Origin of the sequence: Arachnia rubra, from assembly GCF_019973735.1 — a bacterium.
GTDB lineage: Bacteria > Actinomycetota > Actinomycetes > Propionibacteriales > Propionibacteriaceae > Arachnia > Arachnia rubra.
Window position 1 is genome coordinate 1362751 of record NZ_AP024463.1, and the last position, 115343, is coordinate 1478093.

Genomic DNA, 115343 nt, shown 5'->3' on the forward strand with positions numbered 1-115343 from the left:
AGACCATCCACACGATCGTCGTCATCGACGCCAGCGGGGTGGAGCTGAACGACCGGGTCATCTCCTACACGCAGCTGCAACGCCTGGGCGCGGAACTCCTGGACCAGAACCCCGGCATCGTCGACGAGGCCATCGCCACCACCGGCCACGAAACCCTCTCTACCCTCATCTACACCTCCGGGACGACAGGCCAGCCGAAAGGGGTCCGGCTCAATCACGCATCCTGGATCTACGAGGGGGCAGGGACGAAGCACTGGGAGATCATCGACGAATCCGACCTCCAGTACCTGTGGCTCCCGCTCAGCCACGTCTTCGGCAAGGCGCTCATCGCCTGCCAGATCGCATACGGCTTCGCCTCGGCCGTCGACGGGCGCATCGACCGGATCGTCGAAGGCCTGGGAGAGGTCAAACCCACGTTCATGTGCGGCGCCCCACGCATCTTCGAGAAGGTGAGGGCTGCCGTGATGACCAGCAGCTCCGGCCTGAAGGACCACGTCGCCCGCTGGGCCTTCGCCGTCGGCCGTGACTCCCGCAGCTACCGGCTCGCGGGTCGCCCCATGCCCGGGTTCCTGGCGATCAAGTACCGGCTGGCCGACGCCCTCGTGTTCTCTAAACTGAAGGCGAGGCTGGGAGGGCGCATGAAGTTCATGATCTCGGGCTCGGCGAAGCTCTCCGCTCAAGTGCAGGAGTGGTTCTACTCCGCCGGGCTGCTGATCGTGGAGGGGTACGGGTCCACCGAGACCTCCGCGATCGCTTTCCTGAACCTGCCCACGGAACCATGTTTCGGCTCGGTCGGGAGGGTGATGCCCGGGATCGAGACCATGATCGCGGATGACGGCGAGGTGTTGTTGCGGGGGCCCATCATCACGCCTGGATATCACAACCTGCCGGACATCACAGCCGAGGCGTTCACCGACGGCTGGTACCACACGGGAGACCTGGGAGAGTTCGATGCCAGGGGCAACCTGACTATCACCGATCGCAAGAAGGACCTGTTCAAGACCTCCGGCGGCAAGTACATCGCGCCGCAGAAGGTGGAGGCGGCGATCACCGCGAACATCCCCTACATCTCCCAGGCCATCGCGGTTGGTGATGGGCGCAAATACTGTTCCGCCCTCCTGGTCCTCGATCCGGCGCTGCTGCGAATCTGGGCTGAGAAACGCCAGCTGGGCCACCTGAGCTATGCGGAGCTCAGCCAGCGTCCTGAGATCCGCGCATCGATCGAGAAGCAGATGGTGAAGGCGAATTCCCGGCTTGAGCGCTGGGAGACCGTGAAGCGATTCGCGATCCTCGACCATGAGCTGACGGTCGGCAACGATGGCGTGACCCCGAACATGAAGATCCGTCGTGCGGCGGTGACAGATCGTTACGCCGACATCGTCGACTCACTCTACGACACCGAGGAGTGACATGTTCCGCACCACGATTGCGCTGCGCTGGTCCGACGTCGACGCCCAAGGGCATGTCAACAACGCTGTGGTGGCTGACTACCTGCAGGAGGTGCGGGTTGCCTTCTTCCGGTCCGGGCCCTGCACCGAGCTGCTCGACGCCGGGGTTGTGGTGGTCGGGCACCAGATCCGCTACCTGGCTCCGATCACCTATTCAGACGCCGGCATCGGCGCCGAGATCGTGGTCTCCCGCCTGGGGGGAGCCCGGTTCGACGTGGCTTATTCGTTGTTCCAGGACGCCACAAGGGTGGTGGAGGCCAGGACGGTGCTGTGCCCATTCGACTTCGAGTCCCAGGTGCCCACCCGCCTGGCCCTGACCGACCGGGAATGGCTAGCCACCCATCAGGCTGAGGCGCAGCCCCTGCAGCCCCTCGAGGTGCCGGACCTCGGCCGGAGCGGATCCGTGACGCCTTGCCCGGTGCGCTGGTCCGATCTGGACTCCTACGGACACGTCAACAATGTGAAGGTCCTCGACTACCTGATGCAGGCGCGCATCACCGTCACCACCTCATGGAGCCCCGGCATGGCGCGCTCCGGAACCCCAGGAGCCCAGCTGAACTGGCTCATCGCCCGGCAGGACGTCGACTACGTCAACCAGATTCCCCACCGGCTGGCGCCGTACGCGGTGCGCACCGCCCCGGCAGCCCTCGGCCGCACATCGGTGACCCTCACCGCTGAGATCTTCAATCCCGACGACGGCACCCCCTTTGCCCGTGGCCGCACCATCCTGGTCGCCGCGGACCAGGCCGGGAAGCCCATCGAGCTGCCAGAGCAGGTCAGGCAGGACCTCACGGAGCGGCTGATTAGCTGATCCGCGGCATATCAACGCTCCGGGGTCTCATCCACAGGCTCCCACAGCGGCTGAAGCAGGGGAGCCCCGGGCAGGGAGAGCGCCTCTGACGGGGCCGCGTCGTCCTGCGCTGGTTGCCCCGCCGGTACCAGCGCCTGCGCGAGCTTTTCAAGGGTCGCTGCGCGCGGCGAGGTGTGAGGCCAGGCCAGGGCGATGTCCCGGCTGGGTGCGGGAGGGTCGATCCGGCGCAGGGCCAGGTCGTGAGACGAAGGGACGGGGGGTAGGACCGTCATGGCCGGGAGCAGCGTGATGCCACCGCCTGAGGCGATCATGTGCCGCATGGACTCTAGGCTGGTGGCGCGGTAGTCTTGCCTCAGGCAGACCCCATGCTCGTCCGCCCACCGCTGCACCTGCCCGCCCAGGCAGTGCCCCTCGTCTAGGACCAGCAGCTCGTGTTCCGCGACGCGGGCCGGCGGGATGCAAGACGCCTCGCCTGGGCCGGCCCCGGTGACAGCGGCCAGGGGATGTCCTGCGGGCGCCGCCAGGACGAACTCCTCACGGAACAGGGGACGCGTCTCCAGGCGCGGGTCAGTGACGGGCATGGCGATGAGGACCGCATCCAGCTGGCCAGCCTGCAGCATCGTAACCAGCAGCTGGGTCTTCTCCTCGGTGAGCAGCAGCTGGAGATCCGGGAGGTGCCGCCGGACCTGCGGGAGGATATACGGCAACAGATAGGGGCCCAGGGTGGGGAAGACACCCAGCCGCAGCTCTGTCAGTGTGCCCGTTGCCTCCTGGGCGATCACGTGGATCGCTTCGGCGCTGGCCAGGGTCTTGCGCGCCTGCTCAGCCACCCGCTGCCCGACCGGGGTCAGCACGAGAGGCGAGGAGATACGGTCGACCAGGATGACGCCGAGCTCTTCTTCGAGTTTGCGGATCTGTACGGACAGGGTCGGCTGCGAGACCCCGCAGGCGGCGGCCGCTGCGCGGAAACTCCGCTGCCCGGCCACCGCCACGAGGTACTCAAGGTCCCGCAGATTCATGCATGGACAGTAGCAGCGGGTGTGGTCTCGCCCGTCTTGCCTGAGCGGATCAGGTGATCGAAAGCGGACAGCGCCGCAGTTGCCCCTGAACCCATGGAGATGACGATCTGCTTGTACGGGGTGTCCGAACAGTCCCCAGCGGAGAACACCCCAGGTAGCGAGGTAGCGCCGCGCATATCAGTGACGATCTCACCAGCCCGGTTGCGCTCGATCACGCCGTCCAACCAGTCAGTGTCGGGCAACAGGCCGATCTGAACGAAGACCCCCTCCACCTCCAGCCGGCGCACCTGCCCTGAGGAGCGGTCCTCGACGTCAAGACCCGTCACCTGGGAGCCATCGCCGGTGACTTCCGTCACGCGAGCCGACGTCACGACATCGACGTTGGGCAGGGAACGAAGGCTCTCCACCAGCACGGCATCGGCTTTGAGATCGTCGAGAAACTCTACGACCGTCACGTGTGATGCCACCCCCGCCAGGTCGATGGCTGCCTCAATCCCCGAGTTACCGCCGCCAATCACCGCGACCGGCCTGCCCTTGAACAGGGGGCCGTCACAATGCGGGCAGAAGGTCACACCCTTGTTCCGGTATTCCTCCTCGCCGGGCACCCCCATGGTGCGGTAGTGGGCTCCCGTGGCCAGGACGACACTGCGTGAGCGCAGCGTCCCGCCACCCTCGAAGCCGACCTCGATCAGGCCATCCTCGCCCCCTGGGCGCAGCGCCGAGGCCTTCACGCCTGTCGTGATATCCACATCGTGGGAGCGCACGTGCTCCTCCAGGGCGGCGCCGAGCCGTGGCCCCTCGGTGCGGGGCACCGAGATGAAGTTCTCGATCGCCATGGTGTCGAGCACCTGGCCGCCGAACCGGGCAGCCACGAGGCCGGTGCGCAAAGCCTTGCGAGCGGCATAGATCGCAGCGGTGGCGCCCGCAGGACCGCCGCCCACGACCAGGACGTCGAAGGGGTCCTTGGCATCGAGGGAGCCGGCGATTCGTGCTCCCGCCCCCGCGTCCAGGCGGGCGACGAAGTCCTCGACGTCCATGCGGCCCTGCCCGAAGAGTTCCCCATCCTTGTAGACGGTGGGGACCGCCCGGATGCCCCGCGCCTCCACTTCCTCCTGGAAGGTGCCGCCCTCGACCGCCACGTGACGGATCCTTGGGTTGATGACGCTCATGGTGTTGAGCGCCTGCACCACGGTGGGGCAGTTCTGACAGGTCAGGGACATGTAGGTGACGAACTTCCCACCCTCCAGTCCCCGGACCGCCGCAGCGGTCTCCTCATCCAGGCGGGGGTGGTGCCCACCGACCTGGACGAGGGCAAGTACCAGCGAGGCGAACTCGTGTCCCATCGGCAGGCCGGCGAAACGCACCGAGACCTCGGTTCCCGCTCGCCGCACCGCGAAGGACGGGGTGCGCTCGTCGGGCTCGCTTGTGACGGTCACCAGGGGGCTGAGCGCCGCGATCTCGTCGAGCAGGTCACGTGTCTTCGCAGAGGCAGCTGAGTCGTCGAGGGAGGCGGCAAGCTCGATAGGCAGCGAGACGAGCTCCAGGTATTTCCTGAGCTGTGCAGTTGCGTTGGCATCCAGCACCATGGGGTTTCCCTCTCAGATCTTGCCGGCCAGGTCGAAGGACGGGGTGAGCGTCTCCTCGCCCTCCTCCCACTTGGCGGGGCACACCTCGCCGGGGTGGTTGCGGATGTACTGGGCCGCCTTGATCTTGCGGACCAGCTCCGCTGCGTTGCGACCAACCCCGTCCGGAGTGGTCTCGATGTACTGGATGAGGCCGTCGGGGTCGATGACATAGGTCGAGCGGTCGGCCAGGCCGGAGTCCGGGCGCGCGTTGTCGAAGTTCTGGGTGATGACGCCATTGACGTCCCCGAGCATCGTGTACTCGATGGTGCTGACCTCAGGAGAGGACTCATGCCAGGCCTTGTGGACGAAATGCGAGTCACGGCTGACCGAGTAGACCTCCACACCCAGCGACTGGAGTTCGGCATACACGTCCTGCAGGTCGGCGAGCTCGGTCGGGCACACGAAGGTGAAGTCGCCCGGGTAGAAGAAGACGACGTTCCACTTGCCCCGGAAGTCATCGCTGGAGACGTCCACGAAAGCGCCGGAGCGATAGCCGGTCGTGGCGAAGGGCTTGACCGGGGTGTTGATCAAGGACATGAAGATCACCTTTCATCGTTCGATCAGGATGATAGTAAATGTATATCGAAACAGACCTATTTGCATGGTTTTGTCTATGGGTGTTGTGGTCTCGCCACGGGATGAGGTTCCGTGAGGAGGGATGGCGGTGCGGGTGGCATTCCAGGCGTCCTGGCGGGATGCCGCGCGCCGGATGGCCTGGCCTCAGGGAAAGGCCCAGGTGCCGCGTCAGCGGACCCCGCGACCTGGGCCGCTGGCTCCCTCCACGACGAGGCCCTGCGGATGGAGCCCGGCGCCGGCCTCGCGGAGCGTAGCCGCCGCGGGGTGCGCGGTGGCGCGGACGCCGTCGATTTCCTCGATGCGGAAGCGGGGCATCCGGGTCTGCGCGACACACTCCGCCAGGGCATGGAACACCTGGGTTGCCGTCAGGTCTGGGGAGTCCGAGGGAAACAACGCCAGTGACCGCCCGCCGCGTCCCAGATAGGCCAGGCAATGGCCGCCGGCGATCACGACCACAGCGCCTACGCTGCGGGATGGTCGGGCCGTCTCATGCTGAGGCCAGGGCAGCACCTGGCCGAAGGGATTTGCAGGATCCATCGCGGCGAGCACCCGGGCGGGTGAGGCGACCGGCTCGCGGAAGGAACGTAGCGTCTCGATGGTCTCGGGGGACGCGAACTGGGCCGCGCCCAGTCCTGCCACGAGCATGCCGCGTCGCACCAGGCCACTGTCCTCGAACTCTCTCAGCAGCCCATAGGCCGCGGCGAAGCCGCCGGGCGCGCCCTCGGCGACTCCCCGGGTCACGACGCCATAGCGCTCTAGCCAGCCGGCTGCCTGCGCCAGCCGCGCCTTTCCTGGCTCGGGGAAGGCGTTGTTGGCGACGTACCAACGGCCGGCCAGATGTTGCGGGGCAGAGCGAGCCGGCCGCATCGGCCGGGGCCGCCTGGCCCGGGTGCGTGTCGCGGGCCGTGATGCGTGGCGAGACGATCTATTCCCGGTGAGCAGGGCCCGTATCGTCATCATGGAGGCCGGTGCGACCAGCCCGGCAGCGGCCGCCCGCCACAGGGCCTCTGCCTGCTCTGGGGGAACCAGGCCGTCGCCCAGTCCCGCCGCGAGCGCGGCATCCTCGTCGCTGCCCGCCACGGACGGCGACGGCACCAGGTCCAGATCATCCGCGGCCACGAGCGTCATCGCCGGATCCGTCCCGGTGCTGCGGATCCTGAGCAGCACCTCGCCTTCGGCCAGCAGCTGATCCAGGTGCGCAGGCTGGTATCCATCAAGGCGCGCAGGCAGGAGATGGGACTCCCACAGACTGGCCGGGAGCACCGCTCCAGCGAGCTGTTGCAGGGCCAGCAGCACCTCGTCGGGGGAGGACCGTGGTGGCTCTGTGATGCCGTGCCGGTCCAGCAGGAAACGGGCGTACCCGTCAGCGGGGATAGGTTCGAGGCTCGCCCGGGCAGTGGCCAGGCAGCGGCTTCTCAGCCGGTCCAGCACCACCGGGTCGCAGTACTCCGGGCCGGTCCTGCCCTCCGTGAACTGGCCCGTGATCAGGCGTTCAGCTGCCGCCTCCGCCTCCAGGATGTGATGGGCCACAGCCCTGCCAACCCCCAGCGACGCCGCCAGCATGGCTGCGTCGAAGGGAGTGTGGGTGCGGGCGAAACGAGCGACGAGCTGGGTCAGGGGATCACGGCCACTAGGCTCAGTTGCTGGCTCAACTGGCACCGCCACCCCGAGCGCATCGCGCAGCAGCGCCAGATCGGAGACGGCTGCCAGGCGTTCCTCGCCCGCGATCACCACAGGAATCAGAGCATCGGGCAGTGGATCAGGCAGGGCGATGTCACTGCGGAGCGCCAGGTCGGCACGGGATAGCGGTCCCAGACGGCGGGGCAGTGCAGCCAGTTCCGTGACGTCTCGTGCCCGGTGCCCGTCGGCGGTGTGCTGCAGCTCCGCCTGGACCTGGGCCACGATGCCGGGATCCAGCAGCTCTCGCAGGTCCAGCGACCCCAGGACCGAGGACAGCAGAGCCGGGTCGAGGGCCAGCGACTGGGCGCGCCGCTCCGCCATCGGCAGGTCACCCTCGTACATGAAGGTGCCCGTATAACGGTAGAGCATGGTTGCAGCGAACGGACTGGGTGAGGGGGTGACCACCTCCACGAGTCTCACCCGTCCGGACCGGATCCGGCCCAGCAAATCCAGCAGGCCGCTCAGGTCCCAGCAGTCGTTGAGACACTCCCGGGCCGCCTCCACGGTGATGGGAAAGTCCGGGTGCTGGCGCGCCACCTGGAGCAGCTGTGCCGCGCGATGACGCTGCTGCCACAACGGCATCCGGCGGCCATGACGGCGGGGCAGCAGCAGGGCACGGGAGGCGCATTCCCGGAACCGGGCCGCGAACAAGGAGGTACCGGTCACCTGCCCGGTGACGAGCCGTTCCACCTGATCAGGTGCGACCTGCAGCAGCTCTGGCACCAGCAGGTGCGGCAACTCTCCATCGGGGAGCCGCAGGATGAAACCGTCATCGTTCGCCACCGGCCGGGAATCCACCCCAGAGCGCCGCTCCACGAGGGCTGCGACCGCCACGCTCCAGGGAGCCAGCACCGCACGGCCGAGGGGGCTGTGCACCACCACCCGCCAGTCACCCAGCTCGTCGCGGAACCGCTCCACCACCACCGTCCGCTCGTCCGGCACCACCCCGGTAGCTTCCCGCTGCTCTGTCACGAAGGCGACCAGCTCGTCCCGGGTCGGCCCGTCCAGCCAGGGAAAATCGACACGGTCCTCGCTGACGCGCCGCAGCAGCTCCCCGATCCGGCAGCCCAGCTCAGCTGGCCGGGACTGGTCGTCGCCGCGCCAGAACGGGAGCTTCCCAAGCCGTCCTGGTGCGGGGGTCACCAGCACCTGGTCGCGGGTGATCCCAACCACCGTCCACGACGACGCACCCAGCGTGAAGGTCTCACCCACGCGCGTCTCGTACACCATCTCCTCATCCAGCTCCCCGACCCGCCGGCCCGGCCCGCCGCCCTCGGCCAGGAACACCCCGTAGAGACCCCGGTCAGGGATCGTGCCTCCCGACGTGACCGCCAGCCGCTGTACGCCGGGCAACCCCACCAGGCGGCCACCCTGCTTCTCAAGACGGGCCCGCAGCTCGGAGAAGTCGGCGCTGGGATAGGTGCCGAGCAATAGCTGAAGCACGCTTCCGAAAGCCGCCTCGCCCAGGCCCGCGTAGGGGTGGGAGCGTCGCACCGCCCGTAGCCAGGCAGCGATGTCCAGGCCCGCATCGCCCTCGGCGGCAGCGGCCGCCACGGTCTGCTGGGCCAGCACATCGAGCGCCAGGGTGGGGATGCGCAGCTCCTCAATGTGGCCCGAGATCATGTCGGAGATGGTCACGACCGCAGCCGCCAGCTCCCCGCGATGCAGCGGATAGACGGTGCCCCGGGACGTCGCCCCCACGCGATGCCCGGCCCGGCCCATGCGCTGCAGCGCGCTTGACGTGGTCGGGGGAGCGCCGATCTGGATCACCTGCTCGACCGCCCCCATGTCGATACCCAGCTCCAGGGAGCTCGTGGCGACCACTGCCCGCAGCCGGCCCTCCTTCAGCGCTTCCTCGATATCGGCCCGCACCTGTTTGCTGACCGAGCCGTGATGGGCGCGGGCCAGGTCGCCCTCACCTCCCTGCTCCAGCCAGAGCTCGTTCAGGCGCGCCGTCAGCTTCTCCGCCGTGCGCCGGGCGTTCGCGAACACCAGCGTCGACCGTGCCCGCAGGATGGCCGCCAGGATCTCGCTCTCCACGTGAGGCCACGGGTCAGTGAGTGGGGGAGTGGACACCATGACCTCCCACTGTTTGCTGGCAGCGGGCGCCACCACTTTCACGGCCCGGTCGCCACCGAGGAACGCCGCCACCTGCTCGACGGGACGCACGGTGGCGGACAGGGCGACGCGCTGCACATCGCGCCCGGCCAGCAGGTCCAGCCGCTCCAGGCTCAGGGCCAGGTGGGTGCCGCGTTTCGACCCCGCGACGGCGTGGATCTCGTCGATGATCACGGTCTCGACGCCGCGGAGCGTCTCCCGGGCTGCGGAGGTCAGCATCAGATACAGCGACTCGGGAGTGGTGATGAGCACATCCGGCGGGTTGCGGCGCAACCGGTTGCGGTCGCGCGCCGTGGTGTCACCGGACCGCACGCCCACAGTGACGTCGGCCACGCGGTGGCCGAGCCGCGCCGCCTCCTCCCGGATCCCCGCCAGCGGGATGCGCAGGTTCCGCTCTACATCCACCCCGAGAGCCTTCAGCGGGGAAACGTAGACCACCCGTGTGCCGCGCGGCCGGGCATCGGGCTGCAGCAGCAAGTCGAGGGCATGAAGGAAGGCGGCGAGAGTCTTCCCGGAACCGGTGGGTGCCACCACCAGGACATGCCCACCGGCACTGATCGCCTCCCACGCCCCCTCCTGCACCGCGGTCGCCGCGGGAAAGGAAGCCTCAAACCAGCTGCGCGTCGGAGGCGAGAAGCCCGTCAATCCGCAGCGACCTCGGTGCCGTCGGTGGACCAGTTGATGTGGAAGGAGCCCTCATCGTCGGTGCGGCGGTAGGTGTGGGCGCCAAAGTAGTCGCGTAGCCCCTGGGTCAGGGCGGCCCCGAGGCGCGGGGAACGCACCTGGTCGTAGTGGGCCAGGGCGGCGGCGAAGCCAGGCACCGGGATGCCCGACTCGACGGCCGCCGCGACGACCCGGCGCCAGGCGTTCTGGCAGTTTGCCAGCTCGGCGGCGACGGACGGGGCCTCCAGCAAGGTGACTAGGTTGCCGTCGGCGTACTCGGAGCGGATCCGCTCCAGCAGCCGGGCCCGGATGATGCATCCGGCACGCCAGATTTTTGCCACCTCGGCGATGTTGATCCTCCAGCCGTACTCGGCCGCCGCCATGCGGATCTCGTCGAGGCCCTGCGCGTAGGCCACCACCTTGCTGGCCCACAGCGCCTGCCGGATGGACTCAACGAAGCCGGCACGGTCGGATGCCCGCAGACTGCCGTCAGGCCCCTGCAGCGCAGCCTGGGCCGCGGCCCTGAGCTCGGGGCTGGAGGAGACCGCGCGGGCGAACACGGCCTCGGCAATGGTGTTGACGGGGGTCCCGAGGTCGAGCGCCGACTGGACGGTCCAGGTGCCGGTGCCCTTCATGCCGGCCGCATCCACGATGACATCCACCAGCGGTACGCCCGTACGGGGATCGGCCTTGCGCAGCACATCGGCGGTGATCTCGATGAGATAGGAGTCCAGATCGCCCTGGTTCCAGGAGGAGAAGACCTCAGCCTGCTCATCCGGGCTCAGGCCCAAGGCCTTCAGTAGCGTCCAGGCCTCACCGATGAACTGCATGTCGGCGTATTCGATGCCGTTGTGAACCATCTTCACAAAATGCCCGGCGCCGTCGGTCCCGATGTAGGTGCAACACGGCTCACCATCGGCGTCGGCGGCGATCCGCTCCAGGATGGGGCCCAGCGCCTCGTAGGACTCCGCGGAGCCTCCCGGCATGATCGAGGGCCCCTCCAACGCACCGACCTCACCGCCCGAGATGCCCGCCCCGACGAAGTGGAGACCGAGGTCACGCAGGCGCTGCTCGCGTCGGCGGGTGTCCTGGAAGTATGAGTTGCCGCCATCGACGACGATGTCTCCCTCCTGAAGGAGAGGTATCAGTGCATCTATGGTGGCGTCGGTCGCCCCGCCCGCCTTGACCATGAGGATGATGCGGCGCGGCCGCTCCAGCGACGCCACGAAATCCGCCAGCTCATGGGAGGGCGCGAAATCCCCCTCGGACCCGTGAAGCCTCATGACCTCGTCAGTACGGGATGCCGTCCGGTTATAGAGGGCCACCCGGAATCCCTTGTGGGCGAGGTTGCGGGCCAGGTTAGAGCCCATCACCGCCATCCCGATTACTCCGACCTGGGCCAGTTGCTCGCTCATGTGTCTCCTTAAACTGTCCGGCGGCCTTTCGGACCGGCACGGCCAGCTTAGTCGACGAGGACGGCATACACGGATGATAATGACGAGGTAACGGAAAAGCGGACGAATTCTGTACATTCGATGCGGACAAGATGATGAGCGTTGAGCCTCACTGGCCCGCATCCCCAGGGTGCTGTGCCGTCAGGAAACAGCTCCTGAATCAAGGTCGGCCTAGGGAGGAAGGCTCAATGCGGATCAAGGGTCTGATGGGTGTCGCCAGCCTGGTGTCAGCGGCAGTGCTTGCTCTGACCAGCTGCTCTGGGGGCGGGTCCGCCACAGAATCCGGCTCTACCTCCCTCAGCGGCGAGGTCATCAAGCTCGAGTACCTTCATCGCCTTTCAGACGGGCAGGGGATGACCCCGGTGGCGGAGATCATCAAGAAATGGAATGACACGCACCCGAATGTCCAGGTCATCGCCACCAGGTTCTCTGGCAAGGCCACGGAGATGGCAGCCAAACTCGAGGCTGACGTCAAAGCCGGGACCGCTCCCTGCCTGGCCCAGGTCGCATATGGCGAGGCCCCCGGGATGTTCGTGAAGAACCTCCTTGAGGATGTGTCCGCCGAGGCCGCCAAATACAAGGACGACTACACCAGCAGCGCCTACGCGCAGATGTCCGTAGGCGGTAAGATGGTGGGCCTGCCCCAGGACACTGGGCCACTGGTGTACCTCTACAACGAGGCCGAGTTCAACGCCCTCGGTATCGAGGTGCCCAAGACCTTCGATGAACTCCTGGAGGCAGCCAAGAAGGCCGCTGCCCAGGGCAAGTACATCCTCGGCTTCGAGCCCGATGAGGCCGGCTACGGCCTCTCCGCTCAGGCTGCGGCCGCCGGAGCCGTCTGGTATTCGGCCGTCGACAACAAGTGGAGGGTCAATACCACCGGCGAGGAGAGCCAGGCGGTGGCGACATTCTGGCAGGAGGCACTGGACGCCAAGGCTGCGCTCACCCACAACCGCTGGTCTAGCGAATACGAGCAGGCCCTGGCCAGCGGAAGCCTCATCGGCAACATCGCTCCCGCCTGGGAGATCGGCTCCGCCCTGGACAAGCTTGACGGCACGGCCTACGAAGGGCAGTGGCGTGTAGCGAAGCTCCCCACTATCGGTGGCGCCCAGATGACCGGGCCCGACGGCGGCTCCGGTGTGGCTGTGATGAAGGGCTGCGGTCACAAGACCGAGGCGATGGAGTTCAACAATTGGCTCAACACGCAGGTGGCCGACCTGGCAGCCCGGGGACTGCTGCCAGCCGCCAAGGATGCTGTCACAACGCCTGAGAAGACGCTGCGCCAGTTTGGCAACCAGGACGTCTACAAGGTGTTGTCCGAAGCCGGCGACGAGATTTCCTCGCAGTGGAGCTACATTCCTGGTTTCCCGGACGTCACCCCCAAGATGAGCGAGAAGGCAGCCGAGGTGGCCGCCGGCAGCGCGAAGGTGGCCGATATTCTCACCGTCGCCGGAGACGCCTCCCGGCAGACCCTGAAAGACGCCGGCCTGCCGGTCGCCGACAGCTGACCCTGAAACACCGGGGCTGCCTCGATGACACCCCGGTGCGATGGGAGGTCAGCGACGGTAGGTGACCCTGCCGTCCCAAAGGGTCATCTCCACCGGGTCGGGGAGATCCCGGCCGTGGTAGGGGTTGTTGTGGCTTCGAGAGGCGGAGTCCCCTCGGTCCACTGTCGCGCGCCGCGCCGGATCGATCAGCACCAGGTTGGCCGGTTCTCCCGGGGCCAGCGGACGTCCCTGCGCGGTAGCCTTGCCGATTCGCGCGGGCGCGTGGCTCATGCGGTCGGCGACCTGCTGCCAGGTCAGACGGCCCGGGGCGACCATGGTCTCCATCACCACGCCGAGGGCCTGCTCCAGGCCCAGCATGCCGGGCCTGGCGTCTACGAAGGCGTGGTCCTTGTCCTGGGGTGCGTGGGGAGCGTGGTCCGTGGCGACCGCGTCGATGGTGCCATCGGCCAGGGCCTCCCGTACCGCCTCCACATGCTCGCTGGTGCGCAGCGGGGGATTCACCTTGAAGGTGGTGTCGTAGCCGATCACCTCGGGAGTGGTCAGGTACAGGTGGTGTGGCGTGGCCTCAGCGGTGACCCGGATCCCGCGCCGCTTCGCCCAGCGCAGCACCTCCACGCCCTCGGCGGTTGAGACGTGGCACACGTGCAGGCGGGAGCCGGTGGCCTCCGCCAGGGCGACGTCGCGGGCGATGATCACCGACTCCGCGACTGGCGGCCAGCTGGGCAGTCCCAGCCGTCCTGATATCTCACTCTCATGGCAGCAGGCGTCCGCTCCGGCCAGGGTGGAATCCTGGGCATGCTGGGCCAGCACCCCGTCGAAGGGCCGCACCCACTCGAAGGCGCGTCTCATCAGGCTGGCGTCCATGACGCAGCGGCCGTCATCTGAGAACACCGAGACCCGGGCCCGGGAACGATGCATCAGCCCCAGCTCCGCCAGTTCGCGCCCAGCCAGCTCCTTGGTAATGGCGCCGACCGGGATCACCTGGCAATGGTTGGCCGCCACCCCCAGCGTCAGCACGTGCTCCGCGGTCTCGGCGGTGTCGGTGACAGGCTGGGTGTTGGCCATCGCGAAGACGGCGGTGAACCCGCCGCGCGCGGCGGCACGGGATCCGGACTCCACAGTTTCCGCGTCCTCACGTCCGGGTTCACGCAGATGGGTATGCAGGTCCACCAGCCCCGGCAGCGCCAACAGCCCGTCTGCATCAATCACGGTCGACCCGATGGGATGGTCCTTCGCGAACCGGCCCGACTCGATGAAGAGATCCGTCCTCGACCCATCTGGGAGGGTCACCCCGGTGATGGCGAGTTTTGACATGTGGCTTCTTCCTCCCGTCAGTCGGCCAGCAGATGGTGCAGCACACTCATACGGACCGCGACCCCCGAGGAGACCTGGTCAAGCACGATGGACCGCGGGTCATCGGCGGCTGCCGAGCTGATCTCCAGGCCACGGTTCATGGGGCCAGGGTGCGCGATTACGGCGGTGGGACGCAGCCGTGACAGCCGCGGCACCGTCAGGCCGTAGGCGTCGACATACTCCCGCTCCGAGGGGAAGAAACCGCCATGCATGCGTTCCCGCTGCACCCGCAGCATCATGGCCACGTCGACGTCGGAGATGACCTCATCCAGATCTGCCGTCACCTGCACCCCCCAGGAGCCCACCCCCGGTGGCAACAGCGTGTGGGGGGCAACCAGCACCACCCGTGCTCCCAGCCGTCCGAGCAGCGCGACGTTGGACCTCACCACCCGGGAATGCAGCAGGTCACCGGTGATGGCCACCAGCTTGCCCTCCAGGGTGCCCAGCCTGGTGCGCCTGAAGTGGGTCAGCATCGCATGGGCATCCAGAAGGGCCTGGGTCGGGTGTTCGTGCGTGCCGTCACCGGCATTGACCATGGAGGCACGCACCCAGCCCGCCGCCTGCGCCACCGAGCCGGAACCCGGGTGCCGCATCACGATGGCGTCCACCCCCATGGCATCCAGGGTCATGAGGGTGTCGCGCATCGACTCGCCCTTCGAGACGCTGGAGCCGCGGGCCGACACATTGATCGCGTCGGCTGACAGCCATTTGGCTGCGAGTTCGAAGGAACTCCGGGTGCGGGTGGAGTCCTCGAAGAAGAGGTTCACCACGGTGCGGCCCTTCAGGTTGGGCAGCTTCTTGACCCGGGCCTCCTGCAGCTGGTGCATCTGGCCGGCCACGTGAAGAATCGAGTGAATCTCGTCGGTGGTGAGATCAGCGATGCTGAGCAGATGCTTCATGGCCGGGTCTTCTTTCCGAGGAGCTGGATCAGTGGCGGCTGCGTTCCTGGACTCGTAGGCTGCGTTCCGCCTCATCCAGCCGTTCACTGAGCAGGCGCCGCACCTGGTCGCTGGGCTCACCCTCGGCGAGGTAGCGGCGGAACCGGGCAACCAGGTCAGAGCTCACCAGGGTCTCGGGGAACAGCCAGCGTAGCGCCGCACCGATGGCCGCGTAGCCGCGGTTCTCCCAGCCGCCCTCCCGGCGCGAGATGAGGCTAGCCAGCTCCGCGTAGGAATCCACGTAGGGCCTGAGCACCTCATCCTGGCCGAAATTGATGAACCCCATGGCGATACTGCGGTGGGTCTCATTCGGCACGTCCGGGTCAGCAGTGGCCAGGCGCCATGCCTCGGCCTTGGCCTCAGCCGTCGGTATGCCCGCGCGGGCACCTGCGGCACGCTCGGCACCCGTGTTGGTGTTGTCCCGCTCCAGCTCAGCGGCGATCTCAGGCTCGCCGAACACGCCGCGGCGAGCCAGCGCGGCGACGATGAGCCAGCGCACCTCGGTGTCCACCGCAAGGTCGGTCGGGACCTCCTCGTCATGCAGCCAGCCGCGGATCAGCTCGCAGGCATCGTCGCTGCGCGCTGTCCCGATCAGAGTCTTGGCAATGATCAGCTGCGCATCGGAGCCCGGGCCGGCGTCCTTCAGCAGACCAGCCAGGCCGGTGACCAGACGCGTGTTCGCAGTCTCCCTGAGCTCGGGAGCCATGAAACGACCCGAGCAGGCCGCGGCCTGTGCCAATACGGTCGTGATGGCGGCCATGTCTTTCTCGGAGCCGATGCCCTGGAGCGCGAGGGACACCATCTCCTGCGGGGCGATCTCGGCGTCCCGGACGGAATCCCAGAACAGTGACCAGGTGACGGCGCGGGCTAGCGGGTCGGCGAGCTTGTCGATCCCCGCCACCAGCGCATTGCGGGAGACCTCGTCCAGGCGGATCTTGGCGAAGGTCAGATCGCCGTCGTTGAGCAGGACCACGTCGCGGCGCGCATGCCCGACCAGCTCCGGTACCTCGGTGCGCTCACCGGAGATGTCGGTTTCCACGTAGTCGACGCGCTCCAGGCCCTCCTCGGTGCTGGCGTAGATGCCGATGCCGAGGCGGTGGGTGCGCAGCGTCGGCCAGCCTTCTGGCGCTGTCTGGACGACGGCGAACCGCGTGAAGGTGCCGGTCTCGTCCACCTCGAACTCTGCCCTGAGGGTGTTGACCCCGGCACTTTCCAGCCACTGGCCGGCGAACCAGGACAGGTCACGCCCGGAGGCCGCCTGCAGCTCGGTGAGTAGGTCGGTGAGGGTGGTGTTGCCGTAGGCGAACTTGCGGAAGTAGTTGCCGACTCCCTTCAGGAAGGCCTCGATGCCAACGAAGGAGACCAGCAGCTTCAGCACCGAGGCGCCCTTGGCGTAGGTGATGCCGTCGAAGTTCTGCTCCACCTTCTCCAGGTCGCTCATGTCGGCGGCGATGGGATGGGTGGTTGACAGCTGGTCCTGCAGGTAGGCCCATGCCTTGCGCTCGTTCGAGAAGGAAGCCCACGGGTTGGCTCCCGTGCCGTACTTCTTCGCGATCTCGTCGGCGGCGAAGTGGGAGGCCCACTCAGCGAACGACTCGTTGAGCCACAGATCGTCCCACCAGCGCATGGTCACCAGGTCGCCGAACCACATGTGGGCCAGCTCATGGAGGATGGTGTTGTCCCGGGCCTCCAGCTCGCGGGCGGTGACGCGGGAGCGGAACAGGTACTGGTCACGGAAGGTGACGCAGCCCGCGTTCTCCATGGCGCCGAAGTTGAACTCGGGCACGAAGACCTGGTCGTAGGAGTCGAACGCGTAGGGCACCCCGAAGGCGGACTCGAAGACCTCGAAGCCGCGCTGCGTGGTGGTCAGGATCCTGTCGGCGTCGAGGAACTCGGCCATCGACGCGCGGCAGGCCACGGACGCGGGGAGGACCCCGGCCTTCGAGGTGATCTGGCCCTTGACGACGTGGTATTCACCCGCCACCAGCGCGGTGATGTAGGTAGCGATCACCGGAGTGGGGGCGTGCTCGAAACGTGCGATGCCATCGCCGGCGGGTTTACCTGCGACGGAGCGGGAGTTGCTGAACACGCTCCAGTGCTCCGGGGCCACGACCGTCAGCTGGAAGGTTGCCTTCTGGTCAGGCTGCTCGAAGGTGGCGTACATCCGGCGGGCATCAGCCGTCTCGAACTGGGAGTACAGGTACACCTTGCCGTCGGTGTCGACGAAGCGGTGCAGGCCCTCACCGGTGTGGGAGAACCGGCCGACCGCATCGACCACCACTGTGTGCCTGCCCTCGCTGAGGTCTTTCAGCGGCAGCCGGTAGCCGTCGAACTCGTCGAGCGGCAGCGGCTTGCCGTCCAGGGTGGCGGAGCGGATCTCGTCGGCGATCACGTCCAAGTGGGTGGACCCGCCCGCCGAGGTGAAGTCGAGCTCGGTGTGAGAGGCGAAGGTGCGCTCGGGATCGGCGAGACCATTGCCGGTCACGTCAACCGTCACCCGATAGGTCTCTGCCTTGACGACGCGGGAGCGGAGGGCGGCTTCTTCGCGAGTGATATTGGCGGTTGCCATGGACACCTTCAATCGTCTGTTGCTGTTCTGCCAAGCTCAAGCACTTTATCGCATGATCCTTAAGGGTAGGGGTATGACAGCATTGGGTTTATGACGATTTCTCCCGATGCCGAACCCCGCTGGCAGGAACTCAACCAGCTTCTCCTGGCCGCCAGCGACGCCTACTACGGGGGAACCGAGCCCATCATTTCCGACGCCGAATACGACGAGCGGCTGCGAGAGCTCGCTGAGCTGGAAGATCGTCACCCGGAGCTGCGGCTCCTTGGATCCGCCACCACGCGGGTCGCCTATGCGCGGGTCACCGAGTTCGCCCCCGTTACCCACCGGCAGCGGATGCTGAGCCTCGACAACGTCTTCGACGAGGAGGAACTGGACGAATGGCTGGCCAGGGTACCCGCCGAACGCTATCTGTGCGAGCTGAAGATCGACGGGCTGGCGGTGAACCTTACCTATCTGGACGGCCGGCTCGCGGTGGCGGCAACGCGCGGTGACGGCCGGGTCGGTGAGGATGTGACGGGCAATGTCGCCACCATCGACGGCATCCCACACCGGCTGCGGGGAACGAACGTGCCGGCCGTGCTGGAGGTGCGCGGTGAGGTGTTCTTCCCCAAGCAGGCCTTCGCAGAGCTGAACGAGGCCCTCGTCGTGGCTGGGCAGCATCCGTTCGCCAATCCCCGCAACGCCGCAGCCGGGTCGCTCAGACAGAAGGACCCCCGCATCACCGCTGCCCGGCCGCTACGCATGATCGTCCACGGCATCGGGACCCACGACGGCCTGGAGCTGACCAGCCAGAGCCAGTCCTACGACGCTCTGGCCTCCTTCGGGCTTCCGGTCTCTAGCCACACCAAGGTGGTCGGCTCGGCGGCCGCGGCGCGGGACTACGTGACCTATCACGGCGAACACCGCCACGACGCGGAACACGAGATCGACGGCGTCGTGATCAAGGTGGATGACCTCGTCTCCCAGCGCCGGCTTGGCTCCACCTCCCGCGCCCCCCGCTGGGCGATCGCCTACAAATACCCGCCGGAGGAGGTCCACACCAGGCTCCTCGACATCCGCGTGGGTGTCGGCCGCACCGGCCGCGTCACCCCGTTCGCGGCGATGGACCCGGTCCTGGTGGCGGGATCGACCGTCGCCATGGCCACCCTCCACAACGCGCACGAGGTGGTGCGCAAGGGGGTCCGTATCGGTGACACGGTGGTGCTCCGCAAAGCCGGCGACGTCATCCCAGAGATCGTCGCCCCCGTGGTTGCGCTCCGGGACGACAGCGAACGCGACTTCGTGATGGCGACCCACTGCCCGTCCTGCGGCACCGCCCTGGCGCAGCAGAAGGAGGGCGACAAGGACCTACGTTGCCCGAATGCCCGCAGCTGCCCCAGCCAGCTGCGGGAACGCCTATACTCGCTCGCCGCCCGCGGTGCCTTCGATATCGAGGCCCTGGGGGCGGTCGGAGCCCGGGACCTTCTGGAGTCGGGACTGCTCACCGACGAGTCGGGGCTGTTCGCGCTCACCGAGGACGACCTGGCCCGCAGCTCCATCTATGCCTCTCGCAGCGGTGGCGTCACTGCCAACGGCGCCAAACTGCTGGAGAACCTGGCCGCGGCGATACAGCAGCCGCTGTGGCGGGTCCTGGTGGCACTGTCCATCCGGCACGTCGGCCCCACCGCCGCCCGAGCGCTGGCCTCCCGCTTCGGGAGCATGGACGCCATCCGCGCGGCCTCCGTCACGGAACTGGCTGACACCGAGGGAGTGGGACAGGTGATCGCCCAGTCGCTGAAGGAATGGTTCGAGGTGGACTGGCATGTCAACATCGTCGAGGCCTGGGCCGCGGCAGGGGTACGCATGGCCGATGGAGCCGCCCAGGAGCGCTCTGAGGCGCAGCCGACTGCCAGCCTCCAGGGCCTGACTGTGGTCGTCACCGGCAGTCTCGAGGGCTTCACCCGGGATGGCGCCAAGGAGGCGATCGTCTCCCGTGGCGGCAAGGCCGCGGGATCGGTGAGCCGGAAGACCGACTATGTGGTGGTCGGCGAGAACGCGGGAAGCAAAGCCGTCAAAGCTGAGGAATTAGGGTTGCCGATCCTGGACGAGGCAGATTTCCTGAGGCTGCTGGAGCAGGGACCTGCCGGGGTCAGCGGCGGCGAGGAAGGAGCCGGGCCCGGATCGCCCGCTGGCGAGTGACGAGACCACTGATGCCATCGCGGCCCAGCTCTCGTGGCGTATCCCGGTTGCTCACGCCGACAGTCTAGGGTGGGACGGCATGGGACCCAACTCCGCCGCCTGGGTTACGCAGGTCAGCGATGAGGCCATCAAGGTCTCCTGGGGCGTACCCACCTTCCTCAGAGGACGCGCTTACCGGGATGCCGGGCATGTGATCAAACACTCGGTGGGCCGGAATGGAGCTATTGACGCCGTGGTCCAGGGCGCCGGTGGGAAGACATACCGGACCTTCCTTCACCACGACCAGCGAGGGGTCAGCAGCGCCTGCTCCTGTCCGGTCGCCATGGGGTGTAAGCATGCCGTCGCCGTGCTGCTGGCCGTGCGGGACTCCGAGTCCGAGGGCACCTCCTCCTGGGAGGACCTCCTAGGCGGGTTGCTTCCCGCATCTGCAGCCGGGGAAGGTGATCAGGAGGCCGTCGAGCTCTGCCTGGAGTTCCGGCTCGACGGCCCGCTGGAGAACCTCGATGCGCTGGTGCTGCGACCGCTGCGGATGGGGAAACGGGGCTGGGTCAAGTCCCAGGCGAGCTGGGGGGACATCACCTCGAACTACCGAGGCCTGGACTACGATCCCCGCCAGCGTGAAGTGCTGCTCCAGATGGCGCAGCTCGTCGGATATCACCAGTACTCCTACGGCAATCTCGCCACGATCCCGCTGTCCAGTCTCGGGCCGCTGGGCTGGTCCCTGCTGGATCAGGCCACCGCCGCCGGCATCCCGTTCATGGCGGGGGAGGGCCTCAAGGAGGTGGGTGTCGACTTCGACCCGGTCCGGGTCTGGCTGGACGTCACTGCACATGGGGACGGCGCACGAGAGCTCGTGATCTCCGGGGACCTGGGTCCTGTGGTCCCGGGCGGGAGGCGATTCCTGATCGGGGAACCCGCCCATGGTCTCGGTGAGCTGGGACCTGGGGGCCGGCTGCGTCTCCACCCACTGGCTGAGCCGCTTCCCGGCGCGATACGGAACTGGTTCAATCAGGATCTGAAGGTCACGATCCCAGCGCAGGATGCCGACCGGTTCCAGTTGATGTACCTACCGTTCCTCGCCCAGAAAGGCCTCGTCGCACCCGGCAGCTGGAACCCAGAGGAGCTTCCGCAGCCCGGACTGACCCTCCAGCTGACCCACGAACCCGGCCACCGGCTGCTGCTTTCGTGGGGTTTCAGGTACACTTCGCAGACAGCCGCCACCAGCGTCCCGTTCCGCCCCCGGCGGGGTGACTTCTTCCGGGACCTGCCCGCCGAACATGCGCTGGAGGCAGCCGCCGCCAAGCTCGCTGGCGATTTCCCGGCCCTGCTGGAGTCACACCGGGAAAAGCTGTTGCCCACCGCGGCGCTGAGCCACGCGGATGCCGCCCGGTTCATCACCGAAACCCTGCCGCTCCTGGAGGCCAGCGGGGTGGCCGTGACCCAGTTAGGCGAGGTCCTCGAATACTCGCGTGCCGCTGAGCCGCCCGTGATCGCTCTCAGCACCGAGGACACCGACGACCTCGACTGGTTCAACCTGCGGATCCAGGTCACCGTGGCAGGGCAGGAGGTGCCATTCGGACCGCTCTTCCGGGCGCTGGCCGCCGGTGACGACGCGATGCTCCTGGACGATGGCACCTGGTTCCTGCTGGACCATCCTGAGCTCAGCCGTCTGCGGCAGCTCCTCGCGGAGGCCCGCGAGCTCATGGATTCCGCGCCCGGTGGGCAGATCCGCATCAGCCCGTACCAGGCCGGCTGGTGGGAGGAGCTCACAGCACTCGGGGTCATGGAGGGGCAGTCACGTCGCTGGCTGGAACGGGTGCAGGCGCTCCGGGACGCTGGTGTCCGGGAGGAGCCGGTAGCGGTTCCCGGTGGTCTCGCGGCCACGCTGCGTCCCTACCAGGAGCGTGGATTTGCCTGGCTGGTCACACTCTGGGACGCCGGACTCGGTGGGGTGCTCGCCGACGACATGGGGCTTGGCAAGACGCTCCAGACCCTCGCGCTCGTGGAGCGTGCCCGCGAACTGGGACAGCTGGACCAGGCTCCGGTGCTCGTGGTGGCCCCCGCCAGCGTCGTCGGAGCCTGGGCGGAGGAGGCGGCCCGGTTCGCTCCCGGACTCAGCGTCGCTGTCGTCAGGGCCACCGAGGCCCGGCGTGGCACGCCCTTGGCCGATGAGATCGCAGGTGCACATGTGGTCGTCACCTCCTACACCCTGCTGCGGCTGGAGGACGAGGCATACCTTGGACGCAGGTGGAGTGGCCTGGTGCTGGACGAGGCCCAATTCGTCAAGAACCCCCGTTCCCGGACACATCAGCTGGTGCGCCGCATCGGGAGCCCCTTCACCCTGGTCATCACCGGCACGCCCCTGGAGAACACCCTCAGCGACCTGTGGTCCATGTTCTCGTTGGCGGCGCCGGGCCTGTTCCCCCGCCTCGACGAATTCACCGAGAGCTACCGCACACCAGTGGAGAGGGACGCGGACATGACCGCGCTGGCGCGGCTGCGCTCCCGGATCCGCCCGTTCATGCTGCGACGCACCAAACGTGAGGTTGTGGCGGAGCTTCCGGAGAAGGTGGAGCAGGTGATGCGCCTGGAACTCACCCCGGAGCACCGGCGCCGCTATGACCAGCACCTGACCAGGGAGCGCACCCGGGTGCTCGGGATGCTCCAGGACATGGACCGGAACAGGGTCGCCATCTTCCGGGCCCTGACGAAGCTCCGGCAGCTGGCCCTGGACCCCCGGCTCGTGGACCCTGACCTGCCCGCCACGGCCTCGGCGAAGATCACCGCTGTGGTGGAGCAAATCCGGGAACTAGCCGGGGAGGGGCACCGGGCACTGGTCTTCTCCTCCTTCACCGGATTCCTGAGGCTGGTGCGCGAGGCCTTGGAGCAGGAGGGGATCGAGTACGTCTACCTTGATGGCCGCACCCGCGACCGTCCAGCCCGCATCGCCCGGTTCCGCGAGGGTAACGCTCCGGTGTTCCTGATCTCCTTGAAGGCCGGTGGATTCGGACTCACCCTGACCGAGGCCGATTACGTCTTCGTGCTCGACCCGTGGTGGAATCCCGCGGCCGAGAACCAGGCCGTGGACCGGGCCCATCGCATCGGACAGACCCAGGCCGTGAACGTCTACCGCATGGTGGCGGTGGATACCATCGAGGAGAAAGTCGTGGCCCTCCAACAGCGCAAACGTGACCTGTTCACCTCTGTCGTCGACACGGGGGAGTTCCGCGGCACCGCAATCACCGCCGCGGATATCCGGGGTCTGCTGGAATAGTGCAATGCCCGAAGGACACGTCATCCACCGTCTCGCCAGCATCTTCCAGGCGGACTTCGCCGGACACGGCGTCAGCGTCAGCTCTCCGCAGGGAAGGTTCGCCGAAGAGGCGGCCCGGCTGGACGGCTCCACCCTCACTGGTGCCGAGGCCGTCGGAAAACACCTCTTCATAGATTTCGACGTCCCGGACCCGCACCGCATCCACATTCACCTGGGACTGATCGGGAAGCTTGGCTTCACGCCGGTGACCGACCCCGTTGGGCAGGTGCGGCTGCGGATCGTATCCGGCGGGCAGGCAGCCGACCTGCGGGGGCCGCAGTGGTGCCGCCTGGTTACGGACGAGCAGTACGAGAAGGTGTTCGCGGACTCAGGTCCCGACCCGCTGCGCACCGACGCCGATCCCTCCCGTGGCCTGGCGAGGATCCAGCGGTCGGGGAAGTCCATCGCCGCCCTGCTGATGGATCAGCGGGTCGCTGCGGGGGTGGGCAACATCTTCCGCGCCGAGGTGCTGTTCCGGCATGGAATCGATCCGATGACACCGGGACGGGACATCGACGAGGCCACCTGGCGTATGCTGTGGGATGACCTGGTGGGCCTGATGGCCGTCGCCCTCGAACGCGGCCGCATCGACACCGTCGCCCCAGAGCATGGTCCCGAGGCCCAGGACAGGCCCCCGAGAGTGGACGCCCACGGCGGCGAGGTCTACGTGTACCGGCGTGCCGGACAGCCATGCCTGGTGTGTGGCACGCAGGTAAGCACCATGATGCTGGAGGGACGCAACCTCTACTGGTGCTCAAGGTGCCAGCAATCACACGCTGCTTCCGACTAGTCTGTTCGCCATGCAGTTCAGCGCCTTCGACGCCTATCTTTTCGATCTCGATGGGGTGATAACTCCAACCGCCGAAGTCCATATGAAGGCCTGGGCCGAGATGTTCAACGCCTTCCTGGCCGGTTTTCCCGGCCAGTTGCCATGGACCGACGCCGACTACTTCGCCCATGTGGACGGCAAACCCCGCTACGACGGGGTTCGTGACTTCCTGTCCTCCCGCGGCATCGAGTTGCCGGAGGGCAGTCCTCAGGATGCCGCGGCCGAGCAGAGCATCTGCGGACTGGGTAACCGCAAGAATGAGACCTTCAACGAGATCATCCGCCGTGATGGCGTCGCCCCCTATCCCGGGTCAAAGGCACTGATCGAGGCGCTCCAGGCTCGCGGCGCGGGGCTGGCTGTGGTCTCCTCGTCGCGCAACGCGGTGCCCGTGCTGCGGTCAGCTGGGCTGGCGGACGCTTTCCCGGTGATCGTCGACGGCAACGTCGCAGGCAAGCAGGGCCTGGCTGGGAAGCCGTCTCCCGACACCTTCCGGTACGCTGCCGGCCTCCTGTGCGTGGAGGAGCCTCGGGCCGTTGTGATCGAGGACGCGCTCTCCGGGGTGGCGGCTGGGGCCGCTGGCGGTTTCGGTCTCGTCGTTGGTGTCGATCGTGGAGTCGGCGCCGCGGCTCTCCGCCAGGCAGGCGCTGGTCTGGTGGTCTCTGATCTGGGGGAGTTGGTGGCCTGATGCGCTGGATTGCCTCTGACCCGTTGAACCGGTTCCGCTTCCCGACCGATCCCTGGCGTCTCGTGGAGGTGGAGCCCGGCCTCGATGACCTCGGCGTCACAGAGACCCTGTTCTCGATCGGCAACGGCTATCTCGGGATGCGCGGCAACCCGGAGGAAGGACGCAAGTCCTACGCCCATGGCACCTTCATCAATGGCTTCCACGAGACCTGGACTATCAGGCACGCCGAGGCGGCCTTCGGGTTCGCCAGCACTGGCCAGACCATCGTGAACGTGCCCGATGCGAAACTCATCAAGATCTACGTCGACGATGAGCCGCTCACGCTGGGACAGTCCGACCTCGATCACTACGAGCGCGCCCTCGACTTCCGGTCAGGCAGCCTAACCCGTGACCTGGTCTGGCGCACCCCTGCAGGCAAGCGGGTACAGCTGCGTTCCCGCCGCATGGTCAGTTTCACCGACCGGCACTTGACGCTGTTCGAGATCGAGCTGACCATGCTGGAGGGCGATGCCCCGATCGTCCTCAGCTCCCAGGTGGTTAACCGCCAGGATGGCTTCGACGACTACCGCCAGCCCGGGCAGAACGAGGAGGGATTCGACCCGCGCCGCGCGGGCAAGCTCGATGGCCGAGTGCTGCAGCCGCGTAGTCAGTGGCACGACGACCAGCGGATGGCACTCGGATACGAGACCACCGATTCCCACATGACGCTGTGCGTGGCGGTTGAACACTCCCTCGAGACCGCGAACGCCTACGAGGTGATCTCCAGGATCGAGGAGGACCAGGCGAAGCAGGTCTACCGGATTGAGGCGCGTGCCGGGGTGCCGATCGTGATCCGCAAAGCCGTGGCTTATCACACCTCCCGCGGCGTGCCTGTCACAGAGCTCTTCGACCGGTGCCGCCGCACCCTGGACCGGGTCACCGAACGGGGTTTCGACTCGTTCTTCGAGGCGCAACGCGCCTGGCTCAATCAGTTCTGGACCGACTCGGATGTCGAGGTGGGCGGGCAGCCCGCCATCCAGCAGGCCGTCCGCTGGTGCCTGTTCCAGCTGGCCCAGGCCACGGCCCGATCCGATCAGCTCGGGATCCCGGCCAAGGGGGTCACGGGGTCGGGGTACGAGGGGCATTACTTCTGGGACACCGAGGTGTACCTGGTGCCCTTCCTGACCTACACCGCCCCGCGAGTGGCTCGTAACGCCCTGCGGTACCGCGTCAGCCTGCTGCCGAAGGCGAAGGAGCGTGCTCAGATGCTCAGCCAGGAGGGGGCGCTTTTCCCGTGGCGCACCATCAACGGTGAGGAGGCTTCTGCCTACTACGCTGCAGGTACCGCCCAGTACCACATCGATGCCGACATCGCGCATGCCTTTGCCAAGTACCGCGACATCACAGGGGACACCGACTTCCTGTACCGTGACGGTGCCGCTGTGCTGGTGGAGACGGCGAGGATGTGGGCGGACCTGGGTTTCTGGCGGACAGAGGCCGATGGGTCGAAACGATTCCACATCCATGGCGTCACCGGTCCCGACGAGTACACGGCCGTGGTGAACAACAACATGTTCACCAACGTGATGGCGCGGGCGAACCTCAGGCTCGCAGCCGAACTGATGCAGGAGCTGGAGGAGAGCGACCCGTCCTGTTGGGAGCGGCTGGTGCAGACCCTGGACGTGGTGCCGGAGGAGATAGAGGAGTGGAAGGCCTGCGCTGAGGGCATGCTCATCCCCTTCGACGAGACCTTCGGCATCCACCCCCAGGATGAGAAGTTCCTGTTCAGCGAACTCTGGGACCTGGAGAACACTCCGGCGGACAAGTTCCCGTTGCTGCTGCACTTCCATCCGCTGGTCATCTACCGGTTCCAGGTGCTGAAACAGGCTGATGTGGTGCTGGCACTGTTCCTGCAGGGGGACCAGTTCACCCTGGCGCAGAAACGCGCCGACTTCGAGTACTACGACCCCATCACCACGGGGGACTCCACCCTGTCAGGGGTGGTGCAGTCTGTGATCGCGGCAGAGGTCGGCTACCAGGACATGGCCATGCAGTATTTCCTCACCGGGCTCTATGTGGATCTGGCGGACCTGCACGCCAATTCCAGGGACGGGGTGCATATCGCCTCGACCGGGGGAGTGTGGAATGCCTTGGTCTTCGGGTTCGGCGGGCTGCGTGACTACCACGGCGACATCAGTTTTGACCCGCGCCTGCCCAAAGACTGGGAGTACCTGAGGTTTCCCCTCCAGATCCGTGGCTCCCGTCTGCGGGTGATGCTGGAGCGCGACGCCATCTTCTTTGAGGTCGAGACCGGCGGGCCGGTGGAGGTCAGCGTGCGTGGGCAGCGTTTTGTGATCAAACCTGGAGCACAGACCCGGGTTCCGCTGGAACACCAGGGTGAGGAGCTGCCCTCCCTGAAGGGGCGCCACCCGGTGACGGGGGTGCGGCGCGGCGACGGCTCCGTTATCACGGCGAACGTGCCCGAGGCTCATGACCAGGACCCGGTGGCGGCTGACTGAGTGCCCCGATGATCGAGATCCCCGTCAGCCGTGGCACAGTCCGGGTGGAGGTGTCTGGGGGATTCATGCCGGTGCCCTCCGCAGAACCTGGCCGCTGGCTGTTCCAGTCCGGTGACACCGCTGCGGAGGTGCGGTACCGGCCTGGGGAGAACGAGGCCCTGGAGTTCGCATTCCAGAACGGCGGCTCTACCGAGGTCAGGGTGCCGGGTTTCCGGTTCGTGGTTGGCGACTGCGTGGTTGGCTGGCTCTCCGGGACTGCGGGGAGGATGCTGCTGGATGGCGCGGCCTGGGTGATGCTGAGCGGTTGGTGTGCCGATGGCGGCAACGGGCCGGAGGGAAGGATCGCCCGGGTCTTCGGCGAAGGGACCGGGCTGGCTCCCGGTAAAAGGCTCTGGTCGCGGTGGCGGCTGTATCCAGATGAGGCAGTGCCGCCCCTACCCGCCTGGCTGCCCGCGGAACGCTACCTGCCGCTGGGGGAGGCCGTGGAGGTCCCCGACCCGGACGTCGCATGCACAGGACAGGAACTCAGCGTGGAGACCACGATGGATGGCAGCCTGGTGCGTGGTCCCGCCGGCTGCCATGAGCTGGTGGTCCATGGTCCCGCTGGGGTCAGTGGCCTGCAGGTTGGCTGGCACCTGCCCATGGAACAGCTGGTCACACAGGCCCTGGAACGGCTGGGTGAGGATCCTGGTCTTGAGGCGTGGCTGCTCGTCTGGTTGCTTTCCCAGCCGGGCCTGGATGAGCGGGAGCAGCTTCTGGACCGGCTTGACCTGGCTTTGGGGGACTGCCTGGAGTTCCCCGGCCTGTGGGGCGTCATGGCGGGGTTGCGTGCCATCCAGGTCACCGACCTTCCCGTGCAGGACGAGGTAGAGGCCGCCGCGCGCGGTTTCAACGTCGAGGAGGCCCTGGTGATGCGCACGACGATCGACGGTGCCGCGCTGACCTCTCACCCCAGCTCTGCCCACACCGGCTTCACCGCACGCGAGGTGGTGCTGACCCGGGTCCAGCTCGCAGGGCACCCTGAATCACCGCTTCATCAGGAACTGGCCGAGGGCCTGCGGGTCGCTGAGGCGCGGCTGTGCTGCGAACTGTCAACCGCCCCCGATCCTGCTGCTATCGCGTGGTTGTTGTTGGGTTCGTCGCTAGGCTGAGTGGTCATGGAGACAACACGAAAGACCGATCCGCCTGTCCGCGTAGCATGGCAGGTCCTGGGAGCCACCCTGGTGCTCCTGTTGGCCACGGTCGTCTTCGTAATGGCGGTCTCCGGGAGTTTCCGTAACTATCTTCAGGACTGGCTTGGCCCCTGGCTGCTGGCAGCTGCTGTCGCCATGGGCGCTTTGGCGCTCTGGACGCTGCTCGACGCCACAGACAAGGTAGCGGGGCTGAGGGGAGACAGTCACGGGCACGGTTCCCCGCGGGTGGCATTGCTGCTGCTGGTGCCCACGCTGCTGTTCGCCGTCTCGGCCCCGGCGTCACTCGGCGCCAGTGCGGCTGGTGCCGCTCCGGCCAAAACGAAGCCGACGACGTCGAACACCGTGGAATTCCCGCCGCTGCCCGCTGATTCCGTGACCGAGATGTCCGTGCAGGACTTCGAGGACCGCTACGCGTTCGGTGATCCTACGCTGCTGGCCGGGCGGCCAGTTCGGCTGCTGGGCTTCGTAGCCAGGCAGGCGGACCTGGCGGCGGGGCAGTGGAGTGTGAACCGGTTCCGTATCTACTGCTGTGTGGCGGATGCCACCCTGTTCACCGTCCCCGTCGAAGGCGCCGACAGACCTGAGGGCGACAACGCCTGGGTTGAGGTTGAGGGAGTGGTGGACCTCGACGCCAGCGGAGAGCATCCTGTGCTCACGGCCTCCAGCGTGAGAGTGGTCCAGCAGCCGGAGGACCCCTACCTGTGAGAAGCAGCTTCATCCGCGTCTGGGCGCTGCCCTTCGCCGGGGTCGCCCTGACCGTCGCGCTCATCTACCTGACTGTCTCCCGGGGCCCACTGCTGCGGCTCCAGGGCAGCGCAGCGACCTGGGGAACGCTCACCATGGGGATCGTCGTGCAAGCTCTGCCGTTCCTCGTGCTCGGGGTGCTCGTGTCGGGCGCGATTGCCGCCTTCGTGCCGAAGGACGTGCTGTCCCGGATTACCCCCAAGTCCCCGTTGCTGGCGGTGCCGGCCGCGAGCGTCGCGGGCATGGTGCTGCCGGGCTGTGAATGTGCCTCGGTGCCAGTGTCGCAGTCACTGATGCGGCGAGGGCTCCCGCAGGCTGCTGCGCTGGCCTTCCTACTGGCCGCCCCCGCCGTCAATCCGGTGGTGCTCGTCGCAACGGCCGTGGCCTTCGCTGGCAGCACCCCCATGATGGTGTGGGCGCGGCTGATCGCCTCTCTGGTCGCGGTCATCGCGGTGTGCTGGCTGTGGACTGGCGTGGGCAAGGCCGAATGGATGAAGCCTCAGGACGGGCATGACCACACTCATCAGTCCAAAGCAGCTGTTTTCCGTGAGACCGCGATGCACGACCTGCTGCAGGCGGGCGGTTTCCTGGTGATCGGGGCGGCTGTGGCGGCGTTCATGAAGGTGGCGGTGCCCGCCGGCTTCCTCGCCCTCCTGACTGAGAACCTGTGGCTCGGGATCGCGGTCATGGCTTTGCTGGCGGTGCTGCTCTCGCTGTGCTCCGAGGCAGATGCCTTCGTCGCAGCCTCCCTGCCGGGGGTTTCCCCGACAGCTCAGCTCGTGTTCCTGGTGGTTGGGCCCATGGTGGACGTGAAGCTGTTCGCCATGCAATCCGGTGCCTTTGGGGCGAGGTTTGCCGTCCGCTTCATGCCGTTGACGCTGCTGGTGTGTGTCTGGTCGGCTGCCGTGGTCGGGGCCGTCATGTTCGGCACCTTCTAGGATTTCTCCCTGATCCAGGCTATGAGGTTGGCGGTGGCGTCACCGGTGCGTTCAGCCATGGTGTGGCCCTGACCCCAGACTGTGGCGAAGTCTGGTGTGACAACGGCCAGGAAGTTGTCCAGCGACGTGGTGATCGAGCGACCAACATGGCCAGCTCTACCTGCCGCATAGCTCCCCTCGGCGCTCTGCTCTAAAATCAGCGTGGCACCGTCCGGGTCGGTCAGGGTGATGTCGTTGAGCGTGACCGCGTTGTAACGCAGGTAGCGCACGGCAACTTTGAGATCGGTCATGCCCCAGAGCGCGTTCCCGGTGTAGGCATCAGTGTTCGAGTCTTTGCCGCGCAAAGCACGTAGATGAGATCCGATGCTCCAGGGACCCCCTGCCGACTGTCGTGGAGACTAGGGAGTAATCATACGGGGCTGCCGGTGTTGCAAAACTACTTACCAGGGTGGGTACGGCCTGTAGTCTTGAATAAATTCGTGAATTTGATCTGGTTAGCCAGTGGATCTGGTATCAGAGTATCGTAGTTATCGTTGGCAGAATTTTAATTTATCCATTGTCCAATCAAATTAGCTGAGTGGAAACCCTTAATTCTGGGCCAAGAGATTTAAGATACCGGAATAATAGAGAGCGCCTAGGGGGAGTGAAGGCTGGTATGAAAACTATTTGGTACAAGACACGCTGGGTGGCAGCGGGGCTTGCCGGGATTGTGGGTCTCGGGCTTGGCAGCGGGATGGGGGAGCACAAACAACAACCCGCTGCTGTCCCGGGTGTGCAGACCACCGTCTCTGTTACGCCTGCCCCTATCGTGGAGACAGTTACGGTCGCAGCGACAGCCACTGCTGTTGAAACTATTGAGACGACGGCCACCGCAACCGAGACCATACCGGCGGAGACCATGCCGTCTACAGACGCCCCCACAACTGTGTCACCCTCAGAGTCGACCCCCACAGCAAAAGAAACCATGCAGCAGTCAGAGGTCTATTACAAGAGCTGTGCAGAGGCCAAGGCGGCTGGGGTTGCTCCCATGCGCAAGGGCGAGCCTGGTTATCGCCCTGAGCTTGACCGGGATAAGGACGGAGTGGCCTGCGACAAGTGAGGCGCGCCCTTATGGACGCGCCCCACTTCCTGGCTGTCAGCCTTGCGACTTGGTCACAAGGATCTGTTTGCGGCATGCCTTGAGGTGGTGCATGACCTCGTTGCGGCCTTTCCCGAAGTAATCATGCAGCACCCGGTATTCCCGGTATAGGTCGTCGTAGGCGGCGACATTCTCCGGGATGGGGGTGAATGTGGTCTCCGGGGTCACTTCCCGGTGGGCCATCACCGGGGCTGCCTCTCGGACATCCGGGTATTCACCGGCGGCGACCGCGGCATAGATCGCCGACCCGTGGGCGCCTGAGGCCACCGACGGGCAGATCGCCAGCGGCAGGTTGGTCACGTCCGCGTAGATCTGCATCAGCAGCGGGTTCTTGACCAGCCCTCCCGCGACCACCAGGTCACCCACCTCGACGCCCGCCTCCCGGAAGGCCTCGATGATCACCCGGGTGCCGAAGGCCGTCGCCTCCAGCAGCGCCCGGTACTGATCCTCCGGTGTGGTGGTCAGCGTGAGACCGAGCATGAGACCGGTCAGCTCGGTGTCATCCAGGATCGACCGGTTCCCCGAATGCCAGTCGAGGGCCAGCAGCCCATGCTCACCGACCTGCTGCGCTGCGGCCAGCTCGGTGAGGTACTCGTGTACGCCTATGCCCTTGGCCGCGGCTGCCTCGACATATGCCGGCGGGACACAGGTGTCGACAAACCAGCCGAAGATGTCACCGACCCCGGCCTGCCCGGCCTCATAGCCCCACAGACCCTTCACGATCCCGTCCGGCACGATGCCGCCGATTCCCGGCACCTCGCCAAAGCTCTCCGAGGTCATCATGTGACACGTCGAGGTGCCCATGATGAGCGTCAGCTGTCCTGGTTCGCAGGCGTTCGCGGCAGGCACCGTCGCGTGGGCGTCGATGTTCGCGGCTGCGACGGCGATGCCCTCCGGCAAGCCGGTCAGCGCCGCCGCCTCGGCTGTCAGCGATCCCACGCGGTCACCGGGCTTTGCCACCGGCTGCGGCAGCAGCTCAAGCAGCCGGGAGAAACCGGGAGCCATCGCTTCCAGGACCTCAGCCGGTGGGTGGGAGCCGTCCACGAAGTTCCCCTTGTACCCGGCCAGCGACATGGAGGCCGCCAGCTCGCCGGTGAGACGCTGGATGATCCAGTCGCCGGCCTCCACGAAATGACTGGCCGCATCCCAGACCTCCCGGTCCTCTTCGAACAGGGCCAGGGCCTTCGCCAGCTGCCAGTCCGCCGACACCTCTCCGCCATAGCGGGCCAGGGTTTCTGGTGCCAGCTCAGCCAAAACCTTGTTGACGACCTTGCCCTGCTGCTGGGAGGCGTGATGCTTCCACAGCTTCACGTAGGCATGAGGACGCCTGGCAAACTCAGGCTTCTCACACAGCGGCGCATAGGACGAGTCGGTGGGGAAGACCGTGCAGGAGGTGAAGTCGACAGCCAGGCCGACGACATCACCGGGCGACACACCCGAGTCGGCAACGGCCTGGGGCACCGCCTTGCCCAGAACCTCCAGATAGTCGGCGGGCACCTGCAGAGCCCAATCCGGAGGCAGCTGCTGTCCTTCCAGCTCACGATCGATCACCCCGTGCGGGTAGCTGTGCTCAGCGCTCGCGAGAATCTTCCCGTCCGCCACAGATACGACGACCGCCCGCCCCGAGAGGGTGCCGAAATCGATTCCTACAACTGCTTTGCTCATATGTATCTCCTTCGGTCTCCCGGGGTCAGGCTCTCGGGGCCTGGCGGCCCCAGAAACCATCGGGTGCGAACAGTTCATCCACCAAAGCGTCCAGGAGGCCGGTTTCCAGTGCGAGATCCAGGACGGTGTAGCGCTTGCGGATCATCTGGGCGCGGGTATAGGTGGCCCGGAACCTTTCCCAATCCAACCCGATGTCCTGCGGATGGGCGGGGGCGCCGGCGGCGCGCAGCATCTCCTGCAGCTCGCTGGCGGGCAGCAGCTGATTCCGCAGCCTCACCGACACATCGGGCCACACAGAGGCCAGCAGCTCCAGACGAGCCCTCAACTGTTCGGGCGGAAGCCATTTGGCGAGGGCCTGGACGACGGTCTCCTCAACCAGGCGGGGATCGGGATGGAGCCTGCGGACCTCGGCCTCCATCGCATCCCGGCCAGGCCAGGCCGCGACCACGGAGTCGATGTCGAGGTCTGACAGATCCCGTTCCAGCAGCCGCTCGTAGAGGGCGGCGATCGCCACCGTCCCGATGCCGACCTTGAAACCGTGCGACAGGCGCCTGGGGGTGACGTCCACCCCATGCCCCTCCATCTCCCAGAGATGGCTGAACTGGTGTTCCGCACCGGAGGCAGGCCGGCTTGACTGATGGGCCTGCATGGCGAGCCCGCTCATCACGAGCCCCTCCACCAGATCGCCGGTGGCCGCGACATCACCGGCGGCCAGGTCGGCCGGTCGTGACAGTGCGCCACGCAACGGGCCCTGGACCAGCTCCCAGACGCTCTGGTCGATGGCCTCGGCACCCAGCACGTCGGCGAGAATCCAGTCCGCCCCGGCGGGCACCTTGCCCAGCAGGTCACCATAGCCAGAGGCCGTCATCACCTGCGGGGCGGCTGCCATCAAGGCCAGATCGGCAATACAGCCGTAAGGCGCCGGGCAACTCAGCGTCTGTTTGAAGCCGTCGAGGGCGATGGAGGCGCCAAAAGCGGTGTAGCCATCCATGGAGGCCGCCGTCCCCACCACCATGTAGCGCCGGCCAAGTTCCCCGGAGGCACGTTTCACAATGTCGTTGAGGGTACCCGATCCGACAGCGACGGCGACGGCGTCCAGCGGGGCCAGGATATCCCGCAGGGCCTCGCAGTTCTCGTATTTCGCGTAGAGCTCCGGGTCACCGGGGAAGACATGCGGCGTGGCCAGCTCCACCCCAGCCGCCGCCAGTGCGCTGGAGACCTGTTTCCCGGCCAGCTCGAAGGTGCGCTCGTCTGCGACCACGACCGCTTGGACTGGGCCGAAAAGGTCCTTGAAGACCTGCCCGGCCTGGCCGATGGCACCTTCGCCGATCACCACAGCCTTGGTGTCGGTGGCATCCTGCAATGCCTGGGTGATCAGGTCCGCCATATCAGCCTCGCTTCGTGTTCTCGCGATCCACCATGTCGTGGATCATCGGCTGGAGCCGCGGATAGGTGTTGGCGTAGGCGTCGACGAAGTACTGGTATTCCTCATGCCGCTGCTGGTTTGGCTCCAGCAGGTCGATCTCATGAACCATCTCCTTGGCCGCCGCGCCGAGATCGGGGTAGAGCCCCGCGCCGACCGCCGCCAGCATGCAGGAGCCCAGCACCACCGCGTCACCGACCTCGGTCAGGGCGATTGGGACCCCGGTGACGTCCGCATGCATCTGCATCCAGTCGCGGCTCTTCGTCGCGCCGCCGGCGGCGACGATCTTCTTGACCTCGAAGCCAGCCGCAGACATGGCCCGCAGGTTGTGGGCGGTGCCGTAGCAGACCGACTCCTGGATGGCGCGGTAGAAGTGAGCTGGGCCGTGGTGCAGCGAGAGCCCCCAGATCACGCCGCGGGCCTTCGAATCCGTGTACGGGGTGCGGTTGCCCTGGAAATACTCGTTGATGATCAGCCCTTCGGAACCGGGTGGCAGGTCCTTCGACTGCTTGTTGAGGATGTCGTAAACATTGAGCCCGGTGGCCTCAGCGGCCTGGATGAGGTCGCGGGCGAAGTTGTCCTTGAACCATTTGAGCACCGACCCGGTGGACACCTGGCCGCCCTCGACGGTGTACTGCCCCTTGACGACGCCATCGGTGTAGGCGCCGAAGAAGCCCTTGCCGTGGATGGGCTTGTCGGTCTGTCCCGTGAGCACATGGGAGGAACCGGTGATCAGCGCCATCACGCCAGGCTCGACCACGCCCAGGCCGATCTGCCCGGCCCAGGCATCCGCTGGGCCCTGCGCGACGGGGATGCCTGGGCGCAGCCCGAGGAGCTGGGCAGCGATCACCGAGAGCTCGCCGACGGGGGTGCCGAGGTCCACGACGTTCTCGGGGATCTTGCTGAAGACGTCCCCGCAGCCGATGGTCTCGTAGAAGTCGGTGGGCCAGCCGCCCTGGTCCCGGTTGTAGTACATGCGCAGCGCAGCCGAGTTGATGTTGGTGGTCCACTCGCCGGTCAGCTTGTAGGTCACCCAGTCGGGGGCATCCACCAGGCGGTATGCCGCGTCGTAGGTCTCGCGCTCGTTCTCCCGCAGCCATGCGGCTTTGAAGGGGTACCACTCGGCCGTGGCGGGGGCGGTGCCCCTGCCGTTGTAGAGCCGCGCCACCGAATCCGACTTCTCAGCGCGGGCCGCCTGCTCGGTGGCGCGCACGTCCATCCACATGATCGCAGGCCGGAGGGCCTCGCCACGCTTGTCCATGGCGACCACAGTCATGGTGGTCGCGTCGTAGGAGATGCCCTTGATGGCGGCAGGGGAGACACCCGAGGCCGCGATCACCTTGCGGCATGAGGCCTGCAAGGCCTCCCACCATTCTTCTGGATCCTGCTCAGCCCAGCCTGGATGGGGATGGGTGGTGCGGTAGGTGGTGGCGGCGAAGGACACCGGGTGGCCTGCCAGGTCGAAGATGGCAGCCCTCACGCTTTCGGTGCCGAAATCGATGCCGAGGAGGTAGGTGTTTTCAGTCATGGTGGTTCTCTCAATCTTGTTCTGTCCAGCCGAGCTCGTCCCACAGCCGCTGGGGGATGAGCCGGTCTATGCGGTCAAGCACATAGGTGGGTTTGTGGTTCTCTTCAAGTGCTGCGACGTCCTGGGCGGTGGTCTCGCCCGTCAGCACCAGACAGGAGGCCATGCCGGTGTCAAGCGCCATCTGGATGTCAGTGCCGAGCCGGTCCCCGACCATCACGCAGTCAGCAGGATCGACCTCCAGGCCACGGAGGGCCTCCTCCAGCATGATGGGGGAGGGCTTGCCCAGGTTCGCTTCCGCCTTGACCCCGGTGCAGGTCTCGATCGCTGCGGTGATCGCGGCGCAGTCAGGCTCTCCACGTCCACCCGGGAAGGGGCAGAACCGGTCCGGGTTGGTCTGGACCAGGATGGCGCGACGGTGAAACCAGATCGCATCGAAGGCGGTCTGCAGCTTGGCGTAGTCGAAAGTGCGGTCGTAGGAGGCGACGACGACATCGATCTGCTCGGGGTCCTCACTCAGCCGGAAACCGGCCTCGGTGAGCGCGCGTTTCAAGGGCTGCTCACCGACGACGAAGAGGGTGGCGCCGGGATGATGCTCCTGCAGCCAGCGTGTGGTTGTCACCACCGTGTTCGCGATGTCCGTGATCTCGGTCGGCAATCCCAGCCGGGCCAGCTTCTCAACGTACTGCTGTGGGTCCTTCGTCGGGTTGTTGGAGAGGAACCGCACCGGGATCCCGCGGCGGCGTAACTCCCCGATCAACCGGGCTGCGCCAGGCAGCAGGTGATCGCCCAGATAAATCGTGCCGTCCAGGTCGAATACATAGGCCTGGTGCAGCTCGGTTGGCGGCATTGGTTTTCCTTCCTGGAACCTGAGTGTGTCGTGCATTCGCCCAGGTTCCTCTTTCCAGATAGGGCAGCCTCGCTGCGTGCACCCCGCTCACGGCACGTCCAGTACCGTTTCGCTGACTGCCTCAGCGTGGCATCCGCCCCGGAGCCAGGCTCCGGGCGACGGACCCCAGGCGCCCGCCCCTAGAACAATGGGGCGGCGATGTTCGCCACGGAGACGATGATGGTGTTGGCGATCCAGATCGCGGCTGCCGGCGGATCGAAGTGGGTTGTGCCCCGGTCGTGGAACAACCGCGCCTGGATCTCGGCCAGCCATGCGGCAAACATGCCCGCCACCACTGCGGCCAGCAGGGCCACAGTGGCCATCATGATGAACTGGCCTTTGACGCCGGCGTCCAGCACGTTGCGGCTGTTGTCGAACAACGCGACCAGTGAGATTCCCCTATCGCTCATGGTGTTCCAGAAGTCCTGGCCGGCTGAGCTGCCGATCAGGCCATCCGCCAGCACCGGTAGGAAGGCCACGGAGGCCAGGCCAGCGCTGATCGTGATGTGGTGGGTCACCGGCATCTCGGCGCCAAGGATCAGGAACATAACGCAGAGAGCGGAGATCGCGAACGCGAAGGTCTGCGCGTTGCCGGTCGCTGCCAGTTTGGGGAAGGCCAGCGCGATGAACAGCGTCGCACCACCAGATAGCAGCCCGAACATCGCTCCGAGCGGAAGGTACTGGCTCGGTTTCTCCTGGTAGCGCAGCCAGGCCGCGTCATCGCTGGGGGCGATCTTCCCGAGGAAGGACGTGGAGTCGTTGAACTTCTCTCGGTTCAGGAAGTTGCCGCCCGCGACGAGACGCGCCACGACAGCGGACAGCACCACTGTCAGAGCCACCGAGTCGGTGTGACTGCCGAACCACGGGATTTTGGTGATGAGGTTCTGGACGACATATCCGAAGACCCCGAATGCTGCGCCCACCCAGAGCACGTCGGGCTTGCCTAACCGCGCCAGCGGACTGGTAGCGTCCTTGCCGTCGGCGTATCCGCGCCGAGCAGCGTATGCCGCGGCGCCCACGCCGCCGGCGAAGGCGATATGGGGTCCGGCGAATGGCCCGAAGGCCAGATAGGTGAAGCCTGCTGTCGACTCGGTTCCGAGGTAGATGCCGAACGAGGTCAGCACCGTGAAGCCGGTGATGGCGAAGGCGAAGTTGCCGCCGATGGCGGCACCGAAGAACCCGCCTGCGATGGCGACGGCGAGGCCGAAAAGATAACTGGCGGTTCCGGGATCGAACATCTTTGTTCCTTAACTGGTTTCCTGGGGAGTTAGCTGGTTTTGGGCTCGTAGGAGCTGATGGCGGCCACCTTGGGGCCGGAGGATGAACTGGGGTCGAAGGTGTATCCGAGCCACTCACGTACCAGGCGGCGCGCCAGCTGGAGGCCGATCACGCGTTCGCCCAGGGTTAGTACCTGAGCGTCGTTTGACAGGACCAGGCGTTCGACGGAGAAGCTGTCATGGGCGACCGAGGCACGGATGCCCGGCACCTTGTTGGCTGCTATGGCCATTCCCATGCCCGTGCCACACACCAGCAAGGCCCGGTCGGCCTCACCCGCAGCCACCTTTTTGGCTGCGTCGACGGCCACGTGCGGATAGTCGATGTCCTGCCCGGGTGAGACGCCCACATCTATGACCTTGGTGACGCGCTCGTCAGCCTCAAGGTCAGCCTTCAGGGTCTCCTTGTAGTTCACACCGGCGATGTCCGCGCCTACGACGATAGTAAGTCCCATGCCTGTCCTCAACTTCCTTGTACGGGGGGTGGTAGGAAGAGTAACAGCGAAGCTGTGAAAAACACCATAGATTATGGTTTGGAAAAGTATTATCCCTAGTCAAACCGGCGTGTCGCAGCTCAGGGGGAGTGGTTGATCACTCGGCTATGACGACCTCTACACCGTAGCTGTTCAACTCCTCACGGACCGCCTGCGGGGTTGCGGCATCGACCACCACGGTGTCGAAGTCGGTGAGTTCCGCAAAGGTGTAGAGCGCCTTGCGGGTGAACTTGGTGTGATCCAGCAGCAGGTACCGCCTGCTGGCGGATGCGATCATCGCCTGCTTGACCTGCACTGCGTTCTCGTAGGGATGCTGGCAGCGCCTCCCGACCACCCCGGAGGCCGACATCACGCAGTGATCAGCCTGCCAGGACAGCAGATTGGAAGCGGCGGTCGGTCCCATCATCGCGTGGGCCCAGCTCTCGTATTCGCCGCCCGTCAGCAACAGGCGGACGCCGTGCATCTGCTTCGCCTCGTTCGCCACCAGCAGGGAGGTCGTGATCACGGTCAGAGGGTGTACCCCCTCTAGAGCGCGCAACACCCACAATGCCGACGTCGAGTCGTCCAGCATCACGGAGCTTCCCTGACCGATCCGGGGAGCCAGCGCCTCGGCCATTGAGTGCTTCATCTCCGGGCTCTGCTGGAGGCGGAATTCGGCATCGGCCTCACTGAGGCTCGTAGCGACGGGATGGACGATACCCCGGTCCAGGTGAACGAGGCCAGCCTGCTCGAGATTCGCCACATCCCGGTAGATGGTCATCACCGAGACGGCGACCACCCGGGCCAGGTCCTCGACACGGACGCCTCCCTGCGATATGACGTGCTCGGCTATCACCTGCCGCCGGCCCTGGGGGCTTTGAGGTGCGGACGTCTGTAGGCGGTGGAACTCGGGCTGGTGGGTTGGGCTCATCTTCTGGACGGGGTAGGGGACAACCCTTCCAACTCTAGACTTCATCCCCGGTGTCGTGGGCTGAAGACGTGACTTCCTGCTGCTGCGGGGCAGCGCGCCTCGAACTGCGCAGCCTGACGGCGACGAACCAGGCCAGAGCGGCCACGCAGGCGGCTATCACCAGTTTCAAGAAGACGTCCACGTACCCCTCGACCACTGTCCAGTTCGCGCCCAGCAGATAACCGGCGCCGATCAGGATGGTGTTCCAGATGGCGGCGCCCGCCGTGGTCAGCAGGGTGAACTGCCATGGATTCATGCGGGTGATCCCGGCGGGGATGGAGATGAGTGACCGGAACACCGGCACCATGCGTCCCGTGAAAACAGTCCAGCCTCCCCACCGCTGGAAGAACGCCTCAGTGCGGTCGATGTCGGATGTCTTGACCAAGGGCATCTTGGCCAGGATCCGGCGGGTTCGCTCCCGTCCCAGCCACGCCCCTACCCCATACAGGGCCCAGGCTCCCACTACGGAGCCGGAGGTGCACCAGAGGATCGCCGAGAGGACGGTCATGCTGGAGCTGCCGGTGCCTGCGGAGAAACCTGCCAGGGGCAGGAAAACCTCGGACGGCAGGGGCGGGAACAGGTTCTCAAGAGCGATGAGCAACGCTGCCCCGGGACCGCCGAGGGCCGTCATGATCCCGACGGCCCAGGCCGCGATCCCGGTCAGTGAATCCGCAGTGGTCTCCAGCAGCACGCTGGCTCCTCTCATCAAGGGCACATGGCCCGGCAATTGTGTGAGTTGACTCGTAGAGCGCGGGCTAAATCAACCACATCCAGCTGGGGGCTGGCTGGAGGCCGTCTGTGAGATCGATGTGGCCTGCCACGATGTCCTGGTCCCACTGACACTAGCCGTTCCACCCGGTAAACGTCATGACCCCCGGTACAAAGTTCTATGCCGGGGGTCACAGGTGTCGGGACGACAGGACTCGAACCTGCGATCTCCTGCTCCCAAAGCAGGCGCGCTAGCCACTACGCTACGTCCCGGTGCCTCTCAGGAAGAAGCTCAGCAGAGTCTACTGCAAGCCATTGCCTGCTGCCCAATGTGGAATACCCGCCCGCGCCCGTTCAGTCTTTGGCGCCGAGCAGCCCGCCGAGTAGAGAGCTCACGAAGCTGATGACGACGCTGCCCCACAGGGCGGGCCAGAATCCGTCAACGAAGAAGCCGATGCCGAACCGCTGGGCAATCCAGGCGGTCAATGCCAGCATGCTGGCATTGATGACCAGCAGGAACAGGCCGAAGGTGACCACGACCAGGCAGAACGACAGCACCTGCGTGAACGGCTTGATGACGGCGTTGACCACTCCCATGATGGCCGCCACCCCGAGCATGATCAGGATGTACTGCTGGTCTGTCTCGGCGACGACTCGGATCCCGGGAATGAGCCAGACCGCAGCTGCGGTTGCGATTGCCCCCACGACAAGCCTCAGAAGCATTCTCATGCATCCACGGTACCTGTTTACCGCGCCGAGCTTGGGTCGATGACCGGTTATTGACCGCCAATGGAGCGGATGACGGGAATCGAACCCGCGTAGCCAGTTTGGAAGACTGGGGCTCTACCATTGAGCTACATCCGCAGAGCATCGGAGAGTCTAGCAGCTTACCCCGATGATCCCCACTCGAGCCAGGACCAGCTCTTAGGGCTGGTTGCTGGTGTCCGGTCGGCGGGGTCTGCTGACGCTTTCTTTGGCGCTTCTAGTCCAGGCTTTTCCGGATGTAGAGGGCGCGGATCAGGTCCAGCACACCTCCCATGAGCACAGGCGGCACGGATGCCAAGGCCAGCACCTGTGCTCCTGGTCTTAGGAAGATCAGGGCGATCAGGAGACTGCCGGTCAGGATCGTCCAGGAGAATGCGATGAGACAGGCCCAGGCTGTCGCGATTTTCTCCCGGCGCGGGAAACCCTTGAGAAAGCTGTTTCCTGCCCCCTTCCGCAGCGGCAGGATTCGAGAGCGGAGCCTGAACACGGTGAGCGTCACCATCAAGACGGAGAGCACCAGTCCACCAATGACATTCCAGAATGCCACGGCAGTGCATAGGAGACAGGCCGGAAGGGTGAGCCAGGTTGCCTCCCTGATCGCCGATACGACCTTCTTGTTCAGTATCAATACCGGTCTGTGGTCTTCGGGAGCCTCGCTGAGTACCTCGATGAGGCCAGAACTTGCGGTTCTTAAGTCTCCTCTCTTCAAAGCAAGATGAGCGATGTTCTCCTTGGCCTCGACCTTGCCTGGGTCTAGCTCCAAGGCCTTCCGGTACGCCAGCTCTGCCGCCTCCGGATCTACGTCGTGCAGCACATATCCGAGTGAAAAATGGTAGTCGGGGTTGCTGGGGCCCAGCTCTATGGCCTTCTGGGCCTCGTGGCGGGCCTTGGTGAACCACCTCAGATCTGCATAGACCTTTGCGATCACAGAATGAGGGCTGGGAGCCTCCGGATCGAGGCTGATCGCCTCCCGTAGGGGCTGTAACGCCTCGGCTGGCCGACCCTGGCGCCAGAGAGAATAGGCGAGCACCTGGAGGCAGAAGGACCGTATCGGGTTCTCCGGATTCAACGCCAGTGCTGATCGTGCATGCGACTCTGCCTGCTGGAAGTCGTGGTCGTAAAAAAGATGGGTTCTGCCTATGTGCCCATGTACCAAGGCCTGATCCGCATCGTTGTCGCCCAGTAAGGGATACAGGATTTCCAGGGCCTGGGGGATGCGGCCTAGGTTTGCCAGTTCTTCAGCCCGGTCCAGCTTTTGCTGTGACTGGTTCACAACAGCCGTCTTGACTTCATGTAGGTGGTGAGTTCCTCATACTCGCCCGTCGGGTCCGCGTAGGTGACGACGTTGCGGGCTGTCTTGAACCAAGGACCTGCAGAAGGACGGATCTGTTTGAGAGCAGAGGTGAAATCCTTCATGTTGACCATCCGGGTTCTGCCGGTGCGTACCGAGTCGATCATCGCCAGCTCCGCTGCGCTCTCACACAGATGGGCCAGGTCGGCCCCTGTGAAACCCTCGGTGTCCCGGACGAGTCTTGCCAGGTTGATGCCCTCGACGGGGCGGCGGGCAAGATCATGTCTCAGGATGGCCTCGCGGGCACTCTGGTCTGGGGGCAGGACCAGAACAGTGCGGTCCAGCCGGCCCGGCCTGCGGAGTGCCGGATCCACGTCCCAGGGAGCATTGGTCGCGGCGAGCACGAACACCCCCTCGTTGTCCGAGCTGACTCCATCGAGCTCCTGGAGAAGCTGGTTGATCACATTGCGCATTCCGCTGGACGCGCTGAGGGTGCGTTTCAGGCCGATTGCGTCCAGCTCGTCGAGGAAGAGCACCACGGGGGCGGAGCTCCTCGCCACCTGGAACACGCCATGGAGGTTGCTCTCTGACTGTCCCAAGTACATGTCGAGCACGTCCGAGAGGGTCACGCTCATGAACGATGCGCCCATCTCTCCTGCGACAGCGCGTGCTATGAACGTCTTTCCGCAGCCCGGTGGCCCGTAGAGCAGCAGGCCACCCTTGAGGCTTTTCCCATACAGCCTGCGCAGTTCTGGATTGCGCATAGGAGCCAGGAAGGCGATCTCCAGGCGTTCTTTCACGTGATCCATGCCTCCCACATCCGCCAGGCGTATTCCCGTCCTCTCGACCTCCCAGACGTCTTGGGGGCGGGCCTCCTCATCTTCGTGGATGACCTCAGGCCGTGACCGTCCGTCTTCGTCATCCGTCACAAAACGCGGGGCGGGGCCGTCGCCAAACTGCTGTTCTGCCTGCGACCAGTTGAAATCCGCTGCCCCTCGCTCCTGCTCGGGGACGGGATGCCCGTCCTCGGCGGATTGCTCTGCCGAGGGGCTTGAGGGGAATGCCTGGGCCAGCAGTGCGTGTGCCTGCTGGTTGGATGGGTCCTGCTGCAGGGCGGCAGCGCAGTGCTGGACGGCTTCCGTACCCCGGCCATCGGCTATGAGCAATTCCACCACGTGCAACCGTAGGGGGACATCGTCAGGGCGGTCGGCTACAGCTCGCAAAAGCGAGTCGATGAGGGGGTTTGGCATGCGCATAATGGTAGGGCGCGCGCCGACACACCGGGAGATGAGCAGGTCACGGTTGGTCGGCTTGGATGCCCTTGGTTAAACTTGCGGCGACCAAATCAAGTTCAGGAGTCGATTCGTGCCCAGCACCGCAGAGAAGCTGAGCCCCACGAGGGTCAAGCTAACCGTAGAGATCCCCTTTGCTGATCTCAAGCCCCATCTCGACAAGGCCTACAAGGAGATCGCAGAGCAGGTCAGCATCCCTGGATTCCGCAAGGGCAAGGTGCCGGCCGTCGTCATCGATCAGCGCTTCGGCCGGGGGGTGGTCCTCCAGGAGGCCATCAACGACGCCATGCAGCCCGCCTACGAGGCCGCTCTCGCCGAAGCCAAGGTGGCTCCTCTCGGCCAGCCCGAGATCGAGATCACCAAGCTGGAGGACGGTGAGGTGGTCGAGTTCACAGCTGAGGTTGATATCCGTCCCGACTTCGACCTGCCGGATTTCGCCTCCATTGAGGCGACGGTCGACGCGCTTTCCTCGCTCGATGACGAGGTGGACGAGCGCATCTCGATGCTCCGCAAGCGCTTCGCCACCACCACGGAACTCGAGCGCGAGGCCCAGGAGGGGGATGTCCTGACCATCGACCTGACCGCCGCCCAGGATGGGCAGGAGCTACCGGAGGCCTCCGCCACCGGCGTCACCCTCACCGTCGGTGAAGACTCGGGGATGCTCGAGGGGCTCGACGAGGCTGTCCGCGGCTTGAAGGCGGGGGAGTCGAAGACCTTTGCCTCCACCCTGATCGGCGGCCCCTTCCGCGGCCAGGAGGCGGACATCACGGTCACCGTCACGCAGGTTGCCGAGGAGGAGCTGCCCGCGCTGGACGACGAGTTCGCCCAGATGATCTCCGAGTTCGACACCGTCGACGAGATGCGTGAGGACCTCGCCAAGGCAGTCCAGGCGCAGGCCAGGGCAGAGCAGATCGCCGAGGCGCGGGACAAGGTGCTGGAAGCCGCCCTTGAACAGGTCGACTTCGAGGTCCCGGTCGCTGTGCTGGCCCGTGAGCTCGAGGCCCGCCGCAACCAGATCTCCGATCAGCTGGCGCGAGCCGGTCTTACCGTCGAAACCTACCTTGAGCAGGCCGAGGACGAGGAGGCTGAGGACGCTGACGCCTTCTGGGCGCAGGTTGACGAGCGCTCTACCCAGGCATTGCGCGCCCAGCTGCTTCTCGACAAGTACGCCGATGACAATGGGGTGCCGGTTTCCCAGCAGGAACTCACCGAGTTGATCCTTCGCAGGGCCACCGAGCAGCGCACCACCCCCCAGGAGGTGGTGAACCACATGATGGAGCACAACCACATGCCGGAGTGGATGCAGGAGATCCGCCGGGGCAAGGCACTGGCTGAGATCTGCGAGGCCGCGAAGGTGACGGACTCCGAGGGGCAGGTCGTCGAGATGGTCCCCAAGGCCGAGGAGCCAGCCGAGGCTGAGGAATCCTCCGAGGCCGGCGAGACCGTCGACGACGAGGGCGCTGCCGAAGAAGCGGAGTGATTGATGGGGGCCGCCGAGCAGTCCAAGGCGGGTAGGTTTCCCCTGTTCGTCGTTGCCGTCATCGTGCTGGGTGCCATCGCGCTGACCCTCACCCTGTTCAAGGACCTCAGCTCGGTGCTGGCCCCCGCCTTCCTCGCAGTGAACCTCGTGGTCACCACGTATCCGGCATATCGGTGGCTTGAGAAACACCGGGTGCCCCGGATCCTGGCTGCCCTGATCATCGGGGTGCTGCTGTTTTCGGTCCTTGTCCTGGTCACGGTGTCTCTCGTGTGGGCCGGGACCTCTATGGTGGCCTCGCTGACCGAGTACGGTCCGCGGTTCACAGAGTTCTACAACCAGGTGATCGCCTGGCTGACCAGCGTCGGCTTCGACGAAGCCGCGCTGCTCAACCAGCTCAAGTCGGTGTCGCCATCGAACGTGATCGGTCTGGTCGGCAACATCGTCACCCAGGCGTCCAGCGCCACCAGCACCATGGTCGTGATACTCATCTGCCTGGCCTTTCTGGTGTTCGATCTGCCGTCCATGGCGAAAAGACTGGCGATCACAGACAAGCTGCATCCCAGCTTCACCAGCTCCCTTGAGGGCTTCGCAGTCGGTATCCGCCGGTACTGGCTGGTCACCACCCTGTTCGGCTTTATCGTCGCCATCCTGGATGGGATCGCGCTGGTGATCGTCGGTGTCCCGCTGCCGCTGGTCTGGGTGGTGCTGAGTTTCATCACCAACTACATCCCCAACGTCGGTTTCTTCATCGGTCTGATCCCGCCCGCGCTGCTGGCGCTGTTCGAGAAGGGACCTGTGGCCTCGCTGATTGTGATCGTGGCCTACTGCGTCTTGAACTTTGTGATCCAGTCGGTGATCCAGCCGAAGTTCACCGGTGACGCCGTCGGCGTCACTCCGGTGGCCTCCTTCATCTCCCTGCTGCTGTGGACCGCGGTCTTCGGCGCCTTGGGCGCTCTGCTGGCGCTGCCGCTGACCCTCATGGTGAAGTCCCTGCTGCTCGACAACGATCCCAAGGCCCGCTGGGTGGGAGCGCTGATCTCCTCGGACCCCGACGCGGTCGACACCAGTGATTGCGACGATTCCGGGGTGGACGTCGCTGCTGAGTGAACTGGGCGGGCCATCCTTGGAAAATTGCCTGGAGTCGGTACGTTGTATGACGTGACCGACAATCGAAACGACATCTCCATGGCGACCCCCCAGGGGCCAGGGCTGGGAATGACGGACAACGTCTACTCCTCCCTGCTCGCCAACCGCATCATCTTTCTGGGATCCGAGGTGCGTGACGAGAACGCGAATGCCATCTGCGCTCAGATGCTGCTGCTGAACGCTGAGGATCCCCACTCAGACATCTACCTCTACATCAACAGCCCCGGTGGCTCCGTCGATTCAGGTATGGCCATCTTCGATACCATGCAGTGGATCAGCAATGACGTCGCCACGGTGGCCATGGGGCTCGCGGCCTCCATGGGACAGTTCCTGCTGTCCGCAGGCACCCCTGGCAAACGCTATGCCCTGCCGCACAGCCGCATCATGATGCACCAGCCCTCCGGTGGTCTCGGTGGGACCGCATCCGACATCCGCATCCAGGCGGAGCAGTCGCTGCACATCAAGAAGACCATGGCCCAGCTCATCGCGCAGCACACCGGCCAGAGCGTGGAGCAGATCGAGGCCGACTCAGACCGCGACCGCTGGTTCACGGCTGAGCAGGCGCTTGAATACGGTTTCATCGACCACGTCTACGAGCGTGCGTCCCAGATCAACTCGGAGGCTCCGAACCAGTGATGACACATCTGCCTCAGGGCATCGCACCAACAAGCGTCGACATGGACTACTACATCCCCCAGTGGGAGGAGCGCACCAGCTACGGTCTGCGTCGTGTCGATCCCTACACCAAGCTGTTCGAGGACCGGATCATCTTCCTCGGCACCCCGATCAGCGACGACATCGCCAACGCTGTGATGGCCCAGCTGCTCTGTCTCCAGTCGATGGACGCGGAGCGACAGATCTCGATCTACATCAACTCGCCGGGCGGCTCCTTTACGGCGCTGACCGCCATCTACGACACCATGCGTTACATCAAACCCGATATTCAGACGGTCTGCCTTGGGCAGGCCGCCTCCGCAGCGGCGCTCCTGCTCGCAGCGGGCACCAAAGGCAAGCGCTTGGCACTGCCCAACAGTCGCATCCTGATCCACCAGCCAGCCACCGAGGGCGGCTACGGCCAGAGCTCGGACCTGGAGATCCAGGCCCGGGAGATCATGCGCATCCGTGAGCTGATGGAGAAGATGCTCGCCGCTGACACCGGACAGACGCCCGAGAAGGTCAGCCGGGACATTGAACGCGACAAGTACCTGACTGCCCAGGAGGCGGTGGAGTACGGCATCGTGGACGACATCCTCACCTCACTCAAGGATGTCGGGGCCTGAACCTCAGAACTCGTCAGGGTGTTGCGCCACGAGATGACACCCTGACGAGTAGAGTTGTGGCCAGTCGTTAATTGACGGACAGAGTGGAGTTTTCGGTGCCACGGATCGGTGAGACCAGTGAGGTCTTCAAGTGCAATTTCTGCACCAAGTCACAGAAACAGGTCAAGCGTCTCATTGCGGGCGATGGTGTGTACATCTGTGATGAGTGCATTGGGTTGTGTAATGAGATCATTGAGGAAGAGTTCCCCAGGGTCGAGACCTTCGGGTTGCAGGAGGAACTTCCCAAGCCTAGGGAAATCCGTGATTTCCTCGATCAGTACGTGATCGGGCAGGATGCCGCGAAGAAGGCCTTGTCGGTTGCCGTTTACAACCACTACAAGCGCATCACCTCCGAGCAGACACGGATCGGGCGTTCGCGTCAGGGAGATGACCCCGTCGAGGTGGGTAAGTCCAATATCCTGCTGATCGGTCCCACGGGGTGTGGGAAGACCTACCTGGCCCAGACTCTCGCGAAGATGCTGAACGTTCCCTTCGCCATGGCTGACGCGACGGCTCTCACTGAGGCCGGTTATGTCGGTGAGGACGTGGAGAACATTCTCCTGAAGCTGATCCAGGCAGCAGATTTCGACATCAAGAAGGCCGAGACCGGCATTATCTACATTGATGAGATCGATAAAGTAGCGCGCAAGTCTGAGAACCCATCGATCACCCGCGATGTTTCCGGCGAGGGAGTGCAGCAGGCGCTGCTGAAGATTCTTGAGGGAACCGTCGCATCTGTGCCCCCGCAAGGAGGGCGTAAGCATCCGCATCAGGATTTCCTTCAAATCGATACCACCAAGGTCCTATTCATCGTCGGCGGGGCTTTTGCCGGGCTTGATGAGATCATCAACTCCCGTGTCGGAAAGCGGCCCCTCGGGTTCAGCGTCGACACCTCCGTCAGCTCCGAGCTGAAGGACCCATTCTCCGCTGTCCGGCCTGAGGATCTCCACAAGTTCGGGCTCATTCCGGAGTTCATTGGCCGGCTTCCTATGATCTCGACGGTCTCACCGCTGGACCGGGAAGCGTTGAACCGGATTCTCGTTGAACCGCGTAACGCCCTGACGAAACAGTTCTCGCGCCTGTTTGAACTTGACGGGGTGCAGCTGGATTTCACTGACGAGGCCATTGACGCCATCGCGGAACTCGCCCTGGAACGGGGCACAGGAGCTCGTGGGCTGCGGGCGATCCTGGAGGAGCTACTGCTCGATGTGATGTTCGAGGTGCCTTCCGCGGAGGATGTGGCGCAGGTTGTGGTGACCCGTGAGGCTGTTCTCGGAAAAGCGCAACCTGAGCTGGTGGCCTCCTCTCGTGTGGCGCGGCGCCGGGACTTGTCGGCCTGACATTTCCCGGCGCTTCTTCGGGTAGGTTTGGCGCCATGAATTCTGGCTATCTGCGCTACCCACATGTCAATAAGGATCAGGTGGTTTTCGTCGCTGATGACGATCTCTGGCTGACGACGGTCGCGGGCGGCAGGGCATATCGCCTCACCTCCGAGCACACCGTGGTGCGCAGCCCTCGTTTCTCGCCTTCAGGTGATCAGGTGGCATTTGTCGCAGGGGCTGCGGGAAACCAGGATCTTCACGTCATCGCTTTAGACGGCGGTAGGCATCGTCTCACATGGCTGAGCGCAGCCCGGATGCAGGTATGCGGCTGGCTGGACTCTGGGCATGTGCTGGTCGCTTCCATGCACAATGAGGCGCTACGTGCGCTTTCCTGGCTGTATTCCATTTCCCTGGACGGTGAACTGGAACGGCTTGAATGGGGGCCAGCCTCTGCCGCAGACCGGCGTCCAGATGGCCGGGTGGTGCTGGCCTCCCCGAATTTTCGCGGCCCGGAGGCCTGGAAACGCTACCGCGGCGGTATGGCCAACCGGGTCTGGGTCTCCGATGAGAATCAAGAACAATGGCAGCGGCTGCTCCCAGAGGAGAGTGCCAGCCTGGCCGGTCCGTGCTGGGTGGGAGAGCGGATCGTCTTCACCTCTGATCTGGGTGCGAGGCTGCCGGTAAAAGCGGGTGAGCAGGCACAGGTCTGGAGCGTCGCCCCAGACGGCAGCGACCTGAGGGCCCACACTGAACACACCTTCGCCGAGGGCTATTGCCGGGACGCCGCCACGGATGGCAGGCGGGTGGTCTTCCACGCACGCGGCGTCCTCTACGTCCTCGATTCCCTGGATGATGTTCCACGGCCCATCCCGGTGGACGTCGCGCTTGGCCAGCCGGGGCCGGTCACCATCGAGGCCCTGGACCGGCTGGAATCGGTGATTCCCGATCATGGTGGTGACGGCTCCCTGGTGGAGTGGCGGGGACAGGCCTGGTTCCTGACGCACCGCTCCGGCCCGGCCCGGAACCTGAGTGGCCTGCCCGGGATCCGGGTCAGGGAGACGATCCCGCTGGGCAGCACGGGAAAAGGCATCTGGGTAACCGATGCAGAGGGGGAGGACTGCCTTGAGATCAGATCCCTTGACGGCGAGGGGAAATCCCGCCGGATAGCACACGGAAAACTGGGGCGGGTGCTGGAGCTCGCCTCCAACAGCGAGGGCTCCGAGGTCGCTGCGGCATCCCACGACGGCTCCGTGACTGTCCTGTCTGTCGTAGCGGACACAGCCCGGACAGTAGGCCGGTCGCGGGAGGGTGAGGCGACGGGCCTGGTTTTCAGTCCAGACGGTCGCTATCTGGTGTGGCGTGAGGCACTTGGCGATGAGGGGGCGCTGGGGCGGCTCGTCGGCTATGACCTCAGGCAGGACAGGTCCTTTATCCTGACCCGCGGTCAGTTCAATGACTTCTCACCCACCTTCAGCCTGGACGGCCGGTATCTGTATTTCCTGTCGAGCCGGACCATCGACCCCGCCTACGACGAGATCAACTTTGATCTGGGGTTCACCAACACGGTGCGGCCCTATGTGATTCCGTTGCGCGCGGAGGACCCCATACCTTTCGGCCCCTCCGTTGATGGCTGGGCGATCAGCGACGGCAAGGCCCAGGAGCCGGACGAGAAAGACAGAAAACCAGACGAGGAGCCCGCTGATGCTGAGGACATCGTCCTGGATGTCGACGGTGTCGAGGACCGGATGGTCCCGTTGCCTGTTCCCGCAGGACGCTACGACGGCCTTGCCGCCGTCGCGGAGGGAGTGGTGTGGCGGCGTCTTGCCCCGCACGCCGGGGTGCTCGGCACAGGACGCATCCCCGGCCAGGAGGTGAAAGACAGTATTGAGGCCTACGACGTCGAGAAGCGCAAGCTGACCGTTGTGGTCGACGCCTGCGATGATGCGGCTGTCAGCGGCGACGGCAAACAGCTGGTCGTGCGCAGTGGTGACGATCTGTGGGTGCAGCCCGCCGGCGCGAAAACCGATGAAGACGATCGTATTGCCGTGGACCTGTCCCGGTTGCGCCGCCAGCAGTCCTGCCGCGATGAGTGGTTGCAGATGTTCGACGAGAACGCCCGCCTGATGCGGGACCACTACTGGCGTGAGGATATGAACGGCATCGACTGGGCAGCGGTGTGCGCCGGCTACCGGCCTCTGGTGGAGCGGATTGCCACGCACGACGATCTCGTCGACGTGCTGTGGGAGACGAACGCCGAACTCAACACCTCTCACGCCTACGTCCTGCCACCTGGCGGACAGACTGAGGACAGGGTGGCTTGGCTGGGTGCTGACCTGAGCCGCAACGACAAGGGTGAGATTGTCATCGAGCGCATCCTGCAGGGCGAGTCCTCCGATCCGACGGCCCGCTCGCCGCTGCGCGCGGCAGGGGTGGCGGCCCAGCCTGGAGACGTGATCTCCGCTGTCGATGGTCACGCGGTTACCGGGGTCCCCGACATCAAGGCGCTGCTATTGGGGGCAGCGGGCAAGCCTGTCGAGCTGACCCTGGAACGGGACGGGAAGAAGCGGCGCGTTGCAGTGGTCCCGGTGGCCAATGAGGCTGGGTTGCGTTATCACGAGTGGGTGGCTTCCCGGGTTGCCCGGGTCCGTGAGCGTTCACAGGGCCGCGTCGGCTATGTTCACGTCCCGAATATGATGGCTGAGGGGTGGGCGGAGTTCCATCGGCTCATCGAACAGGCTTCCCGCTGTGAGGCGGTGGTGGTCGATGTCCGGTACAACGGTGGTGGTCACACCTCATCCCTGGTGCTGGAACGGCTGATGCGCACCGTTGTGGGGTGGGGTCATGCTCGTCAGCTGGACTCCCCGGAACCCTACCCGGCACAGGGAATGCGCGGACCGGTGGTCTTTGTCACCAACCCCTACGCGGGCTCCGATGGTGACATCATCACTGCCGCGGCTCAGAACCTTGGCCTTGGCCCTGTGGTGGGGGAACGCAGCTGGGGTGGGGTCGTCGGGATCGACGGGCGCTTCGAGCTGGTGGACGGCACTGTTGTCACGCAGCCTCGTTTCGCCTTCTCGTTCAACAGGCAGGGTTTCGGTGTGGAGAACCACGGAACGGATCCTGACATCGAGGTGTGCCTTGACCCAGCCGACTGGGAAGACGGCGGAGACCGGCAGCTTGATGCCGCTGTCGCGGAGGCTCTGACGCGGCTGGAAAGCAAACCGGCGGCAGTACCGCCACAGCTGCCGCCAGCTACTTTCATCCCATGAAACTTGAGGGGTGGGCTCCGCAGATGCTGGGCAGCGGAGCCCACCCCTGGTCGATCCTGCCTCCGCTACGCGGGAAGGTCTTCCAGCTCCACCTCAACAGTCAAGGGGCCCTCCGCAATCTTCCAGCCGATGTCACCGGTGATGTGCCCGACAGCCCGCAGATCCGGCTCGATGGCCTTCAGCCGTTGCAGCGCAGCGTGGTCTCCCAGGAACGTGGCCTGCTGGACCGGAGTCTTCATGGATACTTTCGCATTCGACTTGGCGCCGCGGATCACCACCAGTACTGATGCGACATCAGCCAGCAGCTGTCGGGTCCCCCCGGCCTCCAGCGTCAGCTCCCCGGGGGTGGGCCAGGGGGAGCGGTGGATGGAGGAGCCGTGGGTCCAGGACCAGGTCTCCTCCGTCACGAACGGCAGGAATGGGGCGAACAGCCGCAACTGCACATCGAGCGCGATGGCCAGGGTGGCTTGCGCAGAGGCCTGACCCTTGCGGTCCTGGGCGCCGTAGGCGCGCTCCTTCACAAGTTCCAGGTAGTCGTCGCAGAAGGTCCAGAAGAACGCCTCCACGGTCTCCAGCGCCTGGGTGTAGTCGAAGGCCTCGAAGGCTGTGGTGCATGTGGCGACGACATCTGAGAGAGTGGCCAGGAGGGCTTGGTCAACCGGGTTCGTGATGAGGGCAGGCTCCCCGGGCTCGGGGGCCATGCCGAGCACGAACCTACCGGCGTTCAGGATTTTCATGGCCAGTCGGCGGCCGACCTTCATCTGCTTCTCATCGAAGGGGGAGTCCATGCCGGGACGGGCCATGGACGCGCGCCAGCGCACCGCATCGGAGCCGTAACGTTCCAGGATGTCGGAGGGCACCACCACGTTTCCCTTCGACTTGCTCATCTTCTTGCGGTCCGGGTCAGTGACAAAACCCGAGATGGTGGTGCGCCGCCACGGCAGCGAGTCGTTCTCGAAGTTGGCGCGCACGACACGGGAGAACAGCCAGGTGCGGATGATGTCGTGAGCCTGCGGCGCTACGTCCATGGGGAAAGTGAGCTTGAACAGCTCCTCGTCGCGTTCCCAGCCGCAGGCGATCTGTGGCGTCAGCGACGACGTGGCCCACGTGTCCATCACATCCGGGTCTGCGACGAACCCGCCGGGGACTCCGCGCTGGGATTCCTCGTAGCCGGGGGGACAGGCCGTGACAGGGTCGACGGGGAGGGTTGCCTCATCGGCGACGATCATGGCGTCGTACACCGGTTCGCCGTCGGCATCCAGGGGATACCACACCGGGAAGGGGACCCCGAAGAACCTTTGGCGGGAGATCAACCAGTCACCGTTCAGGCCCTCGACCCAGTTGTCATAGCGGTGCCGCATATGCTCCGGGGTCCAGGCCAGCTCCTGGCCGCGTTTCAGGAGTTCGGTTTTCAGCTGCTCGTCGCGGCCGCCATTGGACAGATACCACTGGCGGGTTGCGACGATCTCCAGCGGTTTATCGCCCTTCTCGTAGAAATTGACGGGCCGGGAGATTGGCTTCGGTTCCCCGTTGAGGTCGCCGGAGGCGCGCAGCAGCTCCACGACCGCGGCCCGGGCGGAGAAGGTGGTCTTGCCGGCCAGCTGCGTGTAAGGCTCGGCATGGGTCAGCCACTCCGGGGTTTCGCGCTGCAGACGGCCATCACGCCCGATCACCGTGCGGGTGGGGAGTTTGAGCTCCCGCCACCACTGAACGTCGGTCAGGTCCCCGAAGGTACAGCACATCGCGATGCCCGCACCCTTGTCGGGTTCGGCGGCCGGGTGCGCCAGGACTGGGATCTCGACCCCGAAGACAGGCGAGGTGACGGTCGTGCCGAACAGCTGCTGGTAGCGGTCGTCGTCGGGATGGGCGATCAGCGCACAGACACTGGGAAGCAGCTCGGGGCGGGTGGTCTCGATGAACACAGGGCCGCCTGCGCCGTGGAAGGCGACGCGGTGGTAGGCCCCCGCATGCTCCCGCGACTCCAGCTCCGCCTGGGCGACTGCTGTCTGGAAGGTGACGTCCCACATGGTGGGTGCAAAGTTCAGATAGGCCTCACCGCGCGCGAGGTTGCGTAGGAAGGCGCGCTGCGCCACGGCCTGCGTGGCTGGGGCGATCGTGGTGTAGAGAGTGTCCCAGTCGATGGAGAGCCCGAGATACCGCCACAGATCCTCGAAGACCTTCTCGTCGATGACCGTCAGCTTCTCACACAACTCGATGAAGTTGCGGCGCGATACGGGCACCTGGCGTTTTGGGTCGGGCTTGGCAGGGGGAGTGAAGTTCTCCTCGTAGGGAAGCGAGGGATCACAGCGGACACCGTAGTAGTTCTGCACGCGCCGCTCGGTGGGCAGACCGTTGTCGTCCCAGCCCATCGGGTAGAACACCTCTTTGCCGCGCATCCTCTGATATCGGGCGATGGTGTCGGTGTGGGTGTAGCTGAAGACATGCCCGACGTGCAGTGACCCGGAGACCGTCGGGGGAGGGGTGTCGATGGAGAACACCTGCTCACGGGAGGCGGGGCGCTGGAACGCGTAGGTGCCGTCCTCACGCCATACCTGTTCCCACTTACCCTCGAGGCCTTCGAGAGCGGGCTTGACGGGCAGACCGGAGCTGTAGGCGGGGTTCATCATGGTAGGGAATCGTAGTTGTCGGCGATGGCTGGCGTAAAAGTCACACCCCGTGACGCGATCGAGCCGCCAAGAGTTGATCCCGGCGGCTCGATCACAACAAAGGTGCTGGTCAGTTGGAAGCGGATGCGGTCTTCTCGATGGCTGCGAGGAGGGAGGCCGGATCGTTCGGCGTGATGAGAACGGAGCCGCTGTTTGGGTCCTGGAACTCAAGATCCTTGTCGTTGATGCGGTAGGCCGGGGTGCTTTGAACGTTGTTGTCGCTCATGGCCTTGTAGGCCTTCTCGGCGAAATCAGCGTAGGTCTTCTCGTCGTAGAGCCTCTGGAAGTTCGTCAGATCATCTCCCGTGATTCCCGCCTGCGCGGCGAAATCGACTCGGAGCTGCTGATCGGTGTAGCCGTCTCCCTCATTGGCGGGCTGGTTCTGGTAGACCACCTCGTGGTATTCCCGGTACTTGCCGACGGCATCGGCAGCGGCGGCGGCCAAGGCGGCGCGCTCGGACGAGCGGGGGTTGGAGATCTTGTTCGCCTGGTTGAGGAAGTACGCGGTGCGGATCTCGAGGGTAACCTTGCCCTCGTCAACGAGCTGGAGCATCGCCTTTCCGTACTGTGACTCGCGCACCTTGCATGCAGGACACTGGTAGTCCTCGTAGAGCACCACGTGGGGCACGCTGCCCGACGGCTGGGTGCCTTTGCTGGCGATGGTGATGCCATAGCCCTCGGTGGCGTTGGGCGGAGTGCCCTGGGCGCTCTGGGGCTTGTTGAGCGACTGGAAGACAGCGATTGCTACGACAACTGCCACCACCAGCGCCAGCGCGCCCAGGCCGACGCCTATCATCTTGGAGTTGCGCTTGCGGCGTGCCTCCAGCTCCTGCTGTTGCCTGAGAGCAGCGCGCCTGCTCAGGTTCGAATTGTTTGCCATGGCTTAAGAACTCACTCCTCGGTTTCCGCCGTTTTGGCGATGTCAGTCTGGCTCTCTTCGCTGAAACGAATAGGTGAGCCGAAAAGTGCCTGATCCAGGCTGAAAAGAGAACGGGGACGCATTACCAGCCAGCCGCACATCACGGTCATCACCAGATTCTCGGCCAATTTCTGCGGATACTGGGTGTTCTCAGGAGCTACTTCGCCGCCTTGCCCGAAGCAGCCGCAGTCGATGCTGATTCCCTGGCTCCACACCCAGACGATGCCGGCCGTGAAGGCTAAGAGCAGCAGCATGGTGACCAGTGCCGACCAGCGTGTCAGCAGGCCTGCGATGAGCATCGCCCCGACGGCGATCTCAATCACCGGCAGGCTGTGGGCCAGTATGTTCGAGACATCCCAGCCGACCAGCTGATAGGCCCGGATGTCGATGGCGAAATCAGCCATATTCGTCACCTTCACGATGCCGGCGTACAGGAAGACGACACCTGGTATCAGACGGGCTATCAATCCCACCCAGTCGGGCCAATACCTCACGGAGGGCTCAGGATATCTGCTCATCACGGCAAGCATACTAAGAGATCCCAGAGGCAGTGGCGTCGTGAGTCGGCCGGTCTCTACCTGTGGGATCTCTTAGTATGTCCCCATCATGGAACACGCCTCCCTTGTAGCCGAACTCACCTCTCGCTGGCCCGAACATCGCGTTGGCCCGGGGCTCAGCCGTATCGCAGCCCTAATGGATTTGCTGGGAAATCCGGAGCGGGCCACTCCCGTGATCCAGGTGGCCGGCACGAACGGCAAGGGGTCGACCTGCATCATGATCGACGCGTTGCTGCGTTCGGCCGGACTGCGCACGGGGAGGTTCGCCAGCCCCCACCTAAGCGATGCCCGGGAACGTATCTGCATAGACGGGCAGCCACTGTCCGAGGCGCGGTTCGCCGAGGCCTGGCAGGAGGTCGAACCCTTCGTGCGGATGGTCGACGAGCAACAGCTGGACGGGATAGCCATGACCTTCTTCGAGGTCATCACCGGCATGGCCTACGCGGCTTTCGCTGACACGCCAGTGGATGTTGCGGTGGTCGAGGTCGGGCTCGGAGGGAGGTGGGACGCCACATCCGTCGCAGACCCACAGGTGGCGGTGGTGACCCCGGTCGGCGCTGACCACACGCACATTCTGGGCGACTCATTGGAGAAGATCGCCGCTGAGAAGGCGGGCATCATCAAGCCCGGAGCGACGGTGGTGCTGTCCGGCCAGGAACCAGCGGCCGCCCGTGTGCTGCTGGCCCAGGCCGTTGAAGCAGGTGACGTCGTCAGGGCCGAGGGGCCGGATTTCGGTGTGCTGGAGCGTCGTCCGGCGGTGGGTGGCCAGGTGATCCGGATCGAGAGCGCGGGCGGGCCGCTGGGAGATCTGTTCCTTCCCCTCCACGGAGCTCACATGGCTCGCAATGCCGCGCTGGCCGTCGCTGCCGTCGAGGCTTTCCTCGGCGGTCAACCCCTGGCTCCCGAGATCATCGAGGAGGGGTTCGCGTCGGTGGTGGCCCCAGCCAGGCTTGAGCTGGCACGCACCTCGCCGGCCATCGTCATCGACACCGCCCACAACCCCCAGGCCGCGCAGGCGACCATCGATGCCTGCCAGGAAGCCTTTGCCTTCCAGCCCCTCATCGGGGTGGTGGCGATGATGGCCGACAAGGACACCTCCGGAGTGCTCGAGATCTTCGCCTCGGCTATGGACCAGGTGGTGGTCACACGTGCCCAGGGAACCCCACGCGCCCTGCCCGCCGAGGAGCTGGCGCGGGCTGCAGAAGACTTCTGGCCGGCCGGGAAGGTGCACCAGGCCCCGGCGATGCCTGATGCGCTGGAACTCGCGACCCTGCTGGCCGACGCGGCCGGGCCGGGCACCGGGGTGCTAGTGGCCGGGTCGCTGATCGCGGCCGGGCAAGCCCGTGACCTGCTGGTTGCCGAGCAGTAGGAACAGTCCTCATGACCCGGCGCTGAGGTCACCCGGGGCGATGGGGTCCGCCTATGGGAATAGCGTGTGCTTAGGGGCTATGGTCGGCGCAGTGCTTCGACCCGGGTGTGGGCCTCACGGTTCCAGGCCTCGGCGATCAGCTTGTGGCCCAGATCGGTGGGATGGACCCCGTCCTCGGCCAGCTCCTCGTTCTCATAGTCTGAGGAATACTCCCGGATCATCAGGCCTAGGTCAACCACTGCGCAGCCATATTCCGCTGCCAGGTGGTGGACGAGCTCCTGCCTCGGCTCCAGGTCCGCCCCCCAGCCCTCCTGCTCCGGGGTGACAGGGGCGACGAACGGCACCACAAGCACCACCGGCGTCCTGCCCAGGCTCTCGATCAGGCGCCGGTACGCGGCCTCGAACTCCTTCAGCGGCGAGGCCGCCTCGCCCGTGACCACCTGCCAGGTGTCGTTGATCCCTATGAAGATGCTCACCAGATCAGGTTTCTCCGCCAGCACATCGGCGTTGAATCTTGCCTCCAGATCCGCCATACGATCTCCGCTGACGCCCGCGTTGACGACCCGCGCGAACGCCAGGGGACCTTTGGCGAGCTTCGCCACGTAACCGGTGCCCAGGGATCCGCTGGCCGGGTCCCTCCCAGCGTCGGTGATGGAGTCCCCGGCGAACACGACGGTGGGCAGGCTCGCGGTCATCTCAGCTCCTTTGGAAACGGTGTCGCGACAGGGTTCCACTATGCCATCGCGGTGCAGGTGACCAGCATAAAGCTACCGTTTCCATTCCTTGGCGAAGATAGTCCACGGGTCGTCGTGGAAAGCCCGGAAATCGGACAGCAGCGGATGATCCGGGTAGTTGCCATGCGCAGGATACGGGACATAAGCGTGTTCGCGATCACCGTGGCCGTAGTTCGCCCAGGTCAGCATCCAGGCCAGGCGGCGGGCATTTTCGTCGCGTTTCAGCGACTCCAGCACCGATGTGAACCAGCGCGGTCCCGACGCCGATCCCTCGCGAAGCCCGAACTCGGTCCAGGCCGGGACCTTTCCATGCTCGTCGGCCAGCCTGACCACCATGGACAGGTCGGCGATGGTGGAGTTGATCCACTCGCCACTGCCTCCGGTGTTGTCGTAGGAGTCATAGCCGAAGACATCGACGTAATCGTCCCCGGGATATCCGTTCAGATACCTGGTGGGGTCACCGTCCAGCGGCGAGTTGGGAGAGTAGGCATAGAGCAGGTTGTGGAGGCCGCGATTGTCACGCAGGTATTCGACGGTGAAGCGGAACAGTTCGGCATACTGCTCCGGTGTGGCATGCCCTGCCCCCCACCAGAACCAGTCGCCGTTGTGCTCATGCCAGGGACGCATGATGACCGGGATCAGGGTCCCGTCTGCGCGTTTAGCCGCCGTGATCGTGTCGGCCAGCCGGTCCAGGTGCGCTGTCAGATCGGCGTTCCGTGCACCTCCTGGAAGCACTGAGGCGACTGCGTCGCCTGAGGTGTCGCGGAAGTTACCGCCCGTGACGGGATTCGGCATGTGCATGGTCAGGGTGTTGACCCCGCCCAGGGCATCGGCCTGTCTGATTATGCTGGCAAGGGCCTCGACATTTGTCTCGCGTGGGGCACCGGCCTCGCCCGGCCTTTCATCGCCCTCGGCGATGAGGCTGTCCCAGCCGAAGACCGCAGGGTAATCACCCACTGCGGCTGCGGTGTCTGAGGCACTGCCATCGCCCTGTTCAAAGGTGAAGCCCAGGGACAGGTCGTGCTGATGACCGAAGAGGATTCCCTTACCCTCTTGGGCATGCAGCCGTGTCAGGAGACGCTGGGCCTCGGTGGTGGCCGCCGGGTCCGCTGCGGCGGAGGGGGAGACCTTTGGAACAGGCGAGGAGCAGCCGGCCACCGGCAGGCCGACGGCTATGAGCAAAGACAACAAGCCTTTCAGGGGCCTCATCGCAGTCCAGCCTAGAGTGCTCCCAAAATCGCCTGGGACTCAGAACGGCACCGGCCTGTTGGGGGGCAGCGCAGCTGCAACATTCCCGGTGGAGCGACAGTGCCCGGTGAACGTTCCTGATCCATCGCAAACGTGAATTGTGTAACAATAGGCGACAGGTCAAGCACCGCCGGTGCCGCTGAGAGGCAGCCCGAGGCTGAAACCGCGACGATGAATCTCGACCGCGGAGGCCCCGATGCTTCTGGTTGACCTTGAGTCTTGAGAGGCGCGGTAAGCCGCGTCAGAGCTGGCGCCTACGCGCCCTAAGGAGTCCTACATGACCGAACCCAGCCAAGAATCCTCTGCATCCGAGCTGCCCTCACGCCCGCGCGTCCATCAGCTGGCCAAACATCTCGGCATCACGAGCAAGGAGCTGTTGGCCGAACTCTCCCAGCTCGGCCATGAGGTACGCAGCGCGTCCTCTGTCGTGACGGCTGACGTCGTGACCGCTGTGCTCGAGGCTCATACCCCGGAGCCTGAGGCAGTTCCGGAACCAGGGCCTGGGACAATCCCCGAGCCAGACTCCAAGGAAGCTGCCATAGCTGAGCCGCCCGTTGAGCCTCAGCCGGATCAGTCCGGGCAAAGGCAACGTAGGCGTCGCGCCGCGTCCCGGCCTGCTGGCCCTCCCGTCGATGTGAGTGCGCCAGCCGAGACCACCACCACGGCAGCTGCCACAGCCGAACCGGCCGAGACCACTGAGCCGGACACCAGCCGCGGCCCTGCGAGGCGCCGCCGTCGTGCGACCCGGCCTGCGGGAGGGCCGGCCGCCCCCGCTCCCCAGACCGAGGTGGCCGAGGCCGGGGCCCAGACCGGCTCCGAGGAACCGCAGCCGGAGGCGCCATCGGAGCCCGCTCCCAGGGGAAGACGCCGCCGCGCGGCCCGGTCGGCTGGGGCCGTCACACCCGAGAGGACTGAGCCGGCCGAGGGCGAACAGGATTCCAGCGATTCCGGTGAGGATGGCATCGCGGCCGCGCTTCGCATGGCGGAGGAGGCCGCGAAGGCCCGGCGTGCCGCCACCGTGAAGGATCCATTCGCGGTCACGGCCGAGGGACGCACCGAGACCCTGGCGAAACTGGCCGATGCCATCGCTGACGACTCTGAGGACAGCGAACCCGGCTCCGGGGCTGAGGAGGAACCGGATGAGACAGCCGTTGAGGAAGAACGGCCCAGTCGCCGGCGCCGGAGACGTGGCGGAAGGCGCCGGCGACGTGGCTCCAGCGCCGAGGAGACGTCCGCAGACGACGGCGATGATGCCACGGAGGCTGGCGATGAGTCCTCCACGGATTCACCCGGTGCCCCGGACCAGGAGGAGACAGCTGACGAGGAGAACGAGGCCGAGGGGGAGACCAGCACCCGCCGTCGGCGTCGGCGTCGGCGGCGTTCAGGAAACTCCGAGGCCAAGGGTGGCGCCGATGATGAGGTGACCGGCATCGAGGGGTCCACCCGGATGGAGGCGAAGCGGCAGCGGCGCAAGGAGAACCGGGCTGCCGGCCGGCGCCGCGCCCCCATCCTGTCCGAGGCCGAGTTCCTGGCCCGCCGTGAGTCCGTGGACCGCAAACTCGTGATCCGCCAACGGGCTGATTACACCCAGCTGGCAGTGGTGGAGGACGGCATACTCGTGGAGCACTACGTGGACCGCGCCTCCGCGACCTCCTTGATCGGCAACGTCTACCTGGGGCGTGTACAGAATGTGCTGCCCAGCATGGAAGCCGCGTTCATCGACATCGGCCGTGGCCGCAACGCCGTCCTCTATGCGGGTGAGGTGGACTGGGACTCCTACGGGGTCACGGCCGAGGACCGCAAGGTCGAGAAGGTCTTCAAATCGGGTCAGACCGTGTTGGTCCAGGTCACCAAGGACCCGGTCGGCGCCAAAGGCGCTCGCCTGACCGGGCATGTCTCCCTACCCGGCCGTTACATCGTCTACTCCCCAGGTGGGCACCTGTCCGGGATCTCCCGCAAGCTCCCGGACGTGGAGCGCACCCGGCTGAGGCAGATCCTGGGCGAGCTGATCGGTGACACCGAGTCGGTGATCGTGCGTACCGCAGCTGAGGGGGTCGCAGCCGAGGAACTGGTGCGGGACGTCAACCGTCTCAAGGCGCAGTGGGAGGTGATTGAGAAGAAGGCGAAGGCCGGCAAGGCACCGGAAACCCTCTACGCAGAACCCGATCTGACGCTGCGCATCGTCCGTGACCTTTTCACCGAGGACTTCGCGAAACTTACTGTGCAGGGGGATGACGCCTTCGAGTCGATCTCGGCCTACGTCGGGCATGTCGCCCCCAACCTCGCGGATCGCGTCGAGCGGTTCGAGCCGGGGGAGGACGGCAAGGACCTGTTCGCGCAGTACCGCATCGATGAGCAAATCGCCAAGGCTCTCGACCGCAAGGTCTTCCTGCCATCTGGTGGGTCACTGGTGATCGACCGCACCGAGGCGATGACCGTCATCGACGTCAACACGGGACGTTTCACGGGATCTGGGGGCAATCTCGAGGCCACCGTGACCAGCAACAACCTGGAGGCAGCCGAGGAGATCGTCCGGCAGCTGAGGCTGCGCGACCTTGGCGGCATCGTCGTGATCGACTTCATCGACATGGTGCTGCCCAGCAACCGTGAGCTGCTGCTGCGCCGTCTGGTGGAGTGTCTCGGCCGCGACCGCACCAGGCATCAGGTGGCGGAGGTCACCAGCCTGGGTCTGGTGCAGCTCACCCGCAAACGCATCGGCACTGGCCTGGCGGAGGCCTTCACCGAGGAATGCGAGCACTGCCACGGTTCTGGGTATCTGCGCTTCGATGACCCCGTTGACTCGCAGGCGCCAGCCGACGGCGGCGAGCGCAAGTCCAGCGGTAGGCGGCGCAGGAAGGGCTAGGCATCCGAGGCCGGTTTGACCCGGCGGGGCAGTGAACGTAAAATTATCCCCCGGTTGTCATGCCGTGTCTTTCGTGCGGCCAGATACCACCTCCTGATGGCCCCGACGGGTGCACGGGAGATCCCCAGGCATGAGAAGAAGAAGGTAGGTCAGGCGTGTACGCGATCGTGCGCAGTGGCGGACGCCAGCACAAGGTGGCTGTTGGCGACATCCTCGACATCGACCTGGTGTCCGAAGGGGTCGGCGAAACCGTCAACCTGCAGCCGCTGCTGCTGGTCGATGACGGCACCGTGACCTCCGATGCCAAGGCCCTCGGCAAGGTCTCCGTGACGGCCGAGGTTCTGGCCGAGACCAAGGGTCCCAAGATCCGGATCATCAAATTCAAGAACAAGACCGGCTACAAGAAGCGCCAGGGCCACCGTCAGCGGTACACCCAGGTCAAGATCACCGGCATCAAGAACTGAGGCAGGAACAAGCAGATGGCACACAAGAAGGGCGCGTCCTCGACGCGCAACGGTCGTGATTCCAACGCCCAGCGTCTCGGTGTGAAGCGCTTCGGCGGTCAGATTGTCGGCGCGGGCGAGATCATCGTCCGCCAGCACGGTACTCATTTCCACCCCGGCGACAACGTGGGCCGTGGCGGCGACGACACCCTCTTCGCCCTGGCAGCAGGCCAGGTCAACTTCGGTGTCAAGCGTGGCCGCCGCGTGGTCAACGTGGCGCCCGTGGAAGCCTGAGTCAGATCAGATACTGGCGACGGGCCCGCCTCCTTCGGGGAGCGGGCCCGTCGCTGTTTGGTTTTCGGACTCCTTTGAGATACTTCTCATCGTGGCGATTCCCTCCTTCGTAGACCGAGTCAGGCTGACCGTGCAGGCAGGCAATGGCGGCCATGGCTGCGCCTCGGTGCACCGTGAGAAATTCAAGCCACTTGGCGGGCCTGACGGCGGCAACGGGGGCGATGGAGGTTCCGTGATCCTGCGAGTGGCGGACAACCTCAACTCGCTTGTTGAATACCACCGCCAGTCGGTCAGGAAAGCGACCAACGGGCAGCCCGGGCGCGGTGACCATCAGCACGGCGCCAGAGGGGAAGACGTGGTGCTGGCCGTGCCAGCTGGCACCGTTGTCTCTGATGCCACGACGGGGGAACACCTGGCGGATCTCGCCGGGCCTGGCCAGGAATACGTGGCTGCCGTCGGTGGCAAGGGCGGGCTGGGGAACGAGGCTCTCGCGACGACTGCCCGCAAGGCCCCAGGTTTTGCGCTGCTTGGGGAGGAAGGCGAGTCCCGGCTGATCCAGCTAGAGCTGAAGGTGCTGGCCGACATCGGCCTGGTCGGGTTTCCCTCGTCGGGGAAGTCCTCGCTGATCGCGGCCATCTCTCGCGCGAAACCAAAGATCGCCGACTACCCGTTCACCACGCTGGTGCCGAACCTGGGAGTGGTGGTCGCCGGTGATGTCACCTACACAGTCGCTGACGTGCCAGGCCTGATCGAGGGGGCCTCGCTTGGCAAAGGGCTGGGTTTCGATTTCCTGCGGCATATCGAACGCTGTCAGGCCATCGTGCATGTGATTGACCTGGGCACCTGGGAAGCGGGACGTGAACCCGTCGCCGACCTGGAGGTGATCGAGGCTGAGCTGGCGGCTCACGGTGGCCTGGAGGATCGTGAGCGCCTGGTGGCCCTGAACAAGGTGGACCTGCCTGATGCCCCCGAGCTGGCTGAGCTCGCCCGCCCCCAGCTGGAGGAGCGTGGCTATCGCGTGTTCGAGATCAGCACCAAGACAGGCGTGGGGCTCAACGAGCTGAAGTTCGCCATGGCCGGGATCGTCGCGGATCGCCGCGCCACCGCCGAGGCGCAGGAACCGCCTAGGAAAGTGCTGCGTCCCAAGCCGGTGGGCCGGGTTTCTTTAGATGACTCATTCACCATCGCCAAGAAGGGCGACGGTCAGGGAGGGTTCCTGTGGCGGGTCAGGGGGATGAAACCGGAACGCTGGATCCGGCAGACCGACTTCAGCAATGCTGAGGCGGTCGGCTACCTGGCCGACCGGTTGAACCGGCTGGGGGTTGAGGAGAAACTTCTTGAGCTGGGCGCCCGGGAGGGGGACGCGGTGGCCATCGGTGGTGAGGACGCCGTCATCTTCGACTTCGCGCCGCAGATCGACACCGGCGCGGAGATTCTCTCCCGGCGTGGCGAGGATCCGAGGCTGGAGACCGAACGCCCAGCCGTCACCAGGCGTCGTGAGGCTGATGCTGAATACCACGCCAGGAAGACGCGCGAGGTTCTCGATGAGAGCTGAGGTCATAGCTGCGCGGCGCCTGGTGGTGAAGGTCGGCTCCTCGTCGCTCACAGGCGACCAAGGCCACCTGGATCCGGAGCGCGTCAAGGCATTGGCGTCGGATATCGCTGCACTGCACAACCAGGGCAGGCGAGTGGCGCTGGTGACATCCGGGGCGATCGCCTCGGCGCTCAGCCCGCTGTCTTTGAACAGCCGCCCCAGGGATCTCGAAACCCAGCAGGCCGCGGCCGCGGTGGGGCAGGGCATCCTGATCCGGCACTACACCGAGGCGTTTGCCTCGCACGGGCTGCTGGTGGCGCAGATACTGCTCACCGCGGGTGACTTGCAGGATGGGCGCAGCTACCGGAACGCACTGAACACCGTCTCCCGGCTCTTCCGGTTTGGGGTGGTGCCCGTGATCAACGAGAACGACACGGTGGCCACAGGGGAGATCCGCTTCGGTGACAACGACCGCCTAGCCGCGCTGACCGCTCACTTGATCCGGGCCGATGTCCTCGCAATCTTCAGCGACGTGGATGGCCTGTACACCGCTCACCCCGCTGAGCCGCAGGCACGGCTGATCTCTCGTGTCCATGACCTTTCCGCGCTGAACATAGACACATCCACAGTGGGTTCCCGCGTCGGTACCGGCGGGATGCGCACCAAGGTGGAGGCCGCCAGGATCGCGACCGCCGGGGGAGTGACGGTTCTGCTGGCCCACTTCGACCAGCTCGCCGCGGTACTGAGGGGCGAAGAGGCCGGCACCCTGTTCGAGGCTGTTGGACGCAGGCGACCTCGCCGGTTGCTCTGGCTGGCTCATGCAGCCGATGTCTGCGGTGTGCTGCGTATCGACTCAGGGGCCGTACGCGCGATCATCGACGGGCATGCCTCATTGCTTGCCGCCGGGGTCGACAGCATCGAGAGAGATTTTGAGGCCGGTGATCCCCTCGACATCACCGGGCCGGATCACAGACTCGTGGCCCGTGGGCTGGCTGACTGCTCCACCGCCGAACTCAAGAAACGGATGCGCGACGGCGGCCTGGCGGTGCACCGCGACCTGCTGATCGAGATCAGCTGACTCCGGCCAGCCGGCTTCTGTCGGCAGGCTCTCTTATACTCCATTCATGGATTTCCGGTTCCAAGCAATGGCTGCCCGCGCTGCCAGCCGGCAGCTGGCCACCCTGACCCGCGACGCGAAGGATGATGCGCTGCGTGCCATGGCCGACTCCCTGGCGTCGACCGGGGAGCAACTGCTGGAGGCCAACGAGGCCGATGTGTCGGCTGCACGCGAGGCCGGCACTCCAGAAGGTGTGATAGACCGGCTTCGCCTAGACGCGGCCAGGATCGCTGCGATGGCGCAGGGGCTACGGGATGTGGCCTCACTTCCCGACCCGGTGGGTGACCTGGTGCGTGGCTGGCGCCTGGGCAACGGCGTCGAGGTACGGCAAGTCCGGGTTCCTTTTGGCGTGGTCGGGATCATCTACGAGAACCGTCCGAATGTCACGGCCGATGCCGCAGGTCTGTGCCTGAAATCCGGCAACGCCGCGTTGCTGCGTGGCTCCAGGTCGGCCATCGAGTCGAACCGGGTGTGTGTGGCGGCACTGCGTACAGGCCTGGAGGCTGCTGGAATAGACGCCCATGCCGTCTCACTGGTCGAGGGCGGGCGTGAGGTCACCGGCGAGATGATGGCGGCCCGTGGACTGGTCGATGTGCTGATCCCTCGTGGTGGGGCTGGGCTCATAGCGGCGGTGGTTGAGGGCGCAAAGGTCCCGGTCATTGAGACCGGCACCGGTAACTGCCACCTCTACGTGGATGCATCGGCTGATGTCGGAAAGGCGATGGCGGTACTGCTCAACGCGAAGACGCAGCGTCCCAGCGTCTGCAACGCCATCGAGACGCTTCTGGTGCATCGCGAGATTGCTGGGGCGCTGCTTCCCCGGGCCCTCGATGCGCTCAAGGAGGCCGGGGTTACCGTCCACGGCACTCCTGAGGTACAGGTTTTCGGCGATGATGTGATGCCAGCCGGGGCGGATGAATTCGATTCCGAGTACCTTTCACTGGACCTGGCGGTGAAGGTGGTGGCCAGCCTCGATGAGGCCATCGCGCACATCAGGCAGCACAGCACAGGGCATTCCGAGACCATCATCGCGGAGTCCCGGGCCTCAGCAGACCGGTTCGTCGCTGAGATCGATGCTGCGGCCGTGCTGGTCAACACCTCCAGTCGTTTCGTCGACGGTGGTGAGTTCGGCTTCGGCGCTGAGATCGGTATTTCCACCCAGAAGCTGCATGCCAGAGGTCCCATGGGGCTGCCAGAGCTGACTTCCACCAAGTACATCATCAATGGTGATGGCCAGGTGAGACGATGACCCCGGATTCTGGAACGGCCCGTCGGCAGCCTCCGGGCAGCTGAACGGCTAGCATTCTCGGCATGGATTTGCTGGAGACACCCATTGGTGCCGCCGCTCCTGTGGTGGCCGTGGCCATTATGGTGATGATCCTGGCGCTCGGGGCGCTGGGCTGGTGGCTGGGAGCTGGCCGCCGAGGATCAGGGGAACGATGAACACCACCGAATTGGCCACCGCCCGGCAGGGGCGAGAGAGGCATTACCGTCTCGGCGTGATGGGCGGCACCTTCGACCCGATCCATCACGGGCACCTGGTTGCGGCCAGCGAAGTGGCTGCGAAGTTCGCCCTTGATGAAGTGGTCTTCGTGCCCACGGGAGTGCCGTGGCAGAAGACGCACCGGGAGGTCAGCAAACCAGAGGACCGGTATCTGATGACCGTGATCGCCACGGCGTCGAATCCCAGGTTCTCCGTCAGCCGCGTGGACATCGACCGGCCGGGGAACACCTACACGGTCGACACCCTGAGGGATCTCCGCGCTGAGCGTGGTGATGACGTCGACCTGTTCTTCATCACCGGTGCCGACGCGGTGCGGCAGATCCTCACCTGGCATGGTGCAGAGCAGCTGTTCGACCTGGCGCATTTCGTCGGCGTGACCCGGCCGGGGGTGCCGATGACGGAAGATGACTTGGCGCACTTGCCGTCAGACAAGGTGACGTTGCTGGAGGTCCCGGCGCTGGCCATCTCCTCGACCGACTGCCGCATACGGGTGCAGCGCTCCGAACCGATCTGGTATCTGGTGCCGGACGGCATCGTGCAGTACATAGCAAAACGCGGTCTCTACCCGCATCCTGAGACAGGAGTCCCACTTGACAACGCCTGAGTCCGTCATTGCGCACGTGACCATAGCTGCGGAGGCGGCTGCCGGTAAGTTCGGCACCAATATCGTCGCCTTCGACGTCAGCCAGCAGCTGGCTATCACCGACGTGTTCCTGATCGTCAGCGCCAAGAACGAGCGCCAGGTTGCCGCTGTCGTCGAGGCCGTGGAGGAGCAGCTGATCAAGCAGGCAGAGCTGAAGCCGGTGCGTCGCGAGGGCGATCGTGAGAATCGGTGGGTGCTGCTGGACTACATTGATTTCGTGGTGCATGTACAGCACACCGAGGAGCGCAGCCTCTACAACCTGGAGCGGTTGTGGAAGGACTGCCCGCAGATTCCCCTCGAAGTGGATGAGATCCCACAGGACGACGATCAATGACACACACCAGGCTGGTCTTTCTCAGACACGGCCAGACTGAGTGGAATCTTCTGGGGAAGCTGCAGGGACAAGCCGATATTGACCTGGATGAGGTGGGGGAGCAGCAGGCCGTTGAGGCAGCCCGGTTTTTCCAGCAGTGGAGTTTTGACGCCTGCTACACCTCTGACCTGAAACGTGCTCTTCGCACAGCCCAGATAGTTGCGACGCCACATGGTATCGACGCCGTCCCGGATGCGCGGCTACGTGAGATCAACGTGGGAACCTGGAGTGGCCTCACTGCGGCAGAAGCAAGCGCCGAACTGCCACGCCTAGCCGAGCTCTACAACAAGGGAATCGATTTCCGGCGATCTCCCGCAGGTGAAACCCAGGCTGAGATGGTGCGCCGGGCCCTACCCGCGATGCACGAGATCATGGGCCAGCATGAGGGACAGCAGATCCTGATAGTCACTCATGGGCTGCTGCTCGCCAGCATCGTTGCCGCCCTGGTGGGCGGTCGTGACGATGCCAGCATGCTGGGGATCCCGGAAAACACCTGCTACTCGACGGTGACGGTCAGGGGCGGAAAACCCTGGCTCATGACCCATAACGCTCCCACAACGCCGATCACCTGAACCTGAGCTTGCCCTGCAAACTCAGCTGCGGTACCTTCTATCAGGTCGCGTACGGGGCTATGGCGCAGTTGGTAGCGCGCTTCCATGGCATGGAAGAGGTCAGGGGTTCGAATCCCCTTAGCTCCACCATCAAACTCGTACACGAACCATCAGCGTTGTGGTTGTTGGTTTTGCCCTCGGGATGAGTACCCGCAGTGGGCTTACCCTCGGTTTGTGGACATCTGAGTCAGCGGGATTGTGGGTTCCGCGGGGAGGGGTCCTGGTGGCAGATGTACAGCAGAGGCGGTGCCGCGCTGAGATGGAGGCTCCGCTCTTCGCCATAGCGGCGCGGATATGGCTCGCGTCCCGGGCTAGATGGTTGAGTCCAAGGGGTGGCGTTTCGGCGTGGCGTGGACCAACGCGATCTGGTGTAACGGCCACACCAAAGCCACCATCTGCCGATCACTGACCCCTACGGCCACCAACCTCCTGGACTCAAGCATCTAGGCTGGACCGGTGGTGGAGTGCCGGGATGTCGTGGTGGTGGGGTCGGGGCCGAATGGCCTGGCTGCGGCGGTGACGCTGGCCCGCGCGGGGCTTGCTGTCGAGGTGCTGGAGGCGGAGGCACAACCTGGTGGGGGCTCTCGTACCCTGGATTTGGGGCTTGCCGACGGTATCGTCCACGACGTGTGCTCGGCTGTGCATCCGCTCGCCTTGGCAAGTCCGTTCCTGCGGGCGTTGAATCTCCCGGCCCGGGGCGTCGAACTAGTGGTTCCCGAGGCATCCTACGCCCACCCCTTGGACGACCAGCCTGCCGCGATCGCCTGGCGTGACCTGGAGCGCGCCGCGGAGGGTCTGGGTTCCGACGGCGCTGCGTGGCGGCGACTGCTGGGACCCCTGGTGAAACACGCCGATGCCCTGACCGCGCTGGCACTCGGTGACAAACGGTCTCTTCCGCAGGAGCTGTGGCGCTCTACCGCACTCGGAGCAGGTGGGCTGTTTGGCCTACGCCTGGCTCAGCTTGGCTCGTTCGCTTGGGATGCGCCGCTGCGCACTGAGCGGGGCCGGGCCCTGCTTACCGGGGTCGCGGCCCACACCATTGGCCGTCTACCTTCGCCGGGAGCGGCGGCGACGGCTCTACTGCTGGCAGCACTGGGCCATTCTGGCGGCTGGCCCATTCCTCGGGGCGGCTCCGGCGTGATCGCGGCGGCACTCCTTACGGACCTTCGGAACCATGGAGGCGTGGTCCGTACCGGAGAACATGTGCGTTCGGCCGCTGATCTGCCGCCTTCCCGAGTGGTTCTGTTAGACACCACGGCGGGTTCCGCTGCGCAGATCCTCGCAGAACGCCTGTCCCCGAGCATGGCTCGGGCGTTGCGGCGGTTCCGGCATGGGAACGCAGCAGCGAAGGTGGACCTGGTGTTGTCGGGACCGGTGCCCTGGCGCGACTGCGACGTCAGCCGGGCCAGTACCCAGCATCTGGGCGGCACCCGGGCACAGATGGTGCAGGCGGAGTCGGAAGTTACGCGCGGCCGCACCCCGGAGCGGCCGATGGTGCTGGTCTCGGATCCGACCCTCGGGGATCCAGGGCGGGAACAAAACGGTCTGCGGCCGCTGTGGGCCTACGCGCATGTGGCATACGACGACCCCCGCGATCCCACGGAGCTGGTGCTTGCGCAGATTGAACGTTTCGCTCCGGGAATACGCGACCTTGTCGTTGCCGCCCGGGGTATTTCAGCACGGGACATGGCGCGCCACAACCCCACGCTCGTGGGCGGTGACATCGCCATGGGGCGGGTAAGTCTTTGGGACATGATCGCGCGACCCACGTTCCGCTTTGACCCATACCGGCTGGCCCCAGGCGCGTACCTGTGCTCAGCTGCGACCCCGCCCGGGCCGGGCGTTCATGGCATGTCCGGGTGGCACGCTGCCGTGCGGGTGCTGCGTGGGGAGTTCGGGATCAACGATCCACCGGGCCTTGCGCCCTGAGCTGGGCCTCCCAACCTTGTACAAGGGACACCGAGGATCTTGACGAGACCGTCTGCCGGTAGCAGCTCCAACCAGCGGTGATGTCTGCGCATCCAAAGCGGGATGCACAGTGAGGGTTATTCAGGAATCACTCCCTCCGTGGAATCTCCCCTTACCGGCCGTGGGTTGGCCGGGCTTAGCTGCATTGTTGAATAAAGCTCCAGATGTAGATCGTGTGAAGAGTGAGGTTTATTCATGGGTAGCTGAGGGGCGGTGAAACCCCTCGTCAGAGCCTGGTTGCCCGTAGCTGTGAATAAGCTTCAGTGATCGAGGCTAGGAGCGCCAAAACACAAGTCGACGCCACCACGGCGCTAAACGGTCCTCGGGATCATCGTCAGGATCGTGATGCGGCTGGTTGTCGTAGCTGGCCAAGGGCACCCAGCCACTCAAACGTCGGTCTGTGGGCAGGGTGAGGGCCAAATCCCCGTAGATGAGCGCTAGGCCTCCATGCGCACCAATTCGTCTGGCGATGTCCTCCGGAATGTGATCGATGCTTACCCAGGAGGTCTCATCCGCGTCAGTTATCTCGATGCCGCCTCCGTTTAGTCGCACTGACCAACCGTGGGCGGGCTGTGGTGGCTCCTCTTGAGTGACTTCCCGAAGTCCTGCTCTCGCCATGCCCTCACGTACCGGGTCGGTCTGTCCCAAAGAGCTAATGGTGATAATTCCGGGGGAATGCACCCAGAGTTCTAGTGCTGAGGATTCGGTATGCCGCCACCAGACGTTGAGTTGATCGCCCCCGTCAATGCTGTGCGTGACATAGAGAGACGGCGGCGGATCGGCGAATATTGATCGGCGGCGCGTGGCTGCTCGTTGCTCGTTCAGGATTGTTGCCAGTGTGGCCCAGGCCTCTAACTGGGGCGTGCGTTCCTCGGGAGGTGGGAGTGTCCTGACGGCGTCTGGGAGGGTCTCGGGGTCCTCTGCCACGAAGGCGCTCAGTATTGAATAGCGGCTCTGCTGGTCTGAGTCCAGCGCAGCAGAGTTGTCATCCAGCCAAAGTACGAGGCGCTTGACGGAATTGATGAGAAGTTCTGGTGTCTCCAGTGGGCGTTTCGCCGCCTCGATCATTAGTTTCCCCCCACGTCGAGCAGCCCGTCGACCATGTGGGCGACCAGGGCGCCCTGCTCTAGGGCCTGATTGGCGGCGCCCAGCGCGGTATCGACCCCCGCCTGCCAAGCACTATGCTCCATCAGGTGAAGCGCAGTGGCTGTTTCGATCTGGAGCATGCTGATCAAAGCGTTTCCCGCCCCACCCGTCGGAGGTTCGGGCGCATCTTGAGGCACCAAGATGTTGAGCTGCCGCATTACGTCGCGAGCAAGGTGCGGACTGGAGGCGGGTAGACAGGAGTGCAGAACATCGCGGAGCATACGCAGCGAATGCGTCGTCGCTGGATCACTTAGAGCGTGCGGGTCGCCCTGTTGCAATAGCGAGTCGACTAGGAGCCCGACTTCGACAAGGTCCTCGAACTTGTAGAGACGCGCGGCGGTGATCGCGACGAGAGAGAGGGTCTGCAGCTGCATCTGCACCCAAATGGATCGGTCTCTGACCAGCTCTGGGGAGTCCTGTCGAACATTGAAGGCTACGCGCGACCACAGGCGGGCAGTTGACGCTTGCGACGTTATGAAGGCCAGCTGTGCGAGGTTGTGCATGGGCATACTGAGAAGCACCAGTACTTCAGGCTGCTCTTTGAACATCTCGACCAGCTGCTTCAGGAGGTGGTCTACAGGACGGAGCAAGAGGGCTCCTTCTCGGAAGTGGCCCCTCTCTGTTAGCTGTCGGACCCATTCGTCGCTGGTGCTTATGAGGGCCCACACGGTGGGCCCATTCAGCGCAACCCCCTGTTTACCCATGACCAACTGGACGAAGCCATGGATGGTTACGACTTCGTCCAAGTCGTGAGGCTGGCCAGACGCGACGATTTCCTGTCGGATGAACGCGGAAGCAAGAAGCTCTTCCAATGCCGCAGCGGCCATCCCCTGGCGGGCTACTAGGTCGAGTAGGAGACGGCTGGGCACGCGACTTCCACCCATCACCAGTAGGAGCGACGCGAGCGACTGCGCTTCCGGAGACAGCTCCCTCCATTGGGAAAGGACCACGTGCGCGGCGGTCCGCGGGTAGCCATGAGGCAAGAGGGTTTCGTTGTCCAAGTCGAGGCGGTCGATCCGCTCAGCAAACTGCTGCATGGCCGCGATAGAACCCCCATGTCGGGTGATCCAACCAATCGCCAGCTCCAGAGCCAACGGCCATCCGGCGAGCGACCGCGACATCGAGTCACAAGCGGATAGCTGCTCGGTAGACCACAACTCGACTGGTCGGCCCAACCGGCGTGCCACAAACAGGCGAGCTTCGATCTCGCAAAAAGCATCCATGGTCATTGCGGGTGCGAACGACTCGGGCCAATTCGTCACCGAGGTTGTTAGGAGAACTTGTCCGTAGCCGCTGCGTGGCACCCAAGGATCGACCTCCGCCAAGGTGGAAGCTCCGTCGAGGACCAGTGCCCAAGGCACCGGTAGCCCTGACAAAACCTCCACGAGATCCTGTGCCGGTGTATTGCTGGGGGTGATGCGCGCCCCCAGCTGGTCAAGGACTATCGGAACCTGAGACTCCAGCACTGCAGCCGAACTGGCGTCCAACCATAGGACGAAAGCAACGTGCTCCAGGAGGGACCGAGCATGTAGGCACGCGGTGGCGGACTTTCCAGTGCCGGACAGCCCCTTCAGCACTGCTATCCGGGGAGTGCCCTCGTAGAGCGAGCTCGCCGGCAAGTGGGTTTCAAGAAAGCGAGTGGATTCCTGTCGCTCGATAAAATCCCCCGTGGGGACCTGAATGCACTTGCCCCAGGCGCGCGCTCCAAGAGCGCTCGACAATAGCGGATTTGCGCCCTCAAGAATCGCCCGAACGTCCTCGTGAACCAGGCTTTGGTCGTGAGCGCGGGCACTGGCCTCGTGGACACGGTCGACCAGCTGGCGCAGCAGCAGGTAGTGCAGCTCGCAGCCTGTCCCCCCGGCCCCCACGGCGCGCAGGTTGCCGATGGTGTGCAACAGCTTCGCTGTGAGCTGCTGTGACGACTCCTTGCGCTGGACGAAGTGCTCTCCCGCTTTGAGGAGCTGGGAGTTTGGGTTGGCCAGCTCTTTGGCGAGCTGGGTGGTCTGGGTTCGGTTGGTGATTACCTCGCGTCGTCGCGCGGCCGGGTGCTCACGGCGCAGACCATCGAGTATCTGTTGAACTGCTTTGACGCCGATCGTGGTCGAAGAATCCGGCAACGAGGCCTTCACTTGGAGCACGCTCTCGGGCGGTCTACAGGGTGTCAGGTGAACAACGATGTCGGCTGAATCCTGACTGACCGGGTCGACGTCGACTGACCAGTCGGTCGACCCCCTGGCGTACAAGTCAAGCAGCACCTCTACGGTGAGCAGGTACTGGTACCTGAACCCGAATGCAGCCCCCACGCCGCCAGATCCCGTCATGAGTCTCCATTCTATGAGACCGGTCGGGAAGTGAACATGGGCTTACCTTCGGTTTGGAGTGGAGTGCCTGGCGTTTCGTGGACTGTGGTGAAAGCCTGGGTTTATTCGAGCTTTTGAGGTAAAAGATTCTGTGTGATGTCGGCTTTGAAATTTTGGTAGAGAGTTTGAAGAACGCATTCGTTGTGGAGGTTCTTGAAGGAGGGTTATTCAGGAATCACTTCCTCCGTGACATCTCCCCTTGTCAACCGTGGGTTGTCAGGGACTTAGCAGCATTGCTGAATAAGCCTCAAGGGGTCTCGTCCGATCGCAGATGGTGGCGAATATCTTACAATCTGGAGCCGGCGAACTGTGGATCAGCTGGGTGAGAATATGGCGGAAACAGCATCCCGACCCTTGAGGCTTATTCATGGAGTGTAGGTGAATATGATTCCGAGGACGGCGTTGATGGTGGTGAAGGTTGGGTAAGGGCGGCGGTAGTCGGTGTGGAGGATACGCCAGGTTTTCAACTGGGCGATACTTCGAAGCTTATTCACAGCTACGGGCAACCAGGCTCTGACGAGGGGTTCCACCGCCCCTCAGCTACCCATGAATAAACCTCTTCGTTCTATGAGGTAGCGGATAGTGTTGATTTTCTTATTGAATCCCTCATATCGTGATTTAAAGGTGATCCTATCGGGCGAGGGCCAAAGGCCCGGGTGGTGGCTAGCCAGGGGGCGCTGAGACCCTCGGGTGGGTGATTGGTGATGAAGATAGTCTCGGGACATGAGGCTTCAGAGATACCGGAATGTTGCGGAGACGCTGACTTCGCAGGGATGGCGGGTGCTGCGGCAGGTTTCTGAGTCGCATGAGATCTGGTGCGCATCAGATGGCATCACCAAGGTCGTCGTCCCACGGCATCGTGAGGTCGCGGCCGGTGTCTTGCGCAGGATCGCCGAGCGGCTTGAGTCTGTTCCCGGCAGCTGGCGGTGAGAGTCCCATGAGTTGTCCCAAGGCGTATGGGATTGTGGCCAAGCGCGAAGGGTCCTGGTGGGTGCTTGCCATCGACTCCCTGGGTATCGCCGGGCAGGTCCGGCATCTCGACGAGGGCGAGTCCGTCGGCCGGGACCTGATAGCCGCGTTCCTCGACGTCCCGGGCGAACAGGTCAGCGTTGAACTCGAAGTGATCCTGCCGGAAGAGGCCGCGACTGCCCTGGCTGAGGCCACTCGCGAGGAGGAGATCGCCAGGACCGCCTTCGCCGCGGCTGTTGCCAAACGCCGCAGCGCGCTTGCCGCCCTGCGGCGGGCCGGGATGAGTCAGAGCGAGGTGGCCCGGGCGCTGGGGTTGACCCCTCAAGGCCTGAGCCAGTTCGTCAAGGAGGACGGGGCAGGCCTGTAGGCGTCAGTGAAACTGGTACCCTGAGCAGCTGGGCTCGCCCAGCTCCGGAAAAGGGGGATCTGCGACGTCCCAGATTAGCGACTGCCGAAGGGGCACTGCATGAGCATCACCGTTGTCCAGGGGGAGGAGAAAGACCTTCCCGTAGTGGCCCGGCTCTTCGCCAAGGCCTTTCACGACGACCCGGTGATCGCTGCGATGATCCCAGGACAGCGGGATCGCCTGCGACGTCTGACCAGGATGTTCTTGGCAGAGTTGCGCACCGGAGCGATGGCCGGAGGGGCCGTCGATCTGGCATACAGCGAGCAGGACGATCGTATGGTCGGCGCGGCAGCCTGGGAGTCTCCCGACCACAAGGTACCCAGCTGGGCGAAGTTACGTGAGCTTCCTCGTGCGATCTCAGCAGTCGGGTTACGGCATCTGCCGCAGACCATCAAGCTTCTGGACATCTTCGCCCGGAGCCGCCCCGGGGAGCCTCACTGGTACCTGGTTGACATCGCCGTCGGGGAAAAGGCGCGCGGCCTGGGAGCCGGGACCATGCTGCTGCGTCACCGGCTCGAGGCGGTCGACTCCGCTGGCCTGCCCAGTTACCTGGAAGCCACCACGCCGGCCAGTCAGCGGCTCTACGAGCGGTTCGGTTTCACGGTTCGGGAGCCACTCCACATGGTCGAGTCCGGCTACCCCGTGACGATGTACCGTCCGGTCCCCGCATCCTGAGAACCTGGCCGGGACCTTAAGACATCAGTTCCGGTATTTGCTGTGCAGATACTCCAGCAGGCGTGGATCCTGATGGGTCATGCCCGCATTGGGTCGATGCCTATCGAGGGCTGAGACAGCCGACATCTCCTCATCGGTTAACTCGATGTCACAGAGGTCGCGGTTCTCCCGGAGCCGTGATGCGTGAGTGCTCTTGACCACCAGCGGGATGCCGCGTTGCAGCAGCCAGCGGAGCATGATCTGTGCCACCGACTTCCCATGCCGCTGCGCAATCTCGTGGAGGACTGGCTCGTCGTGAACCTCCGCACGTCCCTGGGCCAGCGGGGCCCAGGCCTGCAGGACCGTGCCATGGCCTTTGGTGATCTCCAGTAGGTCCTGCCTTTGGTACAGGGGATGAACCTCGCACTGGTTCACAGCGGGGACGACCTGGTTGTGTATGACCAGGTCGAGGTAGCGCTCTGGCGGAAAATTCGAGACACCGATCGCGTGGACGGCGCCCTGCTTGTACAGATTCTCCAGGGCCCGCCACGCGCCGTAGTAGTCGTTGAACGGCTGGTGCAGCAGATACAGGTCCACGTGGCCTAGGCCGAGCCTGCCCAGTGAATTCTCGAAGGCCCGCATCACCGCGTCATACCCGAAATCCCGGTACCAGGCCTTGGTGGTCACGAACAACTCGTCTCGTGGTATCCCCGATGCAGCGATCACCTCACCGACGGCCCGCTCATTGCCGTAGAGAGCAGCCGTATCGATCAGCCGGTAACCGGCCTCAAGCGCGGCTGGGAGCGCGGAACGCACCTCGTCCTCGGTCATCCGGAACACACCCATGCCCAGCGGGGGCATCTTGACGCCATTGTTGAGGGTAATCATCTGTGGACCTTCCTGACCGGCTTCGCTTTCACGCTACAGGCGGATCAACCCATCCTGAGGGAGATGCTAGTACTATCTCGACCGACACCAGTCTGCTGGTGGCGAGGGGAGGACCGAGAAATCGAGGTCTAGGAGGAATCGATGAACTACGCCCGGTTTTCCCGCCGCACCCTACTCGGGGCCGGAGCCCTGGGGATGCTGGCTGGCTGTGCCGCGGACCCCCAGCCGGCACCCACAGCATCTGGCACAGCATCACCGGTGGGTGCGGCCACCGGTAGCAATCCCTTCGATGCCTTCTATGACCCCGGTTTCCGACTCTCGCCCCTGTCCGCCGACTCGATCGAGACCCTCAGCCGTCCGGAGCGGGCCGCAGGCATGTCCGATGCTGTGATCGATCCCGCCTATTCGACCCGGCTCTACCGCGCCACCGCAGTTGCCGAGGGCGGTGGCGGGCACCTGCGTCACGAGTACTCCCGCCGGCAAGCGTTCAATGCCGACAACAGCCGCTACCTGGCCCAGGACGGGGCTGGAGCCTGGCATCTCTACAACGCCTCGGACTGGGCGCATCTGAGAAGGCTCTCCGACCTGGTTGGTGACTGTGAGCCTCTCTGGCACCCCACGCAACCATCCCGCCTGTATTTCACCGAACGCAATGGGGGCCTGGTCTGGTGGCTGCTCGATGTGGAATCTGAGACCAAGGAACAGGCCTTCGACTTCACCGGCCAGACTCCCTGGCCGCAGGCGACGGCCTTCTGGACCAAGGGGGAGGGGACCCTCAGCGCCGACGGCAAGATCTTGGGGCTCATGGCGACCTCCTACGACGCTGGGGCGCAGCGTAACACCTGCTATGGACTTATCACCCTGGACCTGGAGTCCAAGGCCATCATCGGCACCTTGGAGGCAACGGGTTTCCCAGTCCCGGGCGCATTCCCTGATCACATTTCCACCGCTCCCAGCGGCAACTATGTGGTTTCCTCCTGGCTCGCCGGGGAGGGAGGCACCGTAGCCTATGGGCCTGACCTTAAGCAGCCACGCCAGCTTATCGATGCCTCGGAACACTCTGACCTGGCCTTCGGGCCTGACGGCAAGGATCTGCTCGTGGTTGCCGACTATGCGAAGGGGCAGATCGCCGCCATCGACATCGCGACAGGGGAGCGCAATGACCTACACACCCTCTACCCAGCTGACGGCGAGGCCTATGCGACGCATATTAGTGGGCAGGCCTTTGATGTCCCCGGTTGGGCGGTCATCTCGACTTATGGGGACACCGCCAGTCATGGCTCGCAGTCTCCGGCGCAGACACTTCGTCCCGAGTACCGGAAAGTGTGGCTGCTGGAACTCGTGCCTGGGGGCAGGGCTTTGAACGTCGCCCACATACGTGCCAATGGTGAACAGGTCGAGGGCGACACCTATTTTCTCGAACCCCAGGCCAGTGTTTCCCGTGATCTCAGCCGGATCATCTTCGCCACCAACTTCGGCGGCGGTGAGATCAACAGCTACGTCGTGGGTCTGCCATCGAAGTTCGCCTGAGGGGAGAGACCATCGCTGGTTGACTGGGTGACGCGCGCGAATCCATCCTGACGGCGACTTTTCTGCCTGCGGATCGCTAGGCTGGGCCCCGACGATGATGCAGTCTTGGTCGCTATATCAGTGAGGATGGACGAATTGAAGATCAGCCTTGGCACAAAGAACTCTGTGGTGGACGTTGCCCGTTCGCACGCTGTCGCCGACACTCTCCGGGAGATGGGACACGATGTGGAGATCGTCCACATCCCGGCAGCTGGCGACTCTGAGACGGTCGGACAACTCCGCCTCGGTCTGATGCGTGGTGACTTCGACCTCGTGGTCCACCGCATGCACCGGATCCCCAAACAGGACATGCCGGGACTGACCTTCGCGGCGATTCTGAAACGTGGCGACCAGCGCGATGCGCTGGTGGCTCGTGACGGTCTGACCCTGGATCAGCTCCCCAAGGGAACAGTCGTTGCGACACGCTCCAACCTGCGCCGCTCACAGTTGCATGCCATCAATCCGGATCTCGAGTTCGTCGAGCGAACTCCCGGACAGCTCATCGAGCTGCTGGACAAAGTGGGAACGGGAGAGATCGCTGCGGTGGTGGCCGGTGCAGCCGACTTCGAGGCCGTCGGGCGCCTCGATGCTGTGACCGAGTACCTGGACATCCTCCCCGCCGCGGGGCTGGGGGCCACTGGCCTGGAATGCCGCAGTGAGGACACCGAGCTCGTCAGCATCCTGCAGGAGCTCGACCACCCGGACACGCGGGTGTGTGTGATGGCCGAGCGGGCCGCGTATGCGGCTCTCGACGTCAGCGACGCCGTCTCGGTGGCGGCGAAGGCCAGGCGGGATGGGGTCCTGTCGCTGATCGTGGCGGTGGTGCCCAGCGACGGCTCCAAGGGCCTGATGGTCCAGATGGGCATGCCCACCTCTGAGTATCACGCCGTCCGCACCGCCCGAAGAGCGGCTGCCTACCTGCGCTCCAAGGGAGCTGAGGAGCTTGGTCGTGTCTCCACATCGACCGGCGGCGAGTCGGAGACCGAGGAGGGACGCCGCATCACGGAGCTCGCCAAGGCGAGGATCCTCGTTCCCCGCGAGGAGGGCCGGATTGCCCGGGGGCTGCGTGAAAAGGGCCTGGACGTGACGTCCGTGATGCTGCAGCGTCTGGAGGTGCTTGCTGTCAGCTCGACCCTGGAGGGCGCGGACTGGATCGCCTTCACCTCGGTGCGAGCCGTTGAGAGCGTCCGGGAACTTGGCTGGACCTTACCCAAGGGGGCGAAGATCGCGGCCATCGGCAGCGGCACGGCGGATGCTCTCCACGAGATGGGATACCACGTGGACCTGGTACCTGAGGGTGCGGCGGGTGTCTCCGCGCTCCTCGACATCTGGCCCGAGGGGAATGGAGAGGTCCTGGTGCCTGGCTCCGCGCTACTAGCCCCGGGATTTATCGCAGGACTTCAGGCGAAGGGCTGGAAGGCACAGCTGATCCCCGTCTACACCATGCAGCTGCTGTCCGAGGCACCCGCCGACATCGTCGAGATGTGGCAGGAGGGGGCCTTCGATGTGGTCATCGTGACGTCGGGCTCGAATGCGATCGCGGTTGGGCGCCTGCTCGGCTGGAATCCTGACGTGCTGGTGTTCGCGATCGGTGAATCAGCGGTGAAAGTCCTGGAGAGGGCCGGGGTGAAGGTCGCAGGCACGACCAACAACTACTCCTCACCGGAGATCTACCGTCTTCTCCGTGAGGTCATCGAGGGCTGAGCATAGAAACGGCGGGCAGGACCACCCTGGGTCCTGCCCGCCGTGACAGTTTTCGACGCCGGACTCTGCTCACTCCTGAGGCTGTCGGGCCGCCCACTCCTTTAGATCGATTCTGGGACCTGTGAAGAACGGGATCTCCTCGCGCACATGCAGCCGGGCCTCCGAGCCGCGCTGGTGACGCATGGCGTCGGTGAGGCGATGCAGCTCGTCGGCCTCGAAGGCCAGCAGCCATTCGTAGTCGTTCAGGGCGAAAGCCGAGGTGGTGGAGCCCGGCACATCCGGGTATTCACGACCCATGCGGCCGTGTTCAGCCAGCATCCTGGAGCGGCGCTCGTCTTCCATGCAATACCAGTCGTAGCTGCGCACGAAGGGGTAGACACATGCCCAGGGCCGGGGTGCGACACCCGAGAAACAGGCGGGTGTGTGGCCGCGGTTGAACTCGGCTGGGCGATGCACCCCTATACACGACCACACGGGATCCAGGCTCTGGCCCAGCTCGGAACGCCGGAGCGCGTGATATGCGGCCTGCAGTGGGCGCGCATCCTCGGCCAGAGCCCACAGCATCAGGTCTGCGTCAGCGCGGAATCCACCGATGTCATACCAGCCCCGGATCGTCACGCCGGTCTCCAACACCGCTTCCTCAGCGGCTTCGGTGTCTGGGCTGGTTAGGGGAACCGCGGTGCGGAACACCGAGTACATCACATAGTGCGGGCTGGCGTGCACTTCCTCGGGGGAAAGCAGGTGGTCGCGGGGATCAGTGTGCGCTTGATGCGGATGGGACATGGGTTTGCTCCTTCTGCGGGTGAGGGAGGCAGCAACGTACTGACTCCGTGAGGCAAGGATGATCGGGGAGAGCACGCTCGCCCCGCGCCACAGCGGCTTGCTCGATCAGCAGGTCAGCCAGCGTGGCGACGAAGTCGGGATGCACGCCTGCGGTTGCGGCCCGTTCGTAGTCGAAACCAGCCTCAGCCGCTGACTCGCTTGCCTGGGTGTCCAGGTCATAGGCCACTTCCATGTGGTCGCTGATGAAACCGATTGGTGCAGCCACCACGCCGGCCACTCCCTTGATCTCGGTGATGCGATCGTTGATGTCGGGCTCGAGCCAGGGGATACGGGGATTCCCAGACCGGGAGCAGTAGGTGAGCTCCCAGTCGAGATGCTCCCCCAGCCGCACCTGCGCAGCATCGGCGGTCCGGGAGGCCACCCGGATGTGCTGGGCATCGTACCGGGCTGCCGGGGAGCCATCGGCGGAGGCCGCATTCATGGCGGTCGGAATGGAGTGGGTGACGAAAAGCACCTTCAGCCTTCCGTCACCGATGCGCGAACGCAGCGTCTGTACTGCCTGCACCAGCGCGTCCACGTTGGCTGATACGAAGCCATCACGCTCCGCGTAGGGTCCCACCTTGTCAATGGCAATACCCGGCACCTGTCGCATGGCGGCGTCAAGATCCTCCCGGTATTGACGGCAGGCCGAATAACAGGAATACGCTGCGGTCGCCACCGCAACCACCTTGTGATGCCGGTTCCGGCGCAGCTCTGCGACGGTGTCGGTGAAAAACGGGGTCCAGTTCCGGTTCCCGATCGTGACGGGGCGGGCACAGCCGCGTCGCTCCAGTTCCGCAGCCAACGCATCGCGGAGCGCCTCGTTCTGTTCATTGATGGGGGAGCGGCCGCCGAACAGCTGGTAGTGCTGCGAGACCTCAAGCAGCCGCTCATCTGGCACACCACGCCCCGCGGTTGCGTTGCGCATGAACGGTAACACGTCCTCTGGTGAGCGTGGGCCGCCATATGACGCCAGCAACACGGCCGAATACGGGCTCAGGGCATCGGTCATATGGCCTCCGTGGGCTCGGCTGCGAGATCCGCGAAACTAAGCCCTGTCACCGGACAGCGGCGATGGCTTGGCGCGTTGAGGTCATGGCGAGTTTCGATGCCGTACAGCTCTTCCATGGCAGCCAGGTAGTCGGCGATCCTGCCTTCGGCGGCGGCATCCCGGGCCCGAGTGGAGGGGGTGTGCAGCAGTTTCGTCGTCAGGCGCCGCAGTGCGAGCGCACAGTCCTCGACAGTCAACGGACGGCCTTGTGGCAGCCGTTCCACCTCCTCGTCGACGATCCTCAGCATCGTGGCGCGCAGTGAGGCGACCGCAGGATCCGCGGCGCGGGAGGCGAGACGATTCGAGAGTTCGTTGACGCCCTCCGCCACGACCCGCTCAGCGTGAGCAGAGTCGGCGGCCCATGTCGGTGAGATCGCTGCCTGGATTGCAGCCAGGTCGAGAAGGGTGATTCCCGGGAGGGTCGCGACGGCAGGGTCCACGTCGGGTTGCAGCGAGAGATCGAGCAACACGGTCGGGCTGGTGCCCTCGAGATGTGCCGGGGTGACCACGGGAGTTGCGGAACCGCGACAGGTCACCACCAGGGTGGCCTTGGCGAGGGCTGACTCCAGCTTCGACGTGTGGCAGATGGCGTGACGTTCCGCAAACCCCGCTGCGCGTCCGGAAGCCGAATGGACCACGATGGTCCCGGCACCACGCTCTCGCAGCGCCGCGACGGCTGCGCCCGCATAGGAGCCGGTGCCCACCAGCAGCACCTGCTGCGCTGACCAGTCCGTGATTCCCGTCATGTCGAGACCGACGCTCACCACCGAGCGACCTGACTCCTGCAGCCGGGTCTCAGCGCTCACCCGGCGGGAGGTGCGCAGAGCGGCGTTGATGGCGCTCGTGAGGGTGCCTGAGGTGGCTCCGGATGCCTGAGCCTCCTTGAGAGCACGTCGTAGCTGACCTGTGATCTCCCGCTCACCGACGACCATTGACTCCAGGCCGGCGGCCACCCGGAAGAGGTGGGTGAGCGCGTCCTCGTTCTCGTAGACGCCCCAGTTGGGGGGGGAGGGGAGCTCGCGCGCCAGACGCAGTCGCAGATGTGCTTCGGGGACCTTAGGCGAGTCGATGATGAACTCAAGCCGGTTGCAGGTGGCCAGGGTGATCAACCCCTCGACTCCTGCGGTATGTCTCAGTAAAGCGGACATAGTGTCCGCATGTTGAGATACGCGCTGGACCTCGGTCAGACCATGGAGGTCGTGTGTCACGGACAGGATGCGAAGATTCACAGTGGTTCCAGTGAACCAGATTTCTGGCGATGGGGCAGAATTCAGGCATGACAAGAAGCGATCAGCCTGCTCTCCTCGCTGCCCTTGGTGGCCGTCGGCCAGAGCAACTCCCGGTGTGGTTCATGCGCCAGGCCGGGCGGTCGCTACCAGAGTATCGCGATGCGAGACAGGGGGTCGCCATGCTGGAGGCCTGCCTCAATCCTGAGCTGGCTGCGGAGATAACCTGCCAGCCGGTGCGGCGTCACGGCGTCGATGCCGCGGTGTTCTTCTCGGACATCATGGTTCCCCTGGTGCTCGCGGGGATTGAGGTGACGATCACATCGGGCGTTGGGCCGGTCTTCGCCGAGCCGGTGAACAGCGTCGCTGACGTTGACAGGGTCACCGGGCATCAGATCTCCGACGGCTCAGCGGTGCAACAGGCTGTTTCCCTGGCCGTCGCCGAGCTGGGGGAGGGAGTGCCCGTGATCGGGTTCGCAGGTGGTCCTTTCACCCTGGCCGCCTACCTGGTGGAGGGGCGTGGCTCCCGGGATCACCTGGCGGCGCGAGCCTTCATGCATGCCGAACCCGGCGCCTGGAACCGACTACTGACATGGTGTGCCAAGCTTTCAGGCGAGTTCCTGCGCCTACAGGTAGCCGGGGGAGCCCGCGCAGTGCAGTTGTTCGACTCGTGGGCCGGGGCTCTTCGCCGTCCCGACTACATCACCCACGCCGCACCCTATTCTAGGCTGGCCTTGGAAGCTGTCTCCGTGCCGCGGATTCATTTCGGCACCGGCACCGGGCACCTGCTGGAGTCCATGGCGGCCTGCGGATGCGAGGCCGTCGGAATCGACTACCTCACGCCTCTGGACGAGGCAGTGCGACGCCTGCCCGGCATGGTGCTGCAGGGCAACATCGACCCGGCGCAGCTGGCCGCGGGGTGGGACAGTCTTGAGAGTCACACTAGGGATGTGGTGGATCGTGGCCGGGCGGCTCCCGCCCACGTGGTCAATCTCGGGCACGGTGTACCACCCAGGACTGACCCAGCAGTCCTCACCGACCTAGTCGCACTGGTGCACGAGCTGTGAGGGCCGTGGTCGTCGGGGCCGGGGTGGCGGGACTGGCCGCTGCGCACCGGCTTGCCCGCTCCGGAGCTGAGGTGACCGTGCTGGAGGCCGCGGACCGGGTGGGTGGCATGGTGGCGCCGCTGGAGATCGCTGGGAAGGTGATCGACGGCGGAGCTGAGGCGTATGCCAGGCGGCTCGGAGTGGCCGATGAGCTGTGTACCACGCTTGGAATCGATGTGGCCGCTCCTTCCGGGGGGCCTCGTATCCGCTGGTCGGCCGCCGAGTCCTGGCCCGGAGCCGATGGCGTTCTCGGCATTCCCGCCAGCCCGCAGGACCCTGCCCTGGCGGCTGCCCTGACGAGGGAAGAGCTCGCGACTGCACTGGCCGAGCCGGGTCTCGATGATGGCGTGGGCATCGATGCCTTGACCCTGGGGGAGCTGGTGACGGCGCGTCTCGGGCGGGCCGTCACCGAACGGCTGGTCGCTCCCGTTACCCGGACCGTCTACCGGATGGAGCCCGGGCAGATGCAGCTGGCGCAGTTCGCCCCGGCGCTGAGGGGACCCGGCTCGCTGTACACGAAAGTTGCCGTGGCTCGTGGGAGCCGGTCGGCTGTTGCCCAGCCGGTCGGGGGCCTGATCCGCTTGGTTGACGCTTTGGTTTCGGATATCCGTGCGCACGGCGGCACGATCCAGTGCGGCGCTCGTGTCACCCGGATTGGCCGGGACGGCACAGTAGTTGCCGGTGGAGACCGGCTGGAGGCCGATCGCCTGGTGCTGGCCTGCCCCGCCCGTCCCGCAACCCAACTGTTGAGGAGAATCGGGGTTGTTGTCCCGGCGCCTGCCACGGGGGTCTCAGTCAGTGCGGTCCTTGCGCTGGAGCCCGTCGCGCCAGCAGGGACGCCGGCGGGGTCAGGTGTGATGCTCGGGCAGCCCATTCCGGGGCTCAGTGCGCGGTCGCTCACCCACTACTCAGAGAAATGGCCGTGGAGCCGAGGCGGGGTGGACCTGATCCGTCTCAACTACGCGCCCGATGCGAACCCCAGCCGTGACCAGGCCCTCGCCGATGCGGCCTTGCTACTCGGGCGGGACGACCCACGGGTCCGCAACTTCGCCGTGATGCGCTGGCCAGCGGTGCCCCGGCCGTTGCCTACCGCCGAGCAGGACAGGCTCCGGGAGGCACTGCCGGAGAATATCCGGGTCGCTGGGGCCTGGGTCTCGGGCAATGGGATCGAGGCCTCAATCGCATCTGGACTGGAGGCTGCCGCATGAAGCTGGGAACACGTGCGTCCACCCTCGCCCTCACCCAGTCGTCCTGGGTCGCTGACAGGCTGAGGTCTCACGGACACGAGGTGGAGGTCGTCACCATCCGCACCCGTGGTGATCATGAACGCGGGTCGCTGACCACGGTCTCGGGGCTCGGGGTGTTCGCAGCCGAGCTGCGGTCCGCGCTGCTCAGGGGCGAGGTGGACCTGGCCGTTCACTCCTTGAAGGACCTCCCGGTTGAGACGGTGCCCGGGCTGCTGGTCGCGGCCATACCGGAGCGGGAGTCGCCGTATGACGCGCTGTGTTCCCGCGACGGCCTGACTTTGAAGGCCCTGCCGGCCGGGACCCGGGTGGGTACCGGATCACCGCGGCGCGTGGCACAGCTGCGGGCCTTGCGCCCGGACCTGGTTTTCGTCGACATCCGGGGCAATATCGACACCCGCCTGGCCCGGGTGGCCCCTGGTGACTTGGATGCGGTGGTGCTGGCAGCCGCCGGGCTGCGCCGTCTGGGGTTGGCTGGCCGTATCACCGAGGAGCTGCCCATCCTGCCTGCCCCCGGCCAGGGTGCGCTCGCGGTGGAATGCCGTGCGGATGACGATTCCCTGATCGCCGCCCTCGAGGTCTTGGACGACGCTGGCACGAGACTTGCGGTTGCAGAGGAGAGGGCGGTGCTGGCTGTCCTGGGCGGCGGATGTGCTGCGCCGATAGCGGCCCTTGGAGCAGATGGGAAACTGCTGGCTGGGGTGTATTCCGCCGATGGAGCCTGTGATGCGCGGACAGAGGTGCCGCTGACAGCCGGTGCTGGGGAGCGTGCGGCTACCCGGCTGCTGGAGGCAGGTGCTGCCAGCGTGACCCAGCTGAATGCCTCTCGAGCCTCCAGGCTTGCCGAGTTCCATGACGATGCCGACCTATGGCCCGGGGTTAGGGGACGCAAGATCTTCCTTCCCCGTGAACCCGGAGCACTTTCCGAGGCCTTGGCATCTTGCGGGCTGGAGGTCACCGCCTTCCCAGTGCAGACACCTGTCGCTCTGGTGAACGAGGTCGATCTCGGGCAGGCTGCCTGGTCGGTCGTCACCTCAGCGCGCACCGTCGAGATCCTGCAGAGGCTGGGGGCCCGGCTGCCTGGGCGGATAGCTGCTGTCGGCAAGGCAACCGCAGCTGCCTTGGAGTCCGCTGGGTATGCCGTGGACCTGATTCCAGCACAAGCCAGTGGGATGGGGCTCGTTGAGGAGTTCCCGGAGGGACCCGGCAAGGTGGTGATCCCCGGCTCGGCACTGTCGAAGCAGGACCTCCCCGACGGCCTCCAGAGACTGGGCTGGAAGGTCGGCGTCTTCCCGGTCTACGCGATGGAGGCCGCGGAGGTGCCCGCCGGCCTCGTTGCAGCCTGGCGGGCGGGGGAGTTCTCGGCAGTCGTGGTCACCGCGGGTTCCGTGGCCCGGGTGATCGATGAGCACATGGGGTGGCCGGAGAAAACCCGGGTGCTCGCCATCGGGCAGCCGACGGCGAAGGTATTGAATGAGCTGGGAGTGGCGGCCAGCGTCTCGCCGGCTCCCGATGCCGATACGGTTGCCAGGGCCGCTGTTGAGTTGGTTGGGAAGGGAAATGCATGATCGAGCGTCCACGCAGGCTACGCACCACCGCCGCGATGAGGAGGCTGGTTCGTCAGACTCGGCCCCGGCCGGCGCAGCTCGTCCTGCCTGCTTTCGTCGGTGAGACCCCCGCTGACATTAGCTCAATGCCTGGTGTCCGGCGGTACGCCGTCGGCCAGATCGGCGACGTCGCCCGGGCGGCCGCCCAGAAAGGACTGGGCGGGATCATGCTGTTCGGGGTGCCCGATGATGCGGGCAAAGACCCCAGGGGTACGCAGGCCTGGGCTGCTGATGGCATTCTGCAGCGGGGCATAGCCGCGTGCCGGGAAGCCGTCGGGGATGACCTGGTCATCATGTCGGATGTGTGCCTCGACGAGTTCACCAGTCACGGGCACTGTGGTTTCCTGACTGAGGACGGCTGGGTGCTCAACGACCAGACCTGCGAGGCCTACGCGCAGCAGGCGGTGGCGCAGGCCCGTGCCGGATCCCACGTCGTGGCGCCGTCAGGGATGATGGACGGCCAGGTCCAGGTGATCCGGGCCGGGCTGGACGCGGCGGGCTTCGAGGAGGTTGCGATCCTGGCCTACTCGGCCAAATATGCGTCCGCTTTCTACGGGCCATTCCGGGAGGCTGTCGGGTCTTCACTCCAAGGGGATCGCCGCACCTACCAACAGGACCCGGCCAACCGGCGCGAGGGCCTCAAGGAGGCGCTGCTGGATCTAGCTGAGGGGGCGGACATGGTGATGATCAAACCCGCCAGCCACTACCTCGACGTGCTCTCCGACGTGGCGGCCATCTCGAAAGTGCCGGTGGCGGCCTACCAGGTCTCGGGGGAATACGCCATGATCGAGGCGGCGGCGGAACGAGGCTGGATCGACCGGCGTGCTGCCATTGAGGAGTCGGTCACGAGTATCGTTCGCTCGGGTGCCGACGTGGTGCTGACGTATTGGGCTTTGGAGGTTGCGCAGTGGCTGGACTGAACCGGGAATGGATGGAACGGGCCTGCGAGACGATCCCAGGTGGGGTCAACTCGCCTGTGCGCGCCTACGCATCAGTGGGGGGAACACCGCGTTTCATTCGGCAGGCGTCTGGCTGCCAGGTGACCGATGTCGACGGCAGGTCCTATGTGGACCTCGTGTGCTCCTGGGGTCCGGCACTGCTCGGTCATGCCCATCCTGGGGTCGTCGCCGCAGTCCAGGAAGCGGCCGCACTAGGGCTCAGCTTCGGGGCCCCCACGGGCGCTGAGGTGGAGCTTGCCGAGCGGATCTGCGCCCGGGTGCCCGCGGCGGAGCACGTGCGGCTGGTCTCCACCGGTACCGAGGCCACCATGACGGCGGTGCGGATTGCGCGTGGCGCGACGGGTCGCGACAAGATCGTCAAGTTCGCAGGCTGCTACCACGGCCATTCGGATGCGCTGCTGGCGGCGGCCGGTTCGGGTGTGGCGACCCAGGGGCTGCCGGGAAGCGCGGGGGTGACGGCTGCCGCTGCCGCCGACACCGTCGTCCTGCCCTACAACGATTTCGAGGCCCTGCGGGAGCTTTTCGATCAGGCTGGCGGCCAGATCGCCGCGGTCATCACGGAGGCGGCGCCCGCGAACATGGGAGTGGTCACCCCTGCCGAGGGCTTCAACGCCGAGATCTGCCGCCTAACCGCCGAGCACGGGGCGTTGATGATCCTCGACGAGGTCCTCACCGGCTTCCGCGTCGGGCCATCGGGCTGGTGGGGGTTTGAGGCCGGCACTGAGGTGCCGCGGTGGACGCCTGACCTGATCACCTTCGGCAAGGTGGTCGGTGGCGGCATGCCTCTGGCCGCTGTCGCTGGCCGCAAGGAGGTCATGGACCTGCTGGCGCCGATCGGGCCCGTCTACCAGGCGGGTACCCTCTCCGGGAACCCGCTCGCCACGGCGGCCGGGATCGCGACTCTTGACTTGGCAAAGCCGGAAGTCTACGACAGGGTGGACGCCCGCTCCGCTGAACTGCAGAAGCTGGTCGCCGATGCACTGACCGAGGCGGGGGTGCCGCACGTCATCCAGACCGCCGGGAACCTATTCTCCGTATTCTTCCGCGAGGAGCTGGTCGTCAACTACGCCGACGCGCAGGACCAGGACGTCGCAGCTTATGGGCGCTTCTTCCACGCGATGCTCGACGGGGGAGTGGCGCTGCCGCCCTCGGCCTTCGAGGCCTGGTTCCTCTCTGCCGCCCACGATGATGCCGCCATGGAGACCATAGCGGCGGCCCTGAAACCAGCAGCCAAGGCTGCTTTGCCAAACGGGAAGGATATCCGCTAGGCTGAAGCAGCTCTCGGGGCTATGGCGCAGTTGGTAGCGCGCTTCCATGGCATGGAAGAGGTCAGGGGTTCGAATCCCCTTAGCTCCACCATCAAGCTCGTACACGAACCATCAGCGTTGTGGTTGGTGGTTTTACCCTCGGGATGAGTCCCGGGGAGGGTTGTTTTAGCGGTACAGCTGGGTTTTCGCTGTGAACTCTGTGGACCGCTTGGATTGATTTACATTACAAGCAAAAGACTCTACGCGGCACTAGGATACCGCATCCCTAACCACGTCAGCCAGCAATAGGATCAACCAAGCCGTAGCCCTCTTAAAACAAAACCTGCCGTCCCGGGTACACCAAACCCCTGCCCCATGGGCCTGAAAATCAGGGAAACATCTAGATTTTGTTAAATGCGAGCTACGGCAGCCTAAAAATCTCATTTTTCAATAGTTTTAACAAAAAACTTATTCTGCTCTAATGAAGGTTATTTGGGAGCCACTCATTCCGGTATTTCACCTCGTCATCACTAGGTTGATAGAGACTTGATCACATTGCTGAATAAATCTCAATATGTCTGAGGGGTTATTCGCGAGCGCCTTATGAGGAAGTGACCCCCTTGTCAAAGTCCAGTTTTCTAAAGCCATGAATAATGCCCTGAGGTTTGACGGTGTTGGTGATGATTTCTGCTTTTTGCTGCGAAGAAGGTTTTCGGTAGCTTGTCTTTATGCAGGTGTTCCATAGCTCATGCTCATCGATTGTGGATCAGCTATGAGCGCCATGACCTGGGCGAACGCATCGGTTGCTGCAACCTTGCTCATTGACTCCTGGGCCTTTGTGAGTGTTTCCCAGCGGTAATCAAGCAGCCAGCCGTTTTCCGCGGCAGCGTCTTGGTAGAGGGTGCGGTTCTGGAACCCTCCGATGTTTTCGAGTTCACGGTCGAGCAACCCCAATGCCTGCTGCAGGGCCTCGGAGGTAGTGCCGGGGTGCGTTGTGAACTGGATGATTTCGATAACTGACATAAGGAGGCCTTTCTGGGTCTAATGAACAGAGTTATGGTCGACGGATCGCAGGGCGCGTTTCACAATGCGAGTGGTAGCGGCGTTATCGCTTTCAGTGGCCCATCGGTCGCATAGTTCGATAGCCCAGTCGGGGCGCGTTTTCGCGGCGTCGTTGATCCAGTTGGCTACCGAGTCCTGCACGTATCGTGATGGGTCGGCGCGCAGTGGGTACAGGATCTGCTCGCCACGTTCCGGTTGCTGTTTCAGGGCTGGAATGTGTGCCGCCCAGACGCCGCGCGGACGCAGTGCTTCGCTGGCGAACCTGCGTATCCGTTCAGAGGGGTCACCCGTCCAGCCAGCGAGTGTGTCGATGCTGGTATTGAGGTCATTGGTGAGTGTCGGGCGTGCGGCCATCCATACCCATTCGCGGACGGCGAAGTGCTCGTCATCTGCGAGGTCGCGGAGCTGACTGAGCAGCACAGCGGGGCCAGCCGTGGCGCGAGCTGCGAGGAGAAAACATGCCCATCCGCGCACGGTATCGGAGGTATGAGCTGCGAGGCGCTGAACCTCTGCTGTGCCGAGGCGATCAGCCAAGGCCGCGCCGATGCATGTCATGCGTTTCAGAATGCCGAGTTTCTGTGTCTCGGCGGCTATGGCGCGCAGTTCGTCGTCTGCGTCGGGGAATACCGCTAGGAGCAGAATCGTATGGTCAATGGCGAGAGCTTCGGTGAGCGTGCGCGTAAACGTGGTGCCCGTGTTGAGGGCATCCAAGTGGGTGCTGTCGATGTCGGCGCGACTGCGCGCTCCGCGTTCGCTCATCCTGGAACTCCGACAGCGAGGTTCTGTTGCACGGCTGCCAGTACCAGAGCCGTACAGTTGCGCTCGGCGGGGCCGATTCCGGCGCCAAGCTGGTGTAGCCAGTCGGCGTAGACCGGCACGAGTTCGCTGATGAGCTGTTCGCCGGCCCTCGTTGTCGTGAGTGTGTGGGTGCGCCGGTCGCTCACGTGAGGCTGACGTTCGATTAATCCATCGCGTTCAAGTCGATCCAGTAGCCCAGTCACCGTGGCGGAGGTTACTTCGAGCCGGTCGCCCAAAGCGCGAGGGGTGACCCCTGGCTCGGCGGACACCGCCAAGAGTGCCGCAAGCCGTCCCTCCGACAAGTCATGCCGGGTGAGCAGTTCCGCGCAGCTCGCATCGATCCGTCGCGCTGTGGTGAGGATCGTCATCACCAGTCGGGCGGCCTCGCCACCACCGAGCCTGGACAGCAGAAGCTCTTGCTTGATACCAATCGCGTTACTCATTAGCCACCATATTACTTGGCAACTAGTGATATGGCCAGCCGCTGTCACATCCCCGTCGACCTGTTCCGTGTTGTTGTCGTCTCTCATCGCATAACTCTTCGCATCCTCCCCAGCTCTCGCTCTTGTTCCTCTGAGTGCGCGCAGACGGAGTAACGTCGAGGCGGCAAACCTCGGCCTCTAACGAGCGGCGCGACGCCTTCGGCGGTTCAGCCGACGTTGCTGAGATGGCTGGGGCGGGAGCCCGTCGGTGCGGTTTATTCCTCCTGGGGGGGAGTCGGGGTGCTGCCAAGTACACTGGAGCGATGGTTCTCGGCGTAGTGGTCACTTCCGGGGCGTTCTGATGGTGAGAGAGCGTGAACCGGGATCAATCGTCATCGTCGGATCGCTCAATGCCGACTTGACGGTGCAGACCGCAAGGTTCCCGCAGCCTGGCGAGACCGTGTCTGGCGGTGATCTCACTGTCCTGCCTGGTGGCAAGGGCGCGAACCAGGCAGTCGCCGCCGCCCGTTTGGGAGGGAAGGTCCGGATGATCGGAGCGGTCGGGGACGACAGCAACGGCGACCTGCTGCTGCGGTCCCTGACCAGGGCAGGGGTTGATACATCGCAGGTTGAGATCAAAACGGGGCTTCCCACTGGCACGGCGGTCATCCTCGTGGATGAGACGGGGGAGAACATCATCGTCGTGTCCCCGGGAGCCAACGGCGCACTCTCCCCGGCCGATGTGACGGCCGGCATGTTTGTTGGGGCATCCGGGGTTGGCTTGTGCCTCGAGATCCCGGTGAAGACAGTCATGCGGGCGGCCGTAATGGCCAAGCAGGCCGGAGCGACGGTCCTGACCAATCTCTCTCCCTACCAAGCGGTCCCAGGAGAGCTCTTGGACAACACCGACATCCTGCTGGTCAACGAACACGAGGCTGCCCAGCTTGGTGAACATCGTGTCGCACGTACGATCATCACGCGCGGCGAGGCCGGCGCCACCGTCATCGAGGATGACAGCCCACCGGTGGACATTCCTGCCATCTCGGTCGAGACCGTCGATACCACCGGCTGCGGTGATGCCTTCATGGGAGCTGTGCTTCAGCAGCTTGCTGCCGGTGCATCGCTGGTTGCTGCGGCACGCTACGCGGCCGGCGTCGGGGCCTTCGCCGCCACGAGGCGCGGAGCACAGGCGTCCTACCCAGATGCAGCACGGATGAACTCATTTCTCGCAGGACATTCCTGACCGGGGGCTTGCGTGTGCTCAATAGTCCCTGTTTCTGGGTTGGGCTTCTGGTAGGCGATTTTCAGGCGCTCTTGGCATGATGAGGGCATGCTGAATCTAGGCGCAGTCCCCATCCTCGACTTCGACGACGACCCGCATGACCTGACCTCAGAACAGATGCTCGCGGATGCTGGAACCGGCGGGCCTGATGTCGCGGTGCTGGCCTTCCTGTCTGAAGAGGTGATCGAGAAGGTCGAGGGGTGGCAGGTCAATAGGGTGGGGACAGTGCCGTTCGTCACCATTGAGTATCCGATCTTTGAGGCGGTCAGGGGGACGAATAGGGTACGGATTGCGCCGATGCCGATCGGCGCTCCCGCAGCTGCCCTGGTTGCCGAACGCATGATCCGTGCCGGGGCCACTTCGCTGATTGCTGTCGGGTCGTGTGGCGCGCTCAAGCCTTTGGCCGAGGGGGAGTTCGTGTTGCCGAACAAGGCGCTACGTGACGAGGGAACGTCCTACCACTACCTTCCAGCCGGTCACTGGGTTCAGACCGACCCGGAACTGACCACAACCTGCGTCCAGGTGGCCCGATCAGCTGGTTTTAGCACCCTGGTCGCGCCTGTCTGGACCACCGATGGGTTCTTCCGCGAAACCCGGGACTTGGCCGAGCAACGCAGGCAGCTTGGCTGCATCGCCGTCGAGATGGAGTGCGCTGCCCTAGCCGCCATCGCCCAGTTTCACAGCGTGCGGTTTGCCCAATTCTTATTCACCGCCGATACTCTCGCCGAGAATGACTACGACGTGCGTGGCTTTGGAGTCGACTCCCACCACACCGCGCTCTCCCTGGCCCTGGAGGCAGCGGCCAGCTGCTGATCCAGGTGCTTCCCTAACAGCCTCGGCAGGATTATGTTCTCATGTATCTCTCCAATGAATCTCATTGACCAGAAGTCAGCTTGCAGAGCCTATTGATAATCTTCTCTACGATGACCGTATTGCCGCCTGCGGCATGGGCTTCTTGGCGTGCGAGAGCTAGTCCTTCCGCGGTTCGTCGATCTTTCATGACTTCGTAGGCGGTGTCCCTCAGCTTCTTGGTAGTGAGCCCGCGCTTTTTGAGTTGCCGGCCGAGATGTAGGTCTTCCAGCCGTCTGGCTACCATGGGTTGATCATTCCCTATAGGTATCGCCACCATGGGAACGCCGTAGTAAATCGCTTCATTGACGCTGTTCATCCCGGCGTGAGTTATGAAGAGATCCGCTGTGGCTAGTACGTCCAATTGAGGGACGAAGGGGCGGATAGCGAAATTGTCAGGAAGGTCTTTGAGTATGCTTGGGGAAACTGTGCTCCCAGTGGCCATCACTACATTGATAGGGGCGTATTGAAATGCCTTCAGGCATAGCCTAAATATGTGTGGTGATTTGTTGAGGAGTGTCCCCATCGAGATATAGATGACGGGCTCTCCTGGCAGGGGTAGGCCTAAGGGAGAGTCGGTCCGCCGACCAATTGAGGACCCGACAAATACGTATTTCTTTGGATCAAAATCCTCTGCATTCACCTGGAATTTTCTTGTGGTGTACGAGAAATTTAACTCGGGTGTGTTTCGCGTGATCTCTTCTGGGATTGTGGGGTATCTCAATTTAAATTTTTTACTGAGAGACCTGAAGGCTAATGAGGATAGCCTGGGGAAGCGGAAGATGCTTGTCAGATACCAGCCCCCCGTTCTTCCGAGCTCTTTGAGTATGTGATCATTGAGGGCAAATGTGGAGAAGATGCGAAAGGATGGAATTCCGATGCGATCGGCTGCTGCCTTTCCTGGGAAGAAAAGTGCTTCGTAGATCAAGCAGTCATAGCCGCTGCCGATCCGCATCAGTGTCTTGAAAGCCGCTTGCCAGGAGTGAATGTCTCGCTGAGGGGGCCGCAGAGTGCTAGGATAATCGTCGTAGGCGATGAAATGGGCGCCTGTTGCTTCAATGCGCTCCTGCCAATCTGGGGAGTGTACATAGCCAACCTGATGGCCAGCTTCTGTGAATGAGCGTGCGAGTTCAAGCGTCGGAAAAGTGTGGCCTGCAAATGGTAGATTGACCATGAGGATACGTTGAGGACCAGTCATGCATGTTCTCCAAGCGCCAGGTAATGGGGAATAACTGCTTGTGTGTCGCCGGGGAAATCAGTTGACCAGCAGAATCCCGAGGAACGCTATCGCTGCCACAAGCAGGGTCGAGAGTGCCGCCAGACCGAAGGGACGGATGCCGACTTTCAGGAGACTCCTGATTCTGACGCCGCAGCCCAGTGCGAACATGGCGGCCGCCAACAGCACGGTTTGCAGCGCGCTGCCTGCGTCCAGCACCGTCTTCGGCAGTGGAATAAAGGAGCGGAGCAGCACCATCGCCAGGAAACCGAGGATGAACGGAGGCACGATCGGGGGAAGTTTAGAACGAGAAGTCTGCTGTCCTGGCGCATCGGTCGCACGCTGAAGATGGCGTTGACGGATGCTCAGGACAGCGATCACGGGAGCCAGCAACAGAACGCGAGCCAGTTTCACAACGACTGCGACTGCCAGCGCCCCACCGCCGATCACACCCCCGATCGCCACCACCTGGGCGATCTCATGGGTCGAGCCGCCCGCCCATTTCCCAGCCGTCACGACATCCAGCCCGAACAGGCTCACCAGGAGAGGGACGAGGAGGATCATCGAAGTACCAAAGATCACCACCAGGGCCACCGCGGTGATGGTGTCCTCCTCAGCCCTGTCGTCTGGATCCGTCACCCCGGCCGCACCAGCCACAGCAGCGGCCCCACAGATCGAGAATCCGCATGCGACGAGCAGCGAAAGATTCGGTGGGACCCGCAGAAGCCGCCCCAGCAGGAGCGTCCCAAGCAGCCCGCCGGCGACAATGCACACAACCACCAGCAGCATCGGTGCCCCCAGGCCGGCGATATTGGTGAGGGAGAGCTGAAGCCCCAAGAATATGATGCCTGCACGCAGCAGCTTCTTTGCCGAGAAATCGACGCCGGGGGAGGTGATCTCCGGGAGCCGGAGGACATTGGTCACGAACATCCCCGCCACTATCGTGATGATCAGGGGACTGATGCCGGGAAGCAGTAAGTTGATGCCGTAGGCGGCACCAGCCGCGGCCAGGCACACGCCCAGCCCTGGAACCAGCCGTTTCATTCCCGTGGGGGCCTGGTCGGCAGGGGACGGCTGCGCAGGTTGCTGATACGTCATGCGTCCTATCATTCACCCCTTGTCAGAGACAATTAAACGATGGGCGTCAACCGCAGCTTTGCAGCGCTGAGACGGCATGAGCTTCCGAGCGGGGCAGGAGGCGGTCAGCATTCGACGACATTGACCGCCAATCCGCCTTCCGAAGTCTCCTTGTACTTCGAGAGCATGTCCTTCCCCGTCTGGCGCATCGTCTCTATCACGACGTCGAGGCTTACCGTGTGCCGTCCATCCCCCCACATGGCCATGCGCGCCGCGTTGATTGCCTTGCTGGCGGCGATGGCGTTTCGCTCGATGCAAGGAATTTGTACCAGGCCAGCCACCGGGTCGCAGGTGAGCCCCAGAGAATGCTCCATGGCTATCTCGGCTGCGTTCTCCACCTGACGGGGCGTCCCGCCGAGCGCCTGCGCCAGTCCAGCCGCTGCCATCGCAGAGGCCGAGCCGACCTCACCCTGGCAGCCGACCTCCGCGCCGGCTATGGAGGCGTTCGTCTTGATGAGAGAGCCGACGGCGGCGGCTGTCAGGAGGAAGCCATGCACTGCGCGGCGTCTCTTTGCCGCGTTCTCCTCCGTATCCGAGGCAGCCAGACGGAAGGGGAAATGACCTTCCTGGTCTAAGGGCATGAAGCGTCCAAAGGGCAGACCTGACTCCGGGCAGTATGCCGTCAGAAATCCCAGGACAGCGGGAATCACGCCAGCTGCTCCGTTCGTGGGGGCGGTCACCACACGATGGCCTGCGGCATTCTCCTCGTTGACGGCCAGTGCGTAAAGATTGACCCAGTCCATCGCCCTCATAGGATCCGCGTGAGTGGCAGCCCATTCCATGCTGCCGTGGAGATCGCGCGGCTGGCAGGCCTCACGCTCACGTAACCGCGCAGCCAGTGAACCAGCGCGTCGCAGCACGTTGAGGCCACCGGGCAATATCCCCTGTTCCTGCAGACCTGCATCGATGCAGTCGAACATCGTGTTGGCGATCAGATCCAGGTAAGCTTCCACCTCTTCCTCGGGACGCATCGCCAGCTCATTCTCACGAACCAGCTGGGCGATGGACAGCCCCGAGGCATCGCAGGCAGCCAGCAGCTCTGAACTGGCACCGAACGGGTGGGGGAGCGTGGAACCGGGGGCCGTTCTGTCGGTGACTGCCCGGTCCAGCGGACGCACCTCGGGGGACTGCGTATCGTCGTTGGTCTGTTCCATGACGAACCCGCCGCCGATGGAGTAGTAGGTGCGTTGCAATAGCGGCTCATCAGCGGCGTCGCTGGCCGTGATAGTCAAGGCGTTCACGTGGTAGGGCAGCACAGTGCGTGGCACGAAGCGCATGTCAGAGGCCATGTCGAACTGGACCGGCCCGACTCCTGCCACCGGCAGCTGTCCCGAGGAAGCCAGAGCCGGCAGCAGGGACTCGACCGTCTGGATCGAGACCGACTCGGGGGAGTGGCCTCCAAGACCGAGGAGCACCGCCCGGTCAGTGCTGTGGCCACGTCCCGTCGCACCCAGGGAACCGAATAGGTCGACGGTGATGTGCTGGACGTCGCTGCCCTGTGGCAAAGTGGCCAGGTCCGCTATGAAAGCGACTCCAGCGCGCATCGGGCCCACCGTGTGGGAGGACGAAGGGCCGATGCCAACGCGGAACAGGTCCACTACTGACAGCGGACGCGGGGAACTTGACGAGGCCGACCTCGTCGCTGATGCCGGGAACGCATGCATTCTGCAATTCTCGCACTTAGCGACGCTCAGGGCCAGAAAATCTGGTAGATCGCGGGAAACCGGTCTGCTAAGTCACTGATGTCTCAGCGGCGGGATGCTCTGGCGTCGTCAACGCCAGGGCATCCCCTGCGTCTTCGAGGCGAACCAGCCATGCTGGTGGGCCAGGTCGTGGCTAGGGCTTGCTGACGCCTCTGATGGGCGGGCAAAGTAAGGTCTTCGAGAACTTCTTCAGAGAAAGACCCAAGATGTCCCAGCCGCCTCCACAGAGCTACGGCCCGAACCAGCCACAGGGATATGGCCCGAATGCGCCACAAGGGTGGAACAACGGACCCCAGCCAACGTTCTACGGATCGGGTGGCGGGGCTCAGCTGTCTGAGCCCAAGACGTCACCCGTGCTCGCCATCGCCACCATGGGCGCAGGAGCACTGGCGCTGGTGGGCAGCAGCGGGCCGTGGGCGGTGGCCAAAGCTTTTGGAAGAGAACAGTCAGCCACCGGCCTGCAGAGCGACGGATGGGGGGTGACCGCTCTCTTACTCAGCATCGGCATCATCGCTGTGGCAGGGGCGGTGGCTTTCGTGCCCGCGGTGAAGCAGCTGACCTGGCCGATGTTCGTGGTGGCCGGACTAGGATTAGTCAATCTGATCATCTCGATCGTGGTCGCCTCAAATGTCCAGAGTGTCAACGTGGTTGGCCTGGTGCAGGCTGGGATGGGCTGGGGACTGATCCTCCTACTGATCGCATCGATTGCCGTCATCGCTCTGGCGGTAGTCCAAGCACTTCAGACCCTCAAGGCCGCGAAAAACGCTCACCCATTCCCGCCCAGCTCCGGAGGGATGGGAAATCCGTACCAGGGTGGCGGGCAGCCCCAGGGATACCAGAATCAAGGGCCATCCGGGGCCCACCACGGGCCCCAAGGCTACCCCCACTGAAATGGCCCCAGAATGTGAGGCAGGCCCGGGTCTTCGCAAGGAAGACCCGGCCTGTCTCTTCCCTTGTGTTCAAGACGATCGTGGCTGATAAGCGATTGGGGTACACGGATACTGCGCCGATGACAATCTTTACCACGGCAACACTCGGCTGAGCTTCACTGATCCCCGGCGGGCTCTTCAGCCTGGATGGTCCCGATGGGTTTCAGGACCTCTTGTCCGGCGCGATCATTTTTCTTCCTGCTTACCGCCCTTCTCGCGGGGGTCGAGCATCAGCAGTAGCATCTTGCTGGGTTCCAGAGCCTCGACAGCGTGGGGGAGCCGGGTGCCGAAATGCAGCAGATCCCCGGGCGCGAGTTCGACGCCCTGCCCGTCAGCATCGATACGCAACCGCCCTTCGAGCACCATGACAACCGCAGGCATTGCAGCAGTGTGTTCGCTCAAGGCCTCACCTTTGTCAAAGGAGAACAGCACTGCACGGCAGGTTTCCGCGTTCATGATCGTTCGGGACACCGTGGCTGCTTTGTTGATCTCGATCATGGAGGCAATGCCATGGACGTAGCTCAATACGGGGTTTGTGGTCATGATCTTCCTTTCAGGATTGGGAGGGTTTGCGGGCAACCAGTGCCACTCCGCACATTGATGACTCGTATGTGGTGAAGGTCTGTCGCATGGAAAGCACCCTGCGACGCAGATCCGGTTGGGTCACCAGGTTCTTGGCGATGCGCAGCACGCCAAGAACCCCTTCGTCCGCGAGGTTCCGGCCAATCTTCAACAGGGCCATGGGGGCAGTGCTGGTCCATTCGATGACGAGACCGTTGCTGATCAACAATTCACTCCACTGCGCGAGGGTCAATGGGCGGGCATTGACGTGAATGGAACGTGCCAAGGCCTTGGAGATGTCCGAACCGATTTCTGGATCGATGTCGTCGGGCGCCAGCCCCAGCTCATGGATCGCGTAGAGGCCACCGGGACGTAGGATCCGGACCGCCTCGGTCACGATCCCGGCTTTGCCACGCGGACTTTGCATGGTGAGCATGGCCTCACCTATCACAGCGTCCGCACTGGCATCACCGAGACCCGTGTCTGCGGCATCCGCCTGCCGGCAGGAACCACCCACCGATTTAACCACCTCGTTGACCCGGGCCACCGCGGTGGCGTCACTATCAACCCCTACATAGGAGCGTGGAGCCGCTGCGATGATCTCCCGGGCAGTACGTCCTAGCCCCGGTGCAAGCTCCACCACATCCTTGTTGCCGAGAGAACAGCGGCCGAGCATGGCGCGTGTCAGGCCAAGCCCTCCAGGACGCAGTACCCGTTTGCCGGCACGGGCCAGCACCCAGTGTCCGGGGGCAGTTGCAGTGGGCCGGTGTGCGAAGGGGATGGAATCAGGACCGGTGCTCACTTTCGCAAGGCTATCATTGCCAAAAATTACCCTCTAGGGCTGCGTACACGGGCCAGTGCCCATGCCATCGCTCCGGAGACGGCGGCCAGGAAGGCCAGCAGGAGAGCGGCTGCGGGCAGCCCCAGCGACGCTCCCAGCCAGCCCGCCGTCGGGTAACCGATCAAATAGCAGGCATGACTCAGGGAAAACTGTGCGGCGAACACCGCTGGCTGTTCCTTTGCTTCACATGAGCGTCGCAGCAGGCGCGAGGAAGGCGTTGAGATCAAGGAGGTGGCCGCTCCCAGGAGGAACCAGATGAGATCCAGCACAATCCACTGCGCCACATCCTGGGACATGCCGATCGCGGCGGCGCTCAGTGCCAGCCCTGCTGGGAGTAGGACAGCTCCCGCCAGCATCACGGAATAGTCCCGGAGACGTTTGAGCACTGACGGTAGGGCGAGAGCCACCAGCATTGATCCAGCGCCATAGGTAACGAGCAGCCATGCCACCCCAGAGTCATCGCCGTGCAGATGGGTTTTTACCAATACGGCCGTATTCACCAGGACCATTGCGATCCCGCATGCAACAGACATGTTGAACGCCATCAGGCCTCTCAGTTCCGGAGTGCGGCCGAAGATGCGGGCACCTCGCGTCAACCGTTCCATGAAAGGCGCCTGGACATCGGGGACAGGCGCGGGAAGGCGCGCCCAGATAACCAGTGCGATGGATGCGACGAAACCGAGCGCCGTTCCCATGAAGAGGTTGTGGTAGCTCATGACCGTGAGCAGGACAGCGGCCAAGGCAGGAGAGAGTAGCGATTCAAGGTCATAGGCCAGCCGCGACAACGACAGCGCCGCCGTGTAGTCGTCCTCATCTGGCAATACCTGCGGGATGGTGGCCTGGAAGGCGGGGGTGAAAGTGGCCGAGGCTGCCTGGAGGCCGAAGATCAGCAGATAAATCTGCCAGGGGTCTGTGACGAACGGCAGGCATAGTGCCATGGCTGCGCGTACCGCGTCGGCGCCGACCAGGACAGTGGTCCGGGGGAGCCGATTCACCAGGGCGGACATCACCGGTGAGATGGTCACGAAGGCGATGATCCGGATTGTCAGGGCAGTCCCCATGACGATTCCTGCGTCATCTCCCGCCACCTCAACGGCCAGTAGCCCAAGGGCGACCGTCAGCAGGCCGGTGCCGATGAGTGCCAGCACCTGGGCGGTGAAGAGACGCGCGTAGGTGCGGTTGTGCAGTGCGGCCAGCATCACGACTTCCTGTGATGTGCCGGATTCTCGTCAATGGCGTGCTCAGCCTGGAACAGGGCGTCGGCCACCAGCTGGGGCGCGTGTTCGTTCGCGAGGCTGTAGAAGATGCGCTGTCCCTCCTGGCGGCTGGCGACGATGCGGGCGAGTCTCAGTTTGGCGAGATGCTGCGAGACGGCGGCGGGAGCCTTCCCAACGGCCTCTGCGATCTGCCCCACTGAGAGCTCGGAGCCCTGTAATGCAACGATGATGCGCACCCTCGTGGGCTCCGCCAGCATCGAGAAAACCTCCACGGCGAGGTCGATGTACTCGGGGTTGGGCGTCCCAGCACTGCTCTTATCTGCATTCATATGCAGATAATTACATGCGTGGATATGCGGGTCAAGGGGTGGGTCGAGGCCGAGCCCTGAGATTCTGTCGGTGAGGGCTGATATACCTGATGTGCGACGAAGGGAGAACGATGAGGTTCATCGCAACTGCTGACTGGCAGCTGGGGATGACGGCCCATTTCCTGGACGATGCCGCTCGCGCACGTTTTCACCAGGCCAGGCTTGATGCCGTCGTCGAGATCGGGCGGATCGCCGCTCAGCGTAGGGCCGACTTCGTCGTGGTCGGCGGGGATGTCTTCGAATCGAACCAGCTTGACCGCGGGATACTTCTACGCGCGTTCGAGGCGTTGCGTTTCTGTCCGGTCCCGGTGGTGCTGGTACCCGGCAATCACGACCCATTGGATGCCTCGTCCATCTACCGGTCCCAGGCCTTCAGCGACCGGTGCCCCTCCCACGTGACGGTTGCCCAGGATTCCAGCCCCATCAGCATCGTGCCTGGCACCGAGGTGGTGGCCGCTCCCTGGTTCTCGAAACGTCCGCACACCGACCTTGTAGCGTCGGCCTGTGCAGGCCTGGAACCGCCCGCCGGCGGCATGACTCGGATTGTGGTGGGCCATGGCGCGGTGTCCAGTCTCAACCCAGACCGGGAGTCGTTGGCCGCCATCGATGATGCAGCCCTTGCCGCGAGGATTCGTGAGGGCCTGCTCCACTTCGCCGTTCTCGGTGATCGGCATTCCGTTACCGAGGTGGCGCCCGGGATCTGGTATCCGGGTGCCCCAGAGGTGACGGACCGCCGCGAGACCGCGCCTGGCAATATCCTGCTCGTCGAGATCACCCATGGCATCCCAGAAGTCGAGGTGATCCGGACGGGCCGCTGGAGTTTTATCGTCGTGGAGGAGGAGCTCTCGGCTGCGGAGGACGTGGATCGTTTGATCGCTCGCCTGCAGGAGTTGCCTGCCAAGGAACGTAGCGCCGTCTGGCTGAAACTGCGCGGCACCCTCTCCGTCGCGGAGTTCGCGCGGTATACAGCAGAGCTTGCTGAGCTTGAGACGTTGTTCGCAAAGCTGACCACGTGGGAGCGTCACAATGATCTCGTGGTTCTTCCCGACGATCATGACTTCACCGATCTCGGACTCACCGGATTTGCATCCGAGGCGCTTCAGGAGCTGACAGCGGCAGCGGGCGACGATGCCACCGCCAGGGATGCCCTGGCCTTGCTCTATCGACTGGTGAGGGCAACAGCATGAGGATTCACCGGATCACCCTGCGGAACTACCGCGGCACCACCGAGCGTTCCGTGGAGTTTGCTGATGGCGTCACAGTCGTTGAGGGGCGCAACGAAGCCGGCAAGTCCACCTTGGTAGAAGCCCTGCGTCACGTGCGGATGCACAAGGCCAGCGCTAACCGGGCTGATATCCGGGCCACTCAGCCTGTCGGCCGTGAGGTCGGTCCTGAGGTGGAAATAGAGATTAGCACCGGCGGATACCGCCTCACCTACTGCAAACAGTGGATCAAAGGAAAGAAAACCGAGCTGCACATCACCTCTCCCAGGCATGAAGCGCTCAGCGGCGACGAGGCACATGAGCGCTTCCTCCAGATTATTGCCGAGACCACAGACGAAGGGCTCTTCGAAGCCCTCGAGGTGATGCAGGGAGATTCACTCGGGCAGGCCCAGCTGGCTCAGCTTCCTGCGCTCCGCCGCGCCCTGGACGTCGTGGGCGCCTCACATGAGGAACACGACGACCTTCTCGACATTGTCGAGAACGAATACCTCCGGTACTTCACCGCTACGGGCAGACCCAATGCGGAATACGTTCGTGCCCACAAGGAATTGGAAGATCTTGAGCAGGAGGTGAGAAACCTCGAGGAGGCCAGCAGGGAGATCGACTCCCTGGCTGAGAGGCATGCTGAAACCACTGCTGCCCGCCTCTCCAAGGAAGAGAGTCTGGGCCGGGCCAGAGAGCAGATCGCGGAGCTGGCTGAGGCCAGCCGCTCCCTGGATGAGCTTCGGCAACGCGTGGCGGAGGCAGACCAGCAGGTAGCTGATGCTGCTGTGGTCCTGGACGTGGCTGAGAAGCGTGCGCGCGAACGTGATGAGCTGAAGGGAATCGTCACTGAACTCGAGGATGCGCTGAGCGAAATGCGGATCAGAGTCAGGCAGGAGCAAGACGACCTCGCTGAGGCCGAGGCGGTCTGGGCTGCATGCCTCACGGGGGCACGGGGCGCGCAGGAAAAGGAGCGCACGCTCAGAAGGCACCTACGCGAGATAGCCCTCCGAGTTCAGCGTGCCAGGGACGCGGCGGAGCTCAAGGTGTTGAAGGCGCGGCTGGAAAAACTGGAGGAAGCCGAGCGCCGGCTTTATGAGGCGATGGCCACTCTGAGCGTCAACACGATTGATGATGAGCTTTGTCTTTCCCTGGAAAAACTGGAGGTTGCTGCGCGAGTCAGTCATGAGGCCTGGGAAGCGAGCGCCGCGAGCATTTCCCTCGAAATATCCAATGCGATCGTATTGGATGGGGAGGTTCTTGAAACTGGGGAATATGGCCCGGTCCCTGTCAAGGACCTGATCACGATTGAGGTGCCGGGTAGCGCATGCATCAGGATTTACCCGGGTGAGGGCACTGAGGATGTAGAGCAAAGAGCACGAGGAGCCGCAGATGCCCTGGCGGAGGCGCTCGCAGAGCATGGGGTCCCGGATGTCGCGGCCGCCCGCGTGGCGGCTAGGGAGCACGCGAACGCCACCCGGGAACGAGATGCTGCGTATGAGACGATCCAGGCATTCTCCGGGGATGAGGGCGGTGCTGAGCTGCGGAGCCGGGTTGATCTGCTGTCGGCGGTCCTTGAAGGTGCTGAACCTGGGGACCTGACTGCCCTGGAGAAAGAGCATGTCCGGATCGGTGAGGCGTGGGAGGCGGCCGAGGCCAGGGTTGAGGAAATCCGCGCGAGGCTGGAGACCAGGCGGGGTATTCAGCAATCGGCGAGGGAAAGGGGAATCCGGACAGAAGCGGAGATGCACAATCTTCAGGCCCGCCGTGACGAGGCCGGCGCCCGGCTTGAGCTAGCGCGCCAGGAGGCCTCCGACGAGGCGATTACTGCCGCTGTTGCGGATGCCGAGATCGTGCTTGAAAGCCGTAGGGCTGGGCAGAAAGCCGTTGCTCAGGCTCTTGAGGCCACCAACGCTCCGGCGCTGGAGTTCCAGCTCAGTAATGCCTCATCGGTCGTGGACCGGCTGGAGCAAGAATGCAAAGCCTTGGATGATGAGCTAGCCAGGCTTTCTGCGCTGCTTGAGGACCGGCTCGCCGGGGGAGCATACGATCGTCTTGCTGATGCGGCAGCGAGGCAGCGTCACGCCGAGACCAGCCATGCCTCTCGCCGGCGTGCCGCCGAGGCGGTAAACCTGCTCAGGCAGACGCTCAGGCGCCATCGCTCCGAGGCGCAGCTGCGCTACGTGGCACCGTTCAGGGAACGGATCGAGGCGCTGGGACGGCTTGTCTTCGGGCCCACCCTCGAGGTGGATGTGGCGCCGGATTTGAGTATCAGCTCCCGCACTGTGGAGGGGGAGACCATTGCCTTCGGGTCGCTTTCGAGCGGCGCGCGCGAACAGCTCTCCTTACTCGGCAGACTTGCCTGCGCGCAGCTGGTGCAGCCTGGGGAAGGTGTGCCGTTGATCATCGATGATGCCCTGGGCTTTGCCGACCCAGAACGCTTGAGGCGTCTTGGGGCTGTGTTGAACCGGGTTGGGGAAACCGTCCAGACGATCATTCTCACCTGCCAGCCGGAGCGTTTCGAACAGATCGGCACAGCTCAGGTGGTGCGTCTCTGATTCGGAGAGCTGACGCTGGCCGCGAAACTGACGGCGATACAGTCCGAGTGTGAATGTGTGGGACTGGCTTCGGTTCATCGGTGGGATCCTGGCATTGGTCGCGGCCGCTTTGCTTTTGCTGCGCCTGCACGGGGTTTCATTGCGCTGGCTGCCGGCCACCGCTGTGTTCCGGGCAGGCCTACAGCTTGCGGTGATCTCCGTGCTGCTGAGTGGGGTCAATCAATGGCCCTGGCTCGTGCTGGGGTTTGTTGCCCTGATGCTCGCCACGGCCTCGTGGACGGGAGCATCCAGGGCGGAAGGGCTACCCGGAGGGAGACGTTATGCTGTGGTCTCCGTCATCGCCGGAGGCATGTCCGCGCTGCTCCTGACACTCCTGCTGGGGCTGATATCACCCACTCCGCAGCATGTCGTGGCCATCGCTGGAAGCGTTATCGGAAACGCGATGAATATAGTCACCCTGACATCACGCAGGATCCGGACAGAACTCGACGCGCATCGCGGTGAGGTTGAGGGGTGGCTGGCTCTCGGAGCAACACCATCCCAGGCGACGGCCTGGCGCCGGCGAGACTCGGTGCGAGAATCCCTGCTGCCCAATCTGGACCAGACCCGTAACACCGGTTTGGTGACCCTGCCAGGGGCTTTCATCGGAGCGCTTTTCGGCGGGGCCAGCCCGGTTGAGGCAGCGACTTTCCAGCTGACCATGCTGTCGGCCATCCTCGTCAGCGCATCAGTCACCGGGACGCTGTTCTCAACCCTGAGTGGGCGCAATCCCGTGCTACCCGCACCACCGGAAGCCTGAGCCGCTGCGCAGCAGCTGTTGAAGAGTGGTGGCAGTATTCGCCTGTGGCAGACAGGCTCTCCGTTGAGGTGGATGACCTCCAGGTGATGATCAGCTGGAAGCAAATGCGCAATATCCGGTTGAAGGTGCTGCCGCCCCATGGGGAGGTTGCCGTCTCTGCTCCGCGGGGTGTGCCTGCGAGGCAGATAGCGCAGTTTGTGCGGGAACAGCGGGCATGGATTGACAGGCAACGGGCTCGCCTCAAGAGCGTCAGTCTCGAACAGGACCGTCTGGAGGATGGGGGAGCGGCCCGGCTCTGGGGCAGGTGGCATGCGGTAGAACATCATCATGGCGCCCGGGCCCGGGCCTGGGTGGCTGGTGATCGCCTGCTCTTGACTGGTTCTAATGATCTGGCCAGGGAAAAAGCCATCGCACGGTTCCGGCGGCAGGAGGTCGAACGTGTGGCCCGCCCGCTGCTGAGTTCCTGGGCAGCGGCATTGGGAGTCCCACAGCCCGCTGTCATCCGTTATCGCGCCATGCGGAGCAGATGGGGATCCTGCAATCAGCGGACCAGATCCATCACTCTCAACACGGCGCTGGCCCGGTTTCCTGCCGCAGCTCTCGAGTATGTGATCGTGCATGAGCTGGCGCACCTCCGGCACGCACATCATGGCCAGGATTTCTGGGCTCTCGTGGCAGCTGCGCTGCCCGATCATGCGGAGCGGAAAAAGCTACTCAGCGGACATGCCGCCTCATGACCTGCTGGCCCTAGATGCGCTACGATATTTTCTCGATAGCGAAGGGCCGGACGCGAGTCCACATCAAACCGGGAGCCTCATCGTGCGACGTCTTGCCGTTGTGTCTGTGATTTCGTTGCTGGCTATTTCCGGATGTAGCCGAGAAGTTCCTGTGAACAGCGAGCCGAGTCTTTCTTCCAATGAGGTTTCCACGACCCCCGCGACACCTGCTGCCACCCAGGCTGTGGAGCCCAGCGAGAGTGACGAGAGTGAGTCGTCATCACCCACCCCGTCGTCATCACCCACCCCCACACCCGAGCCGACACCGTCGGAGACTACGCCTGCGGCGCTGTTGTCACCAGGCGACAGCAGCGATGAGGTGAGGGCTCTTCAACACCGTCTTCTCCAGGTCGGCTGGTTCACGGGGCAGATATCAGGCGAATACGACGACAAGACAAAAGCCGCTGTCGAGGGTTTCCAGGCCAAGCGTGGTCTCCCCGTGCTCGGTTTTGTCGATCAGGCGACCATGGACAGCCTGGCCTCAATGACTCGCGAACCCACCCATGATGAGATGTTCAACGTCCTGAAGCCTGGTCCGGCGCTTATGTCCAAGGGAGCCACGGGAGATCAGGTCAAAGATCTGCAGGCCCGGCTGAAGCAGATCGGGTGGTTCAACCCGGATGTCGATGGAGAGTATGGCGAGACCACCATGGAGGCCGTGAAAGGTTTTCAGGGTAAACGGCAGCTTCCCGTGACGGGCGAGGTAGATCAGCGCACGCTTGACCGGATCAGCGCCATGACCCGCAAGCCCACCCAGGACGAGCTGAATAATGTGAAACCCTCGGTGAACCCCGCAGACGATGAAACAGGCCTCGACGCTCGTTGTCTTCAGGGCCGTGTGCTGTGTGTGTCGAAGGCGCAGCGCAAGCTGGTCTGGGTGATCGACGGACAGGTCCAGATGACGGTGGACGTCAGGTTCGGCTCGGAACTGACCCCCACTCGCAACGGGGTCTTCTCGGTCGGCTGGAAGTCCCGCGACCATGTCTCGACGATGTACCACACCCCCATGCCGTATGCCATGTTCTTCTCAGGCGGCCAGGCCATCCATTACTCCGCCGACTTCGCGAGTAACGGCTACAACGGTGCCTCCCATGGCTGTGTGAACGTCCGGGACAAGGGCGCCATCGCGTCGCTGTTCGACCAAGTGCGTGTCGGGGACAAAGTAGTGGTGTACACCGATTGATTCCAGGGGTGAACCCACCCCTGGGTCTGACGGCCTGGGGCTGCTCACCCGCTAGTGTTTTCCTTGCGGTTCTGTTAGTGAGTGAAAGGTGACGCACGTGGGTATTCCCCTTGCCATCACGCTGCAGGTGATTTCTTCGTTCCTCTTTGCCAGTGGGGCGACCCTGCAGCATCTTGGAGTGAAGTCCACGTTTGATCCCAAGGCCACGGCCTCTTCTAACCGCCTCACGCTGGTGGGGCTGCTGAAGCTGATGCTGATTCCCAAGTGGCTTCTCGGACTGCTGTGTGTGTTTGCCGGCGCGGGTCTGCATCTTTGGGCGCTGACCATGGCCCCGGTGGCGGTGGTGCAGCCGGTCGGCATCCTGGCGGTTCCGTGGTCGGTGATTCTCGCCTCCCGTATCCACGGGCATCAGATTCCCAGCCGGGTGTGGCGTGCGGTCTTGGTCACTGTGCTTGGCGTGGTTGGTTTCACCATCTTCTCGTCACTTTTTGCGAACGGCGAGAAACAGTTCGATTTCCTGCCAATCACCTGGTCGTTCATCGTGGTTTGCGTCGTCTGCGCGGTGCTGTCGTTCCTGGCAGCCAAGAAGGCTGCCCCCTGGGCGAAGGCGATGATGTGGTCCTCCGTCGGTGCGATCTTCTACGGCCTGGCCTCTGGGATGATGAAGGCGGCCATGAACATGGTGCAGTCCGGGCAGTTCCATCTGCTGCACCCCAGCACCCTTGCAGTCATCGGCTACATGCTCGCCTGCTACGGCCTGGGTGTCTGGATGATTCAGCAAGGCTACGCCTCCGGGCCAGCGGAAATCACCGTCGGCACCATGACCACGGTTGACCCTTTCGTCGCCGTGCTGTTCGGGTTGTTCGTCCTCGGAGAGGGTGCCGGGATGGGCCTTGGGCCGGCCTTAGGCATGATCATCTCGGCTGGGCTGGCCGTCTACGGGGTCGTCCTGCTTTCAAAGGACCACCCGGACGCTGTCGCCGAACGCGAGAAGGCCGCGCAAAAAACAGAGGCTGCAGCGGTCACGGAGGGCTGATCTCCAGGCCGGTGATGGCCTTGCCACCTCCCGTGGCGAGTATGACAGTACTCTTACCGCGGGGGGCCTTGAACTGGAAGGTGACTTCTGTGGGCTCGCTCGAGTCGACGATGACGGGGGATGAGTTCACCGGGTCGTAGTTCTTCATCGTGGTGTTCGACAGCAGATAGGCGTCGAAGGAGGCTGAACCCTCATTCAGGGTGATGCGGACTGTGACGTCGACGCCGTCATCCAGCCAGTCATGGGAGAGGACCTCGAAGGTCCCGCCACCATTCGCGTCGAAGGGCGCCGACTGGCTTCCAGCTCCCAGCGAGGAGGTGGCCACTGACGGCGCTGCCGAACCACCAGGACGGTTGGACGTCTCGTCCCGATCCGGGCTGAGGTATTGGATACTGAGGAAGATGGCAGCCACGATGGCGAGAGCCGCGACTCCGATCAAGATGTTACGCATCACTCCACTGCGTGGCTGCTGGTATGCCTCGATCTGGGTGGGTGCATTGAAGCTGTCCGGAGTGGGGGAGCCGAAAGGCTGCCGGGGATCGCGTCTATGCTGCTTGGGATCCTGCTGGGGATTGTTCTGCCATTGTGGAGCGCTCATGGTAGCTCACACCATACCCGCAGCTGCGTCTCACCTGATCCCTTGCCGGCGAGGCTTGGTGAACGCCCTCTATGCCCTCGCAGCCGATCGTGGTCGATACACGGTACTGGGCGTCCCTACTCAACAGATGCCGCCCCTGCCAACGCGGGCGTCTGGATGTACCCAGGCCAACACAGCTTTATCAATGGGTTTTTAACAATCGCCGTGGCCTGGCCTGAAACGGAGGATCGTGTTTGAGGATGCCCACCAAGATGATGTGAACACTTTCGAAGCCACCCTGCGCAGCTCTACAGATGAGGACCTTCTCTGCGTGCCTGGAATCTGCCTCGGATTCCACCCAACCGAATCCTGCGTTGTCCTTGGGGTTTGCGGAACGAGCGTGGAGTTCTGCGCTCGCGCTGATCTTGACTGGCTCGATGAGGGCAGAGCGGATCTGATCAGGCAAGTCGAGGCCGCAGCCCAGTCGCTGGAATCCTGCAACTTCGTGATCCTTGGCTACACGCGTTACCCCGATGAGAATTCCGAACGGTTGATCCGTCTGGCCCTGGAGATCCACGGGACAGTGATGGACGTGCTCATCGCAAGCCCGACCCGCTATTGGACCGTCACGCCACTGGGTCTGCAACCACCGGAAGGGTATCCATGGGATCCAGGGACCACCACTCTCGCGGCTGAGGCCGTCTACCTGGGCATACCGGTCGCCGCCAGCCGGGCGGAGGCTGTTGCCGAGGTGAGGGCTGCTGGGGAGCCAGGGGAGGTGGAGTTCCTGTCAGAACAGGCCTGTGACTACGTGTCCGACCTCGATGATGATCAGCGGCTGGAGCTCTTGAGAAGGCTCTTGACCTGTGGAGATCCACTGCTGCCCATTGAAGGCGCACAACTGGCTGTTCTGGTGTCCTATCCGGACATCGCGGGTGAGATCGTTGCAGGTCTGAGCCGTGAAAGCGCCGCGAGCATACGTCCTCGTCTCGCATACGCCAGGAGAACCTGCAGCGACTCGTATGTGCCTGACGTGCTGGGGTTATTGACGCTGGTCTGCTGGTTCGACAATCAGGGAGCACAGCAGACTGAGTGCCTGGAACAGCTTGAGGTGCTGGCACCTGAGCATCAGCTCCTGCCGCTTCTCAGAGGGCTGCGTGCTCTGGCCATCAGACCTCCGTTTCGCTCCGCCCATACCCCCCAGCGGCCAAGGCTATTAGAGTGAGGACATGCGTTTCGTTGTGTGCGGAGAGGCCCTCATCGATTTGCTTCCGGGAGAGCAGGTTTCCTCGGCTGAAACCCGCTGGTCAGCGCTGTGCGGAGGCGGACCTTTGAACACTGCCCTAGCTCTAGCGAGGCTGGGAGAGGATAGTCATTTCCTCGGCCGCCTCGGTGGCGACTCCTTCGGTGCCCAACTTGAGCGGTATCTTCAGGACAATCATGTCGCCATGGACCTGGCCGTCCGGACGGCGGATCCCACCTCGGTCGCAGTCGTCTCACTCGACGCTGAGGGGAGGGCCTCCTATACGTTTCACTTCCAGAACACCTCGAATTTCGGTTGGCGCGCTGGTGAGTTTCCCGAACTACGAGAAAATGACTGGCTGCACTTCGGATCGATCGGGACCATTTCCGGTCCAGGGGCGCGGGCCGTGCTGAATTTCGTCAGATCCACTCCTGCCTCGCTCAGCTATGACATCAACGTGCGCCCGACGGTGCTTCCTGACCGTTTTGAGTACTTTCAGCGTGTCGAGCAGCTGATAGCTGCGGTCGGAGCTGGGGGTGGCATCGTCAAAGCCAGCGACGAGGACATCTCCTGGCTTGTGGATGATCCGGATCCACTTCCTTATGCGGAGGCCTGGTGTGCCGAGTACGGCTTGGCCCTGTGCATTGTTACGACGGGGCCTGACGGAGCTGTCGCGATCAAACCGGACGGGCGCCAGATCTGTGTTGCCGGCCACTCCATCGAACTGGTTGACACGGTGGGAGCTGGGGATACGTTCATGGCAGGTTTCCTCGCTGCCTACGCGAGGCGTCCGGATGAGGTGGAAAGTGCGCTTCGCTGGGGAGCCGCCGCGTCCGCGCTGGTCTGCACCAGGCAGGGCGCCAACCCACCCACCCGGGCCGAGCTGGAAGAGTTCCTGTCCCCGCCCAAGCGATAGGAGTTCTTCAGCCAGGGTGAACGTGGCTATGCGGCGGGAACCTGCAATTCTTCCAAACGCGCGGTGAATAAAGCCTGGGGCGGATGAGGAGATATGGGGTCATACCAGCCCCTGTTCCCAGGCCTCACGTACCGCGGCAGCCCGGTCTGGCACGTTCAGTTTGGGGTAGATGTGGGTCAGGTGGGTTTTGACGGTCGCCTCGCTGATTCCTAGCTTTCTGGCAACTGCCCGGTTCGTCAACCCATCCGCCACCAATCCCAGCACCTCGATTTCCCGGTCGGTGAGTGCCAGATGTGATTCCGGGAGGTCAGCCGCAGGGGCCGCGGATGGCTTGGTCATCATGCTCAGGACAGCCTGTATCAGCTGTTCGCGTGGTAAGTCCTTCAGCAGGTAGCCATTGGCTCCAGCAGCCATTGCCCTGCGAATATCGCGTTCACTGTCGTAGGTGGTCAACACGAGAATCCGGATACGGGTGTCTTTCTCACGCAGCTCCCGGATCGCTGTGAATCCGTCGCCACCGGGCATGCGCAGGTCCATCAGCACCAGATCCGGTTTGCATTCATCAATGACGGTCATCGCCTCGGATCCGTTCCCGGCTTGCCCGACCACTTCGATGTTCTTCTCCGACTCGAAGATGCCAGCCAGCCCGTCACGGACGACCGGGTGATCATCCACTACCACCAGGCGTAGAGTCATGCTGGAACCACCGCAGTCACTGTGCACCCTCTGCCTGGCGTGCTGTCGATGCTGAAATCTCCTCCGGCCTCGGTGATGCGGTCGCGCATGCCAGGGATCCCGTGACCGGCGGCTGGAGCCGGATCGAAACCGATGCCGTCGTCAGTGATGCGGATGCGCGGTCCCTCTGCTGTGGCGTCGAGCCGCACCCATACTCTGCTGGCTTTCCCATGCCGGGCGACATTGGCCAGGGATTCCTGAACGATACGGACCAGGATCCCGTCGTTGGCGGAGGGAGCTGGGGCCGCGTCCGCATCCAGCTCCGTGACGATGCGGTTCGTACGCCCCCAGGTCCGGATGATCGCGTGCAGAGCTTCCGCTAGAGGGGTGGAGTCAAGCTGGTGGGGAGCTAGCGCCTGTACTGCCCGCCGTGCCTCCAGGAGACATTCCCGGGCCACCTGTTCGGCCCGCTGAATACGTTCGCGTGCGTTGCCATTCAGGGTCTCGGGGATGGCCTCTAACTGCCGGATGACACCAATGAGTCCTTGGGCCACCGTGTCATGTATCTCCCGGGACAGTCTTGCCCGCTCCTGCTCCCTGCCCATCTGATGTGCCTGGGCCATCAACTCCTCGTGCAGGGCCAGGTTCGCTTCGTTGGCTTTTGCTAGTCGCTCTGCTGTCTCCTCCCGGATTTGCACTTGGCGTTCATGTTCCCGGCTCAAAGCCAGCATGAGAGCGGCCACTCCGATATTGACCATAGCTAGCAAGGGCGGAAGCCAAGGCGTCATGGAGGCTCCTGGGATGCCGCCAGCCTGGCCCACGGCGGTCACTAGCCCCGTCGCCATGGTGGCGGGAACGAGAAAGGGTCCTGTGATAAGGCGTTGAATATCGAGATAACTTGAGAACACGTAGATGCACATGAATGGGTTGAGCAGTGAGGCGGCCAGGGTGAGCAGCAGATTGCCTGCTACGAAGACAGCCGTCATCCGGTTGCCCCGGGCCAATGGACGGATGGCCACGATGATGCGGAGCATCAGGATCAGGGAGCTGGGCCATAGAGAAGTGAGCATGTTCTCCTGCTCGACTATCCGGTTGGTCAGGGCCCAGCCGGTGGCCAGCGAAATTGCCAGCAGTATCAGTGGCCCCCAACGGACGGCTCGTGCCTCCATCAGGCTGTTGGAGCTTTCCACCAGTCCATTTTCCTAGCTGGGTGGCCACACCGCCATCCAACGATCGGATGATGGCGCGGCGCGCCTGAGGATCCTAGTTTCACATCATGACCACTGAGAAACGCCTGCATGGGCTGGATGCCGTTCGTGCAGGGGCACTACTTTTAGGCATCGTCTTGCACTCATTAATGCCCTTCACGGACATCGTCTGGATGATCAATGACTCTCAGCGCAGCAGCGTTTCGCTGCTGGCATGTGGAGCAATCCATCTGTTCCGGATGCCCTTGTTCATGCTGCTTGCGGGCTATTTTGGGCGGATGGTCACCTTGAGGCGTGGGCCGGGTAGCTACTTGAGGGATCGTGCGAAGCGGATCCTGTTGCCAGCTGTTGTCTTCTGGCCTTTCGTGGTGATTCCGCTTGGTTTTCTCTCCATGTATGGGGCCTCTGTAAGAGGACTGCCGGCCCCCACGCCCACAGAGCCGGTCTCACCACTGATGATGTTCACCCCGGGACAGCTGTGGTTTCTGCTGGTGTTGTTTGAACTGGTTGTTGTGGTGCTGGCGGCCAGGGCCCTGCTGCTCCGGTTCCTGGGTGCTGAGATCGCGGGAAGGACCGCCACCCGGATCGGAGAGGTGCTGTCACACCCGGCCGGCGTCCTACTTCCAGCCTCGACCCTTCTGATTGCCTTGGTGATGCAAGGCAGGGATCCGGCAGGCGGAATCATCGCTCCGACGACGATCGTGCCGGAACTGGCCTCCCTAACCGGCTACCTGGGGGCTTTCCTGACTGGCTGGTTCCTGCATGCAGCAGCCGGTTCTATGCAGCGAGTCGCCAAGAACTGGCTTCCAATGCTGGCAGCCGGTCTTCTAATCACCGTGGTCGTATGGCTGCCGGGGCTGCCAACGGCCGTGCTCTCAGCCGTAACCGCCGT

At 64.3% G+C, this 115343-nt stretch carries 95 protein-coding genes, 4 tRNA genes and 3 pseudogenes (2 of these 102 only partly in view); 55 read left to right on the forward strand and 47 right to left on the reverse strand.

Annotated elements, in window-relative coordinates:
• Positions 1–1409, forward strand: partial view of an AMP-dependent synthetase/ligase gene (locus SK1NUM_RS06180; protein WP_212326709.1) — the 3' portion only. 421 nt of this gene lie to the left of the window's left edge; only the last 1409 of its 1830 coding nucleotides appear in the window; the start codon falls outside the window, past its left edge; the stop codon is at positions 1407–1409.
• 1 nt (position 1410) lies between these two features.
• Positions 1411–2259 (forward strand): acyl-CoA thioesterase, encoded by an 849-nt coding sequence (locus tag SK1NUM_RS06185; RefSeq protein WP_212326711.1) that lies wholly within the window; start codon positions 1411–1413, stop codon positions 2257–2259.
• 11 nt (positions 2260–2270) lie between these two features.
• Here SK1NUM_RS06185 and SK1NUM_RS06190 read toward each other — a convergent pair whose 3' ends face one another.
• From SK1NUM_RS06190 to gndA, 5 genes are all read right to left on the reverse strand, one after another.
• Positions 2271–3278, reverse strand: coding sequence for a LysR substrate-binding domain-containing protein (locus SK1NUM_RS06190; RefSeq protein ID WP_212326713.1), 1008 nt, complete (start codon positions 3276–3278; stop codon positions 2271–2273).
• Positions 3275–4861 (reverse strand): alkyl hydroperoxide reductase subunit F, encoded by a 1587-nt coding sequence (gene ahpF / locus SK1NUM_RS06195; protein WP_212327545.1) that lies wholly within the window; start codon positions 4859–4861, stop codon positions 3275–3277. Before ahpF ends, SK1NUM_RS06190 begins: the two co-directional genes overlap by 4 nt.
• A 15-nt stretch (positions 4862–4876) precedes the next feature.
• On the reverse strand, positions 4877–5440 hold the full coding sequence (gene ahpC / locus SK1NUM_RS06200; RefSeq protein ID WP_212326714.1) for an alkyl hydroperoxide reductase subunit C: 564 nt from the start codon (positions 5438–5440) through the stop codon (positions 4877–4879).
• A 207-nt stretch (positions 5441–5647) separates the two neighbouring features.
• On the reverse strand, positions 5648–9922 hold the full coding sequence (locus SK1NUM_RS06205) for a DEAD/DEAH box helicase (RefSeq protein ID WP_212326722.1): 4275 nt from the start codon (positions 9920–9922) through the stop codon (positions 5648–5650).
• Complete coding sequence (gndA, locus tag SK1NUM_RS06210) at positions 9919–11355, reverse strand: NADP-dependent phosphogluconate dehydrogenase (RefSeq protein ID WP_212326724.1); 1437 nt, start codon at positions 11353–11355, stop codon at positions 9919–9921. Before gndA ends, SK1NUM_RS06205 begins: the two co-directional genes overlap by 4 nt.
• Before the next feature lie 242 nt (positions 11356–11597).
• Here gndA and SK1NUM_RS06215 point away from each other — a divergent pair, with 242 nt between their 5' ends.
• Complete coding sequence (locus SK1NUM_RS06215) at positions 11598–12902, forward strand: ABC transporter substrate-binding protein (RefSeq protein WP_396020929.1); 1305 nt, start codon at positions 11598–11600, stop codon at positions 12900–12902.
• A 48-nt stretch (positions 12903–12950) separates the two neighbouring features.
• Here SK1NUM_RS06215 and SK1NUM_RS06220 read toward each other — a convergent pair whose 3' ends face one another.
• Genes SK1NUM_RS06220 through pepN form a run of 3 tightly spaced genes read right to left on the reverse strand, consistent with a single transcriptional unit; the run spans position 12951 to position 17762 of the window.
• Positions 12951–14216, reverse strand: coding sequence for a dihydroorotase (locus SK1NUM_RS06220; RefSeq protein ID WP_212326728.1), 1266 nt, complete (start codon positions 14214–14216; stop codon positions 12951–12953).
• 17 nt (positions 14217–14233) lie between these two features.
• Positions 14234–15154, reverse strand: a complete 921-nt coding sequence (locus SK1NUM_RS06225; protein ID WP_212326730.1) for an aspartate carbamoyltransferase catalytic subunit — start codon at positions 15152–15154, stop codon at positions 14234–14236.
• Positions 15155–15182: 28 nt separating this feature from the next.
• A complete protein-coding gene (gene pepN / locus SK1NUM_RS06230) occupies positions 15183–17762 on the reverse strand; it encodes an aminopeptidase N (RefSeq protein WP_212326732.1) in 2580 nt (859 codons plus the stop codon).
• A 90-nt stretch (positions 17763–17852) separates the two neighbouring features.
• Between pepN and ligA the strand changes: the two genes are divergently transcribed.
• The 8 genes from ligA (at position 17853) to SK1NUM_RS06270 (ending at position 30140) form a co-directional block, all read left to right on the forward strand.
• Positions 17853–19940 carry an NAD-dependent DNA ligase LigA gene (ligA, locus tag SK1NUM_RS06235; protein ID WP_212326734.1) on the forward strand — a complete coding sequence of 696 codons (2088 nt, stop codon included), beginning with the start codon at positions 17853–17855 and terminating at the stop codon, positions 19938–19940.
• A gap of 79 nt (positions 19941–20019) precedes the next feature.
• On the forward strand, positions 20020–23214 hold the full coding sequence (locus tag SK1NUM_RS06240; protein ID WP_212326736.1) for a DEAD/DEAH box helicase: 3195 nt from the start codon (positions 20020–20022) through the stop codon (positions 23212–23214).
• Between the two features lie 4 nt (positions 23215–23218).
• Positions 23219–24043 (forward strand): Fpg/Nei family DNA glycosylase, encoded by an 825-nt coding sequence (locus tag SK1NUM_RS06245; RefSeq protein WP_212326738.1) that lies wholly within the window; start codon positions 23219–23221, stop codon positions 24041–24043.
• Between the two features lie 10 nt (positions 24044–24053).
• Positions 24054–24767 (forward strand): HAD family hydrolase, encoded by a 714-nt coding sequence (locus SK1NUM_RS06250; protein ID WP_212326740.1) that lies wholly within the window; start codon positions 24054–24056, stop codon positions 24765–24767.
• Positions 24767–27265 (forward strand): glycoside hydrolase family 65 protein, encoded by a 2499-nt coding sequence (locus SK1NUM_RS06255; RefSeq protein WP_212326742.1) that lies wholly within the window; start codon positions 24767–24769, stop codon positions 27263–27265. Before SK1NUM_RS06250 ends, SK1NUM_RS06255 begins: the two co-directional genes overlap by 1 nt.
• A gap of 8 nt (positions 27266–27273) precedes the next feature.
• Positions 27274–28416 (forward strand): hypothetical protein, encoded by a 1143-nt coding sequence (locus SK1NUM_RS06260; RefSeq protein ID WP_212326744.1) that lies wholly within the window; start codon positions 27274–27276, stop codon positions 28414–28416.
• A 6-nt stretch (positions 28417–28422) separates the two neighbouring features.
• On the forward strand, positions 28423–29163 hold the full coding sequence (locus SK1NUM_RS06265; protein WP_212326746.1) for a TIGR03943 family putative permease subunit: 741 nt from the start codon (positions 28423–28425) through the stop codon (positions 29161–29163).
• Positions 29164–29297: 134 nt separating this feature from the next.
• Positions 29298–30140 (forward strand): permease, encoded by an 843-nt coding sequence (locus SK1NUM_RS06270; RefSeq protein ID WP_212327547.1) that lies wholly within the window; start codon positions 29298–29300, stop codon positions 30138–30140.
• On the opposite strand, the gene SK1NUM_RS06275 is transcribed toward SK1NUM_RS06270, so the two are convergent.
• Positions 30137–30430, reverse strand: coding sequence for a hypothetical protein (locus SK1NUM_RS06275; RefSeq protein WP_212326748.1), 294 nt, complete (start codon positions 30428–30430; stop codon positions 30137–30139). The two genes, SK1NUM_RS06270 and SK1NUM_RS06275, sit on opposite strands and share 4 nt — an antisense overlap.
• Positions 30431–30795: 365 nt before the next feature.
• Here SK1NUM_RS06275 and SK1NUM_RS06280 point away from each other — a divergent pair, with 365 nt between their 5' ends.
• Complete coding sequence (locus tag SK1NUM_RS06280) at positions 30796–31239, forward strand: excalibur calcium-binding domain-containing protein (RefSeq protein WP_212326750.1); 444 nt, start codon at positions 30796–30798, stop codon at positions 31237–31239.
• 36 nt (positions 31240–31275) lie between these two features.
• On the opposite strand, the gene araB is transcribed toward SK1NUM_RS06280, so the two are convergent.
• From araB to SK1NUM_RS06345, 13 genes are all read right to left on the reverse strand, one after another.
• Entirely contained in the window at positions 31276–32943 is a 1668-nt protein-coding gene (araB, locus tag SK1NUM_RS06285) for a ribulokinase (protein WP_212326751.1), read from the reverse strand.
• 25 nt (positions 32944–32968) lie between these two features.
• On the reverse strand, positions 32969–34330 hold the full coding sequence (locus SK1NUM_RS06290; RefSeq protein WP_212326753.1) for a sn-glycerol-1-phosphate dehydrogenase: 1362 nt from the start codon (positions 34328–34330) through the stop codon (positions 32969–32971).
• Position 34331: 1 nt separating this feature from the next.
• Positions 34332–35894, reverse strand: coding sequence for an FGGY-family carbohydrate kinase (locus SK1NUM_RS06295; RefSeq protein WP_212326755.1), 1563 nt, complete (start codon positions 35892–35894; stop codon positions 34332–34334).
• Positions 35895–35904: 10 nt separating this feature from the next.
• The gene (locus SK1NUM_RS06300) at positions 35905–36741 is read right to left on the reverse strand and encodes an HAD-IIA family hydrolase (protein ID WP_212326757.1); all 837 of its coding nucleotides are present in this window, start codon (positions 36739–36741) and stop codon (positions 35905–35907) included.
• A 179-nt stretch (positions 36742–36920) separates the two neighbouring features.
• Positions 36921–38018, reverse strand: a complete 1098-nt coding sequence (locus SK1NUM_RS06305) for a hypothetical protein (protein WP_212326759.1) — start codon at positions 38016–38018, stop codon at positions 36921–36923.
• Between the two features lie 29 nt (positions 38019–38047).
• Complete coding sequence (locus SK1NUM_RS06310) at positions 38048–38509, reverse strand: ribose-5-phosphate isomerase (RefSeq protein WP_212326761.1); 462 nt, start codon at positions 38507–38509, stop codon at positions 38048–38050.
• 136 nt (positions 38510–38645) lie between these two features.
• Entirely contained in the window at positions 38646–39458 is an 813-nt protein-coding gene (locus SK1NUM_RS06315) for a DeoR/GlpR family DNA-binding transcription regulator (protein ID WP_212326763.1), read from the reverse strand.
• 34 nt (positions 39459–39492) lie between these two features.
• On the reverse strand, positions 39493–40188 hold the full coding sequence (locus SK1NUM_RS06320) for a DedA family protein (RefSeq protein ID WP_212326765.1): 696 nt from the start codon (positions 40186–40188) through the stop codon (positions 39493–39495).
• Between the two features lie 217 nt (positions 40189–40405).
• Positions 40406–40478: transfer RNA gene (locus tag SK1NUM_RS06325), tRNA-Pro, on the reverse strand.
• Positions 40479–40559: 81 nt separating this feature from the next.
• Positions 40560–40934: a phage holin family protein gene (locus SK1NUM_RS06330; RefSeq protein ID WP_212326767.1), complete on the reverse strand. Its 375-nt coding sequence runs from the start codon at positions 40932–40934 to the stop codon at positions 40560–40562.
• Positions 40935–40995: 61 nt separating this feature from the next.
• Positions 40996–41069 (reverse strand) — tRNA-Gly (locus tag SK1NUM_RS06335).
• Positions 41070–41187: 118 nt separating this feature from the next.
• Positions 41188–42243, reverse strand: a complete 1056-nt coding sequence (locus tag SK1NUM_RS06340; protein WP_212326768.1) for a tetratricopeptide repeat protein — start codon at positions 42241–42243, stop codon at positions 41188–41190.
• Positions 42240–43511: an AAA family ATPase gene (locus SK1NUM_RS06345; RefSeq protein ID WP_223927858.1), complete on the reverse strand. Its 1272-nt coding sequence runs from the start codon at positions 43509–43511 to the stop codon at positions 42240–42242. The genes SK1NUM_RS06340 and SK1NUM_RS06345 overlap by 4 nt, the downstream gene beginning before the upstream one ends.
• Positions 43512–43626: 115 nt before the next feature.
• Here SK1NUM_RS06345 and tig point away from each other — a divergent pair, with 115 nt between their 5' ends.
• The 6 genes from tig to SK1NUM_RS06375 all read left to right on the forward strand — a co-directional run bounded on the left by tig (position 43627) and on the right by SK1NUM_RS06375 (position 52089).
• Positions 43627–45033 carry a trigger factor gene (tig, locus tag SK1NUM_RS06350; RefSeq protein ID WP_212326772.1) on the forward strand — a complete coding sequence of 469 codons (1407 nt, stop codon included), beginning with the start codon at positions 43627–43629 and terminating at the stop codon, positions 45031–45033.
• A 3-nt stretch (positions 45034–45036) separates the two neighbouring features.
• A complete protein-coding gene (locus SK1NUM_RS06355; RefSeq protein ID WP_212326774.1) occupies positions 45037–46140 on the forward strand; it encodes an AI-2E family transporter in 1104 nt (367 codons plus the stop codon).
• Positions 46141–46218: 78 nt separating this feature from the next.
• Positions 46219–46815 (forward strand): ClpP family protease, encoded by a 597-nt coding sequence (locus tag SK1NUM_RS06360; protein WP_212327554.1) that lies wholly within the window; start codon positions 46219–46221, stop codon positions 46813–46815.
• On the forward strand, positions 46815–47459 hold the full coding sequence (locus SK1NUM_RS06365; protein WP_223927860.1) for an ATP-dependent Clp protease proteolytic subunit: 645 nt from the start codon (positions 46815–46817) through the stop codon (positions 47457–47459). The genes SK1NUM_RS06360 and SK1NUM_RS06365 overlap by 1 nt, the downstream gene beginning before the upstream one ends.
• A gap of 95 nt (positions 47460–47554) precedes the next feature.
• Complete coding sequence (gene clpX, locus SK1NUM_RS06370) at positions 47555–48838, forward strand: ATP-dependent Clp protease ATP-binding subunit ClpX (RefSeq protein ID WP_212326776.1); 1284 nt, start codon at positions 47555–47557, stop codon at positions 48836–48838.
• A gap of 35 nt (positions 48839–48873) precedes the next feature.
• The gene (locus SK1NUM_RS06375; RefSeq protein WP_212326778.1) at positions 48874–52089 is read left to right on the forward strand and encodes a S41 family peptidase; all 3216 of its coding nucleotides are present in this window, start codon (positions 48874–48876) and stop codon (positions 52087–52089) included.
• Positions 52090–52154: 65 nt separating this feature from the next.
• Here SK1NUM_RS06375 and valS read toward each other — a convergent pair whose 3' ends face one another.
• The 3 genes from valS to SK1NUM_RS06390 form a co-directional block, all read right to left on the reverse strand.
• Positions 52155–54716: a valine--tRNA ligase gene (gene valS, locus SK1NUM_RS06380; protein WP_212326780.1), complete on the reverse strand. Its 2562-nt coding sequence runs from the start codon at positions 54714–54716 to the stop codon at positions 52155–52157.
• Between the two features lie 109 nt (positions 54717–54825).
• Positions 54826–55635 carry a DsbA family protein gene (locus tag SK1NUM_RS06385; RefSeq protein WP_212326782.1) on the reverse strand — a complete coding sequence of 270 codons (810 nt, stop codon included), beginning with the start codon at positions 55633–55635 and terminating at the stop codon, positions 54826–54828.
• An 11-nt stretch (positions 55636–55646) separates the two neighbouring features.
• Complete coding sequence (locus SK1NUM_RS06390; protein ID WP_223927862.1) at positions 55647–56192, reverse strand: DoxX family protein; 546 nt, start codon at positions 56190–56192, stop codon at positions 55647–55649.
• Positions 56193–56277: 85 nt separating this feature from the next.
• Here SK1NUM_RS06390 and SK1NUM_RS06395 point away from each other — a divergent pair, with 85 nt between their 5' ends.
• Positions 56278–57600 (forward strand): bifunctional folylpolyglutamate synthase/dihydrofolate synthase, encoded by a 1323-nt coding sequence (locus tag SK1NUM_RS06395; RefSeq protein ID WP_396020930.1) that lies wholly within the window; start codon positions 56278–56280, stop codon positions 57598–57600.
• Positions 57601–57677: 77 nt separating this feature from the next.
• Here the strand turns inward: SK1NUM_RS06395 and SK1NUM_RS06400 are convergent, their stop codons facing one another.
• Positions 57678–58295 carry an SGNH/GDSL hydrolase family protein gene (locus SK1NUM_RS06400; RefSeq protein WP_212326795.1) on the reverse strand — a complete coding sequence of 206 codons (618 nt, stop codon included), beginning with the start codon at positions 58293–58295 and terminating at the stop codon, positions 57678–57680.
• A 72-nt stretch (positions 58296–58367) separates the two neighbouring features.
• Entirely contained in the window at positions 58368–59543 is a 1176-nt protein-coding gene (locus tag SK1NUM_RS06405; RefSeq protein WP_212326797.1) for a glycoside hydrolase family 26 protein, read from the reverse strand.
• A gap of 316 nt (positions 59544–59859) precedes the next feature.
• Between SK1NUM_RS06405 and SK1NUM_RS06410 the strand changes: the two genes are divergently transcribed.
• The 12 genes and pseudogenes from SK1NUM_RS06410 to SK1NUM_RS06460 all read left to right on the forward strand — a co-directional run bounded on the left by SK1NUM_RS06410 (position 59860) and on the right by SK1NUM_RS06460 (position 70893).
• Complete coding sequence (locus SK1NUM_RS06410; RefSeq protein WP_212326799.1) at positions 59860–62445, forward strand: translation initiation factor IF-2 N-terminal domain-containing protein; 2586 nt, start codon at positions 59860–59862, stop codon at positions 62443–62445.
• Between the two features lie 155 nt (positions 62446–62600).
• Positions 62601–62909, forward strand: a complete 309-nt coding sequence (rplU, locus tag SK1NUM_RS06415) for a 50S ribosomal protein L21 (RefSeq protein WP_212326801.1) — start codon at positions 62601–62603, stop codon at positions 62907–62909.
• Between the two features lie 15 nt (positions 62910–62924).
• A complete protein-coding gene (gene rpmA / locus SK1NUM_RS06420; RefSeq protein WP_212326802.1) occupies positions 62925–63182 on the forward strand; it encodes a 50S ribosomal protein L27 in 258 nt (85 codons plus the stop codon).
• A 91-nt stretch (positions 63183–63273) separates the two neighbouring features.
• A pseudogene (gene obgE / locus SK1NUM_RS06425) lies at positions 63274–64701 on the forward strand (GTPase ObgE); the annotation flags it as partial.
• A gap of 25 nt (positions 64702–64726) precedes the next feature.
• The gene (gene proB, locus SK1NUM_RS06430; RefSeq protein ID WP_212326806.1) at positions 64727–65794 is read left to right on the forward strand and encodes a glutamate 5-kinase; all 1068 of its coding nucleotides are present in this window, start codon (positions 64727–64729) and stop codon (positions 65792–65794) included.
• A gap of 46 nt (positions 65795–65840) precedes the next feature.
• Positions 65841–67082, forward strand: a complete 1242-nt coding sequence (locus tag SK1NUM_RS06435) for a glutamate-5-semialdehyde dehydrogenase (RefSeq protein WP_212326808.1) — start codon at positions 65841–65843, stop codon at positions 67080–67082.
• Positions 67083–67144: 62 nt separating this feature from the next.
• Complete coding sequence (locus SK1NUM_RS15210; RefSeq protein WP_263407068.1) at positions 67145–67276, forward strand: hypothetical protein; 132 nt, start codon at positions 67145–67147, stop codon at positions 67274–67276.
• The gene (nadD, locus tag SK1NUM_RS06440; RefSeq protein WP_212326810.1) at positions 67273–67941 is read left to right on the forward strand and encodes a nicotinate-nucleotide adenylyltransferase; all 669 of its coding nucleotides are present in this window, start codon (positions 67273–67275) and stop codon (positions 67939–67941) included. The genes SK1NUM_RS15210 and nadD overlap by 4 nt, the downstream gene beginning before the upstream one ends.
• Complete coding sequence (gene rsfS / locus SK1NUM_RS06445; RefSeq protein WP_212326818.1) at positions 67928–68314, forward strand: ribosome silencing factor; 387 nt, start codon at positions 67928–67930, stop codon at positions 68312–68314. The genes nadD and rsfS overlap by 14 nt, the downstream gene beginning before the upstream one ends.
• Positions 68311–68925 carry a histidine phosphatase family protein gene (locus SK1NUM_RS06450; RefSeq protein ID WP_212326820.1) on the forward strand — a complete coding sequence of 205 codons (615 nt, stop codon included), beginning with the start codon at positions 68311–68313 and terminating at the stop codon, positions 68923–68925. Before rsfS ends, SK1NUM_RS06450 begins: the two co-directional genes overlap by 4 nt.
• Positions 68926–68978: 53 nt before the next feature.
• Positions 68979–69054, forward strand: a tRNA-Ala gene (locus tag SK1NUM_RS06455).
• 366 nt (positions 69055–69420) lie between these two features.
• Positions 69421–70893, forward strand: a complete 1473-nt coding sequence (locus SK1NUM_RS06460; RefSeq protein WP_212326822.1) for a phytoene desaturase family protein — start codon at positions 69421–69423, stop codon at positions 70891–70893.
• A 312-nt stretch (positions 70894–71205) separates the two neighbouring features.
• Here SK1NUM_RS06460 and SK1NUM_RS06465 read toward each other — a convergent pair whose 3' ends face one another.
• From SK1NUM_RS06465 to SK1NUM_RS15215, 3 genes are all read right to left on the reverse strand, one after another.
• Positions 71206–72000, reverse strand: a complete 795-nt coding sequence (locus tag SK1NUM_RS06465; protein WP_212326824.1) for a hypothetical protein — start codon at positions 71998–72000, stop codon at positions 71206–71208.
• Positions 72000–74381, reverse strand: a complete 2382-nt coding sequence (locus SK1NUM_RS06470) for a hypothetical protein (RefSeq protein ID WP_223927864.1) — start codon at positions 74379–74381, stop codon at positions 72000–72002. Before SK1NUM_RS06470 ends, SK1NUM_RS06465 begins: the two co-directional genes overlap by 1 nt.
• 422 nt (positions 74382–74803) lie before the next feature.
• Positions 74804–74932, reverse strand: coding sequence for a hypothetical protein (locus tag SK1NUM_RS15215; protein WP_263407069.1), 129 nt, complete (start codon positions 74930–74932; stop codon positions 74804–74806).
• Between the two features lie 229 nt (positions 74933–75161).
• Here SK1NUM_RS15215 and SK1NUM_RS06475 point away from each other — a divergent pair, with 229 nt between their 5' ends.
• From SK1NUM_RS06475 to SK1NUM_RS06485, 3 genes are all read left to right on the forward strand, one after another.
• The gene (locus SK1NUM_RS06475) at positions 75162–75368 is read left to right on the forward strand and encodes a type II toxin-antitoxin system HicA family toxin (protein ID WP_212326829.1); all 207 of its coding nucleotides are present in this window, start codon (positions 75162–75164) and stop codon (positions 75366–75368) included.
• 7 nt (positions 75369–75375) lie between these two features.
• A complete protein-coding gene (locus SK1NUM_RS06480) occupies positions 75376–75774 on the forward strand; it encodes a hypothetical protein (RefSeq protein ID WP_223927866.1) in 399 nt (132 codons plus the stop codon).
• Positions 75775–75873: 99 nt separating this feature from the next.
• The gene (locus SK1NUM_RS06485; RefSeq protein WP_212326833.1) at positions 75874–76488 is read left to right on the forward strand and encodes a GNAT family N-acetyltransferase; all 615 of its coding nucleotides are present in this window, start codon (positions 75874–75876) and stop codon (positions 76486–76488) included.
• A gap of 24 nt (positions 76489–76512) precedes the next feature.
• On the opposite strand, the gene SK1NUM_RS06490 is transcribed toward SK1NUM_RS06485, so the two are convergent.
• Positions 76513–77355 (reverse strand): aldo/keto reductase, encoded by an 843-nt coding sequence (locus SK1NUM_RS06490; protein WP_212326835.1) that lies wholly within the window; start codon positions 77353–77355, stop codon positions 76513–76515.
• A 141-nt stretch (positions 77356–77496) separates the two neighbouring features.
• Here SK1NUM_RS06490 and SK1NUM_RS06495 point away from each other — a divergent pair, with 141 nt between their 5' ends.
• The gene (locus SK1NUM_RS06495; RefSeq protein ID WP_212326837.1) at positions 77497–78885 is read left to right on the forward strand and encodes an SMP-30/gluconolactonase/LRE family protein; all 1389 of its coding nucleotides are present in this window, start codon (positions 77497–77499) and stop codon (positions 78883–78885) included.
• A 135-nt stretch (positions 78886–79020) separates the two neighbouring features.
• Complete coding sequence (locus SK1NUM_RS06500) at positions 79021–80628, forward strand: uroporphyrinogen-III synthase (RefSeq protein WP_212326844.1); 1608 nt, start codon at positions 79021–79023, stop codon at positions 80626–80628.
• A 69-nt stretch (positions 80629–80697) separates the two neighbouring features.
• Here the strand turns inward: SK1NUM_RS06500 and hemQ are convergent, their stop codons facing one another.
• From hemQ to SK1NUM_RS06515, 3 genes are read right to left on the reverse strand one after another with little or no spacing between them, the layout of a single operon-like run.
• Positions 80698–81411 (reverse strand): hydrogen peroxide-dependent heme synthase, encoded by a 714-nt coding sequence (hemQ, locus tag SK1NUM_RS06505; protein WP_212326846.1) that lies wholly within the window; start codon positions 81409–81411, stop codon positions 80698–80700.
• Positions 81383–82462, reverse strand: a complete 1080-nt coding sequence (locus tag SK1NUM_RS06510; protein ID WP_212326854.1) for a ferrochelatase — start codon at positions 82460–82462, stop codon at positions 81383–81385. Before SK1NUM_RS06510 ends, hemQ begins: the two co-directional genes overlap by 29 nt.
• The gene (locus tag SK1NUM_RS06515; protein WP_212326856.1) at positions 82459–83730 is read right to left on the reverse strand and encodes a glutamyl-tRNA reductase; all 1272 of its coding nucleotides are present in this window, start codon (positions 83728–83730) and stop codon (positions 82459–82461) included. The genes SK1NUM_RS06510 and SK1NUM_RS06515 overlap by 4 nt, the downstream gene beginning before the upstream one ends.
• Before the next feature lie 47 nt (positions 83731–83777).
• Here SK1NUM_RS06515 and hemE point away from each other — a divergent pair, with 47 nt between their 5' ends.
• The 7 genes and pseudogenes from hemE to SK1NUM_RS06550 all read left to right on the forward strand — a co-directional run bounded on the left by hemE (position 83778) and on the right by SK1NUM_RS06550 (position 90002).
• Positions 83778–84794, forward strand: coding sequence for a uroporphyrinogen decarboxylase (gene hemE / locus SK1NUM_RS06520; protein ID WP_212326858.1), 1017 nt, complete (start codon positions 83778–83780; stop codon positions 84792–84794).
• On the forward strand, positions 84791–86041 hold the full coding sequence (locus tag SK1NUM_RS06525; protein ID WP_212326867.1) for a protoporphyrinogen/coproporphyrinogen oxidase: 1251 nt from the start codon (positions 84791–84793) through the stop codon (positions 86039–86041). The genes hemE and SK1NUM_RS06525 overlap by 4 nt, the downstream gene beginning before the upstream one ends.
• A pseudogene (hemC, locus tag SK1NUM_RS06530) lies at positions 86038–86916 on the forward strand (hydroxymethylbilane synthase); the annotation flags it as partial. The gene SK1NUM_RS06525 and the pseudogene hemC, both read left to right, overlap by 4 nt.
• Positions 86917–87006: 90 nt before the next feature.
• Positions 87007–87645 (forward strand): annotated as a pseudogene (locus tag SK1NUM_RS06535) (uroporphyrinogen-III synthase); the annotation flags it as partial.
• A gap of 35 nt (positions 87646–87680) precedes the next feature.
• Entirely contained in the window at positions 87681–88604 is a 924-nt protein-coding gene (gene hemB, locus SK1NUM_RS06540; RefSeq protein ID WP_244980212.1) for a porphobilinogen synthase, read from the forward strand.
• An 11-nt stretch (positions 88605–88615) separates the two neighbouring features.
• Positions 88616–89911: a glutamate-1-semialdehyde 2,1-aminomutase gene (gene hemL / locus SK1NUM_RS06545; RefSeq protein ID WP_212327558.1), complete on the forward strand. Its 1296-nt coding sequence runs from the start codon at positions 88616–88618 to the stop codon at positions 89909–89911.
• Positions 89912–89926: 15 nt separating this feature from the next.
• Positions 89927–90002, forward strand: a tRNA-Ala gene (locus tag SK1NUM_RS06550).
• A 614-nt stretch (positions 90003–90616) separates the two neighbouring features.
• On the opposite strand, the gene SK1NUM_RS06555 is transcribed toward SK1NUM_RS06550, so the two are convergent.
• Genes SK1NUM_RS06555 through SK1NUM_RS06565 form a run of 3 tightly spaced genes read right to left on the reverse strand, consistent with a single transcriptional unit; the run spans position 90617 to position 92193 of the window.
• Positions 90617–90913, reverse strand: a complete 297-nt coding sequence (locus SK1NUM_RS06555; RefSeq protein WP_212326885.1) for an antibiotic biosynthesis monooxygenase — start codon at positions 90911–90913, stop codon at positions 90617–90619.
• An 18-nt stretch (positions 90914–90931) separates the two neighbouring features.
• Complete coding sequence (locus SK1NUM_RS06560; RefSeq protein ID WP_212326887.1) at positions 90932–91711, reverse strand: HEAT repeat domain-containing protein; 780 nt, start codon at positions 91709–91711, stop codon at positions 90932–90934.
• Entirely contained in the window at positions 91708–92193 is a 486-nt protein-coding gene (locus SK1NUM_RS06565; RefSeq protein ID WP_212326889.1) for a MarR family winged helix-turn-helix transcriptional regulator, read from the reverse strand. Before SK1NUM_RS06565 ends, SK1NUM_RS06560 begins: the two co-directional genes overlap by 4 nt.
• 340 nt (positions 92194–92533) lie before the next feature.
• Here SK1NUM_RS06565 and SK1NUM_RS06570 point away from each other — a divergent pair, with 340 nt between their 5' ends.
• Together SK1NUM_RS06570 and SK1NUM_RS06575 are read left to right on the forward strand one after the other, a co-directional pair.
• A complete protein-coding gene (locus tag SK1NUM_RS06570; RefSeq protein ID WP_212326891.1) occupies positions 92534–93415 on the forward strand; it encodes a ribokinase in 882 nt (293 codons plus the stop codon).
• Positions 93416–93502: 87 nt separating this feature from the next.
• Positions 93503–94267 (forward strand): nucleoside phosphorylase, encoded by a 765-nt coding sequence (locus SK1NUM_RS06575; RefSeq protein ID WP_212326893.1) that lies wholly within the window; start codon positions 93503–93505, stop codon positions 94265–94267.
• A gap of 61 nt (positions 94268–94328) precedes the next feature.
• On the opposite strand, the gene SK1NUM_RS06580 is transcribed toward SK1NUM_RS06575, so the two are convergent.
• From SK1NUM_RS06580 to SK1NUM_RS06590, 3 genes are all read right to left on the reverse strand, one after another.
• Positions 94329–95501 carry a macrolide family glycosyltransferase gene (locus tag SK1NUM_RS06580; RefSeq protein WP_212326894.1) on the reverse strand — a complete coding sequence of 391 codons (1173 nt, stop codon included), beginning with the start codon at positions 95499–95501 and terminating at the stop codon, positions 94329–94331.
• A gap of 57 nt (positions 95502–95558) precedes the next feature.
• Complete coding sequence (locus tag SK1NUM_RS06585; RefSeq protein WP_212326897.1) at positions 95559–96617, reverse strand: YeiH family protein; 1059 nt, start codon at positions 96615–96617, stop codon at positions 95559–95561.
• 104 nt (positions 96618–96721) lie between these two features.
• Complete coding sequence (locus tag SK1NUM_RS06590) at positions 96722–98320, reverse strand: L-serine ammonia-lyase, iron-sulfur-dependent, subunit alpha (RefSeq protein WP_212326899.1); 1599 nt, start codon at positions 98318–98320, stop codon at positions 96722–96724.
• Between the two features lie 392 nt (positions 98321–98712).
• Here SK1NUM_RS06590 and SK1NUM_RS06595 point away from each other — a divergent pair, with 392 nt between their 5' ends.
• A complete protein-coding gene (locus SK1NUM_RS06595) occupies positions 98713–99249 on the forward strand; it encodes a hypothetical protein (RefSeq protein WP_212326901.1) in 537 nt (178 codons plus the stop codon).
• 225 nt (positions 99250–99474) lie between these two features.
• Here SK1NUM_RS06595 and SK1NUM_RS06600 read toward each other — a convergent pair whose 3' ends face one another.
• Genes SK1NUM_RS06600 through SK1NUM_RS06615 form a run of 4 tightly spaced genes read right to left on the reverse strand, consistent with a single transcriptional unit; the run spans position 99475 to position 102236 of the window.
• The gene (locus SK1NUM_RS06600) at positions 99475–99831 is read right to left on the reverse strand and encodes a cupin domain-containing protein (protein WP_212326903.1); all 357 of its coding nucleotides are present in this window, start codon (positions 99829–99831) and stop codon (positions 99475–99477) included.
• Positions 99832–99841: 10 nt separating this feature from the next.
• A complete protein-coding gene (locus SK1NUM_RS06605) occupies positions 99842–100651 on the reverse strand; it encodes a class I SAM-dependent methyltransferase (protein WP_212326905.1) in 810 nt (269 codons plus the stop codon).
• A 26-nt stretch (positions 100652–100677) separates the two neighbouring features.
• The gene (locus SK1NUM_RS06610) at positions 100678–101889 is read right to left on the reverse strand and encodes an MFS transporter (protein ID WP_212326907.1); all 1212 of its coding nucleotides are present in this window, start codon (positions 101887–101889) and stop codon (positions 100678–100680) included.
• Positions 101889–102236 carry an ArsR/SmtB family transcription factor gene (locus SK1NUM_RS06615; protein ID WP_212326909.1) on the reverse strand — a complete coding sequence of 116 codons (348 nt, stop codon included), beginning with the start codon at positions 102234–102236 and terminating at the stop codon, positions 101889–101891. Before SK1NUM_RS06615 ends, SK1NUM_RS06610 begins: the two co-directional genes overlap by 1 nt.
• A 110-nt stretch (positions 102237–102346) precedes the next feature.
• Between SK1NUM_RS06615 and SK1NUM_RS06620 the strand changes: the two genes are divergently transcribed.
• From SK1NUM_RS06620 to SK1NUM_RS06645, 6 genes are all read left to right on the forward strand, one after another.
• Positions 102347–103462, forward strand: coding sequence for a metallophosphoesterase family protein (locus SK1NUM_RS06620; protein WP_212326911.1), 1116 nt, complete (start codon positions 102347–102349; stop codon positions 103460–103462).
• Entirely contained in the window at positions 103459–106038 is a 2580-nt protein-coding gene (locus SK1NUM_RS06625; RefSeq protein WP_212326913.1) for an AAA family ATPase, read from the forward strand. Before SK1NUM_RS06620 ends, SK1NUM_RS06625 begins: the two co-directional genes overlap by 4 nt.
• A 49-nt stretch (positions 106039–106087) precedes the next feature.
• On the forward strand, positions 106088–106837 hold the full coding sequence (locus tag SK1NUM_RS06630) for an ABC transporter permease (protein WP_212326915.1): 750 nt from the start codon (positions 106088–106090) through the stop codon (positions 106835–106837).
• A gap of 44 nt (positions 106838–106881) precedes the next feature.
• Positions 106882–107574 carry a M48 family metallopeptidase gene (locus SK1NUM_RS06635; RefSeq protein ID WP_212326917.1) on the forward strand — a complete coding sequence of 231 codons (693 nt, stop codon included), beginning with the start codon at positions 106882–106884 and terminating at the stop codon, positions 107572–107574.
• 151 nt (positions 107575–107725) lie between these two features.
• On the forward strand, positions 107726–108796 hold the full coding sequence (locus tag SK1NUM_RS06640) for a L,D-transpeptidase family protein (protein WP_223927869.1): 1071 nt from the start codon (positions 107726–107728) through the stop codon (positions 108794–108796).
• A 97-nt stretch (positions 108797–108893) separates the two neighbouring features.
• Positions 108894–109832: a DMT family protein gene (locus SK1NUM_RS06645; protein WP_212326927.1), complete on the forward strand. Its 939-nt coding sequence runs from the start codon at positions 108894–108896 to the stop codon at positions 109830–109832.
• Here SK1NUM_RS06645 and SK1NUM_RS06650 read toward each other — a convergent pair.
• Positions 109819–110430, reverse strand: a complete 612-nt coding sequence (locus tag SK1NUM_RS06650) for a hypothetical protein (protein ID WP_212326929.1) — start codon at positions 110428–110430, stop codon at positions 109819–109821. The two genes, SK1NUM_RS06645 and SK1NUM_RS06650, sit on opposite strands and share 14 nt — an antisense overlap.
• Positions 110431–110740: 310 nt before the next feature.
• Between SK1NUM_RS06650 and SK1NUM_RS06655 the strand changes: the two genes are divergently transcribed.
• A complete protein-coding gene (locus tag SK1NUM_RS06655) occupies positions 110741–111634 on the forward strand; it encodes a DUF4192 family protein (protein WP_223927954.1) in 894 nt (297 codons plus the stop codon).
• A 4-nt stretch (positions 111635–111638) separates the two neighbouring features.
• The gene (locus SK1NUM_RS06660; RefSeq protein WP_212326933.1) at positions 111639–112568 is read left to right on the forward strand and encodes a carbohydrate kinase family protein; all 930 of its coding nucleotides are present in this window, start codon (positions 111639–111641) and stop codon (positions 112566–112568) included.
• 99 nt (positions 112569–112667) lie between these two features.
• Here SK1NUM_RS06660 and SK1NUM_RS06665 read toward each other — a convergent pair whose 3' ends face one another.
• Together SK1NUM_RS06665 and SK1NUM_RS06670 are read right to left on the reverse strand one after the other, a co-directional pair.
• Complete coding sequence (locus SK1NUM_RS06665; RefSeq protein WP_212326935.1) at positions 112668–113264, reverse strand: response regulator; 597 nt, start codon at positions 113262–113264, stop codon at positions 112668–112670.
• Entirely contained in the window at positions 113261–114433 is a 1173-nt protein-coding gene (locus SK1NUM_RS06670; RefSeq protein ID WP_212326937.1) for a sensor histidine kinase, read from the reverse strand. Before SK1NUM_RS06670 ends, SK1NUM_RS06665 begins: the two co-directional genes overlap by 4 nt.
• A gap of 86 nt (positions 114434–114519) precedes the next feature.
• On the opposite strand from SK1NUM_RS06670, the gene SK1NUM_RS06675 reads away from it, so the two are divergent.
• Positions 114520–115343, forward strand: partial view of an acyltransferase family protein gene (locus SK1NUM_RS06675; protein WP_212326939.1) — the 5' portion only. The gene runs 340 nt beyond the window's last position; the window shows 824 of its 1164 coding nt (coding positions 1–824); the start codon lies at positions 114520–114522; its stop codon lies off the right edge, out of view.

Excerpts from the sequence above, each read along its gene's own strand:
- SK1NUM_RS06185 (WP_212326711.1), top strand. The coding sequence starts at position 1,411 with ATGTTCCGCACCACGATTGCGCTGCGCTGGTCCGACGTCGACGCCCAA.
- SK1NUM_RS06190 (WP_212326713.1), bottom strand. The coding sequence starts at position 3,278 with ATGAATCTGCGGGACCTTGAGTACCTCGTGGCGGTGGCCGGGCAGCGG.
- ahpC (WP_212326714.1), bottom strand. The coding sequence starts at position 5,440 with ATGTCCTTGATCAACACCCCGGTCAAGCCCTTCGCCACGACCGGCTAT.
- gndA (WP_212326724.1), bottom strand. The coding sequence starts at position 11,355 with ATGAGCGAGCAACTGGCCCAGGTCGGAGTAATCGGGATGGCGGTGATG.
- SK1NUM_RS06220 (WP_212326728.1), bottom strand. The coding sequence starts at position 14,216 with ATGTCAAAACTCGCCATCACCGGGGTGACCCTCCCAGATGGGTCGAGG.
- SK1NUM_RS06225 (WP_212326730.1), bottom strand. The coding sequence starts at position 15,154 with ATGAAGCATCTGCTCAGCATCGCTGATCTCACCACCGACGAGATTCAC.
- pepN (WP_212326732.1), bottom strand. The coding sequence starts at position 17,762 with ATGGCAACCGCCAATATCACTCGCGAAGAAGCCGCCCTCCGCTCCCGC.
- ligA (WP_212326734.1), top strand. The coding sequence starts at position 17,853 with ATGACGATTTCTCCCGATGCCGAACCCCGCTGGCAGGAACTCAACCAG.
- SK1NUM_RS06240 (WP_212326736.1), top strand. The coding sequence starts at position 20,020 with ATGGGACCCAACTCCGCCGCCTGGGTTACGCAGGTCAGCGATGAGGCC.
- SK1NUM_RS06245 (WP_212326738.1), top strand. The coding sequence starts at position 23,219 with ATGCCCGAAGGACACGTCATCCACCGTCTCGCCAGCATCTTCCAGGCG.
- SK1NUM_RS06250 (WP_212326740.1), top strand. The coding sequence starts at position 24,054 with ATGCAGTTCAGCGCCTTCGACGCCTATCTTTTCGATCTCGATGGGGTG.
- SK1NUM_RS06255 (WP_212326742.1), top strand. The coding sequence starts at position 24,767 with ATGCGCTGGATTGCCTCTGACCCGTTGAACCGGTTCCGCTTCCCGACC.
- SK1NUM_RS06260 (WP_212326744.1), top strand. The coding sequence starts at position 27,274 with ATGATCGAGATCCCCGTCAGCCGTGGCACAGTCCGGGTGGAGGTGTCT.
- SK1NUM_RS06265 (WP_212326746.1), top strand. The coding sequence starts at position 28,423 with ATGGAGACAACACGAAAGACCGATCCGCCTGTCCGCGTAGCATGGCAG.
- SK1NUM_RS06270 (WP_212327547.1), top strand. The coding sequence starts at position 29,298 with ATGGGGATCGTCGTGCAAGCTCTGCCGTTCCTCGTGCTCGGGGTGCTC.
- SK1NUM_RS06275 (WP_212326748.1), bottom strand. The coding sequence starts at position 30,430 with ATGACCGATCTCAAAGTTGCCGTGCGCTACCTGCGTTACAACGCGGTC.
- SK1NUM_RS06280 (WP_212326750.1), top strand. The coding sequence starts at position 30,796 with ATGAAAACTATTTGGTACAAGACACGCTGGGTGGCAGCGGGGCTTGCC.
- araB (WP_212326751.1), bottom strand. The coding sequence starts at position 32,943 with ATGAGCAAAGCAGTTGTAGGAATCGATTTCGGCACCCTCTCGGGGCGG.
- SK1NUM_RS06290 (WP_212326753.1), bottom strand. The coding sequence starts at position 34,330 with ATGGCGGACCTGATCACCCAGGCATTGCAGGATGCCACCGACACCAAG.
- SK1NUM_RS06295 (WP_212326755.1), bottom strand. The coding sequence starts at position 35,894 with ATGACTGAAAACACCTACCTCCTCGGCATCGATTTCGGCACCGAAAGC.
- SK1NUM_RS06300 (WP_212326757.1), bottom strand. The coding sequence starts at position 36,741 with ATGCCGCCAACCGAGCTGCACCAGGCCTATGTATTCGACCTGGACGGC.
- SK1NUM_RS06305 (WP_212326759.1), bottom strand. The coding sequence starts at position 38,018 with ATGTTCGATCCCGGAACCGCCAGTTATCTTTTCGGCCTCGCCGTCGCC.
- SK1NUM_RS06310 (WP_212326761.1), bottom strand. The coding sequence starts at position 38,509 with ATGGGACTTACTATCGTCGTAGGCGCGGACATCGCCGGTGTGAACTAC.
- SK1NUM_RS06315 (WP_212326763.1), bottom strand. The coding sequence starts at position 39,458 with ATGAGCCCAACCCACCAGCCCGAGTTCCACCGCCTACAGACGTCCGCA.
- SK1NUM_RS06330 (WP_212326767.1), bottom strand. The coding sequence starts at position 40,934 with ATGAGAATGCTTCTGAGGCTTGTCGTGGGGGCAATCGCAACCGCAGCT.
- SK1NUM_RS06345 (WP_223927858.1), bottom strand. The coding sequence starts at position 43,511 with ATGCCAAACCCCCTCATCGACTCGCTTTTGCGAGCTGTAGCCGACCGC.
- SK1NUM_RS06355 (WP_212326774.1), top strand. The coding sequence starts at position 45,037 with ATGGGGGCCGCCGAGCAGTCCAAGGCGGGTAGGTTTCCCCTGTTCGTC.
- SK1NUM_RS06360 (WP_212327554.1), top strand. The coding sequence starts at position 46,219 with ATGGCGACCCCCCAGGGGCCAGGGCTGGGAATGACGGACAACGTCTAC.
- SK1NUM_RS06365 (WP_223927860.1), top strand. The coding sequence starts at position 46,815 with ATGACACATCTGCCTCAGGGCATCGCACCAACAAGCGTCGACATGGAC.
- SK1NUM_RS06375 (WP_212326778.1), top strand. The coding sequence starts at position 48,874 with ATGAATTCTGGCTATCTGCGCTACCCACATGTCAATAAGGATCAGGTG.
- valS (WP_212326780.1), bottom strand. The coding sequence starts at position 54,716 with ATGATGAACCCCGCCTACAGCTCCGGTCTGCCCGTCAAGCCCGCTCTC.
- SK1NUM_RS06385 (WP_212326782.1), bottom strand. The coding sequence starts at position 55,635 with ATGGCAAACAATTCGAACCTGAGCAGGCGCGCTGCTCTCAGGCAACAG.
- SK1NUM_RS06390 (WP_223927862.1), bottom strand. The coding sequence starts at position 56,192 with ATGAGCAGATATCCTGAGCCCTCCGTGAGGTATTGGCCCGACTGGGTG.
- SK1NUM_RS06400 (WP_212326795.1), bottom strand. The coding sequence starts at position 58,295 with ATGACCGCGAGCCTGCCCACCGTCGTGTTCGCCGGGGACTCCATCACC.
- SK1NUM_RS06405 (WP_212326797.1), bottom strand. The coding sequence starts at position 59,543 with ATGAGGCCCCTGAAAGGCTTGTTGTCTTTGCTCATAGCCGTCGGCCTG.
- SK1NUM_RS06410 (WP_212326799.1), top strand. The coding sequence starts at position 59,860 with ATGACCGAACCCAGCCAAGAATCCTCTGCATCCGAGCTGCCCTCACGC.
- rpmA (WP_212326802.1), top strand. The coding sequence starts at position 62,925 with ATGGCACACAAGAAGGGCGCGTCCTCGACGCGCAACGGTCGTGATTCC.
- proB (WP_212326806.1), top strand. The coding sequence starts at position 64,727 with ATGAGAGCTGAGGTCATAGCTGCGCGGCGCCTGGTGGTGAAGGTCGGC.
- SK1NUM_RS06435 (WP_212326808.1), top strand. The coding sequence starts at position 65,841 with ATGGATTTCCGGTTCCAAGCAATGGCTGCCCGCGCTGCCAGCCGGCAG.
- SK1NUM_RS15210 (WP_263407068.1), top strand. The coding sequence starts at position 67,145 with ATGGATTTGCTGGAGACACCCATTGGTGCCGCCGCTCCTGTGGTGGCC.
- nadD (WP_212326810.1), top strand. The coding sequence starts at position 67,273 with ATGAACACCACCGAATTGGCCACCGCCCGGCAGGGGCGAGAGAGGCAT.
- SK1NUM_RS06450 (WP_212326820.1), top strand. The coding sequence starts at position 68,311 with ATGACACACACCAGGCTGGTCTTTCTCAGACACGGCCAGACTGAGTGG.
- SK1NUM_RS06465 (WP_212326824.1), bottom strand. The coding sequence starts at position 72,000 with ATGATCGAGGCGGCGAAACGCCCACTGGAGACACCAGAACTTCTCATC.
- SK1NUM_RS06475 (WP_212326829.1), top strand. The coding sequence starts at position 75,162 with ATGAGGCTTCAGAGATACCGGAATGTTGCGGAGACGCTGACTTCGCAG.
- SK1NUM_RS06480 (WP_223927866.1), top strand. The coding sequence starts at position 75,376 with ATGAGTTGTCCCAAGGCGTATGGGATTGTGGCCAAGCGCGAAGGGTCC.
- SK1NUM_RS06485 (WP_212326833.1), top strand. The coding sequence starts at position 75,874 with ATGAGCATCACCGTTGTCCAGGGGGAGGAGAAAGACCTTCCCGTAGTG.
- SK1NUM_RS06490 (WP_212326835.1), bottom strand. The coding sequence starts at position 77,355 with ATGATTACCCTCAACAATGGCGTCAAGATGCCCCCGCTGGGCATGGGT.
- SK1NUM_RS06495 (WP_212326837.1), top strand. The coding sequence starts at position 77,497 with ATGAACTACGCCCGGTTTTCCCGCCGCACCCTACTCGGGGCCGGAGCC.
- hemQ (WP_212326846.1), bottom strand. The coding sequence starts at position 81,411 with ATGTCCCATCCGCATCAAGCGCACACTGATCCCCGCGACCACCTGCTT.
- SK1NUM_RS06510 (WP_212326854.1), bottom strand. The coding sequence starts at position 82,462 with ATGACCGATGCCCTGAGCCCGTATTCGGCCGTGTTGCTGGCGTCATAT.
- hemE (WP_212326858.1), top strand. The coding sequence starts at position 83,778 with ATGACAAGAAGCGATCAGCCTGCTCTCCTCGCTGCCCTTGGTGGCCGT.
- hemB (WP_244980212.1), top strand. The coding sequence starts at position 87,681 with ATGAGGAGGCTGGTTCGTCAGACTCGGCCCCGGCCGGCGCAGCTCGTC.
- hemL (WP_212327558.1), top strand. The coding sequence starts at position 88,616 with ATGGAACGGGCCTGCGAGACGATCCCAGGTGGGGTCAACTCGCCTGTG.
- SK1NUM_RS06555 (WP_212326885.1), bottom strand. The coding sequence starts at position 90,913 with ATGTCAGTTATCGAAATCATCCAGTTCACAACGCACCCCGGCACTACC.
- SK1NUM_RS06560 (WP_212326887.1), bottom strand. The coding sequence starts at position 91,711 with ATGAGCGAACGCGGAGCGCGCAGTCGCGCCGACATCGACAGCACCCAC.
- SK1NUM_RS06565 (WP_212326889.1), bottom strand. The coding sequence starts at position 92,193 with ATGAGTAACGCGATTGGTATCAAGCAAGAGCTTCTGCTGTCCAGGCTC.
- SK1NUM_RS06570 (WP_212326891.1), top strand. The coding sequence starts at position 92,534 with ATGGTGAGAGAGCGTGAACCGGGATCAATCGTCATCGTCGGATCGCTC.
- SK1NUM_RS06575 (WP_212326893.1), top strand. The coding sequence starts at position 93,503 with ATGCTGAATCTAGGCGCAGTCCCCATCCTCGACTTCGACGACGACCCG.
- SK1NUM_RS06580 (WP_212326894.1), bottom strand. The coding sequence starts at position 95,501 with ATGACTGGTCCTCAACGTATCCTCATGGTCAATCTACCATTTGCAGGC.
- SK1NUM_RS06585 (WP_212326897.1), bottom strand. The coding sequence starts at position 96,617 with ATGACGTATCAGCAACCTGCGCAGCCGTCCCCTGCCGACCAGGCCCCC.
- SK1NUM_RS06590 (WP_212326899.1), bottom strand. The coding sequence starts at position 98,320 with ATGCATGCGTTCCCGGCATCAGCGACGAGGTCGGCCTCGTCAAGTTCC.
- SK1NUM_RS06600 (WP_212326903.1), bottom strand. The coding sequence starts at position 99,831 with ATGACCACAAACCCCGTATTGAGCTACGTCCATGGCATTGCCTCCATG.
- SK1NUM_RS06610 (WP_212326907.1), bottom strand. The coding sequence starts at position 101,889 with ATGCTGGCCGCACTGCACAACCGCACCTACGCGCGTCTCTTCACCGCC.
- SK1NUM_RS06615 (WP_212326909.1), bottom strand. The coding sequence starts at position 102,236 with ATGAATGCAGATAAGAGCAGTGCTGGGACGCCCAACCCCGAGTACATC.
- SK1NUM_RS06620 (WP_212326911.1), top strand. The coding sequence starts at position 102,347 with ATGAGGTTCATCGCAACTGCTGACTGGCAGCTGGGGATGACGGCCCAT.
- SK1NUM_RS06625 (WP_212326913.1), top strand. The coding sequence starts at position 103,459 with ATGAGGATTCACCGGATCACCCTGCGGAACTACCGCGGCACCACCGAG.
- SK1NUM_RS06650 (WP_212326929.1), bottom strand. The coding sequence starts at position 110,430 with ATGAGCGCTCCACAATGGCAGAACAATCCCCAGCAGGATCCCAAGCAG.
- SK1NUM_RS06660 (WP_212326933.1), top strand. The coding sequence starts at position 111,639 with ATGCGTTTCGTTGTGTGCGGAGAGGCCCTCATCGATTTGCTTCCGGGA.
- SK1NUM_RS06665 (WP_212326935.1), bottom strand. The coding sequence starts at position 113,264 with ATGACTCTACGCCTGGTGGTAGTGGATGATCACCCGGTCGTCCGTGAC.